Annotated in this window: 106 protein-coding genes (2 of these 106 only partly in view); 61 read left to right on the top strand and 45 right to left on the bottom strand. The window is 71.5% G+C overall.

What is annotated here, in order from left to right:
- The 4 genes from rpsF to rplI form a co-directional block, all read left to right on the top strand.
- Nucleotides 1-227, top strand: partial view of a 30S ribosomal protein S6 gene (gene rpsF / locus ABD295_RS20860; protein ID WP_344305820.1) — the 3' portion only. 64 nt of this gene lie to the left of the window's left edge; 227 of the gene's 291 nt are visible here — the last part of the coding sequence; its start codon lies beyond the left edge, outside the window; it ends in the stop codon at nt 225-227.
- A gap of 109 nt (nt 228-336) precedes the next feature.
- Nucleotides 337-933 carry a single-stranded DNA-binding protein gene (locus ABD295_RS20855; RefSeq protein ID WP_344305778.1) on the top strand — a complete coding sequence of 199 codons (597 nt, stop codon included), beginning with the start codon at nt 337-339 and terminating at the stop codon, nt 931-933.
- A gap of 104 nt (nt 934-1,037) precedes the next feature.
- Nucleotides 1,038-1,274, top strand: a complete 237-nt coding sequence (rpsR, locus tag ABD295_RS20850; RefSeq protein ID WP_344305777.1) for a 30S ribosomal protein S18 — start codon at nt 1,038-1,040, stop codon at nt 1,272-1,274.
- Nucleotides 1,275-1,297: 23 nt separating this feature from the next.
- Nucleotides 1,298-1,744 carry a 50S ribosomal protein L9 gene (gene rplI / locus ABD295_RS20845; protein WP_344305776.1) on the top strand — a complete coding sequence of 149 codons (447 nt, stop codon included), beginning with the start codon at nt 1,298-1,300 and terminating at the stop codon, nt 1,742-1,744.
- A gap of 139 nt (nt 1,745-1,883) precedes the next feature.
- Here rplI and ABD295_RS20840 read toward each other — a convergent pair whose 3' ends face one another.
- On the bottom strand, nt 1,884-3,257 hold the full coding sequence (locus tag ABD295_RS20840) for an MATE family efflux transporter (protein WP_344305775.1): 1,374 nt from the start codon (nt 3,255-3,257) through the stop codon (nt 1,884-1,886).
- 520 nt (nt 3,258-3,777) lie between these two features.
- On the opposite strand from ABD295_RS20840, the gene ABD295_RS20835 reads away from it, so the two are divergent.
- The 4 genes from ABD295_RS20835 (at nt 3,778) to ABD295_RS20820 (ending at nt 8,156) form a co-directional block, all read left to right on the top strand.
- Nucleotides 3,778-7,011 (top strand): replicative DNA helicase, encoded by a 3,234-nt coding sequence (locus ABD295_RS20835; RefSeq protein ID WP_344305774.1) that lies wholly within the window; start codon nt 3,778-3,780, stop codon nt 7,009-7,011.
- 93 nt (nt 7,012-7,104) lie between these two features.
- On the top strand, nt 7,105-7,350 hold the full coding sequence (locus ABD295_RS20830) for a toxin HicA (RefSeq protein WP_425574150.1): 246 nt from the start codon (nt 7,105-7,107) through the stop codon (nt 7,348-7,350).
- Nucleotides 7,350-7,703: a type II toxin-antitoxin system HicB family antitoxin gene (locus ABD295_RS20825; RefSeq protein ID WP_344305772.1), complete on the top strand. Its 354-nt coding sequence runs from the start codon at nt 7,350-7,352 to the stop codon at nt 7,701-7,703. The genes ABD295_RS20830 and ABD295_RS20825 overlap by 1 nt, the downstream gene beginning before the upstream one ends.
- Nucleotides 7,704-7,979: 276 nt before the next feature.
- Nucleotides 7,980-8,156 (top strand): hypothetical protein, encoded by a 177-nt coding sequence (locus ABD295_RS20820; protein WP_344305771.1) that lies wholly within the window; start codon nt 7,980-7,982, stop codon nt 8,154-8,156.
- A 217-nt stretch (nt 8,157-8,373) separates the two neighbouring features.
- On the opposite strand, the gene ABD295_RS20815 is transcribed toward ABD295_RS20820, so the two are convergent.
- A complete protein-coding gene (locus tag ABD295_RS20815; RefSeq protein WP_344305770.1) occupies nt 8,374-8,817 on the bottom strand; it encodes a PA2169 family four-helix-bundle protein in 444 nt (147 codons plus the stop codon).
- 98 nt (nt 8,818-8,915) lie between these two features.
- On the bottom strand, nt 8,916-9,188 hold the full coding sequence (locus tag ABD295_RS20810) for a hypothetical protein (protein ID WP_344305769.1): 273 nt from the start codon (nt 9,186-9,188) through the stop codon (nt 8,916-8,918).
- A 279-nt stretch (nt 9,189-9,467) separates the two neighbouring features.
- Here ABD295_RS20810 and ABD295_RS20805 point away from each other — a divergent pair, with 279 nt between their 5' ends.
- The gene (locus tag ABD295_RS20805) at nt 9,468-10,100 is read left to right on the top strand and encodes a hypothetical protein (protein ID WP_344305768.1); all 633 of its coding nucleotides are present in this window, start codon (nt 9,468-9,470) and stop codon (nt 10,098-10,100) included.
- A gap of 178 nt (nt 10,101-10,278) precedes the next feature.
- Nucleotides 10,279-10,746, top strand: coding sequence for a nuclear transport factor 2 family protein (locus ABD295_RS20800; RefSeq protein ID WP_344305767.1), 468 nt, complete (start codon nt 10,279-10,281; stop codon nt 10,744-10,746).
- Nucleotides 10,747-10,749: 3 nt separating this feature from the next.
- Here the strand turns inward: ABD295_RS20800 and ABD295_RS20795 are convergent, their stop codons facing one another.
- Nucleotides 10,750-13,797 (bottom strand): M14 family metallopeptidase, encoded by a 3,048-nt coding sequence (locus ABD295_RS20795; protein ID WP_344305766.1) that lies wholly within the window; start codon nt 13,795-13,797, stop codon nt 10,750-10,752.
- A 227-nt stretch (nt 13,798-14,024) separates the two neighbouring features.
- Between ABD295_RS20795 and ABD295_RS20790 the strand changes: the two genes are divergently transcribed.
- The gene (locus ABD295_RS20790; RefSeq protein WP_344305765.1) at nt 14,025-14,480 is read left to right on the top strand and encodes a GNAT family N-acetyltransferase; all 456 of its coding nucleotides are present in this window, start codon (nt 14,025-14,027) and stop codon (nt 14,478-14,480) included.
- A 36-nt stretch (nt 14,481-14,516) separates the two neighbouring features.
- On the opposite strand, the gene ABD295_RS20785 is transcribed toward ABD295_RS20790, so the two are convergent.
- A complete protein-coding gene (locus ABD295_RS20785) occupies nt 14,517-15,176 on the bottom strand; it encodes a class I SAM-dependent DNA methyltransferase (RefSeq protein ID WP_344305764.1) in 660 nt (219 codons plus the stop codon).
- 359 nt (nt 15,177-15,535) lie between these two features.
- Here ABD295_RS20785 and ABD295_RS20780 point away from each other — a divergent pair, with 359 nt between their 5' ends.
- Entirely contained in the window at nt 15,536-16,846 is a 1,311-nt protein-coding gene (locus ABD295_RS20780) for an FAD-binding oxidoreductase (RefSeq protein WP_344305763.1), read from the top strand.
- A gap of 4 nt (nt 16,847-16,850) precedes the next feature.
- On the opposite strand, the gene ABD295_RS20775 is transcribed toward ABD295_RS20780, so the two are convergent.
- Complete coding sequence (locus tag ABD295_RS20775; protein WP_344305762.1) at nt 16,851-17,900, bottom strand: threonine aldolase family protein; 1,050 nt, start codon at nt 17,898-17,900, stop codon at nt 16,851-16,853.
- A 124-nt stretch (nt 17,901-18,024) separates the two neighbouring features.
- Here ABD295_RS20775 and ABD295_RS20770 point away from each other — a divergent pair, with 124 nt between their 5' ends.
- On the top strand, nt 18,025-18,690 hold the full coding sequence (locus ABD295_RS20770; protein ID WP_344305761.1) for a GntR family transcriptional regulator: 666 nt from the start codon (nt 18,025-18,027) through the stop codon (nt 18,688-18,690).
- 3 nt (nt 18,691-18,693) lie between these two features.
- Here the strand turns inward: ABD295_RS20770 and ABD295_RS20765 are convergent, their stop codons facing one another.
- The gene (locus ABD295_RS20765) at nt 18,694-19,806 is read right to left on the bottom strand and encodes a mandelate racemase/muconate lactonizing enzyme family protein (protein WP_344305760.1); all 1,113 of its coding nucleotides are present in this window, start codon (nt 19,804-19,806) and stop codon (nt 18,694-18,696) included.
- Between the two features lie 90 nt (nt 19,807-19,896).
- Between ABD295_RS20765 and ABD295_RS20760 the strand changes: the two genes are divergently transcribed.
- A complete protein-coding gene (locus ABD295_RS20760; protein ID WP_344305759.1) occupies nt 19,897-21,336 on the top strand; it encodes an aldehyde dehydrogenase family protein in 1,440 nt (479 codons plus the stop codon).
- Nucleotides 21,337-21,454: 118 nt separating this feature from the next.
- On the opposite strand, the gene ABD295_RS20755 is transcribed toward ABD295_RS20760, so the two are convergent.
- Nucleotides 21,455-22,015 carry a hypothetical protein gene (locus ABD295_RS20755; protein ID WP_344305758.1) on the bottom strand — a complete coding sequence of 187 codons (561 nt, stop codon included), beginning with the start codon at nt 22,013-22,015 and terminating at the stop codon, nt 21,455-21,457.
- 148 nt (nt 22,016-22,163) lie between these two features.
- On the opposite strand from ABD295_RS20755, the gene ABD295_RS20750 reads away from it, so the two are divergent.
- The 5 genes from ABD295_RS20750 (at nt 22,164) to ABD295_RS20730 (ending at nt 27,734) form a co-directional block, all read left to right on the top strand.
- On the top strand, nt 22,164-23,660 hold the full coding sequence (locus tag ABD295_RS20750; RefSeq protein WP_344305757.1) for an alkaline phosphatase PhoX: 1,497 nt from the start codon (nt 22,164-22,166) through the stop codon (nt 23,658-23,660).
- 73 nt (nt 23,661-23,733) lie between these two features.
- On the top strand, nt 23,734-24,837 hold the full coding sequence (locus ABD295_RS20745) for an ABC transporter ATP-binding protein (RefSeq protein ID WP_344305756.1): 1,104 nt from the start codon (nt 23,734-23,736) through the stop codon (nt 24,835-24,837).
- Nucleotides 24,838-24,841: 4 nt separating this feature from the next.
- On the top strand, nt 24,842-25,939 hold the full coding sequence (locus ABD295_RS20740; protein WP_344305755.1) for an ABC transporter substrate-binding protein: 1,098 nt from the start codon (nt 24,842-24,844) through the stop codon (nt 25,937-25,939).
- Nucleotides 25,936-26,811 carry an ABC transporter permease gene (locus tag ABD295_RS20735; RefSeq protein ID WP_344305754.1) on the top strand — a complete coding sequence of 292 codons (876 nt, stop codon included), beginning with the start codon at nt 25,936-25,938 and terminating at the stop codon, nt 26,809-26,811. Before ABD295_RS20740 ends, ABD295_RS20735 begins: the two co-directional genes overlap by 4 nt.
- Nucleotides 26,812-26,843: 32 nt before the next feature.
- Complete coding sequence (locus ABD295_RS20730) at nt 26,844-27,734, top strand: ABC transporter permease (protein ID WP_344305753.1); 891 nt, start codon at nt 26,844-26,846, stop codon at nt 27,732-27,734.
- Nucleotides 27,735-27,822: 88 nt separating this feature from the next.
- On the opposite strand, the gene ABD295_RS20725 is transcribed toward ABD295_RS20730, so the two are convergent.
- Both ABD295_RS20725 and ABD295_RS20720 read right to left on the bottom strand, forming a co-directional pair.
- Nucleotides 27,823-29,205 carry an NAD-dependent succinate-semialdehyde dehydrogenase gene (locus ABD295_RS20725; RefSeq protein WP_344305752.1) on the bottom strand — a complete coding sequence of 461 codons (1,383 nt, stop codon included), beginning with the start codon at nt 29,203-29,205 and terminating at the stop codon, nt 27,823-27,825.
- A gap of 50 nt (nt 29,206-29,255) precedes the next feature.
- The gene (locus tag ABD295_RS20720) at nt 29,256-30,422 is read right to left on the bottom strand and encodes an NAD(P)/FAD-dependent oxidoreductase (protein ID WP_344305751.1); all 1,167 of its coding nucleotides are present in this window, start codon (nt 30,420-30,422) and stop codon (nt 29,256-29,258) included.
- An 84-nt stretch (nt 30,423-30,506) separates the two neighbouring features.
- Between ABD295_RS20720 and ABD295_RS20715 the strand changes: the two genes are divergently transcribed.
- The 3 genes from ABD295_RS20715 to ABD295_RS20705 are packed head-to-tail and all read left to right on the top strand — an operon-like array spanning nt 30,507 to nt 34,742.
- Nucleotides 30,507-32,180, top strand: coding sequence for a phytoene desaturase family protein (locus ABD295_RS20715; protein ID WP_344305750.1), 1,674 nt, complete (start codon nt 30,507-30,509; stop codon nt 32,178-32,180).
- Between the two features lie 4 nt (nt 32,181-32,184).
- Nucleotides 32,185-33,633: an aspartate aminotransferase family protein gene (locus ABD295_RS20710; protein ID WP_344305749.1), complete on the top strand. Its 1,449-nt coding sequence runs from the start codon at nt 32,185-32,187 to the stop codon at nt 33,631-33,633.
- A complete protein-coding gene (locus ABD295_RS20705; protein ID WP_344305748.1) occupies nt 33,630-34,742 on the top strand; it encodes a M20 family metallopeptidase in 1,113 nt (370 codons plus the stop codon). The genes ABD295_RS20710 and ABD295_RS20705 overlap by 4 nt, the downstream gene beginning before the upstream one ends.
- A 3-nt stretch (nt 34,743-34,745) precedes the next feature.
- Here the strand turns inward: ABD295_RS20705 and ABD295_RS20700 are convergent, their stop codons facing one another.
- Entirely contained in the window at nt 34,746-35,870 is a 1,125-nt protein-coding gene (locus ABD295_RS20700; protein ID WP_344305747.1) for an ABC transporter ATP-binding protein, read from the bottom strand.
- A 316-nt stretch (nt 35,871-36,186) separates the two neighbouring features.
- On the opposite strand from ABD295_RS20700, the gene ABD295_RS20695 reads away from it, so the two are divergent.
- The 5 genes from ABD295_RS20695 to ABD295_RS20675 all read left to right on the top strand — a co-directional run bounded on the left by ABD295_RS20695 (nt 36,187) and on the right by ABD295_RS20675 (nt 42,033).
- Entirely contained in the window at nt 36,187-36,939 is a 753-nt protein-coding gene (locus tag ABD295_RS20695) for an ABC transporter permease (RefSeq protein WP_344305746.1), read from the top strand.
- Nucleotides 36,930-37,841, top strand: coding sequence for an ABC transporter permease (locus tag ABD295_RS20690; RefSeq protein ID WP_344305745.1), 912 nt, complete (start codon nt 36,930-36,932; stop codon nt 37,839-37,841). Before ABD295_RS20695 ends, ABD295_RS20690 begins: the two co-directional genes overlap by 10 nt.
- A gap of 83 nt (nt 37,842-37,924) precedes the next feature.
- Nucleotides 37,925-39,013, top strand: coding sequence for an ABC transporter substrate-binding protein (locus ABD295_RS20685; RefSeq protein ID WP_344305744.1), 1,089 nt, complete (start codon nt 37,925-37,927; stop codon nt 39,011-39,013).
- A 27-nt stretch (nt 39,014-39,040) separates the two neighbouring features.
- The gene (locus ABD295_RS20680; protein ID WP_344305742.1) at nt 39,041-40,675 is read left to right on the top strand and encodes an amidohydrolase; all 1,635 of its coding nucleotides are present in this window, start codon (nt 39,041-39,043) and stop codon (nt 40,673-40,675) included.
- On the top strand, nt 40,672-42,033 hold the full coding sequence (locus ABD295_RS20675) for a class-III pyridoxal-phosphate-dependent aminotransferase (protein WP_344305741.1): 1,362 nt from the start codon (nt 40,672-40,674) through the stop codon (nt 42,031-42,033). The genes ABD295_RS20680 and ABD295_RS20675 overlap by 4 nt, the downstream gene beginning before the upstream one ends.
- A 123-nt stretch (nt 42,034-42,156) precedes the next feature.
- Here the strand turns inward: ABD295_RS20675 and ABD295_RS20670 are convergent, their stop codons facing one another.
- The 4 genes from ABD295_RS20670 to ABD295_RS20655 form a co-directional block, all read right to left on the bottom strand.
- Entirely contained in the window at nt 42,157-43,752 is a 1,596-nt protein-coding gene (locus ABD295_RS20670) for a phytoene desaturase family protein (RefSeq protein ID WP_344305740.1), read from the bottom strand.
- The gene (locus tag ABD295_RS20665) at nt 43,749-44,084 is read right to left on the bottom strand and encodes a cupin domain-containing protein (RefSeq protein ID WP_344305739.1); all 336 of its coding nucleotides are present in this window, start codon (nt 44,082-44,084) and stop codon (nt 43,749-43,751) included. The genes ABD295_RS20670 and ABD295_RS20665 overlap by 4 nt, the downstream gene beginning before the upstream one ends.
- Nucleotides 44,081-45,736 (bottom strand): dihydroxy-acid dehydratase, encoded by a 1,656-nt coding sequence (gene ilvD, locus ABD295_RS20660; RefSeq protein WP_344305738.1) that lies wholly within the window; start codon nt 45,734-45,736, stop codon nt 44,081-44,083. Before ilvD ends, ABD295_RS20665 begins: the two co-directional genes overlap by 4 nt.
- A 72-nt stretch (nt 45,737-45,808) precedes the next feature.
- A complete protein-coding gene (locus ABD295_RS20655; RefSeq protein WP_344305737.1) occupies nt 45,809-48,103 on the bottom strand; it encodes an aminotransferase class III-fold pyridoxal phosphate-dependent enzyme in 2,295 nt (764 codons plus the stop codon).
- Between the two features lie 50 nt (nt 48,104-48,153).
- On the opposite strand from ABD295_RS20655, the gene ABD295_RS20650 reads away from it, so the two are divergent.
- Nucleotides 48,154-49,044, top strand: coding sequence for a S66 peptidase family protein (locus tag ABD295_RS20650; RefSeq protein WP_344305736.1), 891 nt, complete (start codon nt 48,154-48,156; stop codon nt 49,042-49,044).
- Here ABD295_RS20650 and ABD295_RS20645 read toward each other — a convergent pair.
- On the bottom strand, nt 49,029-50,228 hold the full coding sequence (locus tag ABD295_RS20645; RefSeq protein WP_344305735.1) for a calcium-binding protein: 1,200 nt from the start codon (nt 50,226-50,228) through the stop codon (nt 49,029-49,031). The genes ABD295_RS20650 and ABD295_RS20645 overlap by 16 nt on opposite strands.
- A gap of 96 nt (nt 50,229-50,324) precedes the next feature.
- On the opposite strand from ABD295_RS20645, the gene ABD295_RS20640 reads away from it, so the two are divergent.
- The 3 genes from ABD295_RS20640 to ABD295_RS20630 all read left to right on the top strand — a co-directional run bounded on the left by ABD295_RS20640 (nt 50,325) and on the right by ABD295_RS20630 (nt 51,974).
- Nucleotides 50,325-50,921, top strand: a complete 597-nt coding sequence (locus tag ABD295_RS20640) for an HIT family protein (RefSeq protein WP_344305734.1) — start codon at nt 50,325-50,327, stop codon at nt 50,919-50,921.
- Nucleotides 50,918-51,457, top strand: a complete 540-nt coding sequence (locus tag ABD295_RS20635; protein WP_344305733.1) for an AAA family ATPase — start codon at nt 50,918-50,920, stop codon at nt 51,455-51,457. The genes ABD295_RS20640 and ABD295_RS20635 overlap by 4 nt, the downstream gene beginning before the upstream one ends.
- A 148-nt stretch (nt 51,458-51,605) precedes the next feature.
- On the top strand, nt 51,606-51,974 hold the full coding sequence (locus ABD295_RS20630; RefSeq protein ID WP_344305732.1) for an HIT domain-containing protein: 369 nt from the start codon (nt 51,606-51,608) through the stop codon (nt 51,972-51,974).
- 27 nt (nt 51,975-52,001) lie between these two features.
- Here the strand turns inward: ABD295_RS20630 and ABD295_RS20625 are convergent, their stop codons facing one another.
- Both ABD295_RS20625 and ABD295_RS20620 read right to left on the bottom strand, forming a co-directional pair.
- Nucleotides 52,002-53,039, bottom strand: coding sequence for a zinc-binding dehydrogenase (locus ABD295_RS20625; protein WP_344305731.1), 1,038 nt, complete (start codon nt 53,037-53,039; stop codon nt 52,002-52,004).
- Entirely contained in the window at nt 53,036-53,596 is a 561-nt protein-coding gene (locus tag ABD295_RS20620) for a GNAT family N-acetyltransferase (protein ID WP_344305730.1), read from the bottom strand. The genes ABD295_RS20625 and ABD295_RS20620 overlap by 4 nt, the downstream gene beginning before the upstream one ends.
- A 138-nt stretch (nt 53,597-53,734) precedes the next feature.
- Here ABD295_RS20620 and ABD295_RS20615 point away from each other — a divergent pair, with 138 nt between their 5' ends.
- Nucleotides 53,735-54,280: a dihydrofolate reductase family protein gene (locus ABD295_RS20615; RefSeq protein ID WP_344305729.1), complete on the top strand. Its 546-nt coding sequence runs from the start codon at nt 53,735-53,737 to the stop codon at nt 54,278-54,280.
- A gap of 114 nt (nt 54,281-54,394) precedes the next feature.
- Entirely contained in the window at nt 54,395-57,400 is a 3,006-nt protein-coding gene (locus tag ABD295_RS20610) for a S8 family serine peptidase (RefSeq protein ID WP_344305728.1), read from the top strand.
- A gap of 70 nt (nt 57,401-57,470) precedes the next feature.
- Here the strand turns inward: ABD295_RS20610 and ABD295_RS20605 are convergent, their stop codons facing one another.
- Nucleotides 57,471-59,495 (bottom strand): GTP-binding protein, encoded by a 2,025-nt coding sequence (locus tag ABD295_RS20605; RefSeq protein WP_344305727.1) that lies wholly within the window; start codon nt 59,493-59,495, stop codon nt 57,471-57,473.
- A 151-nt stretch (nt 59,496-59,646) separates the two neighbouring features.
- Between ABD295_RS20605 and ABD295_RS20600 the strand changes: the two genes are divergently transcribed.
- Entirely contained in the window at nt 59,647-60,021 is a 375-nt protein-coding gene (locus ABD295_RS20600; RefSeq protein WP_344305726.1) for a VOC family protein, read from the top strand.
- A 117-nt stretch (nt 60,022-60,138) separates the two neighbouring features.
- On the opposite strand, the gene ABD295_RS20595 is transcribed toward ABD295_RS20600, so the two are convergent.
- Nucleotides 60,139-60,897: an HAD-IIA family hydrolase gene (locus ABD295_RS20595; protein ID WP_344305819.1), complete on the bottom strand. Its 759-nt coding sequence runs from the start codon at nt 60,895-60,897 to the stop codon at nt 60,139-60,141.
- Nucleotides 60,898-61,003: 106 nt separating this feature from the next.
- On the opposite strand from ABD295_RS20595, the gene ABD295_RS20590 reads away from it, so the two are divergent.
- The 5 genes from ABD295_RS20590 (at nt 61,004) to wrbA (ending at nt 64,052) form a co-directional block, all read left to right on the top strand.
- The gene (locus ABD295_RS20590) at nt 61,004-61,849 is read left to right on the top strand and encodes a patatin-like phospholipase family protein (protein WP_344305725.1); all 846 of its coding nucleotides are present in this window, start codon (nt 61,004-61,006) and stop codon (nt 61,847-61,849) included.
- A 73-nt stretch (nt 61,850-61,922) separates the two neighbouring features.
- Nucleotides 61,923-62,354: a CHRD domain-containing protein gene (locus tag ABD295_RS20585; protein WP_344305724.1), complete on the top strand. Its 432-nt coding sequence runs from the start codon at nt 61,923-61,925 to the stop codon at nt 62,352-62,354.
- A gap of 339 nt (nt 62,355-62,693) precedes the next feature.
- Nucleotides 62,694-62,933, top strand: a complete 240-nt coding sequence (locus tag ABD295_RS20580; RefSeq protein WP_344305723.1) for a response regulator transcription factor — start codon at nt 62,694-62,696, stop codon at nt 62,931-62,933.
- Between the two features lie 79 nt (nt 62,934-63,012).
- On the top strand, nt 63,013-63,462 hold the full coding sequence (locus tag ABD295_RS20575; protein WP_344305722.1) for a GNAT family N-acetyltransferase: 450 nt from the start codon (nt 63,013-63,015) through the stop codon (nt 63,460-63,462).
- Nucleotides 63,459-64,052, top strand: coding sequence for an NAD(P)H:quinone oxidoreductase (gene wrbA, locus ABD295_RS20570; protein ID WP_344305721.1), 594 nt, complete (start codon nt 63,459-63,461; stop codon nt 64,050-64,052). The genes ABD295_RS20575 and wrbA overlap by 4 nt, the downstream gene beginning before the upstream one ends.
- Nucleotides 64,053-64,061: 9 nt before the next feature.
- Here the strand turns inward: wrbA and trxA are convergent, their stop codons facing one another.
- Together trxA and ABD295_RS20560 are read right to left on the bottom strand one after the other, a co-directional pair.
- Nucleotides 64,062-64,460 carry a thioredoxin gene (gene trxA, locus ABD295_RS20565; RefSeq protein ID WP_344305720.1) on the bottom strand — a complete coding sequence of 133 codons (399 nt, stop codon included), beginning with the start codon at nt 64,458-64,460 and terminating at the stop codon, nt 64,062-64,064.
- A gap of 28 nt (nt 64,461-64,488) precedes the next feature.
- Nucleotides 64,489-65,460: a YihY/virulence factor BrkB family protein gene (locus ABD295_RS20560; RefSeq protein ID WP_344305719.1), complete on the bottom strand. Its 972-nt coding sequence runs from the start codon at nt 65,458-65,460 to the stop codon at nt 64,489-64,491.
- A 36-nt stretch (nt 65,461-65,496) separates the two neighbouring features.
- On the opposite strand from ABD295_RS20560, the gene ABD295_RS20555 reads away from it, so the two are divergent.
- On the top strand, nt 65,497-66,366 hold the full coding sequence (locus ABD295_RS20555) for an aldo/keto reductase (protein ID WP_344305718.1): 870 nt from the start codon (nt 65,497-65,499) through the stop codon (nt 66,364-66,366).
- A gap of 20 nt (nt 66,367-66,386) precedes the next feature.
- On the opposite strand, the gene ABD295_RS20550 is transcribed toward ABD295_RS20555, so the two are convergent.
- On the bottom strand, nt 66,387-66,959 hold the full coding sequence (locus ABD295_RS20550) for a hypothetical protein (RefSeq protein ID WP_344305717.1): 573 nt from the start codon (nt 66,957-66,959) through the stop codon (nt 66,387-66,389).
- A 74-nt stretch (nt 66,960-67,033) separates the two neighbouring features.
- Between ABD295_RS20550 and ABD295_RS20545 the strand changes: the two genes are divergently transcribed.
- Nucleotides 67,034-67,447, top strand: coding sequence for a VOC family protein (locus tag ABD295_RS20545; protein ID WP_344305716.1), 414 nt, complete (start codon nt 67,034-67,036; stop codon nt 67,445-67,447).
- Between the two features lie 147 nt (nt 67,448-67,594).
- Here the strand turns inward: ABD295_RS20545 and ABD295_RS20540 are convergent, their stop codons facing one another.
- Together ABD295_RS20540 and ABD295_RS20535 are read right to left on the bottom strand one after the other, a co-directional pair.
- Entirely contained in the window at nt 67,595-68,086 is a 492-nt protein-coding gene (locus ABD295_RS20540; RefSeq protein WP_344305715.1) for a GNAT family N-acetyltransferase, read from the bottom strand.
- Nucleotides 68,083-69,609, bottom strand: coding sequence for a hypothetical protein (locus ABD295_RS20535; RefSeq protein WP_344305714.1), 1,527 nt, complete (start codon nt 69,607-69,609; stop codon nt 68,083-68,085). Before ABD295_RS20535 ends, ABD295_RS20540 begins: the two co-directional genes overlap by 4 nt.
- Before the next feature lie 74 nt (nt 69,610-69,683).
- Between ABD295_RS20535 and ABD295_RS20530 the strand changes: the two genes are divergently transcribed.
- Both ABD295_RS20530 and ABD295_RS20525 read left to right on the top strand, forming a co-directional pair.
- A complete protein-coding gene (locus tag ABD295_RS20530) occupies nt 69,684-70,202 on the top strand; it encodes a SigE family RNA polymerase sigma factor (RefSeq protein ID WP_344305713.1) in 519 nt (172 codons plus the stop codon).
- Between the two features lie 5 nt (nt 70,203-70,207).
- A complete protein-coding gene (locus ABD295_RS20525) occupies nt 70,208-71,422 on the top strand; it encodes a hypothetical protein (RefSeq protein WP_344305712.1) in 1,215 nt (404 codons plus the stop codon).
- 12 nt (nt 71,423-71,434) lie between these two features.
- Here ABD295_RS20525 and ABD295_RS20520 read toward each other — a convergent pair whose 3' ends face one another.
- The 4 genes from ABD295_RS20520 to ABD295_RS20505 are packed head-to-tail and all read right to left on the bottom strand — an operon-like array spanning nt 71,435 to nt 75,182.
- On the bottom strand, nt 71,435-73,744 hold the full coding sequence (locus ABD295_RS20520; RefSeq protein ID WP_344305711.1) for a heavy metal translocating P-type ATPase: 2,310 nt from the start codon (nt 73,742-73,744) through the stop codon (nt 71,435-71,437).
- Entirely contained in the window at nt 73,741-74,637 is an 897-nt protein-coding gene (locus ABD295_RS20515) for a hypothetical protein (protein ID WP_344305710.1), read from the bottom strand. Before ABD295_RS20515 ends, ABD295_RS20520 begins: the two co-directional genes overlap by 4 nt.
- Before the next feature lie 27 nt (nt 74,638-74,664).
- Nucleotides 74,665-74,871, bottom strand: coding sequence for a heavy-metal-associated domain-containing protein (locus ABD295_RS20510; RefSeq protein ID WP_344305708.1), 207 nt, complete (start codon nt 74,869-74,871; stop codon nt 74,665-74,667).
- Between the two features lie 11 nt (nt 74,872-74,882).
- A complete protein-coding gene (locus ABD295_RS20505) occupies nt 74,883-75,182 on the bottom strand; it encodes a metal-sensitive transcriptional regulator (protein WP_344305707.1) in 300 nt (99 codons plus the stop codon).
- A gap of 184 nt (nt 75,183-75,366) precedes the next feature.
- Between ABD295_RS20505 and ABD295_RS20500 the strand changes: the two genes are divergently transcribed.
- The gene (locus ABD295_RS20500) at nt 75,367-76,347 is read left to right on the top strand and encodes a magnesium transporter CorA family protein (protein WP_344305705.1); all 981 of its coding nucleotides are present in this window, start codon (nt 75,367-75,369) and stop codon (nt 76,345-76,347) included.
- Between the two features lie 24 nt (nt 76,348-76,371).
- Here the strand turns inward: ABD295_RS20500 and ABD295_RS20495 are convergent, their stop codons facing one another.
- From ABD295_RS20495 to tdh, 6 genes are all read right to left on the bottom strand, one after another.
- Nucleotides 76,372-77,073, bottom strand: coding sequence for an MBL fold metallo-hydrolase (locus ABD295_RS20495; RefSeq protein WP_344305704.1), 702 nt, complete (start codon nt 77,071-77,073; stop codon nt 76,372-76,374).
- A 40-nt stretch (nt 77,074-77,113) separates the two neighbouring features.
- A complete protein-coding gene (locus ABD295_RS20490; protein WP_344305703.1) occupies nt 77,114-78,055 on the bottom strand; it encodes a hypothetical protein in 942 nt (313 codons plus the stop codon).
- Between the two features lie 102 nt (nt 78,056-78,157).
- Nucleotides 78,158-78,340, bottom strand: coding sequence for a hypothetical protein (locus ABD295_RS20485; protein WP_344305702.1), 183 nt, complete (start codon nt 78,338-78,340; stop codon nt 78,158-78,160).
- Between the two features lie 46 nt (nt 78,341-78,386).
- Nucleotides 78,387-79,055 carry a helix-turn-helix transcriptional regulator gene (locus ABD295_RS20480; RefSeq protein ID WP_344305701.1) on the bottom strand — a complete coding sequence of 223 codons (669 nt, stop codon included), beginning with the start codon at nt 79,053-79,055 and terminating at the stop codon, nt 78,387-78,389.
- 99 nt (nt 79,056-79,154) lie between these two features.
- Complete coding sequence (locus tag ABD295_RS20475; RefSeq protein WP_344305818.1) at nt 79,155-80,342, bottom strand: glycine C-acetyltransferase; 1,188 nt, start codon at nt 80,340-80,342, stop codon at nt 79,155-79,157.
- A gap of 23 nt (nt 80,343-80,365) precedes the next feature.
- Nucleotides 80,366-81,418 carry an L-threonine 3-dehydrogenase gene (tdh, locus tag ABD295_RS20470; RefSeq protein ID WP_344305700.1) on the bottom strand — a complete coding sequence of 351 codons (1,053 nt, stop codon included), beginning with the start codon at nt 81,416-81,418 and terminating at the stop codon, nt 80,366-80,368.
- A 245-nt stretch (nt 81,419-81,663) separates the two neighbouring features.
- Here tdh and ABD295_RS20465 point away from each other — a divergent pair, with 245 nt between their 5' ends.
- The 4 genes from ABD295_RS20465 to ABD295_RS20450 are packed head-to-tail and all read left to right on the top strand — an operon-like array spanning nt 81,664 to nt 88,932.
- Nucleotides 81,664-82,491, top strand: coding sequence for an ABC transporter ATP-binding protein (locus tag ABD295_RS20465; RefSeq protein WP_344305699.1), 828 nt, complete (start codon nt 81,664-81,666; stop codon nt 82,489-82,491).
- The gene (locus tag ABD295_RS20460) at nt 82,488-83,387 is read left to right on the top strand and encodes an ATP-binding cassette domain-containing protein (protein ID WP_344305698.1); all 900 of its coding nucleotides are present in this window, start codon (nt 82,488-82,490) and stop codon (nt 83,385-83,387) included. Before ABD295_RS20465 ends, ABD295_RS20460 begins: the two co-directional genes overlap by 4 nt.
- 17 nt (nt 83,388-83,404) lie before the next feature.
- A complete protein-coding gene (locus tag ABD295_RS20455; protein ID WP_344305697.1) occupies nt 83,405-85,840 on the top strand; it encodes an FtsX-like permease family protein in 2,436 nt (811 codons plus the stop codon).
- Nucleotides 85,837-88,932, top strand: coding sequence for an FtsX-like permease family protein (locus ABD295_RS20450; protein ID WP_344305696.1), 3,096 nt, complete (start codon nt 85,837-85,839; stop codon nt 88,930-88,932). Before ABD295_RS20455 ends, ABD295_RS20450 begins: the two co-directional genes overlap by 4 nt.
- A 30-nt stretch (nt 88,933-88,962) precedes the next feature.
- Here ABD295_RS20450 and ABD295_RS20445 read toward each other — a convergent pair whose 3' ends face one another.
- On the bottom strand, nt 88,963-89,130 hold the full coding sequence (locus ABD295_RS20445) for a hypothetical protein (RefSeq protein ID WP_344305695.1): 168 nt from the start codon (nt 89,128-89,130) through the stop codon (nt 88,963-88,965).
- Nucleotides 89,131-89,147: 17 nt separating this feature from the next.
- A complete protein-coding gene (locus ABD295_RS20440) occupies nt 89,148-89,567 on the bottom strand; it encodes a VOC family protein (RefSeq protein WP_344305694.1) in 420 nt (139 codons plus the stop codon).
- A gap of 130 nt (nt 89,568-89,697) precedes the next feature.
- Between ABD295_RS20440 and ABD295_RS20435 the strand changes: the two genes are divergently transcribed.
- From ABD295_RS20435 to ABD295_RS20420, 4 genes are all read left to right on the top strand, one after another.
- Complete coding sequence (locus ABD295_RS20435) at nt 89,698-90,066, top strand: YciI family protein (protein ID WP_344305693.1); 369 nt, start codon at nt 89,698-89,700, stop codon at nt 90,064-90,066.
- Nucleotides 90,063-91,334 carry an RNA polymerase sigma factor gene (locus ABD295_RS20430; RefSeq protein ID WP_344305692.1) on the top strand — a complete coding sequence of 424 codons (1,272 nt, stop codon included), beginning with the start codon at nt 90,063-90,065 and terminating at the stop codon, nt 91,332-91,334. The genes ABD295_RS20435 and ABD295_RS20430 overlap by 4 nt, the downstream gene beginning before the upstream one ends.
- Before the next feature lie 208 nt (nt 91,335-91,542).
- Nucleotides 91,543-92,229, top strand: coding sequence for a PadR family transcriptional regulator (locus ABD295_RS20425; RefSeq protein ID WP_344305691.1), 687 nt, complete (start codon nt 91,543-91,545; stop codon nt 92,227-92,229).
- Nucleotides 92,226-92,693, top strand: coding sequence for a DUF1707 SHOCT-like domain-containing protein (locus tag ABD295_RS20420; RefSeq protein WP_344305690.1), 468 nt, complete (start codon nt 92,226-92,228; stop codon nt 92,691-92,693). Before ABD295_RS20425 ends, ABD295_RS20420 begins: the two co-directional genes overlap by 4 nt.
- 3 nt (nt 92,694-92,696) lie before the next feature.
- On the opposite strand, the gene menC is transcribed toward ABD295_RS20420, so the two are convergent.
- The 3 genes from menC to ABD295_RS20405 are packed head-to-tail and all read right to left on the bottom strand — an operon-like array spanning nt 92,697 to nt 95,434.
- On the bottom strand, nt 92,697-93,815 hold the full coding sequence (menC, locus tag ABD295_RS20415) for an o-succinylbenzoate synthase (protein ID WP_344305689.1): 1,119 nt from the start codon (nt 93,813-93,815) through the stop codon (nt 92,697-92,699).
- A 49-nt stretch (nt 93,816-93,864) separates the two neighbouring features.
- Nucleotides 93,865-94,575, bottom strand: a complete 711-nt coding sequence (locus ABD295_RS20410) for a hypothetical protein (RefSeq protein WP_344305688.1) — start codon at nt 94,573-94,575, stop codon at nt 93,865-93,867.
- A 16-nt stretch (nt 94,576-94,591) separates the two neighbouring features.
- A complete protein-coding gene (locus ABD295_RS20405; RefSeq protein WP_344305687.1) occupies nt 94,592-95,434 on the bottom strand; it encodes a family 16 glycosylhydrolase in 843 nt (280 codons plus the stop codon).
- A 76-nt stretch (nt 95,435-95,510) separates the two neighbouring features.
- Here ABD295_RS20405 and ABD295_RS20400 point away from each other — a divergent pair, with 76 nt between their 5' ends.
- From ABD295_RS20400 to ABD295_RS20390, 3 genes are all read left to right on the top strand, one after another.
- Nucleotides 95,511-97,232 (top strand): AMP-binding protein, encoded by a 1,722-nt coding sequence (locus ABD295_RS20400; protein ID WP_344305686.1) that lies wholly within the window; start codon nt 95,511-95,513, stop codon nt 97,230-97,232.
- Nucleotides 97,233-97,242: 10 nt separating this feature from the next.
- Complete coding sequence (locus tag ABD295_RS20395) at nt 97,243-100,962, top strand: adenylate/guanylate cyclase domain-containing protein (RefSeq protein ID WP_344305685.1); 3,720 nt, start codon at nt 97,243-97,245, stop codon at nt 100,960-100,962.
- Nucleotides 100,963-101,248: 286 nt separating this feature from the next.
- A complete protein-coding gene (locus ABD295_RS20390) occupies nt 101,249-101,863 on the top strand; it encodes a TetR/AcrR family transcriptional regulator (protein ID WP_344305684.1) in 615 nt (204 codons plus the stop codon).
- Between the two features lie 51 nt (nt 101,864-101,914).
- On the opposite strand, the gene ABD295_RS20385 is transcribed toward ABD295_RS20390, so the two are convergent.
- The 4 genes from ABD295_RS20385 to pepN form a co-directional block, all read right to left on the bottom strand.
- A complete protein-coding gene (locus ABD295_RS20385; RefSeq protein ID WP_344305683.1) occupies nt 101,915-102,952 on the bottom strand; it encodes a hypothetical protein in 1,038 nt (345 codons plus the stop codon).
- 8 nt (nt 102,953-102,960) lie between these two features.
- Nucleotides 102,961-103,890, bottom strand: coding sequence for a GNAT family N-acetyltransferase (locus ABD295_RS20380; protein ID WP_344305682.1), 930 nt, complete (start codon nt 103,888-103,890; stop codon nt 102,961-102,963).
- 73 nt (nt 103,891-103,963) lie between these two features.
- A complete protein-coding gene (locus tag ABD295_RS20375; RefSeq protein ID WP_344305681.1) occupies nt 103,964-104,569 on the bottom strand; it encodes a YceI family protein in 606 nt (201 codons plus the stop codon).
- A 114-nt stretch (nt 104,570-104,683) separates the two neighbouring features.
- On the bottom strand, nt 104,684-107,071 hold the full coding sequence (pepN, locus tag ABD295_RS20370) for an aminopeptidase N (RefSeq protein ID WP_344305680.1): 2,388 nt from the start codon (nt 107,069-107,071) through the stop codon (nt 104,684-104,686).
- A 211-nt stretch (nt 107,072-107,282) separates the two neighbouring features.
- On the opposite strand from pepN, the gene ABD295_RS20365 reads away from it, so the two are divergent.
- The 5 genes from ABD295_RS20365 to ABD295_RS20345 all read left to right on the top strand — a co-directional run bounded on the left by ABD295_RS20365 (nt 107,283) and on the right by ABD295_RS20345 (nt 111,329).
- Nucleotides 107,283-107,552: a hypothetical protein gene (locus tag ABD295_RS20365; RefSeq protein ID WP_344305679.1), complete on the top strand. Its 270-nt coding sequence runs from the start codon at nt 107,283-107,285 to the stop codon at nt 107,550-107,552.
- A gap of 1 nt (nt 107,553) precedes the next feature.
- Complete coding sequence (locus tag ABD295_RS20360; protein ID WP_344305678.1) at nt 107,554-108,930, top strand: DUF4331 domain-containing protein; 1,377 nt, start codon at nt 107,554-107,556, stop codon at nt 108,928-108,930.
- Nucleotides 108,927-109,319, top strand: a complete 393-nt coding sequence (locus ABD295_RS20355; protein ID WP_344305677.1) for a hypothetical protein — start codon at nt 108,927-108,929, stop codon at nt 109,317-109,319. Before ABD295_RS20360 ends, ABD295_RS20355 begins: the two co-directional genes overlap by 4 nt.
- Nucleotides 109,320-109,460: 141 nt before the next feature.
- Nucleotides 109,461-110,891 (top strand): argininosuccinate synthase, encoded by a 1,431-nt coding sequence (argG, locus tag ABD295_RS20350; RefSeq protein WP_344305676.1) that lies wholly within the window; start codon nt 109,461-109,463, stop codon nt 110,889-110,891.
- Nucleotides 110,892-110,927: 36 nt separating this feature from the next.
- A complete protein-coding gene (locus ABD295_RS20345; protein ID WP_344305675.1) occupies nt 110,928-111,329 on the top strand; it encodes a DUF5709 domain-containing protein in 402 nt (133 codons plus the stop codon).
- Here ABD295_RS20345 and ABD295_RS20340 read toward each other — a convergent pair.
- Nucleotides 111,316-111,453: a hypothetical protein gene (locus ABD295_RS20340; RefSeq protein WP_344305674.1), complete on the bottom strand. Its 138-nt coding sequence runs from the start codon at nt 111,451-111,453 to the stop codon at nt 111,316-111,318. The genes ABD295_RS20345 and ABD295_RS20340 overlap by 14 nt on opposite strands.
- A 130-nt stretch (nt 111,454-111,583) precedes the next feature.
- Between ABD295_RS20340 and ABD295_RS20335 the strand changes: the two genes are divergently transcribed.
- Nucleotides 111,584-113,283, top strand: partial view of a penicillin-binding transpeptidase domain-containing protein gene (locus ABD295_RS20335; protein ID WP_344305673.1) — the 5' portion only. 235 nt of this gene lie beyond the right edge of the window; the window shows 1,700 of its 1,935 coding nt (coding positions 1-1,700); its start codon is at nt 111,584-111,586; its stop codon lies off the right edge, out of view.

The following is a 113,283-nucleotide window of genomic DNA, read 5'->3' as shown; positions in this document are numbered from 1 at the left end:
CCCTCGACAAATACCTCAACGTCATCCGCAAGGACGGCGGCACGGTCGACAACGTCGACGTGTGGGGCCGCCGCCGGCTGGCCTACGAGATCAACAAGCAGGCCGAGGGCATCTACGCCGTCGTCACGCTGACCGCCGAGCCGGCCACGGTCAAGGAGTTCGACCGCCAGCTCGGTCTCAACGAGTCCATCCTGCGCACCAAGGTGCTGCGCCCGAGCGCTCACTGAGCTCTCGCCGGCGCCGGGGCCCCTGTGGAGGAGCCCTACCCAGCGTCGGAGGCGTCCGCAAGGATGCCGGTGATCCAGTCCAGCGACGTACTCATCCAGGAGACCTGACATGGCAGGCGAAACCGTCATCACCGTGGTCGGCAACCTCGTCGACGACCCGGAGCTCCGCTTCACCCCGTCCGGGGCCGCGGTGGCCAACTTCCGGATCGCCTCGACGCCGCGCACCTTCGACAAGAACACCAACGAGTGGAAGGACGGCGAAGGCCTGTTCCTGTCCTGCTCGGTGTGGCGCCAGGCGGCTGAGAACGTCGCCGAGTCGCTGGTCAAGGGCATGCGCGTGGTCGTCCAGGGTCGCCTCAAGCAGCGGCAGTACGAGACGCGTGAGGGCGAGAAGCGCACCGTCTACGAGCTCGACGTCGAAGAGGTCGGCCCCTCGCTGAAGTACGCGACCGCCAAGGTCACCCGCACCACGCGCCAGGGCGCGGGCGGCGGGTACTCCGGCGGCGGTGGCGGAGGCCAGCAGCAGGACGACCCGTGGGCGCAGCCCGCTCCCGCGCAGGGTGGCGGCCAGCAGGGTGGGTACGCCGCTCCGCAGGGCCAGCCGCAGCAGGGCGGCTACGCACCGCAGGGCGGCCAGTCGGCTCCGCCGAACGACCCGTGGGGCGCCCCCGGTGTCGGCGGCAGCCAGGAAGAGCCGCCGTTCTAGGTCTCGACTGAGCTCGACCCAGCACCGAACAACCCAATAGCCCAACCGCCACCATTCCGTCCCTGCTCCGCGCAGGGCCGGGCTCACTGAAAGGGAGCACCACAATGGCCAAGGCAGTTTTGCGCAAGCCCAAGAAGAAGGTTTGCCAGTTCTGTAAGGAGAAGGCGACGTCCGTCGACTACAAGGACGCCGCTCTGCTCCGCAAGTTCATCTCCGACCGGGGCAAGATCCGCGCCCGTCGGGTCACCGGCAACTGCGTGCAGCACCAGCGCGACGTCGCGATCGCGGTCAAGAACGCGCGCGAGCTCGCGCTGCTGCCCTACACCGCGACCGGCCGCTGAGCAGGGACTGGGAGGAGAACGACATGAAGCTCATCCTGACCCAAGAGGTCGAGGGGCTCGGCGCCCCCGGTGACGTGGTCGAGGTCAAGGACGGCTACGGCCGCAACTACCTCGTGCCCCGTGGCCTGGCGACCCGTTGGACCCGTGGCGGCCAGAAGCAGGTCGACGCGATCGTCGGCGCCCGCGCCGCGCGCGCGGTCCGCGACAGCGACCACGCCGACCAGCTGAAGGCCAAGCTCGAGGGCGGCACGGTGGACCTGAAGGTCCGCGCCGGCGCCGGCGGCCGGCTCTTCGGCGCCGTCACCACCGCCGACATCGCCTCCGCGCTGGAGACCGTGGCCGGCGAGGGTGTCGACAAGCGCACGATCATCGTCACCCAGCCGATCAAGTCGCTCGGCGCCCACCAGGTCTCGGTCAAGCTGACCGACGAGGTGGCCGCCAAGGTGGCGCTCAACGTCATCCCGGCTTGATCGACACCGCTTGATCGCTTGATCTGATCTGACGGCAGACCCCGTCCCGGACTCGTCCGGGGCGGGGTCTGCTGCGTTCTCTGTGGGCTCGGTGGTCGAGCAGCGAGCTTGCGAGCGGACAGTCGAGACCACCCGCGCCTCAGGCGACGCTCCGGATCCCGGTCACCAGCCACGCGTCGCCGCGCTCGCGGCGTACCAGCAGGATCGCCCGCGAGCCCATCAGCACGACGGTGAAGACGATCCACACCCAGACCAGCCCGCCGACCAGCGCCGCGACCGCGAGCACGACCGGGGCGTAGACGGCGAACATCACCAGCCCGGCCTTGGCGAGGTAGGTCCCGTCGCCGGCCCCGATCAGCACCCCGTCGAGCACGAACACCAGCCCGCTCAGCGGCTGCCCGATCGCCACCACGACGAGCACCGGCACCAGCAGGTCGCGCACGGACTGGTCGCCGGTGAAGAGCGCGCCGACGAAGGGCGCGGTCACCAGGGTCAGCACGCCGAGGACGACCCCGCCCCAGATGCCCCAGAGGATCATCCGCTTGGTCACGGCCCGGGTCGCGTCGACGTCGCCGGCGCCGAGCTGCCGCCCGGTCAGCGCCTGGGCGGCGATGGCGATCGCGTCGAGGGCGAAGGCCTGGAAGGTCCAGATCGTGAAGGCGAGCTGGTGGGTGGCCACCGAGACCGAGTCGTCGCCGCCGAGGCCATCAGGGCCGGACCGGGCGGCCAGCACGACGGCGTACGTCGTCACGAGCAGCGCGCCGCGCAGCGTTAGGGTGCGGATCACCAGGGCCACGGCGGCCCGGGCCGCGGCGGTGATCCCGGCGCGGTCGGGGGAGAGCGGGGAGCCCTCGCGTCGGGCGCCGCGCACGACCACGGTGGCCAGCGCGGCCGCCGAGGCGAGCTGGGCGAGCACCGACCCGAGGGCCGAGCCGGCGATCCCGAGCCCGTCGAAGGCCATGACATCGACGGGGACGCCGTACACGAGCAGCAGGTTGAGCAGCACGTTGAGCACGGTGCCGGCGACCGCCACGACGAGCGGCGTCCGGGTGTCCTGCAGTCCCCGGAGCACCCCGGTGGCGGCGAGCATGACGAGGAGCGGGGTGATGCCGAGCACGGCGATGCGCAGGTACGTCGCCGCGTGCTCGGTCACCTCGGCGCCGGCCCCGAACGCGCCGACCAGGGGGTCGGTGAGCAGCAACCCGAGGACGGTGGCGACCGCACCGATCAGCACCGCGAGCCACAGCCCGTCGACTCCCTGGGCGAGGGCACCGCGCAGGTCTCCCGCGCCGAGGTGGCGGGCGACGCTGCTGGTGGTGCCGTAGGCGAGGAAGACGCACAGCCCGACCACCGTCTGCAGCACCACCGCGGCGATGCCGAGGCCGGCGAGCTCGGGGGTGCCGAGGTGACCGACGATGGCGGCGTCGGAGAGCAGGAAGACCGGCTCCGCGACCAGGGCGAGGAAGGCCGGGAACGCCAGCCTCACGATCTCGCGGTCGAGAGGATGGGTCACGGCAGCAGACTAGACGGGTAAGGAGCAGAGGCGGGGAATGACCCCCACGCGACTAGCCCACCCACACCTGTGGAAAACATGTGGACAGACCTCTTGTCGACATAGCGTCTTTGCGACGACCAGATGGCGGGCAGGTGAACAACAGCTCGGACGAGTAGTTTTGCTCCACACCGTGTGGGAGAGCTGTTCGTGCAGGTCAGGAGCACTTTACGGGCCTCGAAACATTTCTTTGTCCCCAGGTCCCTCCACACCTGTGGGCCAGTCATCCACGGGGTGGAGAGAGTCATCCACCTCTGCCTCCGAACAATCCCCCGGTTGACATCTGCGGGGTTCTCTGGGCACCCCGCGGACCTTCTAGGTTCCGGTGTCGGACAACGTCCGATTCAGAGCCCCGTGAGCACCGTCAGTCGTATGGAAGGGTCTTGGCCCCCGTGCCTTCCAAGGTCGCAGATCTCCCCCCGGACCACCTGTTGTCGGTGGTCGTCCCTAACGTCCCCAACCGAACTGATGTTCGACTCACATGGGGAGCGCGACGGTGAGCATCACTGACCAGGGCCACGGGCCGGACGGCGCGTTCGTGGGCGACGGCTGGGGCGACGGCCCGGTCAGCTATGCCCCGGGCGAGGCGCCCTCGCGCCCCGGTGACCGCACCCCTCCGCAGGACATGGCCGCCGAGCAGTCCGTGCTCGGCGCGATGCTGATCAGCAAGGACTCGATCGCCGACGTCGCCGAGACGGTCCGCGGCGCCGACTTCTACCGGCCGAGCCACGAGCTGATCCACGACGCGATCATCGACCTCTACGGTCGCGGCGAGCCGGCCGACCCGATCACGGTGGTCGCCGAGCTCCAGCGTCGGGGCGAGCTGGCCCGGGTGGGCGGGGCGCCGTACCTCCACACCCTGTCGGCCAACGTCCCTATCGCCGCCAACGCGGGCTACTACGCCGAGATCGTCCGCGAGAAGGCCATCTTGCGGCGGCTGGTCGAGGCCGGCACCCGCATCGTGCAGATCGGGTACGCCGGCGAGGGCGCGGTCGACGACGTGGTGGACCAGGCGCAGGCGGAGGTCTACCAGGTCACCGACCGGCGCAAGGCGGAGGACTACGCGCCGCTGTCGGACATCATGGACGGCGTCCTCGACGAGATCGAGGCGATCAGCAACCGCGAGGCGGGGCTCTACGGCGTGCCGACCGGCTTCGCCGATCTCGACGACCTGACCAACGGTCTGCACGCCGGGCAGATGATCATCGTCGCCGCGCGTCCCGCGATGGGCAAGGCGCTGGCGCTCGACACCCCGCTGCCGACGCCGACGGGCTGGACGACGATGGGCGCGGTCGCCGTGGGCGACCTGTTGCTCGACGCGACCGGCCGGCCGACGCGGGTGGTGGCGGCGACCGAGGTGATGATCGGGCGGCCCTGCTTCGAGCTGACCTTCTCCGACGGCGCGTCGATCGTGGCCGACGAGCAGCACCAGTGGCGCACGTCCACCCTGCTCGAGGGCGGCCGGCACCGGCGCGACGGGGCCAACCCGTTCAGCGGCCGGCACCGCCGCTTCGTCTCCGAGGTGGCGCGACACCGCGCGGCCGTCGAGTCGGAGGAGACCGGCGCCCGCACGCGTACGACGGCCCAGCTCGCGGCGTCTCTCGAGCAGGTGCACACGATCGCGCTGCCCGACGGCGGCGCGGTCAAGATCGAGGACGTACGCCGCGTCCCCGGCGTACCAGTGCGCTGCGTGCAGGTCGACAACGACGAGCACCTCTACCTCGCCGGCCCGACGTCGATCCCGACCCACAACTCCACGCTGGCCCTCGACCTGTGCCGCGCGGCGTCGATCCACAACAACCTGACCAGCGTCTTCTTCAGCCTGGAGATGACGCGCTCCGAGATCACCATGCGGCTGCTGTCGGCCGAGGCGAAGGTGCCGCTCAACCACATCCGCAACGGCAACATGGACGACGGCGACTGGGAAAAGCTGGCCCGCAAGATGGGCGAGGTCTCCTCGGCGCCGATGTTCATCGACGACTCGCCCAACATGACGATGATGGAGATCCGCGCGAAGGCCCGCCGCCTCAAGCAGCGCCACGACCTCCGCGTGGTCGTCATCGACTACATGCAGCTGATGACGTCGGGCAAGAAGGTCGAGTCCCGCCAGCTCGAGGTCTCGGAGTTCTCCCGCCAGATCAAGCTGCTGGCCAAGGAGCTCGAGGTCCCGATCATCGCTCTTTCACAGCTCAACCGTGGTCCTGAACAGCGCGGCGACAAGCGCCCGATGATGAGTGACCTTCGCGAGTCAGGCTGTCTCACCGCCGACACCCGGTTGATGCGTGCTGACAACAACGCCGAGATCACTCTGGGCGAGCTGCTGTCGTCCGAGGCGCGTGACATCCCCGTCTGGTCGCTCGACGATCGACTCAAGCTGGTGCCGCGCACGCTGACGCACGCGTTCCCGTCGGGCACCAAGGAGGTCTTCGAGCTCACGCTGACGTCGGGTCGACGGATCAAGGCGACGGCCAACCACAAGTTCTTGACGTACGACGGCTGGAAGCCGCTGTCCGACCTGAAGCCCGGCTCTCGCATCGGCTCACTGCGCCACGTGCCGCCGCCGCTGGAGGTCGCGACGCGCGACGACGACGAGGTCCTGATCCTCGCTCACATGCTGGGGGACGGCTCGTTCGTGAAGCGGCAGCCGATCCGCTACGCCAGCATCGACGAGCGCAACCTCACCGCAGTGACCGAGGCGGCGGAGCGTCGCTTTGGCATCACCGCTGTGCGCGACGACTACCCCGCTGCCCGGGTGACGACGCTGAGGTTGCCGGCGCCTCACCGACTGGCCCGGGGCAAGCGGAACCCGATCGCTGCGTGGCTCGACGAGGACGGCCTCTTCGGGCTGCGTAGTCACGAGAAGTTCGTGCCGAGCTGGGTCTTTGGTCTGCCCAAGGCGCAGGTCGGTCTGTTCCTCCGTCACCTGTGGGCGACCGACGGGTCGATCGGTTACGACGCAAAGAACAACCTGGGTCGCGTCTACTACGCGTCGACGAGCCGCCAACTGGTCGACGACGTCGCGCGACTCCTGCTGCGATTCAACGTCTTCACCCGGATCAAGCGGGTGACGAAGGCGGGCTACCGCGACGGCTGGCACCTCTTCGTCTATGGCGCGGAAAACCAGCTCCGCTTCTGCGACGACATCGGCGTCCACGGTCTGCGTGGCGAGAAGGCCGCCGCCCTGGCCGAGCGACTCCGGGGCGTCCGCAGCAACACCAACCTCGACACGATCCCGCCCGACGTGTGGACGAAGGTGAAGTCGGTGCTGGCCGAGCAGGGCATGTCACACCGGGAGTTCGCGGCAGCCATGGGCTCCTCGTTCTGTGGGTCGACGATGTGGAAGCACTCACCGAGCCGTGAGCGGCTCGCCAAGGTGGCCGACATCCTCGACGATGCCGACCTCGAGGTCCTCGCCACCAACGACGTCTACTGGGACGCCGTCGCCACCATCGAGCCGCTCGGCGAGCAGCCGGTGTACGACGCCACCGTGATGGGCACCCACAACTTCGTCGTCGAGGGCATCGCGGCTCACAACAGCCTTGAGCAGGACGCTGACATGGTGATCCTCCTGCACCGCGACGACGTCTATGAGAAGGAGTCGACTCGCCCCGGCGAGGCCGACCTCATCGTCGCCAAGCACCGCAATGGCCCCACCCGCGACATCACCGTCGCCTTCCAGGGCCACTACTCGCGCTTCGTCGACATGGCCCACTGAGCCATCTCCGAGGCGGGTCCAACCGCCGCGAGAGCTCCGCGCGGCTCAAATCGGCCGCCTTGGCGTCCGGTACCACATGCGGTACCATCCAGAGTGGCCTCGGTGGAGTCGATCGTTGCAGCGATGCGAAACAGCCAGCAGAACGTTGCGTACAACGACCTCCACAAAGTCTGCGAACACTACTTCGGAAGCCCGCGCCAGACGGGGTCCTCACACGCGGTGTTCAAGACGCCATGGCCTGGGGACCCTCGGGTCAACATTCAGAACGACAAGGGCAAAGCCAAGGCTTACCAGGTGCGGCAAGTATTGAAGGCGATCGACAAGAAGGAGGGCAAGTGATGAACACGCTAGAGCGGCCGCAGGTTGATGTGTCTCATTACACGTACCGCGTCGCGTGGTCTGTCGAAGACGGCGAGTTCGTCGCCACCGTCGCTGAGTTCCCGTCGCTCTCCTGGATCGCCTCCTCCCAAATCGAGGCTCTCCAGGGTCTTGAAGCGCTCTTGTCCGACGTCGTGGTCGATATGCAGAGGCAAGGCGAAGACGTGCCGGAGCCGATTTCTGAGCGCAGCTATTCCGGGAAGTTCAACCTTCGACTCGGCGAGAAGCTCCACCGCGAAGTTGCGCTACGCGCCGCTGAGGAGAACCTCAGCATCAACCAATGGGTCGTTCGAAAGCTGATGGCTGACGCGTAAGCGCTGAAGCCAACCACGTCGTTCGTGAGACCGTCGCCATGGCTTGCGGCGGCCGACCGCCGAAGGGTTGACCGGACAAGCCCTGGCCACGTGGGCACCAGCGTCCTCCCTCCACGACCGGGCGCTGCAGTCGCTCGAATGGTGACCACCAAGAAGGGCCGCCCGGCCGGATGCCTCCCCGGATGTGACGCACAGGTATCGAACTCAGCCCAACGCCCAACGCGCTACCAGCAGGTGTAGACACGCTCGCTATCTCGACGAGCCAGAATGCACACCATGGTGGAACAGGAGAGCTTCGACGGGGACCGGTACGACGACATGCCCGAGACGGTCGACGAACTCCTGACCTCAGCAGCCGAAGACGAGGTGGAGGCGATCACGATGCACGAGTTGGGTCGGTACCACGAGCTCGAGGGTCCTTGCATCTACTGCGCCGGACAAGATCGCCACTGAAGGCTTGCAATGCCCTACACCGGTCGGACGGGCCGGTGAGTGCGTCACAGCCGCTAGTGACGCGGGCTGGGGAGCCGTACCAATCACTCACGGGCGGCGTAGAGGGGACCGAGGGTGACGGAATCGCCCGGTCCTCGGCGCGCGCAGCGTCCGACTCTTCGACCGTCAGTCGGACAACTGAGGCCACCCCAGAGCCATCGCCTGGCGTCGGGGTCCGTCAGTCGAGGGTCTGGAGGGCCTTGACCTCGTCGCGCGCGGCGACGACGGCGGCGTGCTGGCGGGTGACGACTGCTCGGAAGCCCTCACTGAGGTCCTGCTGGAGGGCGCTCTCGTACTCCGACACGGCATGGTCCTCGCCGGTCACGGCTGCGCCGAGGACGGCGCCGGCGTCGTCGCCGGTGACGGCATCCTTGAGCGCGATCCACCCGCGGTGCAGGGCGGCTGCGGCGGTGCCGCTCTCGTCGACGTCGTCGCCGTACTCGTGGCCCATGTCGACGATCTCTTGGCGGAATCCCGCACGCTGCTCGGAGAGTCGTCGGAGGGTGGCGGCCCAAGCGCTGCGGTCGCTCTCCTCCACCTTGTCCGCGGCTGAGGCGAACCCCCGCTCCCCGTCCTTCAACGTCTCGACGAGTTCCTTGGCGACCTTCTTGTCGTCAGTCATGGGTGGCTCCTGGATCGGTTGGGCGGACGGCGGAAGACGAACGGCCGTTCCGTACCCGTCGACCGACGCGACATACGCCCCCGACGTCGGGCGGGGCGTCAGCGCACCTCGACGAGCAGGAACTGCGAGACCTGACCGGGCTCGCGCTGACGACGCCCCCCTCGACCCCGCTCGGCCGCGGCCGCGGGTGGCTCGAGGGCGGTCACGGCCAGCACCTCGACGGGCTCGAGGTTGCCGCCGGCGACCTCGATGCCGAGCGTGGAGTAGCGCAGCGGCCCGGTGAGACCAGCCGGGAAACGGCGACACAGATCAGGCTCACGCAGGTCTATCTGAATGCCCAGGGGGTACGTAACCCCGCGGTGCCTGCTCACGGGCCCCCCAACTGAAGGGTCGGCGTGTTCCTCTCTCTCGTTCTCGTCCTCGGCATCGTGGTGGCGTTGGTGATCTGTTGCCGGCCGCTTCCCGCTGTGGGCGACGCGACGGTGGGAGAAGCGCCCGGCGCTCAACGGGGGCCTGAGCGCGCATGAACTTTTCCGGGCACCCGCGCATCTCACGAAAGGACACGCCTGGCTTCTCCAAGCGTGTCGAACGGTCGCGCATCTAGCGCGGCCACCCCCCACTCGTGGGGATCTATGGAGGGATAGACAGCAATGAATCTCGGGAACAGTCACTTCCGCACGCCACTCGGCCTCATCGCCGCCGCACTCGCGGCCTCGATGATGTTCGTCGTCGGTGGCAGCTCTGCAGCGATCGCGTCCGGCTCGGAGCAGAACGTCTCCGCGGCCACCAACGTCGCCAAGAACTCCGCCGGCAAGATGAAGTCCACCGTCAAGGGCAAGACCTCCGGCGGCGGCACCCTCGGCGGCACCTTCACGCCGCTGAAGTTCAAGAACAAGGACGGCGTCGCCCAGGTCAAGGGCGTGCTCGACGGCGTCATCACCAACGCCGACGGGTCCAAGTCGAAGTTCACCGCCATCCGCAGCCTCGAGCTGAAGAAGGTCAACGGCCAGAAGCTGTCGAGCCTGGCGACCGGCACAGCTGCGAACGCCGCCGCGTGCGACGTCCTCAACCTGGTGCTCGGTCCGCTGGACCTCAACGTGCTGGGTCTCGAGGTGCACCTCAAGCAGGTCGTGCTCGACATCATCGCCGTCCCGGGCGCCCTGCTCGGTGACCTGCTCTGCGCGGTGGCCGGCCTCCTGAGCGGTGGCGTCCTCGGCAACCTGCTCGGTCAGCTGGTCGGGATCCTGAACGACATCCTCGAGCAGCTCGGCCTGGGCGTCTGACCAGACAGCAACGCTGATCCGCACTACACGACCGCCCCGGGTGACACCGCCCGGGGCGGTTGTCGCGTCCGGGGCGGCCGGCTGGGCGCGGTCTCACCTTCGGGCGGATGACAACCGACGCGCGCACCGCGCCGATCCGCTTGGCTAGGCTGCCCGGAGCCCACCACGAGGAGCACAGATGTCCGAGGCGCGACCGCCCTTCCCGCCCTTCGACGCCGAGACGGCCGCCCAGAAGGTGCAGGCCGCCGAGGACGCCTGGAACAGCCGCGACCCCCAACGGGTGAGCCTCGCCTACACCGAGGACTCCGTCTGGCGGAACCGCGACACCTTCCTCACCGGCCGCGCGGAGATCGTCGAGTTCCTGACCGCCAAGTGGGAGCGCGAGCAGGACTACGTGCTGCGCAAGAGCCTCTGGGCCTTCACAGACGACCGCATCGGCGTGCGCTTCCAGTACGAGTGGCACGACGACCAGGGGCAGTGGTGGCGCAGCTATGGCAACGAGCTGTGGGAGTTCGGCTCCGACGGCCTGATGCGCCGTCGCGAGGCGTCGATCAACGACGTCGCCATCGACGAGTCAGCGCGTCGCCTCTTCGGTCCCCGGCCCGACGACGAGCGCGGGCCGGGGCACGAGATCCCGCTGCAGTAGGGATCAGGGCAGCAGGTAGTCCATCGCCCTCCCCAGCACCCCGTCGCGATCGGCCGCCTCGACGCCACGCAGGTCGAAGCCCATCAGCAGGGTCGTCGGGGTGGCGATGGTGTTGCCGACCGGGAAGGACGAGGAGTCGGTGCGGATGAAGTCGTTGGCGTTGGCGCCGCTGCCCTCAGGTGGTCCGCTGACGCTCCAGCCGCCGAGGTCGGTCTCGAACGACGTGAACGTGCCGTCGGGCAGCGTGATGTCGTCGAGGAAGACCCCGAGGCCCTGAGTGGACCAGTCGCTGGCGTACGCGATCGAGATCTCGACCGTCTGGCCGGCGTACGCGTCGAGATTGATGCTCCACTCCTGCCAGCCGTGCGAGCTGCCGCTGGCCGCGTTCCACGCCCCACCGTCGGCACCGACCGGCGCGCAGGTGAGCTGGTCGACCCGGGTCTGGTAGTTGAGCAGCTGCGGGTGCAGCGAGCTCCAGCCCTCGTCGGCGATGCAGCTCTCACCTGTGCTCTGCGTGGTGTGGCCGTTGGCGTCGGGAAGGGTCGTCCAGTCGTCGCCACCGGCCGTGCGGGCCTCGACGAAGAGGTAGTCCCAGTCCGGTTCGGTGTCGTACGACGTCCAGAACGACAGGTTCCCGCCGCCGTCCGGAACGGCGATCTCGCGGGTCAGTCTCTTGTAGGAGACGTCGGCGCTCTGCGAGTAGACGTACTGGTCACCCGTGTGCGGCTCGTAGGGCCCGCCCGGCTTGTCCCAGCGCGCGACCGGCCGGCTCTCGAACTGCGGGAAGTCGTCGACCGGGAGCGCGCCGCTCGTCGCCAGCCAGGAGTGCCCGCCGAACCCGTCCTCCATGCCCCAGTCGAACCCGGCGAACGGGGAGGCGATGCCGGTCGAGTCGAAGGTGGCGCCGTTGTCGTCGATGCCGTCACTCGGGATGGGCACGTAACCGCCGAAGTGGTACTGCAGGACGTCGTTGGTCCCGTCGCCACCGAAGACGGACCCCCACTGCGGCAGGCAGCGGCGTGGGTCGGTCCCTGCGGGCGCCGGCAAGCAGGGGATCTCTCCCTTCGGGTCGTACAGCTGGGAGGTGAAGCCGGAGGAGTACTGCAGGCCGGCGTTGGTGCCGGCCATCAGGACCCGGCCGCCCTCGTTGAGGTACGAGCGCAGCTCGAGGAGGTTGTCCATCGCCAGGCGGTCGCCGTTGCCCGGATCGCGGCCCGGTGCGCGGGTCACGATGTCGCTGCCGGTCTCGAAGACCACGGCGTCGTAGTGGCTGAGGACCCCCAGCGCGTCCGGCGCGACCCGTCCGTTGGCGTCGACGTCGTAGACGTCGGAGGGCAGACCGTTGGCGGTCAACGCGTCGACGTACGTCGAGACCGCGAACGGCCCGCCGGCCGGGTAGACGGGCGAGGCGCCGGTGTAGTCCTCTGCCGCCACGACCAGGACGGGATCGTTGCTCTCCGACACGGCTTGATAGGTGAACGAGTCGCTGCGCTGCTTGCCGCCCTCGAACCACACCTCGACCGAGTCGCCGGGGTTCGTCCCCGTCACCACGCCGCGCATCTGGCGGTAGTAGACACCGACCGGGTCGTACTTCGACCCGCCCTGCCACTCCTGGGTGGTCTTGGTGACGGTCCGGCCTCCGTTGATCTTGTACTTGAGGCTGACCGCGCCGAGGCTGCGCTTGGCGATGACCGCGACCGGCTGGGGGTCGCCGTAGGACTTCGTGAAGGTCAGCTGCACGCCCGGGTTGCCGCTCTTGTAGGCGTCGTCGCTCTCGAGGTAGAAGGGCTTGGTCTTGATCCCCGTGACCGTCTTGGGGTCGTCGGGGTCGAGAGCGGAGTCCGCCACCGAGCGCGCGAACGGCAGCACGCGTTGGAACTCCTCCTGCACGAGAGCCTCGTCGTCGGGGAAGACGAACCCGCAGCCCTCGCATCCCTCGGACAGCTCAGGCGTCCAGGCCAGGGCGCCGGTCACCGAGTGCGCATAGTCGTTGACCTCGCCGTTCGTCACGTAGAGGACGTCGGAGCTCAGGCCCGGGTGGAAGTCCGGGATCGCCGGGGCGTCCAAGTTGCCGGACATCGCGTAGTAGATCGGGTCGTCCATGGTGGGCGTGCCCGTCTGCCAGCCGTCGGGGTAGATGAGCCACCGACCGGCAGAGTGCCAGTTGACCTGGAAGGCGAAGCCGATCCGGTCGAGCAGCCCGCCGAGCGCCTGGGTCTCGGGCTCCGAGCCGGGGCCCGGTCCGCGGTAGGTCTGGTCACTGGGGAGCGATGAGGAACCCTCCTCGTCGTACCCCCAGTGGTTGGGGAAGTTGCGGTTGGGGTCGACTCCGTCGTTCAGCGTGATGATGCCGTCGTTGTCGTTGTCACGGAGGTTCTTGCGCCAGAGGCGCTCGACGTCGAAGGAGTACTGGTAACCGTCCGGGTTGGCCACCAGCACGAACCACAGCTCCGTGGACTGCAGGAGCTTGCGGACCGTCCGGTCGTTGGCCCGCCACCGCGAGATGTAGTAGTTCATCAGCCGGCGGTTGACCTCGGTGGAGATCCACTCACGCGCGTGCTGGGTGGAGCTGTAGAGCACGGCGGGCCGCTTGCCGTCGGGCTGGTCGTTGGCGCCCTGGGTGAGCTTCACCGCGATGATCTCGCGGCCGTTGCCGGTGTGGCCGATGACCTCGAGCTTGACCAGCTGGGGGTTCTGGGCCGCCGCAGCGTACAGCTGGTCGCGGATGCCGCCGGGCTCGTCGTACGAGCGCCACACGTTGTAGCCGTTGAGGGCCTGCGCGGCCGCGAACTGCCGGACCGTCTTGCCGCCCTTCACACGGGTGAGCTTCACGTCCACGCCGCGCGCCTCGAGCTGCGCGGCCTCCGACCCGCTCATCACGAGCTGCAGCTCGACGCCGCCCCTGACCTTGCGCTGGGCGGTGACGTCGAGGCCCTGGGCGACGACGTCGGGCAGCTGGGCCGCCGAAACCCTTGCCGTGTAGGCATTCAGGCGTTCTTGCGCTCTCGGTGCTGCGGGTGCCGGCCCGGCGTTCGCGGGTGTCAGGGCCACACACATGGCGGTGACGACTCCGGCAACGAGTGATCCGATGATGAATCGGCGCATTGCTCCACCCCCCAGTGGGAAACCCACAGCATTGCACCGGGCCTCAGGGCTGGCAACGGCTCCGAACCGCCGAAGTACAAGCCTCTCCTGACCGCACGGGGCAGCGGGTCTCGATGACACCTGCCAGCAATCCGGTCGACTGGAGCCCCGTGCCGCTGGGTAGGTTCGCGACCATGACGTCGCCCTTCGTGCCTGCCGACTTCGACCCGCCCACCTCGCTCGTCGGTGACGGGTTCTACCTCGAGCCGCTGGGCCCCCAGCACAACGACGCCGACCACGCCGCGTGGACCTCGAGCATCGACCACATCCGGTCGACGCCCGGCTATCCCGACGGCAACTGGCCGCCTGCCGACGGGATGACCCTCAAGCGCAACTACGCCGACCTGCTCCGCCACGAGGACGACTTCGAGCAGCGCAAGGGCTTCACCTTCACCGTCCGCGATCCCGCCGACGACGACGTGATCGGGTGCGTCTACCTCTACCCCACCAAGTCCGACGAGCACGACGTCACGATGCAGAGCTGGGTGCGCGCCTCCAAGGCCGAGCTCGACGGGCCGTTGGCCGACGCCGTGTTCGCCTGGCTGGCGGCCGACTGGCCCTGGGAGCGCGTCGACCGCTGCGGCCGTTGACAGGCTGATGCGCAACCTGAGTGGTGGTGGTCTCGACTATCCGCTCGCTGCTCGACCACCAACACGGGCGGTCAGGTAGTAGCAGCCGACGGGGTCGCCGCCGCCGTACCCCAGCGGCAGGTACGCCGCCGGGCCGCTCACGTCGAGCGGCTCCCAGACACCCTCGGCCTCCAGGCGGTCGATGACGGCCGGGCACTCGCGCGACGACCACAGGTCCTCGCGCTGCGTGACGACGACGAGACCGCCGGGTGCGGTCACCCTGGCCAGCTGGCGCCAGATCGCCTCGACGTCGGGAAGGTAGGTCATCACGCCGACGCAGACGACGGCGTCGACGCTGTCGTCGGCCAGCGGGAGCGGCTGCTGGAGGTCGGCCGGCTCGAGGACGTCGTACGCCCCGGACTGCCCGGCGACCGCCAGCGACGACTCCGAGAGGTCGAGCCCGGTGAGCCGGCCGGTGAAGCCGTGGGCTCGGAGCGCCTGGCCGACCAGCCCGGTCCCGCAGCCGACGTCGAGGATCGAGGTCGCCTGCGAGTGCCGGGTCATGATGGTCTCGGCCACCACCGTGGGCGCGGCGTAGGACCACGCGGCGAGGTCGGCGTCGTACGTCTGTGCCCACTCGTCGTAGCGGCCGGCGACCTGGGTCGGGTCGCTCGGGTCCGCGCTCAGCCAGTCACCGATGGAGTCGTCGTCCGCCACGACGTCAGCGTCTCACCGGCGCGCGGCCGCCTGCCACAGCGGCATGGCGACCGAGGCGAGCAGCTGGGTCTGCGCTCGACCCCGAGGTCGTCGCCACGCTGCTCGCCCCGCGGCGCGAGCACGCCGCCCTGGAGAGACTCACCCCCCGCGAGCGCGACGTGCTCGGGCTGACGGCCGAGGGCCGCACCAACGTGGGCATCGCGCGCCGCTTCTGGCTCGCGCGACCCGCTAGCCGACCGGTGGTCGAGGAACCCGGTCTCGGTCGGTCGCTGCGCGACCTCCTCGACGACCGGGGACGCGGGCGATCTCCCCCTGGAAGGAGCGATGAGTTTCGGGCTCCGCGTGCGTCAACATGGCCCATGAGCACGCAGACGCCCCGGCCCGCTGAGGCAGACGTCCTGAACCCTGGTGACGACGGGTACGACGGGGCCAGGCGGGTCTGGAACGCCATGGTCGACCGGCGCCCGCGGCGGATCGTGCGCTGCCGCAGCGCTGCCGACGTGGCCGCCGCCGTCGTGGCGGCGCGGGCCGAGGGCCTCGAGATCGGGATCCGCTGCGGCGGGCACTCGGTGGTCGGTCACGCCGTGCCGGACGACGGGGTGATGCTCGACCTGCGGCCGCTCGGGGCCGTACGCGTGGATCCGGACTCCCGTCGTGCGTGGCTCCAGGGCGGCGCGCTCCTGGGTGCCCTCGACGCCGCGACCCAGGCGCACGGCCTCGCCACGACCGCCGGCAACGTGTCCCACACCGGTGCGGGCGGGCTGATCCTCGGCGGCGGCATGGGCTGGCTGGCCCGCCAGCACGGCCTCTCCTGCGACAACGTCGTCTCCTTCGAGGTGGTGACCGCCGACGGGCAGGTGCTGCGCGCCTCGGCCGACGAGCACCCCGACCTCTACTGGGCGCTGCGCGGCGGAGGCGGCAACTTCGGTGTGGTGACGGAGTTCGAGCTGCGCCTGCACGACACCGGCACCAGGGCCGTCACCGCGGAGGTCGACCTCCCGGCCACCGATGCCCGCGACGCCATGCGCACGTGGCGCGACCTCGCGATGGACGCGCCGCGCGCGGCGACCCACCTGGCCGTCGTCGCGGGCGGGATCGCCACCCTCGGGCTGGTCTGGGTCGGCGACCCAGAGGCGGCTCGCCCGCACGTCGACGCCCTCACCGCTCTCGGCCCGGTGGTCGCCGAGCGCGTCGCGGAGACGACGTACGTCGCCCTCCAGACCCGCGAGGACGACATCGAGGCGCACGACATCCGCCGCTACTGGAAGGGCCACTACTTCGCGGCGCTCACCGACGACGCCGTCGACGCGTTCCTCTCCCACGACCCGGCGGCGGCCGCCAGCCTGCAGCGGTACGGCGGCGCGATCGCCGACGTGCCGGTCGACTCCACGGCCTTCAGCCGCAGGGACACGGCGTTCGAGTACGTCGGCGCCGCGAGGTGGACCGACCCCGACGAGGACTCGACGCGCATCGCGGTCGCCCGCGCCAACGCCTCGCTCGTCGAGCCCTTCGCCAGCGGGATCTACGTCAACACCCTGGGCGACGACGGGATCGCCGGTCTTCAGCGGGCCTACCCGCCCGAGACCCTCGCCCGGCTGCGCGCGGTCAAGGCGGCGTACGACCCCCAGAACGTCTTCCACCTCAACCAGAACATCCCGCCGGCGAGCTGAGCCCCTACAACAGCGCGAGGAAGGCGCTGACGTCGTCGTCGGTCGTCGCGAACGACGCCACAAGGCGGACCATCTCGTCGTCGCCGCGCTCCTGCTCGGTGTGGAAGCTGGCGCCGGCCGCGCGAAGCCGCGCTGCCGTCGCGCGCGACAGGACCGGGAAGACCTCGTTGGCTGTCGAGTCCCACTCGAGCGTCACGTCGAGCCGCCCCGCCAATCCCGCGACGAGTCGCGCCGCCATCGCGTTGGCGTGCGCTGCCGTCCGCAGCCAGGCGTCGTCGGTGAGGTAGCCCTCGAGCTGCGCCGCCACGAACCGCTGCTTGCTGAAGGTGTGGCCGGTGCGCTGCCGCAGATCGCCGATGGTGGGGTGGGCCCCCGGGTCGAACACGACCACCGCCTCGGCCGCCCAGCAGCCGTTCTTGGTGCCGCCGAAGCTCATCAGGTCGACCCCGGCCCGCCAGGTGAGGTCGGCGGGGAAGGCCCCGGTCGCGGCGACCGCGTTGGCGAACCTGGCCCCGTCCAGGTGCACGGCTGCACCGATCGCATGGGCACGTTCGGCGAGCCGGGCGACCTCGTCCGGCGCGTAGACGGTGCCGAGCTCGGTCGCGTTGGTCAGGCTCACGGCTGCGACGCGTGCGCTCCGGCCGGCGAGCGGGGACCGGGCCAGCGCATCGTCGAGACCTGCCGGCGACATCCGGCCGTCGGCTGTTGCGATCGGCACGAGCTTCATCCCGGTCAGGAGCTCGGCGCCGTTCAGCTCGTCGACGTGCAGGTGAGCCTGCTCGGTGCACACGACGTACCCACCTGGGCGGGCGAGCGCCTGCAGGCAGAGGAGGTTGGCGGCGGTGCCGGTCGGCACGAAGAGCACGGCGAGCTCGTGCTCGAAGACCTCGGCGAGCATGCCGGTCACGCGTGCGGTCAGCGCGTCGTCGCCGTACGCCGGCGCGAAGCCGTCGCCCGCTCGCGCCAGCGCGGCCGCCACCTCCGGCGTGACGCCCGACCAGTTGTCGCTGGCGAACTGCATCGGCGCTCTTGACGCGTCTTGCGCGACGGTCACGAGGCGGCGCCTGTGGACAAAAGAGACGGACGCGACAATTCGGCGTATAATCGTCTCATTGTCGACATTATACATGTCGGGCCTGTTCGTCATCCGACTGTGAGATCGTCCGAAGGAGATGCCCATGACTGACTCGGGTCAGCTGGCGCCACTGAGACTGGAGAGTACGCCGGTGCTCGTCGCCGACCGGCTGCGCGAGGGGATCCTGGACGGCACCTTCCCGCCGCGCACCCAGCTCTCCGAGGTCGCGCTCGCCCAGCAGCTGTCCGTCAGCCGCGGACCCATCCGCGAGGCGATGCAACGGCTGCTCCAGGAGGGGCTGCTGCGGGGAGAGCGCAACCGCGGCGTCTTCGTCGTCGACCTCGGCGCCAGCGACGTGCGCGACATCTACCTCGCCCGCGGCGCCGTCGAGCGCACCGCTGCTGCCATCGTTGCCGAGCACGGGACCGAGGCGGACTTCGCGGCGATCCAAGCCAAGGTCGACGACCTGGCCGCCGCGGTCGACGACAACTGGGTCGAGCTGACGCGGCTCGACTTGCAGTTCCACCTCGCCCTCGTGGCCGCCGCCGGCAGCGCGCGGCTCGACCGGATGTTTCGGACCCTGATGGCCGAGTCGCAGCTGTGCATCGCGCGGCTCGAGCCGTTCTACGCCGGTCGCGGCGAGGTCGTGCGCGAGCACCAGGCGATCCTCGACGCGCTGCGCATCAAGGACCTGGCTGCCGCCGACCGGCTGGTGGCCGAGCACATGGAGATCTCCGCGACACGGCTGGCGAGCGGCGGGACGGACTAGCCCTCAGATCGCGGTCTCGAAGCGACCGATGGTCGCCCGGTCGATCACGTCCCGGTCCAGCTCCAAGCCGAGCCCCGGCCCGTCGGGCGCCCGCACCTTCCCGTCGACGACCTCGAGCGCTGTGGTCGCACCGAACGCCCACGGCTCCACGGGAAAGGGCTGCTCGTAGTAGCCGCCCAGCCCGAGCCCGAGGATCAGCTGCAGGTCGGTGACCTGGGTGACCGTGGTGCCATAGCTGCACAGCTGGAGGTCGAGGCCGTACGCCGCCCCGAGCGCCGCGAACTCGCGCACGTGGTCGACGCCCCCCTCCATCGTCTGGGTGCGCAGCGCCGCCCACGGCCGTGCGGGCAGGATCAGCGCCAGCTCGGCCGGGTCGTCGACGAGGCCCCCCGCCGGGACCATCGGGGTAGCCAGGGTGCGGGCGAGCTCCGTGTAGCCGGCGACGTCCCGGTCGGGCAGCGGCGCCTCGAACCAGAGGCAACCGAGGTCGTCGAGGGCGCGGCCTACCCGCAGCGCGCCCGCCAGGTCGTAGACCGACTCCGCGTCCACGATCACCTCGACGTCGGGATGCGAGCGGCGCACCTCCGCGACGCTGGCCACGTCCGCCTCCGGGTCTCCGGAGACGTGCAGCTTCACGGCCCTATATCCGTCGGAGCACACCCGCCGCATCAGGTCGTCGAGGGTCGCCGGATCCCGCTCGAAGGGCAGTGACGCGTACGCCGGCACCTCGTCGCGCGCGCCGCCCACCAGCTGGTGCAGGGGTACGCCGGCGTGCCGGCCGACCAGGTCCCAGCAGGCGACCTCGAGCGCTGCGACCGGAACCGCTCGCGACGCCGACGGCTTGCGGCTGCGGGCCAGGGCGGCGATGGCGCCCGGCTGCAGCGGGTCCTCCCCGAGCACGGCGGGCGCCATGGTGCGCAGCGCCTCCAGCGGACCCAGGTCGAAGGCGCCGAACGAGTCGGACTCGACGGCCCCGATGCCGGCGCGGCCGGTGTCGTCGGTGACCACGGCGTAGGTCACCGTGGTGAAGACCTCGGGCAGCGCCTCGGTGAACTGCACCTCCGGCATCGGCGGCCCAGCCGCGATCACCTCCACGCCAGTGATCAGCGGAGCCATGCCCACCCCTCGCTGTGTTGTCAGATCTGCGGATTGTAGACATTCTTTCCTGGCAGTGTCTGCAGCTGATCTCGACGACAGGAGCGACGCGTGGGTGCACGACGTCGGGCGCGCGGCCGGACCACGCGCGACCGGATCTACATCGGTGGTGCCTGGGTGGCCTCCGCCGGTGCCGAGGTCATCGACGTGGTCGACCCCACCGTCGGCCTGGTGATGGGGTCGGTCCCGGCGGGCGCGCAGGCAGACGTGGACGCCGCGGTGGCTGCTGCTCGCGCGACCTTCTCCGAGTGGTCGCAGGTGCCGGCCGCCGAGCGGGCGGCGTACCTCTCCGCCATCGCCGACGGCCTCGAGCGTCGCACGGACGAGCTGGCCGAGCTGATCGCCCTCGAGGTGGGCATGCCGGAGCACCAGTGCGTCGACGAGCAGATCCCCGTCGAGGACTTCAGGGTGCACGCCGAGCTGGCCACGACGTACCCCTTCGAGGAGCAGACCGACGCAGGCGTCGTGCTCCGTGAGCCCGTGGGCGTCGTCGCGGCGATCACGCCGTGGAACTACCCGCTGAGCCAGATCGCCGCCAAGGTCGCGCCCGCACTGGCCACCGGGTGCACGGTCGTCGTGAAGCCCTCGGAGGTGGCGCCGCTGAACGCCTTCATCCTCGCCGAGGTCGTGCACGAGGCAGGCCTGCCGCCAGGCGTCTTCAACCTCGTCAGTGGCGACGGCGAGACGGTGGGTGAGCCGCTGGTCTCCCACGCCGACGTCGACATGGTGTCGTTCACGGGGTCGACGCGGGCCGGCCGCCGCATCGCCGAGATCGCCGCCGGACGGATCGCGCGCGTGACCCTCGAGCTCGGCGGCAAGTCCCCGTTGGTGATCCTCGACGACGCCGACCTGGACGAGGCGGTCGCGTACGGCGTCCGCGACTGCTTCACCAACTCCGGCCAGACCTGCAACGCGCTGACCCGGATGCTGGTGCCGCGGGAGCGGAGCGCCGAGGCGGCCCACCTCGCCGGGGCTGTCGCGGACCTTCTCGTGGTGGGGGACCCCTTGGCGCCCGGGACCGATCTCGGCCCGCTGGTGTCGGAGGTCCAGCGCGACCGTGTGCGTGACCACCTGGATCGCGCGCTGAAGAACGGCGCCCGGCTCGTCGCGGGCGGGCTCGACGTACCCAAGGGAACGCCCGACGGATTCTTCGTCCGGCCCACGGTGCTCGCCGACGTGACGAACGACCAGCCCATCGCGCGCGAGGAGGTCTTCGGGCCGGTGCTCGTGGTGATCGCGTACGACGACGAGGACGACGCGGTCCGCATCGCCAACGACAGCGACTACGGACTGTGGGCCGGCGTCTGGTCGGGCAGCGAGGAGCGGGCACGCCGCGTCGCGCGCCGGCTCCGGGTCGGCGGGGTCAGCGTCAACGGTGCCGAGGGGACGGCGCAGACACCGTTCGGCGGCTACAAGCAGTCCGGCATCGGGCGCGAGATGGGGCCGCTGGGGATGGACGAGTACGTCGAGGTGAAGGCGCTGATCGGCTGACCGCCGGGACTGTCGCTGACCCGGAGTCAGCCGATCGTGAGCGTCTCCTTGCCGAAGTCGGCGACGATGCGCATGGATCCGCGCCCGGGCTGGATCGCGTGAGGGGCGGCGGTCTGTCTCAGAGGGGCAGGTCGACCAGCATGGGTACCCGGGGCCGGAACGAGCGGCCGCGGCGCGCCTGCTTGCGGACCAGCTCGTTGGCGAAGACCCAGTCGCGCCGGTCGAGGGGCGCGAGTCCAGCGACCTCGACGAACGCCTGGGGGCCGAGCTCGTCGTCCTCGTCCTCCGGATCGTCATCGTCCCAGTCGTCCCAGTCGTCCCCGTCGTCCCCGTCGTCGCCGGCGATCGGGTCGGCTGAGCCAGTCGGCGCCGGCAGCTCGGGCGCGTGCTCGGCGAGCCAGGTGGCCGGGAGTCCGTCCGGCCAGGGTGCGCCCGCCTCGTAGGGCACCCGGCGCACGACGGCCGCGCTCCACGTCGCGGCGGGCACCTCGGCGTCGCCGGCGTCCGTGGCCATCACGAGCAGCACGGTGCCGGCGCCCGCGGAGTCCAGGTCACCAGGACCGCCGGCCGGGAGCAGCACGCGCGCCAGCGGCCCCGCAACAACAGCAGCCTCCAGGTGTCGCAACGGCACGGCCATCAACAGGGCCCGCTCGTCCAAGGCGCCGGATGGGTCGCTCACACCCAGATTCTCCCTCGCAGTGGATTTCTCACGGTAGGCGGGTTGACCGCCGGACTGTCCTATTCGTAGATTGTCAACAGTTAACACCTTGCTCGGGCCCACCCAGGTCAGCACCACCGGGGATCGCCGGTGGCGAAGGAGGAACCCCATGCCGCACAAAGACCAGGACCTCGAGGTCCGCGCGGACGGCGTCGGTCGTCGTGGCGAAGTCGGACGCCGAGCCTTCGTGCGGGCGGGGGTGATCGGGGCGGCGATGGGCAGCGCCGCCCTCATGTCGGCCGACCGCGCCGCCGGAGCGGCGACGATGGCCAGGCGCGTCGCCACTGCGAAGCCGCGCGGTGTCGGCATGGTCCAGGCCGGACCGGAGCTCGCGCTGCCGCCGGGCTTCAGCTATCACACGTTCGGCGCCTTCGGCTCGGCGATGACCGACGGCTTCATCACCCCGCCGATCCACGACGGCATGGCCTGCTTCGACATGGGCAACGGCCGCTGGCGGATCGTGCGCAACCACGAGCTCGGCGAGGGCAACGACATCCCAGCCGGCACGGTGATCGGCGACCCGAAGACGGCGTACGACCGCAAGGCCCCCGGCGGCACCGTCACTCTCGAGATCGACGCGAAGACCGGTCACCTGATCGCCGACTGGGTGAGCCTCAACGGCACCGACACCAACTGTGCCGGCATCAAGACCCCGTGGGGCACGTGGATGACCTGTGAGGAGACCGTGGTCGGTCCATCCTCCGGCTACAAGAAGCCCCACGGCTACGTCTTCGAGGTCGACCCGCGCAACAACGAGGCGGTGCTGACCCGACCCTACAAGAAGCTCGGCCGGATGCTGCACGAGGCCGGCGCGATCGACCCGCGCAACGGCGTGGTCTACATGACCGAGGACGAGGGCCCCGACGGCTTCTACCGGTTCGTGCCAGAGAAGCAGCGTCGCTACCGTGGTGAGGGCGTGCTGCAGATGCTGCGCGTGCGTGGGGAGAAGGGCTACAACACCATCACCGGCCAGACGGTGGGCAAGGTGCTGTCCTGCGACTGGGTCGACATCGACGACCCGAACCCCCGCGACGCGGAGGAGAACGCGTCGGCGGTGTTCCGCCAAGGCCGCGCCAAGGGCGGCGCCAAGTTCCTGGGTGGCGAAGGCTGCACCTGGCGCGGCGACGGCGTGGTCTTCGGCTCCAGCGAGGGTGGCGAGGCCGGCCTCGGCCAGATCTGGCAGTACACCCCGAAGACCAACATCGGGAAGCCCGGCGAGCACGGCGAGCTGGTGCTGCTCTTCGAGTCGCAGCACCGCGGCCAGATGGATGGGCCCGACAACATGTGCACCAGCCCCGGCGGGGCGATCGTGATCGCCGAGGACGGCAACGTCAAGAGCAACTTCGTGCGTGCGCTGCTGGCCAACGGGACGACCATCAACGTCGCGGAGAACCTCGTGGCCGTGCAGCAGCACTACATCGAGGCGTCGGGCAAGCTGTACGACCCGACGGTCCCCGACGACGGTGCGTCCGCAGGCGATGGCGTCGGCTTCTCCGAGTTCGCCGGGCCGTGCTTCAGCCCCGACGGCAAGTGGCTCTTCGTCAACATCCAGGTGCCCGGGATCACGTGCGCGATCACCGGTCCCTGGGCGAGCATCGGGCTCTGAGCCATTGGGAGCGCGCGCCACGACACTGGTCCCATCCCAGACACCGTCGCGATCGGCGAGTTCGAGGAGCAGCATGAGCACGGAGCGCGCCATCGAGATCGTCGGCGTCACCAAGGTGTTCGGCGAGGCAGCGGTGGTCGACGACCTCGACCTGACGATCGGCGAGGGCGAGTTCTTCTCGTTGCTGGGTCCTAGTGGTTGCGGCAAGACGACGACGCTGCGCATGGTCGCCGGCTTCGAGCGCCCCACCAAGGGGTCGATCCTGCTGGGCGGCACTGACATCACCCGCATGCCGCCGGCAAAGCGCCCGCTCAACATGGTGTTCCAGGACTATGCGCTCTTCCCGCACCTGACCGTCGCCGAGAACGTCGCGTTCGGCCTGAAGGTCAAGCGGCTTGGGCGCGACGAACGCGTGGAGCGGGTCACCTCGGCGCTCGGCCAGATGCGTCTCACCGGTCTCGCCGAGCGCCGGCCGACCCAGCTCTCCGGCGGCCAGCGCCAGCGCGTCGCTCTCGCGCGGGCGCTGGTCAACCGGCCGCACGCGCTGCTCCTCGACGAGCCCCTCGGAGCCCTGGACCTCAAGCTGCGCAAGGAGATGCAAGCCGAGCTCAAAGAGGTGCACCGCGCGACCGGCACGACCTTCCTCTACGTCACGCACGACCAGGAGGAGGCGCTCACGATGTCCGACCGCATCGCCGTGATGCGGGACGGCAAGGTCGAGCAGCTCGCCGACCCGCGCACCCTCTATGAGAAGCCGACGACTGCCTTCGTCGCCGGCTTCATCGGAACCTCCAACCTGATCGTGCTCGAGCAGCCCATGACCGTCGACTCCCTGCTGGTCCTCGACCTCGGCGGTGGGCAACGGATGACGGCGGATGCGACGGACGCCGCCCCTGCGGGCAACGTGCAGATCACAGTCCGGCCCGAGCGCATCGCGTTGCACACCGACCTCGAGGCCTCGGTCCCCGAGACGCACTCGAAGGTGATCGGACGAGTCGTCGACGTCGTGTACGTCGGCTCGACCACCCACGTCACCGCGGGGCTCCCCACCGGCGAGCAGCTGGTGATCCATCAGCTCAGCGACAACCCCGTCCTCCGCGAGATCGCGCGGGACTCCGACGTACTCCTCTCTTGGGCGCCGAGCGGCGCGCACGTGATCTCCACAGCGAAGGACTAGGACGATGAAGACCAGCACTTCTCGAAGGGGCCAGGCGATTGTCGCGTTCGTCGCGGCCGGGATGTTCCTCGCCGCGTGCGGCTCCGACGGCAACGGCGGGCCGAGCCCGGAGGGGACCGACGGCGTGGTGTCCGGCGAGCTTCGCACATTCACCTACTCCGACACCGTGCACGAGTCGAAGATGGTGAACTTCCACAAGAACTACCCCGACGTCGAGGTGCGCACGGCGACCTTCGAGAGCAACGACGAGGCCGCCGCCAAGATCAAGGCGGGCTTCCGGGCCGACGTGATCGAGGTCTGCCTCGACGAGCAGGGCCCTCTCGTCGACGCCGGCATGCTCGCCCCCATCGACACCTCACGGCTCGAGCACTGGGACGACCTCGACCCGACCTTCCGCGACGCCGCCGGCGTGGCCGCCATCGACGGTCAGGTCAGCATGGTGCCGACGCAGGCCGGCGCAGTGGGCCTCATCTACGACAAGGACGCCTTCCCCGACGGCGTCGACTCCTGGGCCGACCTGTTCGACCCGGCGAACGCCGGCCGCGTCGCCCTCGACGGCGGCTACTGGCTGCCGCCCTTCGCGATCAAGGCGCTCGCGGACGGCAGCACCGACCCGATGAACCTCGACGACGAGCAGGTCACTCAGATCAAGGACGAGCTGATCGAGCTGCGCGACGCCGGCCACTTCCGGGCCTTCGCCCGCTCCGACGCCGACATGGGCAACATGTTCAAGTCAGGGGAGATCGTGCTCTCCGACGGTGGCCGGGCCACCGCCGACGACATCATCAAGGGCGGCGGCAACGTCGCCTGGGCGGCCCCCAAGGAGGGTGCGCTCTCGTGGGTCTGCGGCCTCAGCATCAGCTCGCAGGCCGAGAACCTCGACGCGGCTTACGCGCTCATCAACGAGCACTCCTCGCCCGAGACGCAGGCGCTCTTCGGCAACAACGGCTTCGTGATGATCAACCCCGAGGCTGTGCCGCTGGTCGAGCCGGAGTTCGCCGAGAGCTCCGACCCGCGGATCATCGAGGGCGCCTACCCCGAGGTCGCGCCCGCCAACGCCGACCTGTGGCGCAAGTCCTGGCAGGAGGTCCGCGCCGGGTGAGCCCGACGACGGCAGCCCCCATCAAGGACCGTGCAGACCAGCGGATGCGGGTCGGTGACTGGCTCGCGCTCGGGCTGGTCACGGTCGTGATGGTCGTGCTGGTCGGGCCGATCGTGCTGTTGACGATCTTCTCGTTCAACGACTCGACCATCATCTCGTTGCCCTTCGAGGGGTTCACGACAGAGTGGTACACGACCGCGCTCGCCGATCCCGCGGTCCGTGACTCGCTGCGCAACTCGATCATCGTGGCCTCGATCGTCGCCCCTGCCTGCGTCGTGCTCGGCACCGCCGCGGCCTGGGGGATCACCCGCTTCCGCTTTGCCACGCGCGCGCTGTGGACCGGGTTGGTCGGGGCGCCACTGGTGGTGCCGTGGCTGGTCATCGGCGTGAGCGGGCTGGTGTTCTTCGTCTACCTCGAGATCGAGCTGTCGCTGATGACGGTCACGGCGATGCACATCGCCGTGACGTTCCCACTCGTCACCGCGCTCGTGTCGGCGCGTCTGGTGCGCTTCGAGCGGTCTCAGGAGGAGGCGGCGATCGACCTGGGAGCCTCGCAGCTCCAGCTGATGACCAAGGTCGTGCTGCCGCAACTCACGCCGGCGCTCGCGGCGTCGCTGATCTTCGCCTTCGCCTGGTCCTTCAACAACTTCGAGATCAGCTTCTTCAACGGCGGTTACGAGGAGACCTTCCCGGTCTGGGTGTACGCCGTGCTCCGCCGCTCCTACAACCTCCCGGTGGTCAACGCGATCGCGACTCTGGTGTCGTTCATCCAGGTGCTCGCGGTCTATGCGCTCTACCTCTTCATCAAGTGGCTGGGGAAGCGCCGCGGCAGCGGCGACAACCTGACCACGCTGGTCGGAGGCGTGCGATGAGCGTCGCCTCACCCCCGACGGTGTCGTCTCCCATGGCCGGCCCACCCGCGCCGGAGCGGGGCTCGGCCAAGAGCAGCGGCCGGCTCGCCCGGTGGCTCCCGGCGGCCTACCTCACCGTTCCGATGGCCCTGCTGGTCGTGCTCTTCCTCGTGCCGATGGTGATCCTCTTCCTGATCAGCGTCGGGCTCGGCATCGGCTTCACGCCGACGGACTGGACCCTCGACAAGTACGTCGGCATCTTCCAGGACCCGCTCTATCGCGACGTCGCCGTCACCACGATCTTCATCGCGAGCGCGGCGATGGTGGCGCAGCTCGTCGTCGGCGTACCCCTGGCGTACGTCATGGCGTTCAAGGCTGGACGGTTCGAGCTGCCGCTGGTGCTGGGGCTCGTCGTGCTCGACGGCCTCAACCCCGTCGTGCGCATCTATGCCTGGCGGATGCTGCTCGGCCGGGAAGGCATCATCAACGGCTCGCTGCAGTGGCTGGGCGTCATCGACCAGCCGATGGACGCGCTCCTCTTCAACGAAGCCGCGGTGATCGTCGTGCTGTCGACGAGCTGGATCACCTACACGGTGATCCCTGTGTATGCCTCGATGAAGGCGATCGACGCCAACCTCTTCCAGGCGGCCTCCGACCTCGGCGCGGGCTGGTGGACGACGGCTCGGCGGATCCTGCTGCCGCTGTCCGCGCCCGGGATCTTCGTGGCGATCCTGCTCGTCTACATCCCGCTCTTCACCGACTTCGCGACACCGACCATGGTCGGCGGCACCAGTGGCTACATGCTCGGCCAGGCCGTGAACGACCTCGTGCTGGCCCGGGGCGACCTCGCCTCGGGCGCGGCGATGAGCTTCATCCTGCTGGTGTGCTCGGGGCTCGTGGCGGCCCTCGCGTACCGGCTGAGCAGGATCAACAAGCTCGACTAGCGGCTCCGCCCACGTGCGGACCTTGCGAGGTTCCTGGCTGCCACCTGGTGACAGCCAGGAACCGCACTGTTCGCGGACGCCGACCGGCTCAGCGCTGCACGTAGAAGAGGCGCTTGTTGACGAACTCCTCGATGCCGAGCGGGCCGAGCTCGCGGCCGAAGCCGGAGCGCTTGGTGCCCCCGAACGGGAGGTCGGCGCCTTCGCCGGCGGGGGTGTTGACGTTGGCCATGCCGACGTCGAGACGCGAGGCGGCGCGGACTGCGCGCTCCTCGTCGGTGCTGAACACCGCACCCCCGAGCCCGTAGTCGACGACGTTGGCCAGCTCGACGGCCTCGTCGTCGCTGGAGACCTTGTAGACCACGGCAACCGGACCGAAGAGCTCTTCCTTGTAGGCGCGCATCTCGGGGGTGACCCCGGTCAGGACGGTCGGCGCGAAGAACGCCCCAGGTCCGTCCGCGAGGGTGCCTCCCGTGTGCAACGTCGCGCCCTTCTCGACGGCGTCCTGCACCTGCGCGAGCAGCCCCTCGGCCGCCTTGCGCGACACCATGGGCGCGTAGCCGTCGGCGTCGGCCGAACGCGGGGTCAGCTCGGCGGCCCGGCGGGTCAGGCCGGCCACGAAGTCGTCGTAGATGTCGTCCATCACGATCATCCGCTTGTTGGAGTTGCAGGCCTGGCCGACGTTCTCCATCCGTGTCTCCCACGCGGTCTCGGCGGCGGCGTCGACGTCGTCGCTGTCGAGGATGATGTAGGGGTCGGAGCCGCCCAGCTCGAGCACGACCTTCTTCAGGTGCTTGCCGGCCTCCGCCGCGACCGCGGCGCCGGCACGCTCGGAGCCGGTGAGCGAGACGCCGTGGATCCGCGGGTCTGCGATCATCCCGGCCACCTGCTCGAAGGTCGCGAAGACGTTGGTGTAGACCCCGTCCGGCACGCCCGCGTCGCGCATGATGTCGGCGATCGCGAGCGCCGCCTTCGGGCAGTTCTCCGCGTGCTTGAGGATCATCGTGTTGCCGACGATCAGGTTGGGCGCCGCGAAGCGGGCCACCTGGTAGTAGGGGTAGTTCCAGGGCATGACGCCGACGATCGTGCCGACAGGGCGATACTCCACGTGCGCGTTCTCGTAGCCGGGGACCGGCTTGGTGGCGATCAGCTCGGGACCGTTGTCGGCGTAGTAGCCGAAGATGTCGGTGCAGAACTCCGCCTCGCCCTTCGCCTGCCCGTGCGACTTGCCCATCTCCTTGGTAGCGATGGCCGCGAGGTCGTCGGCCCGCTCGGTGAACAGCTCGCCGACGCGCCGGGCGATGGCCGCCCGCTCCTCGACCGGCCGCGCACCCCAGTCGGCGAAGGCCGCCGCGGCGCCGGACGTCGCCGCCTCGACCTCCGCGTCGGTCGCGAACGGGAAGGTCTCGCTCACCTCGCCGGTGGCGGGGTCGGTCACCTTGTACTCCGGCTGGGTGCTGGTCTGCGTGGTCACGGGTTTCTGCTCTCCCTCTTCGTGTGGTGCGTGTGTAGTGATTGTGGCGCTCAGGTGGGTACCCCGCCCAGAGCGGTCGGCTCCCAGGCTTCATCGGCGTCCCGATCGTCGAACCGACGCGAGGACATGGCGGCGACGTCAGGCGCGATCGGCTGGCCCTCCGCGAGGTCGGCGAGGAGCTCGCCCATGCCGGCGGCGTACTTGAAGCCCTTGCCGCTGTCGCCGCAGGCGACGACCACCCTGCCGAGGTCGGCTCCGACGCGGTCGACGACGAAGGCGCCGTCCGGCGAGTCGGTCCAGCAGCAGACCAGCTCGTCCACGACGTCGCGCCCCAGGGCGGGGAGCAGGGCGACCGACCGGCCGACGATGGCCGCGGTGCGCGCCGGGTCGGGCGTGCGGTCGTCGTCGCCCGGGAGCCAGGTGCGCAGCGGGTCGTCGAGGCCCAGCTTGTAGCCGATGCCCGGCGTGGGCATCGTGTAGATCCCGCCGCCGTGCTCGCCGGGCCCGTCGAAGAGGCACGGGAGCGCGTCGCGCGCGTCCGGATCGAGGTCGCGCCCGAGGTGCACCACCTGCTCGAGGTAGGTGCGCAGCGGCACGGTCAGCCCGAGGCCAGGCAGCAGGTTCGGCGTACCCGGGCCGGCGCAGACGACGACGGCGTCGGCCCGCAGCACGGTGCCGTCGGCCAGCTCGACCTCGGCGCCGACGCCCGTCGTCCGCACTGCGGTGACGACCCCGGCGACCTCGGTGCCGCCGTCCGCCGCGAACAGCCGCCGGCAGCCGGCGAGCAGCTCCGCGGAGAGCAGCGAGCCGGCGTCGGGGAACCACAGCGCGTCCCGAGCGTCGGGCACCAGGCCCGGGAGGGCCTCACCCACGGCGGCGGCGGGGACGGCTCGGTGGCGGACGCCTTCTGCCGACACGGCCGCCGCGATGACGGCGAGCGCGGCGGGCGAGTCGCGCCACAGCAGCCCCTGCTCGAGGAGCAGTCGGCGGCCGACCCGCTCCTCGAGGCGCCGCGTGGCGGCGAGCGACCGGTGGCCGAGCCGGATCGCCGCGGGGTCCGGGTCGGCCAAGCGCCACAGCCGGGTGGGACCGCTCGAGGAGGACAGCGGGTTGCCGGCGCCGTACCGGTCCACGAGCGTCACCTGGTGCCCACGCCGGGCAAGCTCGACGGCCGTGGGCAGTCCCCATGCACCTGCCCCGACGACCACCACGCGCATGGACGCGACGGTAGACCCCGGACCCTCACATTGTCGACAGCAGATTGTTGACAATCCTTCAATCGCTCCCCTAGCGTCCGTCTCGTGACCGTCTCCGCGCTCGGCCGCCTCTCCGATGCACGTCCGCGGCAGTACGACGCGGTGGTGGTCGGCGGCGGTCACAACGGCCTGGTCGCCGCGTTCTACCTGGCCAAGGCCGGCAAGCGGGTGCTGGTCGTCGAGCGCCGCGAGATCGTCGGTGGCTGCGCGGTGACCGAGGAGTTCGCGCCGGGTTACCGCGCCTCCACGGGCGCGTACATCCTGAGCATGCTGCGCCCCGCCATCTGGAAGGACCTGCGGCTGCGCGAGCGGGGCGTGGTCACCGACGACGCCGGCCCCTCCCTCAACCTGTTCCCGGACGGCGCCGACCTGCTGCTCGACGACGATCCCGCCGAGGCCGCTCGCGCCGTACGCCGCTTCTCGCCGGCCGACGCCGCGGCGCTCCCCGAGGTCGAGGACCAGCTCCTGCGCCTGGCCGGGTTGCTGGTCCCCACCTTCGACCTGACCGCCTTCAACGTCGGCACGCTGCGGGCGCGTGACGGGCGCACGCTCCGGGCGATGCTCGGCAGCGCAGTCCGCAGCCGCAAGGACCTCGACGAGGCGCTGTTCCTGCTGACGACGTCGGCGACGCACTACCTGGCCGAGCGGTTCGAGTCGCCCTACGTGCGCGCCGCGCTCGGCTGGCACTCGATCAACGACAGCCTCAACGGGCCGAGCACACTGGGGACGGCCTACGTGCTGCTGCACGACCACGTCTCGCACGAGCCGGGCGGAGGGCTGCGGCGCTGGGGGTTCGTGCGCGGCGGGATGGGCCGCGTCACCGAGCTGATGGCCGAGGCTGCCCGAGAGGCGGGAGCGGAGATCAGGACGGGCGTCGGCGTCGAGCGGATCCTGACCACGGGGACCGGTGACGACGTACGCGCGACCGGAGTGGCGCTGGCCGACGGCTCCGTCGTCGAGGCCGGCCTCGTCCTGTCCAACGCCGATCCGGTGCACACCTTCGACAAGCTCTGCGACCCGGGCGACCTGCCCGCCGACTTCCTGCGCGCGGTCCGCAACATCCGCATCGACGGGACGAGCATCAAGATCAACCTGGCGCTCGACCGGCTGCCTGCCGCCCGCGGCCAGGCCGGCTCGGGGCCTCAGCCCTATCACCGCGGCATCTTCGAGCTCGGGCCGACGCTCGACGTGCTCGACCTCCAGCAGGCCGAGGCGCGCGCCGGCATCCCGGCCGTCGGCGCGCACATCGAGATGTGCTTCCCGACCGTCCACGACCCGTCCCTCGCTCCCGAGGGCAAGCACGTCGCGACCGTCGACATTAACTCCCAGCCCTACTCATTGGCCGACGGCGACTGGGACTCGGTCAAGGACAAGATCGCCGATCGCGTCCTCACGGAGCTCGACGACTACTTCCCCGGGATCTCGACATCGGTCCTGCACCGGCAGGTGCTCTCGCCGCTGGATCTCGAGCGCGTGCTCGGCATCACCGGAGGCCATGCACTGCACGGCGAGATGGCGCCGGACCAGCTCTTCATGAACCGACCGGTGCGCGGCTGGGCCGACTACCGGACGCCCATCTCGGGCCTCTATCTCTGCGGTGCCGGCACCCATCCGGGTGGCGGGGTCAGCGGCGCCAACGGCCGCAACTGCGCCGCCGAGGTCCTTCGCGACCAGCGAAAGGCCTCGGGCCTGCTTCGTCGACGCAGCAAAGGAAGCTGACGCCATGAACAGCCCCACCAGCCCGTCCGGCCCGCCGACGCCGGACCTCTGGCCGCACGTCTCCACCCCGCTCCCGGGTCCCAAGAGCGCCGAGCTCTTCGCCCGCATGGACAAGGTCGCCGCCGCGCCGATGCAGGACCACGACGAGGTGCCGTTCGTCGAGGTGCGCAAGGAGGACTGCCTGATCGTCGACGTCGACGGCAACGTCTTCGCCGACCTGGTCGCAGGCTGGGGCGCGACGCCGTACGGCGCCACCCCGGCGACCGTGACCGAGGCCGTCGTCGCGGCGCAGCGCAACTACGGCATGGAGATCACCGACTACGTCCAGAACGACATCGCCATCGAGCTTGCCGAGAAGCTCGTGGCCATCGCACCCCCGGGGATCACCCGGGTGATGGTCTCGCTGAGCGGCACGCTCGCCGTCGAGGCCGGCGTCAAGCTCGCTCGCGAGGCGACGGGAAGGCCCATGATCCTGGTCTTCCACGGGCAGTACCACGGCGAGGTGACCTACCTGACCGCGAGCGTCTCGACCGACCTGGCCGAGGTCAACAGCGCCAGCTCGGCGTACGTCGGCGGGCTGGTGTTCGCGCCGTACCCCCAGCAGTTCCGCGCGCCCTTCCACCGCGGCCCCGGCCCCTACGACGACACCCTCTACATGGACTTCATCGAGGAGTGGCTGCTCGTCCACCAGGTCGAGCCCACGCAGATCGCCGGCGTGCTCATCGAGCCGGTGCTGGGCGAGGGTGGCATCCACGTCCCGTCAGCCGCCTTCTGGGAGCGGCTGACCGCCGCCTGCGACCGCTGGGGCTGGAAGCTCATCCTCGACGAGGTGCAGACCGGCATGGGCCGCTGCGGCACGGTCTTCGCCGGGGAGCACTGGGACCTGCGTCCCGACATCCTTCTGCTGGGCAAGGGCGTCGCTGCCGGTGGTCAGCCGATCGCGGCGGTGATGGCCACCGAGGAGGTGATGGGGACAACCGATGTCCACGGCGGCGGCACGTTCGCCTGGACGCCCGCGGCCTGCGCAGGCGCCTCGGCCGGCATCGACGTGCTGACCAACGGCGAGACCCTCGCCAACGTGGCCCGCATCGAGGAGACCGCGCGCCGCATCCTGTCGCCGCTTGTCGACGAGGTCGAGCAGGTCGGCGACGTGCGGATGCTGGGCGCGTTCATCGGCATCGAGTTCGTCACCGACAAGGCGTCCATCAAGCCTGCACCGGAGTTCCATCGGGTGGTGCACCAGGAGTGCGTCAACCGCGGGGTCCTCGGCGTCACCCAGCTGGGCAAGTGGGTCTACCGCCTGCAGCCGCCGCTCACGATGCCCATCGAGCTGTTCGAGTGGGCCTGCGAGACGATCGCCGACGTGATCCGCGACGTCGCCGCGAACCCGCCGCCGGAGGCGCCGAGCCTGCTCGAGCGGATCGCGCCGGACGGCGGCACGCGGCGGCGGTGAGCGCTGACAGCAGAGCCGATTGGACGACCGACTGGGCCCGGGACCAGCTGGTCGCCCTCGTCGAGATCCCGTCGCTCAGCGGCGACGAGCATGCCGTCGCTGACCACGTGGTGACGCTGGCGGAGGGACTCGGCCTCCCCGTGCGCCGCCAGGAGGTGCCCGGCTACGGGCCCAACGTGCTGATCGGCGCCGAGGAGCCGCGCCTGATGCTGACGGCGCACCTCGACACGGTGGCCGCCACAGGGGACTGGGACGGCCGCGCCACCGTCGAGGGCGACCTGGTGCACGGGCTCGGCGCCGTCGACGACAAGGCTTCGGTGGTCGCGTGCCTGCTGGCCCTGCTCCTGGTGCGCGAGGCCGGCGTCGACCTGGCAGGCCTCCCGGTGGCCGTGGGACTCACGGTCGACGAGGAGGAGGATGGCCACGGGTCGATGGCTCTCGCGGCTCTGGGGCCACCGCCGCACGTGATCGCCCTCGAGGGGACCGAGCTGGAGATCTGCGTGGCGGAGGCCGGCATCCTCGACTGCTTCGTCGAGACGTCCGGGCGCTCGCACCACGGCTCCCGGCCCGAGCTCGGGGACAACGCCCTGCACCACGGGTTCGAGCTGGCCCGCGAGCTGTTGGCCTTGCCAGTCCTGAACCGCGCGCATCCCGACACCCTCGACAACGTCGCGTTCGTGCAGGAGTTCAAGGGCGGTTCCGACCTCTACGTCGTGCCCGACACTGCTCGGATGCGCGTCGTCGTACGGCTCGGTGCCGTCGGCGAGGCAGCGGAGGCGACGCAGGCGATCGCGGACCTCTGCGAGTCGCGCGGGGCGCGCTTCGAGCTGATCGAGGCGGTCGACCCGATCCTTGCCCCGCCGGGTGCGCCTCTCGTCGGCCTCCTCGACGACGCCGTACGCCGGGTCCGCGGCGTCGAGCCCGTGCACACGACCATGCCGTCGTGGACCGACGCGCACAGCTTTGCCGAGCTGGGGTCGACGACGGTCGGGTTCGGGCCGGGTTCGTTGCGGTTCGCCCACCGCCCGGACGAACAGGTCGCCGTCAGCGAGATCGTGGAGGGTGCCCGCGTCCTGGCGGCGGTGGTGCTGCGCAGCGGCGAGCTCTGACCCTCAGCCGAGGGCGTGGGAGTCGCCGGCGTCCCAGTGCAGGAGCACGTCGTCTCCGACCGCGGGCGTCAAGTCGTGGTCGGAGTGGTTCTGGCGATGCACCACGATCGTCGCGCCGATGAGGGTGTGCACCTGGAACGAGGTGTAGGTGCCGAGGAAGGCGATCTCGGCGACGCGTCCGCGGAGGTGGCAGCGTGTGGTGCTGAGCGCGGTGACGTCGGCCGAGTGCCCGGTCAGCGTGACCCGCTCGGGACGCACGGTGAGGTGGGCTTCCCGCCCGGCCTCGACGAGCCCCTCACGGACGAGCACCAGCACGCGGTCACCGGCGCCGACGTCGACGGTGGCGATGCCGTCTGCGACGCCACTCACCGTGCCGCGCAGCAGGTTGGACGACCCGATGAAGCCAGCCACGAACCGGTTGCTCGGCCGCTGATAGATCTCCTCGGGCGTCCCCAGCTGTTGGACGCGGCCGGCGTCCATGACGGCGATCCGGTCGCTCATCACGAGCGCCTCGCCCTGGTCGTGCGTCACGTAGACGAAGGTGATGCCGACCTCGCGCTGGATGCGTTTGAGCTCGGTCTGCATGGCCTGGCGCAGCTTGAGGTCGAGCGCTCCGAGGGGCTCGTCGAGGAGCAGCGCGCGCGGCCGGTTGACCAGCGCGCGGGCCAGGGCCACCCGCTGCTGCTGACCGCCGGAGAGGGCTCGCGGACGGCGCTTCGCGGTCGGGCCGAGCTCCATGAGCTCGACGATCTCCGCCACCCGGCTCTGGATCTCGGCGCGCGGCACCCGCTTGCGCTTCAGCCCGTAGGCGATGTTGTCGAAGACGCTGAGGTGCGGGAAGAGTGCGTAGTTCTGGAAGACCATGTTGATGTCGCGCCGGTTGGGCGGCAGGTCGACGACGCTCGTCCCGCCAAGCCGGATGTCACCCGAGTCCGGATGCTCGAAGCCGGCGATCATCCGCAGCGTCGTGGACTTCCCGCAGCCGGAGGGACCGAGCAGGGAGAAGAACTCACCAGGCGCGATGGCCAGGTCGATCGCGTCCACCGCAGGAGGTGTGTCGGGGTCGGCGGCGTACCACTTGGAGACCCCGCGGAGCTCGATCGCCGGCGGGGTCGTCACGTCGGTCACCAGGGCCCCCAGTTCAGCAGGGCGGAGGGTCGCGGACAGCGGAGGCTCCTTCCGACACGCATGGACGTCGCTCCACTTTCACCGACGACAGCAGGATTGTCAACATTCTACATTCATGCCATAGTTCCCTCGCATGCACCGGGACGTTGTCGCGACGAACGCTCGACGGCGGGCACGCACCCCGCTCGTCTGACGGCATCCGACCCACGAGGAGCCCGAGATCCGATCCCCAGAGCAGCGACCGGCCCCACGCTTCATCGCGCGGTCGCACGAACCCCGGCTCGGTGTCGCCGGCTGGGTCTTCATGCTGCTCTGCATGGCGCTGCTCTTCGCGCCGCTGGTCTCCCTGGTGATGTTCGCCTTCAACTCCAGCGACACCCTGGGGCTGCCCTTCGAGGGCTTCACCACGAGTTGGTTCACCGCGCTCTTCGACGACCGCGAGGCGATGGAGGCGCTGCGCACGACGCTGATCGTCGCGGCCATCGTCACGGCAGTATCGGTCGTGCTCGGCCTGGTGAGCGGCTACGCGATCGCGCGAGCCCCGGCACGACTCGGCGGGGTCGTCCTGGCTCTGCACGCGGTTCCCCTCGTGGTGCCGTGGCTCGTGATCGGCGTCTCCGGGCTGCTGTTCTTCCAGTGGGTGGGGGTGCAGGGGTCGGTGCTGACCATCGTGCTGATGCAGACGGTCGTGACGTTCCCGCTCGTGACCCTCGTCCTCTACTCCGGCCTGGTCGGCCTCGAGCCCGCCGTCGAGGAGGCCGGTCTCGACCTCGGGTCCTCGCAGGTCGGGGTGCTCCTCCGCCTGGTCCTGCCCCAGCTCGTCACTCCCCTGATCACGTCGGCGGTCTTCGCCTTCATCTCCTCGATCGGCAACTTCGTCGTCACGTTCTTCGTGAGCGGCTACAGCGCGACCCTGCCGATCTGGGGCTACAGCGAGCTCCGGCACGCCGAGAACCTTCCGGTGGTCAACGCGGCGTCGACGTTGATGCTTGCCCTCAACCTCGTCTTCTTCTTCGTCGTGGTGTACCTCTCACGGCGCGACAAGGACGCGGTGAGCGCATGGCTGTGACGCTGACGACGAAGCCAGTCGAGGACGTGTCGCCCTCGGGTCGGCGGGGTCCCGCGCGCGCCTCGCGGAGCCGTGTCCAGCGCGCAGCGGTCTGGGCGCTACCGCTGAGCCTGCTCGTCCTGATCCCCTTCTTCTACGCCCCGCTGGCGGGGCTGCTCGTCCGCCCGCTGCAGCCGGACGACGGCGGGTCGGCGTTCTCGGCGTACGAGCGGGTGCTCACCACCGGACACCTGCTCAAGACCGTGGGCCAGTCCTTCGAGATCGCAGGGCTGAGCTTCGGGCTGATGCTGCTGCTCGGCTACCCGCTGGCGTACCTCATCCGTTTCCGGGTGCCGCCCCAGTGGCGCCTGCCGGTGCTCATGCTCCTGGTGCTGGCGGGGAGCATCAGCGACATCGTCCGCATCTACTCGTGGTACGCGCTCCTCGGCACCAACGGGATCATCAACAAGCTGTTCATGGGCGTGGGCATCACAGATGCGCCGATCGACGGGCTGCTGTTCTCGCGGTTCTCGGTGGTGCTGGTGCTGACGGCCGGCTGGTTGCCGTACGTCGTCATCCCGATCTATTCGTCGATGCGCTCGATCGACCAGTCGGTGATCGAGGCGTCCCGTGACCTCTATGCCGGCAGGTTCGCGCTCTTCAGGTCGGTGCTGCTGCCGATGTCGGCACCCGGGATCCTCGGCGCGTTCATCATCGTGTTCGTCCCGGTGCTCAGCGACTTCGCGACACCGGCGCTGGTGGGCGGCCCGTCGTCGCTGATGGTCGGCAACTTCGTCAGCGACCAGCTGTTGCAGGTCGGCGACTGGCCGACCGCTGCCGCGGCCGCGTCGCTGCTGCTCGTCGTGTCGCTGCTCCTCGTGGCCGCCGCCCAGTGGGCGACGCGCCGCCTCTACGGGCGGTGAGCGATGCCTCCGGCCAACCTCGGTTCCTGTCTCGGTTCGTCTCGGATCGTCCAGCAGCAGAGTGAAAGAGAGTGAGAACCAGCATGCACACACGAGTTTCCAGGTGGGCCGCGGTCGGCACGGCGCTCGCCGTCGTGCTCACCCTGGCGAGCTGCGGCGGTGACGACTCGGGCGGCGGTGATGGCGGTGGGGACGCAGGCGACGGCTCCGGCGAAGTCAGCGGGACGCTGCGGATCTTCGCGTACGTCGACGCGTTCGACCCCGACGTCTTCGACCCGTTCCTCAACCAGTACCCCGACCTCGACGTGCAGAAGGCCGAGATCGCCGGCGACACCGAGGCAGTGGCCAAGCTCAAGGGTGGCTTCGAGACCGATATCGTGAACACCTGCGCGGGACCGGTCGACCAGGAGATCGAGGACGGCTCACTCCAGCCCATCGACACCTCGCGGATCGACGACTGGGACGAGATCTACCCGTTCTTCAAGCAGGTCAAGGGCGTCGACGTCGACGGCGAGACCTTCATGCTGCCGTTGGTCGGCGGCGCCTACGGTCTGATCTACCGGCCCTCGGCGTTCGACACCCCGCCCACGTCGTGGATGGACCTCTACACCGCAGACGTGCGCGTGGCCACGCCCGACGACCCGCTGACCAACATCATCGCCGCGGGCCTGGCGCTCGGGTACCTCCCGCCGCAGGACATGACGCCCGAGCAGCTCGCCGAGGTGAAGGACCTGCTGGTCGAGCAGAAGTCGCGGGTCGCGAGCTACTACACGGGTGCGGCTGTCAGCACGCTGTGGAAGAACGGCGAGGTGGACCTGGTGCCACAGGACGTGACGCTCATCGGCGAGGTCGACGGCGAGGACATCGCCTTCGCGCCCATGGAGACGCCGCTGGCGTGGACGTGCGGCTACGCGCTCGCCTCGTCGGCGGAGAACCTCGACGCTGCGTATGCGTTCCTCAACTACGCGCTCTCGCCGACCGTGCAGACCGTGCAGGCCGAGAAGTTCAGCTATCTCGTCTCCAACCAGGCATCGGCGGCGGAGCTGTCGCCGGAGGTGCGCGAGGTGAGCGGCCAGGACAACGTCGAGGGCTACCGCGACTCCGCGACCTTCGACAGCCCGGCGGACATCGACGCGTGGACCAGCCTCTGGCAGGAGGTCAAGGCCTCGTGACGTCGGCTGCGGCGTCGGGGGTGCTTGGTGCCCGCTGAGCCGGACCTGGTCATCCGCGGGGCCGCGGTGTGGAAGCACCCGCAGGCGACGGCCCTGGCCATCAAGGCAGGCAGGGTCGTCGCCCTCGGGAGCGACGAGGACGTGCTGGCCAGGGCGGCGGGCTCTCGCACGGTGGTCGTCGACGCCGGTGGAGCGACCCTCCTGCCCGGCTTCCAGGACGCCCACGCGCACCCGCCGATGGGTGGCATCGACCTGATGCGCTGCGACGTCTCGTCCGGGCGGACCGTCGACGACGTACGCCGGATCGTGCGCGAGCACGTCGCCTCGCTCCCGGAGGGCGAGTGGCTGCTGGGGTCGGGCTGGGAGTTCCACATCATGGGCCCGGACCTCGACCGGGCGTTCCTGGACGAGATCGCCCCGGGCCGGCCTGCGTACCTCGTCAGTGGTGGGCGCCACGACGCGCTGGTGAGCTCAGCTGCGCTCTCGTGGGCTGCGCTGCATGACGGGTCGCCCGATCCCGCTCACGGACGGCTGGGTCGGCGTGCCGACGGGACCCTGTCGGGGGTACTGCACGAAGGCGCGCAGATCTGGTTCGAGTCTGAGCTCCCGCCCCCGGGCCAGGAGGACTACGAGCGTGCTGTCCTCACGGCGCAGCAGCACTTCCACTCGCTCGGTATCACCGCATGGCAGGACGCGTGGACGACGCCCGCGACTCTCGATGCCTACATCGCGCTGGCCCGCTCCGACCGGCTGACGGCGCGGGTGCGCGCGGCGCTCTGGTGGGAGCGCGACGAGGGCCGCGACCAGATCGACCGCTTCGTCGAGCAGCGGCGGGCTGCGGACGTCGGTCGCCTCGCCGCGCCGGCGGTCAAGATCATGGTCGACGGAACCACGGGCAACCAGAGCGCCGCGGTGCTCGAGCCCTACCTGGATCCGGGCACGGGTCTGGAGTGCGGTTGCGGCAACCTCTTCCTGCCGCCGCACGACCTCGAGGCCGCGGTCGTCGAGCTCGACGCGCTCGGCTTCGGCGTGCACCTCCACGCCATCGGGGAGCGGGCCGTCCGCGAGGCACTCGACGCGGTCGAGAGCGCGCGGGCGGTCAACGGGCCGACACCTGGCCGGCATCACGTCGCGCACGTCTGCCTGGTGCATCCCGACGACATACCGCGTTTCGCCGCCCTCGACGTGGCGGCCAACCTCCAGCCACTGTGGGCAGAGCTCAACGAGGAGCTGCTAGAGGAGAACCGCTGGCTGGGTGACGAGCGACCAGGCTGGTGGTACCCGTTCGAGAGCCTGCGTGCCGCCGGGGCACCCCTGTGCGCCGGAAGCGACTGGCCGGTCAGCAGCGCGGACCCCTTGCTCGGCGCGTACGTCGCGGTGCGCCGGCTCGCGCCCGGGACGACCGACCCGGACCGCGAGGTGTTGATGCCGCACGAGCGGATGACCGTGACGGACATCGTCGACGCCTACACCGCCGGTTCCGCGCGCGTGAACGGGCTGGACGGGATGACGGGGGCGATCGGGGTCGGCATGCTTGCAGATCTGGCCCTGCTGGATCGTGACCTGCTCACGGCCGAGCACGACCCAGAGACGCTCGGACGCGTGCGATTGACCCTGGTGGACGGTGAGGCCGTGCACGACCCGGAAGGACTGGCGACGTGACGGACGACTTCCCGGTGAGCCCGGACCAGGCGCCACGGGTGAGCGGGTCGCTGCCCGGGCCGCTCTCCCGAGCCGAGCTCGACGCCCAGGGCGAGGTCTTCTACGCCGGGCTGACCCACGGCACCTACCCGTTCGTGGCCAGGCGCAAGTCGGGCTGGCTGGTCGAGGACCTCGACGGCAACGTCTTCGTCGACCTCGTGAGCTCGTCGGCGTCGGTGCCCTTCGGCGCCGGTCGCGCCGACCTGGTCGCGGTGGCGGCCGAGCAGCTGGCGGCGTTCGGCAACGAGGACAGCCACGCTGTCACCAACCCGCTCATGTCCCGGTTGGCCCGGCGGCTCTTGGGGGTGACGCCGGCCAGCCTGACCCGCGTCGACCTGTCGCTCAACGGCACCGAGGCCGTCGAGACCGCTGTGCGGTTCATGCGTCGTGCGACAGGTCGGCAGCTGATCCTCGGGTTCTACGGCGGCTACCACGGCGAGTCCACGACCACGGCCGCCCTCGGTGCCGAGCACCACGAGATCGGCCAGGGCACCCGGGGCCTCGGGGGCGGCTTCGTGCACGCGCCGTACCCGCGTCCGTTCCGGTCACCATTCGCGCCGCCACGTCCGGGTGGCTCGGGCGACAGCACTGTCGACTTCATCCGCGACCACCTGCTCTTCCACGCCGTGGACCCGCGCGAGGTCGCGGGCGTGGTGATCGAGCCCGTCCTCGGGTCGGGCGGCGTCGTCGTACCTCCTGCCTCGTTCTGGACGGCGCTGCGCGCGCTGTGTGACGAGCACGGCTGGCTGCTCTGCCTCGACGAGGTGAAGACCGGCTTCGGCCGGACGGGGCAGCTCTTCGCTGCCGAGCTCTGGGACCTGCAGCCGGACCTGATGTGCCTGGGCAAGGCGATGGGCGGCGGGGTGATGCCGATCGGCGCCGTGCTCGGCACCGAGGCCGTGCTCGGCACCTTCGACGACGTGTCGACCGGGAGCACCTGGGCTTGGCTCCCAGCCGCGTGTGCGGTCGCGCTCGCGTCGCTCGACGTCTTCGAGGCAGAGGGCGTGCTCGCGAACGTGCGCGCGCTGCACGAGGTCTCGGCGGAGGTGCTGGCGCCCCTGGTCGACCACTACGAGCAGGTCGGCGACGTACGCGTCCAGGGCTGCTTCGTCGGCGTCGAGCTGGTCACCGACAAGGTCTCGCAGGCGCGGGCTGCCGACCTCCAGGAGGCGCTCGCCGCCGCCATCCTGGCCCGCGGCGTGCTCGTCGACTCGAGCACCACGACGATCAACATCCAGCCGTCCCTCGTGATGCCGCCCGACCTGCTGCGCTCGGCCCTGGCCCTCGTCGTCGACGCCGTCGACGAGGTGCTGGGCTAGGAGGAGATTCCCCGCCTAGGCGGGGATCCCTGGACGCCGCTTTGGACGGCTGGCGACTCTCAGGCTCGGCTGGAACCAGGTCGTCGACCGCCCGTGCGTCACCGCCGGCAAGGTCGCGCGGCCCTAGCGTCGCTTCTTGGCGTCCTTGAGCACCTCGCGGGCGGCGTTGCGGCCGTTGGCGCCGGTGACGCCGCCGCCGGGGTGGGTGCCGGCGCCGCAGAGGTAGAGCCCTCGCAACGGTGTGCGGTACTTCGCCCAGCCGCGGGCCGGGCGCATGAAGAGCAGCTGGTGCGGGGCCATGTCCCCGTGGAGGGCGTGCCCGCCGGTCAGGCCCATCACCCGCTCCATGTCCAGGGGGCTCAGCACCTGGCGGTGCTCGACCAGGCCCGACAGTCCCGGGAAGTGCTGCTCCAGCTGCGCGATCACCTCGTCCGCGCGGGTCTCCTTGATCTCGTCCCAAGTGCCCTCGCGCAGGTGGAACGGCTGCGAGTTCACGTCGATGGTAGCGATGTGCTTGCCCTCGGGGGCGAGCGACGGGTCGTGCACGGTCGGGAAGCAGAGCTCGACGTGCGAGTCGCGGGCCGCGACGCCGTACGCCGCCTGGGCCTGCTGCAGGTCCATCTCGGCGATGAACGGGTTCACCTCGACGATGCCGGAGTGATAGGGCTGCAGTCCCTTCGGCTGGCCTTTCGCCTCGGGCAGTGCCGACAGGCCGAGGTTGATCTTGATGCTCGTCCCCATGCAGCGATACGCCTCGATCGCCCGCACGAAGTCGTCCGGCAGCGCGGCGTCGCGGCAGAGGCCGAGGAAGGTCCGCTTGGGGTCGGCGTTGGACAGCACGCGCGTCGCCAGGATCTCCTCGCCGTCGACGAGTCGTACGCCGACGGCCCGGTCGCCCTTGGTCAGCACCGACTCGACCTCGGCGTCGACGCGCACCGTCGCGCCCGCCTCGCGCGCGGCGTCGGCCATCTTCTGGGTGAGGACGCCCATGCCGCCCCGCACGAAGCCCCACTGCCGCACGCCAGCGTCGCCGGTGTCGCTGGCGTGGTCGTGCAGCAGCACGAACGCCGAGCCCGGCGTCGACGGACCGGCGGTGCTGTCGTTGATCGCGTGCCAGCCGAGGGCGGCGCGCACGTGCTCGCTCTCGAACCGCTCCGCCAACACCTGGCCGGCGCTCGACGTGAACAGCTCGAGCAGCTCGTTGGCGTGCTTGCGGTGCCGCGCCGCCAAGCGGCCGATGGTCAACAGCGTGCGCAGGTCGTCCAGCCCGCGCACCCGGGGATCGGGCGCGGTCATGTCGAAGATCGGCAGCACCGCCTTCACGACCTCGCCGAGCTCGTCCTCGAAGGCGGGCAGCGCGCGGGAGTCGGCGACAGAGAAGTGCTTCGTGGCCTCGACGTTCTCGGCCATGTCGTCGCCGAGAAGATAGCTCGCGCCGTCGGGATAGAGGTTGAGGGTCGGTCCGGCCGGGTCGACCACGATGCCGCGCTCGACGAGCTTGAAGTCCTGCCAGATCGCAGGGCGCAGCATCGACAGCACGTAGGCGCCGGTCGACGCGCGATACCCCGGCGCGAACTCTTCGGTGTTGCAGGCCCCGCCGACGAACGGTCGCCGTTCCAGCACCAGCGTCTTCAGTCCGCCCCTTGCCAGGTAGAAAGCGGCAACAAGCCCGTTGTGCCCTCCGCCGACGATCACCGCATCCCAGGTGCGAGCCGTCATACGACGTACACCTTGCGGATCGTGGACCTGACCTCCCAGACGGTCTCCTCGCCGGCGTGCAGACGCACCAGCGACCCGGGTGACAGCTCGACGACCTCGCCGCTGGCGAAGGTGATCGTGCCCTCGCCGGTGAGCACGACGAAGGCCTCGTCCTTCTCGACGTCCTTCACCGTGCCAGGCGTGATCTCCCAGATGCCGACCTCGACCCCTCCGAGGGCGGTGACGGTCAGCTCGGCCGTCTTCGGCGTCCCTCCGAGCACGTCGTCGGCCTCGAGGTCGTAGGCCTCCAGCGCGACCGTGCCGACGTCCACCTGCCTCATCGAGTCGGTCATCGCGGCATCACGGCGCCCTGGCATGCCGGCGCGACGTGCTCGGCGTAGAACGACAGGTAGCCGCGGGTCACCTTGGGCGGACGCGCCACGTGCTGTGCGCGACGCTCGGCCATGACCTCGTCGGGTACGTCGAGGTCGAGCCGCCGCTCGTGCAGGTCGATGACCACGCGGTCGCCGTCCTGGACGAGCGCGATCGGCCCACCGTCCTTGGCCTCGGGGCCGACGTACCCGATCGCCGGCCCGTGCGTCGCCCCTGAGAACCGGCCGTCGGTGATCAGCGCGACGGACTCCGACAGGCCCATGCCGACCACCGCCGACGTGGCGCCGAGCATCTCTCGCATGCCGGGCCCGCCGCGCGGTCCTTCGTTGCGGATGATGATCGCGGTGCCGGCCTCGATCGACCCGGCCAGCGTCGCCTCGATCGCGGCCTCCTCGTCCTCGAAGACGCGGGCGGTGCCGGTGAACGACCACATCGACGGAGCGACGCCCGACGCCTTCACGACGGCGCCGTCGGGGGCGAGCGAGCCGCGCAGGATGAAGATCGCGCCCTCGGGGGCCAGCGGGTCCGTGCGACTGTGCAGCAGCTCGGGGTTGAGGTTCTCGGCCTCGGCGGCGATGTCGCCGGTCGTCTTTCCCGACACGGTGATCGTCGAGCCGTCGATGAGGTCGCCGAGCTCGCGCAGCACGGCGGGTACGCCGCCCGCGTCACCGAGCTCGGTCACCCCCCAGGGGCCACTGGGCGCGAGCTTCGCCAGGGTCGGGGTGTCGCGCCCGACGCGGTCGATGAAGTCGAAGTCGAGGTCGATGCCGGCTTCCTTGGCCATCGCGATGAAGTGCAGCACGAGGTTGGTCGAGCCGGACACCGCAAGCGAGACGCGCAGCGCGTTCTCGAACGCGGCCTGCGTGAGGATGTGGCTCGGCCGCACGTCCTGGCGGATCAGCTCGACCGCGCGCATGCCGGTGTACTTGGCCGCGCGCAGCTGGAAGTTGGTGCCCGCCGCCAGGGTCCCCGAGCCGGGCAGGGACATCCCGAGGGCCTCGGTGTAGATGCCGGCCGTGTTGCCCGACGTGAGGGTCGCGCCGGCACCGGGACCAGGGAAGAGCTGGTCCTCCCAGTGCTTGAGCGTCGCCTCGTCGATCTCACCGCGCACCACCTCGCCGACGCCGTCGTACACGGTCTCGAGGAAGAGCCTCTTGCCGCGGTACATGCCGTGCACCGTCGGGCCGGCGTACAGCAGGATGCTCGGCAGGTCGAGCCGCGCAGCGGCCATCACCATCCCGGGGGTCGGCTTGTCCCCGCCGGTGAGCAGGACCAGCCCGTCCACGCCGTGGCCCTCGGCCATCAGCTCGATCGAGTCGGCGACGACGTCGCGGCTGGGAAGCACGTACTTCATGCTGCGCGCGGCGAACGCCTCGCTGTCGGTGACGTGGAAGGTGTTGAACTCCAGCGGCGTCCCGCCGCCCATCCGCACCCCGGCCTTGACCGCGTCGACGACCTGGCGCAGGTGGGAGTTCTCAGGCGAGAAGTCCTGATAGGTGTTCGCGATCAGGACCAGCGGTTGGGCCAGCTCCTCGTCGGTGAATCCTGCGCCCTTGATCCAGGCACGCTGCAGGGAGCGGTCGACGCCCGCGAACTGGTCGGTGCTTCTCATCTGCCGCCTTCGATCGTGTCGGGCCCTGCTGGGCGGTTTCCTCTGGCACGATCTCGTAGACCTCCCTGATTGTCAACAATCTGCAATCTGATCGAGGGCGGAGGCGACGGTGTCGATCACCGTCTCGATCTGGCCCGCGCTGATGACCAGCGGCGGGCGGATCTTGAGCACGTCGTACCTCGCCCCGGTGGTGCCCACCAGGACGCCGAGCTCGCGCACCCGGTCCTGCACCCGCGACACCACCGCCGGGTCGGTTCCCGCGAGGTCGACCCCGACCAGGAGCCCGCGCCCGCGCACCTCGCGGACCGCCGCGCAGCCCGCGGTCGCCTCACGCAGCCGGCTCACCAACCGTGCCCCCATGACGGCTGCGTGCTCGACGAGCCCTTCGTCCTCGATCACGTCCAGCACCGCCAGGCCCGCGGCAGCGGCAACCGGGCTGCCGGCGAAGGTGCTGAAGAACTCCGCCTCCCTGCCGAGCGCCTCGACGTACGCCGAGCGGGTGATCACTGCGGCGATCGGGTGCCCGTTGCCCATGGGTTTGCCGAGCGTGATCACATCCGGGTCCAGCCCGGAGGCGGTGAACGACCACAGGTGGTCCCCGGCGCGACCGAAGCCCGCCTGTACCTCGTCAGCCACGACCAACGCACCAGCGGCACGGGCAGCGTCGCCGAGCGCGGTGTGGTACGCCGCCCCGGGTGTGTGAATGCCGTCGCTGGTGTAGAGGGGATCGACCACGACCATCGCGGGGTCCTGGCCGGCGGCGGCCAGTCGGTCCAGCGCCGCCCGGAACGACGCGATGTCGGGATCGGGCCCGACCGGGGCGTCGAAGCGCTCGGCGTACCCCGGCTTGCTGCCGTCGAGCCACTCCTCCGGCGAGAGCGCGGCCGCGGCGGCGGTCACGCCGTGGTAGGCGAAGTCGGTGACGAGCGCCCCGCGGCGACCGGTGTCGGCCATGGCGAGGCGGTAGGCCAGGTCGACGGCCTCGCTCCCGGAGTTGAGGAAGAGCACGGTGTCCAGGCCGGCCGGCACGGTCGCGACCAGCCGCTCGGCCAGCTCGATCGCTCGGGGGTGGAGGTAGCGGAGGTTGGTGGCGAGGACCCGCACCTGGTCGGCGATCGCCTCGCTCACGCGCGGGTGCGCATGGCCGACGACGGGGACGTTGTTGTAGGCGTCGACGTACGTCCTTCCGTCGGTGTCCGTCATCGTCGCGCCGCGACCGCTGGCGACGTGCAGCGGCGTGGAGTAGGTCAACGGCGCCAGGGCGGTGCCGAGCACGGCCGCCCGCCTCCGGGTCAGCGCACCGGTCTCCGGAGGCGCGACCGGTCCACAGAGCCGGCGGGTCGTCTCGTCGGGACCGAGCTCCGCGAACTGCCGCAGCAGGCTGAGCGAGATCTCGTCCCACGCCCGGATGTAGTCGGCGTTCTCCGGGTGGTCGGCGGCCCGCCAGTTGGAGATGCAGAGGGTGATCGCCGCGCGCACCGCGACGGTGTCACCGAGGACCGCGAGCTCGCCGGGCTCGAGCGGCAGGACCGAGCGGTAGCCGTCGAGGAACCCACGCAGCGTGCGGAAGAGCCGGTCGCCCTGGAGCGTCGAGGCGAGCGAACCGAAGACCGCGGCGATGTCGAAGACCAGGGTCGAGTGCGCGAGGTCGCCCAGATCGAGCACGCCCGTCACCTCGCCGGAATCACCGACGAGCAGGTTGTCGAGCGTCAGGTCGCCGTGCACCACCTGGCCGCGCAGCGACCCCCACAGCGGCGCCACCCGTTGCTCGAAGACGTCGAAGGCGTCCTCGACCAGCCGGCGTTCGTCAGGATCGGCGATGCACCCGGTCAGCTCGCGCGTGCGGCCGCGCTCCTCGACGTGCCAGAGGAGCCGTCGACCGGCCGCTGGGTGGAAGAAGCCGCGCAACGCCCGACCGGTGCGCGCGGTGACGGCGCCGTACTCGCGCACGGTCGCCGCGCTGAGCTGCTCCCCCAGCAGTCCCGCGCGACCGGGGAGCCGGTCGTAGGCGCGGAGGAAGTGGGTGACCCCGGTGGCGGGCTCCTCGACGACGCGGTGTCGCACGTTGCTGCCCAGGACCTGGAGCGGGGTGCTCAGCGGGAGGTCCGGATCGGCAGCGGCGGCCCAGGCCGCGGCGGCCTCCTCCAGGTCGATGTTGGTCTGGGTCTCGGACTCGTTGGAGAGCTTGACCACCAGCTGGCGGCGTTCGTCGCCGAAGAGCACGACCTGGTCGCGCTCGCTGTTGAGGCGCCGCAGCACACCGGTGTCGGGGCCGCCGAGGCCGTAGGACTCGGCAGCAAGCCGTGCGATCTCGGCGTCGTCGAAGCGAGGGGCGGCACTGGTGAGGACGGCGTCCTGCGGGATCATGGGCCGATGCTAGCGAGGATTGTCGACAATCTGCGCGGAGAGGTCCGGGGATGACCATCGTCCAGCCCGGCGACACGGTGGCGCTCGTGGCGCCCGCGAGCTGGGCGGAGCCACCCGCCATCGACGAGACCGTGGCGACGCTGGAGACCTGGGGTCTGCGCGTCCGCGTCTGCGGCCACGTCGACGACCGGCACGGCTTCATGGCCGGAACCGACGCGGACCGGCTGGCCGACCTGAACGCGGCGATCCGGGACCGGGACGTCCGCGCGATCGTGGCGCTGCGCGGCGGCTGCGGCAGCCTGCGGCTGGTGCGCGAGCTGGACGTCGCGGCCCTCCGCGCGGACCCGAAGCCGCTCGTCGGCTTCAGCGACATCACCGCGCTGCACCAGGTGTGGACCGGTGTGGGAGTGCCGTCCGTCCACGGTGCTCCCGTGGGCGATCGTGCCGACGACGTGCGCAAGCTGCTGATGGGTGAACCCACCGCTGCCGTGAGGTCGGAGCCCAAGAGGTACGGCGCCGCGCTCACCACGACGGGACGCGCGAGCGGTCCGCTGTCAGGCGGCAACCTCGAGATGCTGGCGCGCTCGGTCGGGGTGGCGGGGCCGAACCTCGCCGGGCACGTGCTCCTGGTCGAGATCAACCGGGCCGCCGGTCTCGGGATGGTCGACCGGGCACTGACCCAGCTGCTCTTGTCGGGGACGCTCGACGACGTCGTCGGTGTGACGGTCGGCGAGCTGCTCGGCTTCGACGGCTACGTGGACCGGGACTGGACTGTGCTCGACGTGCTGCGCGACCGTCTCGGCGTGCTCGGGGTGCCGATCCTCGCCGGTCTCCCGATCGGGCACCTCGACGACCCCGTCCCGGTGCCTCTCGGCGTCCGGTGCGAGCTCGACGCGGACGCCGGCACCCTGACCTGCTCGGGGCTTCAGCGCTCGCAGTGATCCTCGCGCTCGCCGCGGCAGCGGTCCGTGCCCTCGCGGCCGTCGACCCGGTCCCGCCCGGGCCCGCCGACCAGCACGTCGTCCCTCCGCGACCCGGTGAGCCGGTCGTCGCCTCCCTTGCCGTGGGCGACGACCCGAGCGGAGCCGACGCGCAGCACGTCGTTCCCGGCGGACCCGTCGAAGCGCCAGCGACCGTAGCCGGGCAGCCCCACGGACTCGACGTCGGTCACGGACGCGGCCCAGGACGGTGCGTCCCGGAGGCGGACGACCAGCGTGCCCGAGGCGAGGTCTAGGGCGCCGCCGACCGGCCGCCGGTCGCCGCCGACGTACGCGACGTTGAACGCGAAGTCGTCGCGCCCCGGCCCGCCGGTGATCGCGCTGGTCTGCGCGGTGAGGTAGCCCCACAGGAAGTCGCGGCCCGGCCCGCCGTCCATCAGCGCGACCCCGCCCCGATCGTCGATCGTGTCGCGGCCGGGACCGCCCAGCACCGTGTCCAGCCCGTCGGCAGCCTGCAGCGAGTCGTCGCCCAGCCCGCCGTCGAAGTGGTCGGCCGACCGGTCGCTGCCCTCGTCCCAGGTCTCCAGCAGGAAGTCGTCGCCACCCAGCCCGGACAGCACGTCGTCGCCGGCACCCGCGACCAGCAGGTCGGGCCGGGGCGAGCCGACCATGGTGTCGGCGTACGCCGACCCGACGACCTCGAGCGCGTAGCCGTCCGCGGGGTCCGGGAGCGGGGTGACGATCCGGTCCTCGCCCTCCCCCGAGACGGTGCCCGCGGTGAGGTCGACCCGCACGCCGGTGGTCGCGCCGGACAGGTCGAGCGAGTCGTAGGGGTAGTAGTCGTCAGTGGGCCACGCGCTCGGCCCCAGGTCCACGACGTCGTCGCCGGGGCCCGGCACGAGGGTGTCGCCCTCGCGCTCCGGCTCGTTCTCGAAGACCGGGACCCGGCCGACCGGTCCCGCGAGCAGGTGGTCGTTGCCGTCGCCACCGACGAGCCGGTCCGACCCGGGACCTCCGCAGATGACGTCGTCGCCACCCAGCCCGTCGATCACGTCGTTGCCGCCGAGAGCACTGATCACGTCGGGTCCGGTGGTGCCGTCGAGCTCGTCGTCTCCCGACGTGCCGACGACCGTCGGAGCCAGCCCGGCACACGTCGCTCCAGCCGCACCCGCTGCGGTCGGAGCCACCGAACCAGCCAACACCGAAGCGACCACCAGGGTCACCGCGCCCCACGTCGCATGCATGTCACACCTCCCGAGGTCCCCGAGACTACGTTGACGCCCATGGCGCTCTCACCCGACGACTTCTTCGCCCATGCCCTCGCGGCCACCGACGACGAAGACCGCCTGCCCCTGTCGCGGATGACGATGTGGGAGGTCGCGCCCTTCGACCGGGACGGCCTGAAGGTGGCGCCGCTGCGCCCACCGGTGGTGCCCGAGCCGCCGCGGCACGGCGAGGACCCCGCCGACTGCCAGTCCTGCGCGCGCCGTGACGAGGGCCTCTGGCTCGACGAGCACTGGCGCCTGACGCGGATGAGCGGTGTGGGGGTGCCGCTGGTGCTGATGCTGCACCCGCGCGACCACCACGACCTGGCCGACCTGCCCGACGACCTCGCGGCCGAGCTCGGCGTCCTCAGCGCCCATCTCTGCCGCCACGTCGAAGCCCTGCCGAACATCTCGCGCTGCCACGTCTACCGCGTCGGCGACGGCGGGGCGCACCTTCACATCTGGTTCTTCGCCCGGCCGCTCGGGCAGGGCCAGTTCTACGGATCGTGGCTGCCGGTCTGGGACGACCTGCTGCCGGAGTACCCCGACGACGTCGCCCGGGCCGACGCAGACGAGGTCGTCCGCGCGCTCGAGGCGAGCTATCTGCCCGCATGACTCGGCTGATCCATCTCAACGGCCCGCCCGGCATCGGCAAGTCGACGCTGGCAAGGATGTACGCCGACGACCATCCCGGCGTCCTCTGCTGCGACATCGACGTGCTGCGCACGCTGGTCGGCGGCTGGGAGACGCGCTTCGCCGAGACCGGCGGGCTGATCCGCCCGGCAGCGCTGGCGATGATCACGGCGTACCTCACTGGCGGCCACGACGTCGTGCTCCCTCAGCTGATCGCGCGGCCGGAGGAGCTGGCGAGGTTCGCAGCAGCCGCGGCGGCCGCGGACGCCGAGCTCGTCGAGGTCGTCGTGTGGGACGACGAAGAGTCGTCCGTCGCGAGGTTCAATCGTCGAGGCGCCGCCGGAGACAGCGACACCCACGACCGGGTTCGCGCACTGGCGGCCGACGACGACACCTTGCGCGGCTACCACGCTGTCCTGGACGAGCTGCGCCAGCGACCAGGCGTGCTCGTCGTCGACAGCCTGGACGGCGACGTGGACGCGACGTACACCGGCCTCCTCGAGGCGCTCGACGCGTGAGGCAGGCTGGCTCGATGGAGGCGGGCAGGGCCGTTCAGCCGTCGCGGGGGAGCCAGCAACCGGTGACAGGTGAACGACCGCGCGTCACGAGAGGTCGGTGCTCGACCCACCGGTGCTACCTGGATCCGCGCGTCCCAGCGCTAGCCGGATGAGGCAGGCTGGCTCGGTGATGGTGGGCGAGGGCTACGACGGCGACGACTTCTACTGCGACGTCGCGATCCCACGGGCGGCCGAGCTGGCTGTGGTCCACGACGACGAACAGGTGCTCGCCTATCACCACACGCGACCCTTCTGGGCGACCCACGTCGTGGTCGTGCCCAAGCGACACATCGGGTCGTTGACCTCGGTGAGGAACGACGACGAGGAAGACGTCAGAGCGCTGCTGTGGGTCGTCCAGGCGGTCGCGGCCGACGTCGAGGCTGCGCATGGAGAAGCGGCGGTGCTCACCAACCTCGGCCGCTACCAGGACTCCAAGCACCTTCACGTCCACGTGCATGCGAGAGGGCATCTGCGGTGAGACGCGGCGTCACCGCCTTTGCTGAGGTCAGAGCTCGACCAGCGTGATGCCGGCCCCACCGGCCGGGTGGTCCATGGCGGCGATGGCGGCGCCGGCCTGGTCGAGGCCGATGCGCCGGGCGACGAGTCGTTCGGGGTCCAGGGCACCCGAGGCGACGAGCTCCAGCATCGCGGGGTAGTCCACCGCGGGCATGCCGTGCGACCCAAGCACCGACAGCTCGCGCGCCACGACGAGGTCCATCGGCAGCGGCGTGGGTGCGTCGCCGCCGACGAGCAGCCCCACCTGGACGTGCCGGCCGCGGGGTCGGAGGCAGGAGATCGAGGCGGCGGCCACGGCCGGGTCGCCGATGGCGTCGAGGGAGACGTGCGCGCCGCCGTCGGTGCGCACGTGCACAGCCGCGACCACGTCCACGACGTGTGACGAGTCGACGACCGACACCGCACCGAGCGACAGCGCGGCCTCGAGCGCAGGCCCCGACACGTCGACGGCGACGACCTTCGCGCCGAGCGCCGTCGCGATCATCACCGCGGAGAGCCCGACGCCACCGCAGCCGTGCACGGCGACCCACGTTCCCTCACCGACCTGGCCGTGTGCGACCACGGCCCGGTACGCCGTCGCGAACCGGCACCCCAACGAGGCAGCCGCCGCGAACGACACCGCGTCCGACAGCCCGACCACGTTGTGGTCTGCCCGTGGCACCGCGACCCGTTCGGCGAACGATCCCGGCAAGGTGAACCCGGGCTGCAGCTGGTCGGGGCAGACCTGCGCGGCGCCGGCGCGACAGTGGGCGCAGACGCCGCAGCCGAGCACGAACGGGACGGTCACCCGGTCGCCCACCGAGCAGCGGGTCACCGCGGAACCGACCTCGGCGATCGTGCCGGCGTACTCGTGGCCCGGCACGTGCGGAAGCGTCACCGGGTCGTGCCCACGCCAGGCGTGCCAGTCGGAGCGGCACACTCCCGTCGCCACCACGTCGACCACGACACCGTCGGGCGGACAGGCCGGGTCGGCCACCTCGGTGAGGGCCGGGAGCTCACCGAGAGCCGCGTAGACGACGGCCTTCACCTGCGCCACTCCCCGCGCAACAGCGCCCAGACCTCCAGGTCGTCGTAGTGGTCACGCACCTTGAAGACCTGGCGCAGGGTCCCCTCGTGGGTGAACCCGAGGCGCTGCGGGACCGCGCGGCTGGACTCGTTGCCCGGCGCGCACCGCCACTCGAGCCGGCGCAGCCCGCGCTCCTCGAACGCCCACGCGATCATCGCCTCGACGGCGCGGGTGACGATACCCTGCCCCCTTGCCGGCTCAGCGAGGAACACGCCGAGCTCGCCGATGCCGGACCGGGTGTTGAGGCTCGGGAACAGCACGCCGCCGACGAGCTCGTCACCGGTCCAGATCCCGAAGAGCCGGCGGGTGTCGGCGGCCCGGCCGTCGGTGAACGACGTGAGGAACGAGCGCGCCGCGTCGGTCTCCTCCATGTGCTCCCACGGCAGCCACTCGTAGAGTCCGGCACCGTGGCGCTGGAAGAACGTCGCGAGCTGGTCGGCGTGCCAGGGCTCCAGGTCGCGGATCCGGGCGGGAGCGATGTCGAGACTCAGCACGCCGCCACCGTATGCGGGATCCACGCGACGGGGATGCTCGGGTGGGAGCGTTCATGTCGCTGAGGAATCCCGAGCTCGTCGTCGCGAAGGTGTCGTATCCGTGAGCCGGCGTTCGTGGAGTGATCACCAGATCAAGCAGACATCTCCGGAAGGACCACCACCATGGCCACCATCGCAGTGCACGAGTTCATCTCCCTCGACGGCGTCTTCGAGTCGCCGAGCTGGACCTTCGACCACGGCTTCGACCCGAGGATGGGCGAGACGCTCTCCGCCATCACCGACGGCGCGGCCCAGACGATCCTGCTCGGCCGCAAGACCCACGAGATGTTCGCGCCGGCCTGGCGCGACCGCACCGTCGAGGACGACCCCGGCGCGGACTTCTTCAACCACACCGAGAAGCTCGTGGTCGGCACGCAGACCCCCAGCGAGGAGTGGGCCAACACCACGCTCATCGGTGCGTACGACGCCGACACGATCCGCCGCATCAAGGAGGAGCGCGAGGGCGTCATCTACATCTCGGGGAGCGGCCAGCTCGTCCGTCAGCTGCTCAAGGACGGGCTCGTCGACGACCTGCACCTCTTCGTCTACCCCGTCGCGCTCGGCGAGGGCGAGCGGTTCTTCAAGGACGGCGAGGAGCACCGGCTGGCGCTCAAGGAGACCGACGTCTACGACAACGGCGTCGTGCACCTGAGCTACGGCCCTGCCTGAGTCGTCGGCCGGCAGCCCTTCCCAAACACCCTCCGCGCGACTTAGGTTCACCTCAACCGTTGCGCCCCACCCAGGCGGACGGACTCGGATCTCGGATCTCTCGGAGGACAGTCAATGAAGCTGTTTGCTTCGCTGACGCGTCGGCGGGCCGCCACCCTGGCCGCCTTCACCGCGTCTGCGGCACTACCGGTCGCCCTGCTGGCGCCGCTCGCCGGAGGCGCCGCCAACGCGTCGCCCGCGCCGGTGGCACCCCAGGACGCGCGCTACATCGTGATGACGCAGGGCGACCCCCTGGCGTCATACACGGGCGGCGTGAAGTCGTTCACCCGCACCAAGCCCAAGGCCGGCGACAAGCTCGCCACCCGCACGGCCAACGCGCGCGGCTACGCCAAGCACCTCGAGGCCAGGCACGACGCGGTCCTCAGGGCAGCCGGCATCTCCACGGACGTGGTGCGCGACGAGTTCACGACCGCGTTCAACGGGTTCGTGGCCGAGCTCTCGCCGGGCGAGGCGGCCGTGCTGCAGAAGCAGAACGGCGTCGCGCAGGTGTGGGAGGACGAGGTCCGCACCGCTGACACGATCACGACGCCCGACTTCCTCGGCCTGACCGGTGACAACGGCGTGTGGCGGAAGAGGTTCGGCGGCGTCTCCAAGGCCGGCGAGGGCATGATCATCGGCGTCCTCGACTCCGGCATCTGGCCCGAGAACCCCATGTTCGCCGCCCTGCCGACCCCGCGCCCCGACCAGGCGGTCATCGACGAGAAGTGGAACGGCACCTGTGTCGCGGGCGAGGACCCCAACCCCGCCGACCGGGTCACCTGCAACAACAAGCTGATCGGCGCGCGCTACTACCCCGCGGGCAACACGATCCGCCCCGAGGAGTACCTCTCGCCCCGTGACTTCAACGGCCACGGCTCGCACACCTCCAGCACCGCGGGCGGCAACAACAACGTCACCGCCGTCATCAACGGCGTCGAGGTCGGCAAGACCTCCGGCATGGCGCCCGCGGCCAGGCTCGCGATGTACAAGGTGCTCTGGCAGAACGCGACCGGCGGCTCGTCCGGCAACACCTCGGGCATCGTCGCGGCGATCAACGACGCGGTCGCCGACGGCGTCGACGTGATCAGCTATTCGATCTCCGGCTCACGCACGTCGATCGTCAGCCCCGACGAGATCGCCTTCCTCAACGCCACCCTCGCCGGTGTGTTCGTCTCGACCTCGGCCGGCAACGACGGCGTGGTCGTCGGACGCAGCAGCGTCGCGCACAACTCCCCGTGGGAGATGACGACCGCGGCGAGCAGCCACGACCGCGGCAACTCCGCCAAGGTCAACCTCGGGAACGGCACGTCCTACACCGGTGTCGGTGTCAACGACACCGGGGTGCCGGCGCAGACGCCGCTGATCAGCTCGACCGCGGCCAAGGTGGCTGCGGCCACCGAAGCCGCCGCCAACCTGTGCTTCTCGAGCACGTGGCCGGGCGGTCCGGGCCTCGACCCGGCCCTGGTCGCCGGCAAGATCGTGGTCTGCACGCGGGGCACCAACGACCGCGTCGACAAGAGCCGCGCGGTCAAGGAGGCCGGCGGCGTCGGCATGGTCCTCGCCAACGCCTCGCCCGCCGAGTCGCTCAACGGTGACTTCCACGTCATCCCGACCGTCCACGTCAACAGCGTCGACGGTGCCGCGATCAAGGCGTACGCCGCCACGGCCGGCGCCACCGCGTCGATCTCGCCGCGCGACCCCACCCCGGTGCGCGCGCCCGAGATGGCCGGCTTCTCCTCGTGGGGACCGGCCCTGGCGGGCGGCGGCGACCTGCTCAAGCCCGACGTCACCGCTCCTGGTGTCGACGTGATCGCCGCAGTCTCGAAGGGCAACGGCGGCAACGACTTCAACGCGCTCTCGGGCACGTCGATGTCGACGCCGCACGTCTCCGGCATCGCGGCGCTGATCATGCAGGCGCACCCGAGCTGGTCGCCCACCTGGGTGAAGTCGGCGCTGATGACCACCGCGACGAACCTCGACAAGACCGGGCAGCCGATCCAGCGGGCCGGCAAGGACGCCACCCCGATCGACTTCGGCAACGGCCACATCGTGCCGGGCGAGGCGTTCGACCCGGGCCTGGTGTACGACGCCGGGCTCTCGGACTGGATCCGCTACGGCTGCTCGATCAACCAGTTCCAGGCGATCACCGCGCCGGGCACCTGCGAGTCGGCCGGGGCGATGGACCCCAGCGACCTCAACTACCCGAGCATCTCGGTGGCCGACCTGGCCGGGTCGCAGACGATCACCCGCTCGGTGACGAACACCTCGACGGACCAGGCTTCGCAGTACAAGCCGACCGTCGTGGCGCCGCCGGGCTTCACCGCCACGGTGTCCCCGTCGAAGATGACGGTGCCGCCGCAGCAGTCGCGGTCGTTCAAGGTCACGCTGACCCGCGTGTCCGCGCCGTTCGACCAGTGGGCCTACGGGTCGCTGACCTGGACCGACAAGCGTGGCCACGCGGCGCGCAGCTCGATCGCCGTGGAGTCGGCGTCCATCGCGGCGCCGTCCGAGGTCACCGAGTCCGGCACGAGCGGCTCGGAGACCCTGTCGCTCACGGCGGGCTTCTCCGGCACGCTGACCACCTCGGTGGGCGGGCTCGTCGCGGCGCAGGTCGACACCCGGCCGACGACGCTCCCGGTCAACACCGAGGTGATCGTGACGGTGCCGGGCGGCACGCAGCACGCCCGGTTCGCGACGTACGACGCGGACTACCCCGCCAACACCGACGTCGACCTGGCCGTCTTCCGGGGCACCACCCAGGTCGGCAACAGCGGGGGTGCGACGGCGGAGGAGGCGGTCAACCTCGTCAACCCGCCCGCCGGCGACTACCGCGTCGTGATCGACTACTTCGCGGGCACGCCGAGCACGCTCGACGTGAAGCTCAACAGCTTCGTGCTGGGCACGACGGCGGCGGGCAACCTCACGGCGACGCCGGTCAGCCAGCCGGTGACCGTGGGCGAGCAGGCCGACGTCACGCTCGCGTGGTCGGGACTCACGGCGGGCACCCGCTACCTCGGGGCGGTCACCTACGGTGACGGCACGTCGACGGTGGGCCGCACCTTGGTGTCGGTCCTGCCCTAGCTCGACAGCTGACCACGAAGAGCACCGCTCGGGGCCTCCCGGGTGGTGCTCTTCGTGGTCACCTATCCCCTCAGCGCGGCACGTCTCTGAACCACGCCTCGCGGTCGGCGGGGTCGGGTCCCGTACGCCGCCGCGCCGGCGGCCGCGCGTCGGCGACCGGCGCGTGGTGGTCGAGCCGGGTGGTGAGCACGCCCTCGCCGCTGGTCAGGTCGGGCAGCCGGCCGGCCAGGTCCGGCACCGCCGCGGCGGGCACGTGGCCCACCAGCCGCGTGTAGCCGCCGGCCGAGCTCGTCTCCAAGGTCGTCGCGCCCAGCCGCCCGAGAAGGGCGGCGACCGGCCCGAACGCCTCGTCGGGCAGCTCGAGGTCGAAGCGGTCGACCGGACGGCACACCCGGGTCCCCGCCTGCGCCAGCGCGGCGAAGAAGACCACGGGCGTCAGGCAGCGGAAGTCAGCCGCCACCGACGACATCGACTTGTCGAACTTCTGGTGCGGCCTGCTCTGCCGTGGGTAGTACGCCGAGGCCGTCATCGTCACCAGGCAGTCGGTGACGATCCACCCGTGCGGTCCTTGCCGGACCGCCGCGCGCAGCCCCTCCTCGGTCGCATCGACGAAGGCTCGCGGCAGGTTGCCCCGCTCGACGCCCGGCGAGAACTCGACGCCGTGGCCGACCGGCCGCGGCTCGACGCGCAGGCCGACGGTCGCGAGGTACGGGTTGCCCTTCTCGCCGATCCGGTCGATCGCCGACCCGGTGCCGGCGACCCGCTCGAGGCACACGACCGAGGTGTCCGAGAACACCGCGCGGACGCCGTACCGCTCCTCCAGCAGCGCGCCGATCACCTCCTTCTGCACCTCGCCGTGCAGGCTCACCGCGGCCTCGCCGTCGGTCGCGTCGAGGCGCAGCGCGATCAGGGGGTCCTCGTCGGCGAGCTCGGTGAGTCCGGCGAAGAGGGCCGTCCGCTGGCTCGGGTCGACCGGTTCGACGAGCGCCTCCAGGGTGGCGGGCGCGAACCGGTGCGTACGCCGCTCCGGCGGCTGCGCCCCGGGGTGGCCCAGCGCGTCGCCGATCCTGGCGGCCGGGCCGCGTACGACGGCGATCTGGCCCGCCGCCGCGACCCGCCCGACGAGGACGCCCGACGGGGTGCTGGTGCCGACCTCGGTGACCCGCACCGGAGCCGACCCCGCGACGGTCACCTTGTCGCGCACGCGGAGCTCCCCGCTCCAGAGGCGCACCCAGGCGCGGCGGCCGCGGTCGTCGCGGTCGACCGCGAAGACCGTGCCGGCTGCGGGACCGGTGTCGGCGGGACTCGGCCGCGGCAACACCCTGACCAGCACCTCACCCAGCCCGGCCGTGCCGGCGCCCGAGATCGCGGAGCCGCAGAGCACGGGCGTCAACCCACCTGAGGTCACCTCGCGACGCAGCACCCGCAGCAGATCGCGGGGGCGCACCCGCTCGCCGTCCACCCACGCGGCGAGCAACCGGTCGTCCCGCTCCGCGACGGCCGCGACGACGGCGTCGTCGGTGAGGGGGACCGGCTCGACGGTCGCGTCGCGGCGGCCCTGACCGGCCGGGTGCGCGAGCACCACGACCCGAGGGGTGAGCCGTCGACGTACCTGCTCGACGACGCGGTCGACATCCGCACCGGAGCGGTCGACCTTGTTGACGAACAGGACGGTCGGCACACCGATCCTCTGCAGCGCGCGCCAGATGACGACGCTCTGCGGCTGGACGCCCTCGACCGCGCTGAGCACGAGGACCGCGGCGTCCAGCACGCCGAGCGAGCGTTCGACCTCGGCGATGAAGTCGGGGTGGCCGGGGGTGTCGATGAGGTTGACGGCGAGGTCGCCGGCCGGGGTCGACAACGGGAACGACGTGACCGCGGCGCGGATGGTGATGCCGCGGCGGCGCTCGAGGTCCATCGAGTCGGTGCGGGTGGTGCCCGCGTCCACGCTGCCGATGGCGTCGGTGACGCCCGCCTCGAAGAGGAGGCGCTCGGTCAGGCTGGTCTTGCCGGCGTCAACGTGCGCGACGATCCCGAGGTTGAGCGGCGCGTGGGTGCGCGCCCGGGTCGGGTGGGGTGGGTCGGACAGGGTCAAGGGTCAGCTCCACGGTGGGACGGATGAGGGTCCGGGGCGTGGAAGCTGCTCGCATGTCACTCTCCAGGTGAGACGGTCGGGACGCCTCGACTGTCGCACCGCCGAGGTCGGGGGGTCGACCGGTTTTCCCTGCGGCACCTACGGTCGAGGCATGTCCCTCGACCTCTTCGCCGAGCTGCACGTGACGTCGTACGCCAAGGCGCTGCCGTGGTACGAACGCTTCTTCGGCGGTCCGCCCACCTTCGTCGCGCACGAGACCGAGGCGGTCTGGGAGCTGGCCGAGCACCGCTACCTGGTGCTCGAGGAGCTGCCCGCGCACGCCGGCCACGGCGAGGTGACGATCTTCCTCGACCCGCCCGACCAGCTCGACGCCACCGTCGACGCCCTCGCGGAGCGCGGCATCGAGCCGGCGCACCGGGAGACCTACGACAACGGCGTCCGCAAGGTGATCTTCAGGGACCCCGAGGGCAACGAGATCGGGTACGGCGGCGGCCCGCTCGAGGACGGTGGTGGCGCCGTCACTTGAGGGCACTTTTCGCGCAATTGCGCGGTTATGGTCGGCGATCGGGCCTCGGAGCGACCACAACTCAGCAATTGAACGGTTAAGGCCCCGTGAGCAGCGGCCCGCGCGCGGCGAGGACGGCTAGAAGGGCTGCTCGCCCCGGGCGATCGGCACCAGGTCGGCGACGGACCCGAAGACGCGGGTGGGCCGGTAGGGGAAGGTCTCGATCTGCTCGGGCTGCGTCGACCCGGTCGTGACCAGCGCGGTCCGGAGGCCGGCCTCGAGGCCGCTGATGATGTCGGTGTCCATCCGGTCGCCGACCATCACCGTCGACTTCGCGTGGCCGGAGATGCGGTTGAGGGCGCTGCGCATCATCAGGGGGTTGGGCTTGCCGATGTAGTACGGCGACCGGCCCGTCGCCGCCGAGATCAGCGCGGCCACGGAGCCGGTGGCGGGCAGCTTGCCGTGCAGGCTCGGTCCGCTGACGTCGGGGTTGGTCGCCAGGAACCGGGCGCCGTCGTCGATGAGCCGGATCGCGCGGGTGATGGCCTCGAAGGAGTACGTGCGGGTCTCGCCCAGCACGACGTAGTCGGGGTCGCGGTCGGTGATGACGTAGCCGATGTCGTGCAGCGCCGTGGTGAGGCCGGCCTCGCCGACGACGTACGCCCGCCCTTCCGGGCGCTGGTCGGCCAGGAACTGGGCGGTGGCCAGGGCCGAGGTCCAGATCGCCCCCTCGGGCACGTCGAGGCCGCTGCCGATCAGCCTGGCGCGCAGGTCGCGGGGCGTGAAGATCGAGTTGTTGGTGAGCACCAGGAACTGCCGTCCCGATGCCTTCAGCGCGTCGAGGAACTCGACTGCGCCGGGGATCGGGACCTCCTCGTGGACGAGCACGCCGTCCATGTCGGTCAGCCAGGTCTCCACGGGGCGCGCCTCGACTGGTGTGGTCACCTCGCCATTGTCGCTGGCCCGCGACCGGCGACGCACATCCTCGTGGCAGGCTCGGCGCATGACGAGAACCGGACTCGTGCTGGGGGGCGGCGGCGTGACCGGCATCGCGTGGGAGGTCGGCGTGCTCAAGGGCCTGCGCGACGAAGGTGTCGACGTCACCGCGGCCGACCTCGTCGTCGGGACCTCGGCCGGTTCGGTCGTCGGCGCACTGGTGACGACGGAGGACCTCGACGAGCTGTACGCCGAGCAGACCTCGCCGCCCGACGAGGAGATCCCGGCGGTGTTCTCGCTGCGCACGGCCCTCACCATCGGCGCGCTGATGGCGTTGCCGGGCGACGGCCGCGCTCGCCGGGCGCGGGTCGGGCGGGCGGCCCGCAAGGCCAACCCGGGTCCCGGCACCGAGCGGGTCGCGGTCTTCGAGTCCCGGCTGCGCAGGACCGACGGCTCGCTGGCCACCTGGCCGGACCGCGACCTTCGGATCACGGCGGTGGACGCCGAGACCGGCGCCTTTCACGTCTTCGACAAGGACGGTGACGTCGACCTCCTGCACGCGGTCGCCGCGAGCTGCGCCGTCCCGCTCGTCTGGCCGGCCGTCGAGATCAACGGGCGGGCCTACATCGACGGCGGCATGCGCTCTCCGGCCAACGCCGACCTCGCGACGGGATGTGACGTCGTGCTCGGGATCGTGCCGCTGCCGCGTTCGATCACCAAACGGCACTCGATGCCCGAGCAGCTGCGCCGTACCGGCGCCCGATGGAGCGCCTGGATCAGTCCCGACCAGGAGTCGCTAGCCGCGATCGGGCGCAACGTGCTGGACCCCGCGATGCGGATGGGCGCGGCCCGCGCCGGCGCCGCGCAGGGACGGCGGATGGCCGCCGAGGTCGGTGCGCGCTGGCCGTCGTGAACCGGCCGTCGTGAACCGGCCGTCGTGAACCTTTTCGGGTCCGGCGCCGTATGCCGCCTAGGAGGTACACACCATGACCCGTAGGACGCACACCACCCTCGTCGCCACCGCCCTGCTCCTGGGAGCCACCGCACTGAGCGGCCCAGCCGGCGCCAGCACCGCAGACGCCGCCGCACCGGTCACCCGGATGGCCGACCTGAAGGCCAGCGGCGACGCCGACGGCTCCGGCCACGCGATGTTCACGCTCAACAAGGCGAAGAAGAGGGTCTGCGCCGACGTCACCTGGGCCGGCATCGCCAAGCCGAACGCCGCCCACATCCACAAGGTCTCCGACGGCTCGATCTTCATCGACCTGTCGGGGTCGGTGACCGGCGGCAAGAAGTGCACGACCGGGGTGTCGAAGAACAAGATCCAGAAGCTGATCGACCGGCCCGGGCGCTACTACTTCAACGTGCACAACGGTCCCTACCCGGCCGGCGCCATCCAGGGCACGCTGCGCAAGTAGCAGGTCCCGCGAGGGGGGCCCGGGGAGGAACACCGGACATGAATATCCGTCGCCCCCCGAGAGGGGCGACGGTCCTTCTCGGGTACCCCGCTGCCGATGGGGCCAAACCCGTGACACCGGAAAAATCGTCGGATCAACCTGATTCGATGCCAGCCTCCGCCCCTCTCGTCACCCTCGTCTCGGCAGCCTCGTGCGTCACGCTGCACGCCCTTCGCCCGCAAGCAGGCCAAGGCGATGGCCGCGAAGGAGGAGATGTACCACCAGGACCTCGGGCCGGCACGACGCGCGGAACAGACGGGGCTGACGGGACGCCTGGGATCCACCCCGCACACTGGAGTGGTGACGGACCGGGGCCGCCCACATGATCGGCGGCGTGACCAGCCCGCCTCGCCGCTGACCGAGCGCGAGGCGCAGGTGCTGGCGTCCGCGCGCGCCGACCGCCCGATCCGCGAGGTCGCGCAGGAGCTCTACCTGTCGCCCGGGACGGTGCGCAACTACCTGGTCACCGTCACCCACAAGCTGCGCGCCGGCACCCGCGCCGAGGCCTACCGGCGAGCGCAGGAGCGGGGCTGGATCTAGGCGCCCGTGGAGGGGCCGACCGAGCACCGCGCCGGGAATCATCGGTGAGCACGCGACCGTCGCGGTCTATCCTCCGAGCGTGCCGGCTCCCGAGGGCTACGAGATCGATGACGACCCGGCGCGCGTCGACAGAGACGCGGTCTGGGAGTGGTTGTCGACGCAGGCGTACTGGCACCGCGGCCGGTCCCGCGCCGACGTCGAGCGCCAGCTCGACGGCGCCTGGCGCGTGGTCGCGGCGTACGACGGCGCGACCGGCGCCCTGGTGGGGTTCGCCCGTGCCTTGTCCGACGGCGTGGCGCTGGCGTACCTCGCCGACGTCTTCGTCGAGGACGCCCACCGGGGCCGCGGTCTCGGGCACGCACTGGTCACCGCGATGGTCGACGAGGGACCGGGCTCGGGCTTCCGCTGGATGCTGCACACCGCCGACGCGCACGGGCTGTACGCCGCCCACGGGTTCGGGCCTCCCGACCAGAGCTACCTCGAGCGGCCGCGGGTCGCCCCGACAGGGGCCGGGTACCGAGGGACATGACCAACGTCGCGATCATCTACTACTCCTCCACCGGCACCGTCGACGCCATGGCCCGCCGAGCCGCCCAGACCGCCGAGAAGGCCGGCGCCGAGGTCCGCCTCCGCCACGTCGCCGAGCTCGCGCCCAGCGAAGCGGTCAACGAGAACGACGACTGGTCGGCGCACCGCGAGGACGTCTCCGACGAGCCGCAGGCCGAGCTCGACGACCTCACCTGGGCCGACGTCGTCCTCTTCGGCTCACCGACGCGCTACGGCAGCATCGCCAGCCAGCTGCAGGCGTTCCTCGACACCACGGCGTCGCTGTGGCAGGAGGGGGCGCTCGCCGACAAGGTGTACGCCGGCTTCACCGCCGGTCAGACCGAGCACGGCGGCCAGGAGACCACCCTGGTCTCGCTCTACACGACGATCTACCACTGGGGCGGCATCGTGGTGGCGCCCGGCTACACCGACGACGTGAAGTTCGCCGACGGGAACCCCTACGGCGCGTCGAAGGTGACTGGCGAGACCACGGACCTCGAGCAGGCCGACCTCGACGCCATCGACCACCTGGTCGAGCGGGTCGTGCGCATCAGCGGCAAGCTGACGTCCTGACCTGAGACCTCAGGCCTCGCGGGTTTCGCCGGGCTGCTCGGCGTCGTCGGCGTCCTCGGCCTCGCGGTCCTCGTCGACCTCGGTGAGGTCGAGCTCGATGACCGCGTCGATCAGCTGCGCGAAGACGGCGGGCGGCAGCGCCCCTGCCTCGCGGTAGACCATCCGGCCGCCCTTGAAGGCCATCAGCGTCGGGATCGCCGAGATCTGCGCCGCGCCGGCGAGCTGCTGCTCGGCCTCGGTGTCGACCTTGGCGAACACGATGTCCGGGTGCTCGTCGGAGGCGCGCTCGAAGACGGGCGCGAACTGCCGACAGGGCCCGCACCAGCTCGCCCAGAAGTCGACGAGCACGATCTCGTTGTCCAGGATGGTTCGCTCGAAGTTGGCGGAACCCAGCTCGACGGTGGTCACCCGTTCGAGACTACGGGACGCGCCTGGATCAGACCGTGACTCCGTGCGGCCGGCCAGGGTCGTCCTCCGCGGGCTGCGCGTCCCCCGCACGACAGGCCTCGAGCTGGGCACAGAGGGCCGCGCCGAAGAAGAGTGCGATCGACGAGAGCAGCGCCCAGATGAGCAGTGCGACGACGCCGGCCAGCGGTCCGTAGACGTCGCCGAACGACGGGCTGAGGCGCACGTACGCCGCCAGCAGGCCCGTGCTGGCCAGGCTGACGACCACGGCGACCGCCGCACCGGCGGCCAGCCAGGTGAGCCCGGGCTGACGACGCCTCGGCGCGTGGTTGAGGGCGACGGCGATCGTGAAGACGAGGAGGGCGACGCCGAGGGGCCACCGGCCGATGTTCCAGGCGTCGACGAGCCCCTGAGACCACCCGTACCCGGTCGCCATGGCGTCGGCGAAGGCGTGACCGGCGACCAGGAGCAGGAAGCCGACACCGACCGGCAGGGCGAGCACGGCCGCCAGCACGGCGGCGCGGCCGTACTTGTGCAGGGCCGGCCGGTCGCGGCGAATCCCGTAGATCCGGTTGAGGCCGCGCTCCACCTGAGCCATCGCGGCCGTCATCGACGCCAACGCGAGGACCAGGCCGAACCACAGCGCCACCTCGCCCGCCTGCTCCGACGACGACGAGCCGCGCAGTGCGGACGCGATCGCGTCGGAGTCGCCCGAACCCGGTGAGATGGCGGCGACCGTCGCCGCCAGGACCCGCGCCGGCCGTTCCTCGTCGAGATCGGCGACCAGCCCGGTCAGGCCGAGGATGAAGGGCACCACCGCCAGCGACGCCTGGAGGGCGAGCGCGCGCGACGACGAGAAGCCGTCGCCGTAGCGGAAGCGGGTGAAGCCGTCGACGAGGAGGCGGCGTACGCCGATCTTCCTCAGCTCGTGCCAGGCGTCCTCGGCGTCGAGCTCGTCACCGTCCATCTCGATCGTGACGGGGACGGTCCGCGCCGTCGTCATCCTGCGAGTCTAGGTGCGCTGGCTAGCGTGGGGAGCATGACGAAGACGCAGCTGCCGCAACGACGGATCGGGCCGCGAGAGGTCAGCGCGATCGGACTGGGCGCGATGCCGATGTCGGTGCGCGAGGTCAACGACGAGGATCGAGGGGTCGCCACCATCGTGCGCGCGCTCGAGCTGGGCGTGACCCTGATCGACACCGCCGACGCCTACTCCGTCGACGAGGACGACTTCGGGGCCAACGAGCGGCTCATCGCCCGGGCCCTGCGCGAGTACGGCGCAGGCGACGGCGAGGTCCTGGTGGCCACCAAGGGCGGGCACACCCGCGTCGGCGGCGACTGGGAGCTGGACGGCACGGCGGCGTACCTCCGACGCGCCTGCCTCGCCTCGATCGAGCGGCTCGGCGTCGAGCGGATCGACCTCTACCAGCACCACCGGCCCGACCCGGAGACGGCGTACGAGGAGTCCCTCGGCGGTCTCAAGGCGCTCCTCGACGAGGGCCTGATCGCCCAGGCCGGCATCTCCAACGCCGACCCCGCACAGATCCGGCTCGCCCACGAGGTGCTCGGCGACGGGCTGGGCGCGGTGCAGAACCAGTTCTCGCCGGCGTTCCGCTCGTCCGAGCCCGAGATCGCGCTCTGCCAGGAGCTCGGCATCGCCTTCCTGGCCTGGAGCCCCCTGGGTGGCATGTCCGACGCGGGTGACCTGGGCGCGCGGTGGCAGCGGTACGCCGACGTCGCGGCCAAGCACGACGTGAGCCCGCAGCAGATCTGTCTCGCGTGGGAGCTGTCCCTCTCGCCCGCCGTCATCCCGATCCCGGGCGCGAGCCGGCCTGAGTCGATCACCGACTCGGTCGGCGCGATCACCCTCGAGCTCGACGACGAGGACCTGGCCGCTCTCTCGGGCTGACTGCTCTCGGGCTGACTGCCTCAGCCGTCGTGGTCCCCGGCCTCGAGCGAGGCCTTCAGCACGAGAAGGCGCTCGCGCCACCAGGCCTTGCGGGTCTCGTACGCCGCCGCGTCGGACAGCTTGGCGTGGGACACCCCGACCAGGCAGCGGATGCCGCCGTCCTTGGCGTCGAGCGTGATCGAGACGCGCGAGCGGTCCTCGGTCCACTCGTAGCGGGCCGACCGGGGCCGGCTGACCGACCGGACGACCAGCGGCGCGCCGGCGAGCCACTCGTCCAGGAGCTCGAAGACCCGCTCGGGCGAGGCCCCCACGGTGCGGGAGGCCGTCGCGGTGAAGCCGTGCTCGTGCCGGCCCGCGAGCCTGCCGCGCCGGGCGACCTCGTAACCGCGCGTGACGGCTTGCGCGTTCCAGGCCAACGGGTCGACGTCGAGGTAGTCGGCCACCCAGCGGGCGATCTCGCGGCGCGTGGCGGCCGGCGAGACCGAGCCGTCGAGGAGGTCGAACCACTGCTCCCAGCCCAGGCCCGTGCGCTCGCGGATGCGCTCGTCGGACGTCGCGAGCGGGGGCTCGGTGCCCGGCTCGTGCTGCGCCATCGTGCCTCCTCTCGCCGTCGGGTGGGTGCAAGGAGCCGGTGTACCTCGTCGGTGGCCGGGTCTAGCGTCGAGACATGACGACGATCCTCAATCCCTACCTCAACTTCGACCGCACCACCCGCGAGGCGATGACGTTCTACCAGTCCGTCTTCGGCGGCGAGCTCAACGTCATGACCTTCGGCGACATGGGTGACGACGGCCCCACCAAGGACGGCGTGATGCACTCCCAGCTCATCACGCCCGACGGCTTCACTCTGATGGCCTCGGACCCGCCTCCCGGAGAGGACGCCACGCCCGGCAAGAACGGCGGCGTCAGCCTCAGCGGTGACGACGAGCCCAAGCTCACCGGCTGGTGGGACGCGCTCAGCGACGGCGGCACGGTCGCGGTGCCGCTGGAGAAGCAGATGTGGGGCGACGCGTTCGGCATGTGCATCGACCGCTTCGGCACCACCTGGCTGGTCAACATCTCGGGCCCGCCGCAGACCTGATCCTCGGATGGTCAGACGGGTTGCGCGCTCAGGACGACCGCCACTCGTCCGCGAGGAGGGCATAGGTGTAACCGTCGAGCCAGCCCTTGTCGCGGTGGAGTGACTCCTGCACGTTGTGCGCCTCGCGCCGCATCCGCAGCTTCTCCATCAGACGCCACGAGGGCTCGTTGTCCGCGAAGCACAGCGCCACGACCCGGCGCAGGCCGAGCCCTCGGGGTGGGGCGTCGAAGCAGATCCGCAGAGCTCACGCGCGGCCTCGACGGCGTACCCGTGGCCCTGCTGGGCCGGGTCGAGCGCCCAGCCGATCTCGGCCTGGCTGTGGGCAGCCTGCTCCTTGACCTCGATCTGCGCCCAGGGGTCGCCGACGCCGAGGTAGAGGTCGCCGACGAGGACTCCGTCGCGCTCGACGACCAGCATCTTGCTGCGCCACTCGGGGTCCTCGAGCTTCGCGGCGTACGCCTCCAGCTCCGCGTGCAGGCTGCTCATCCACTCGGCGACCTCGGCGACCTGGCGATATCTCCACACGGGTTCGGCGTCGCCGACCTCCGCCGGACGGATGCTCAGCCGCTCGGTCGTCACCGGCCACGGCAGGCCGTCGATCAGCGCGCGGTGGCTGAACTCGTCGGTCGGCTCGCTCACTGATCCACCATCCTCGGCATCACCGGCTTGAAGGTCACGGGCGCGCCGGGAGTGCCACCGCTGCGGCCGCGGTACTCCGGCACGCCCACGCAGGTGAAGAGCAGCACCACCAGGTCGTCGTCCTCCCCGAGCAGCGCGGGCACCTCGGAGTCGAGGAAGGTCATCCCGCTGGCGCTGATGCCGAGCGCGTACGCCGCCAGGTGCAGGCGGCCCTCGACCAGGCCGGACGCGAGCTGGGCATCGCGATAGCTGCGGTCGTCGAGGAGTCCCGGGTCCATGGCGGAGATGGCGACGTACGCCGCCTCGGCACCCAGCGACTGCCCGAGGCAGATCCGCTCGAGCTCGTCGCGCAGGTCGCCGCGCGCGAGGGGGGTCGCGACGTCCGGCCAGCGGTAGATGCCGGGCTCGAGCCCGTCGACCGAGTGGGCCACGATCCAGTGCGACACGTCGATGCCGCGCATCGCGACGGTCATCGGCCAGTCGAGCAGCTCGCGAGGGACCGAGGCCCCGCGGACCATCCGCCGTTGCGAGCCGCGGCGCCTCACGACGTCATCGAGCGTCGGCGCGTCGAGGGCGGGCCTGTCGTGGGTGGGCCTGTCGTGGGTGGGCCCGTCGTGGATGGGCCTGCCGTGGATGGGGGAGCCGGGTGGTGCGGCGACGGTCTCGCCGACGGGCCAGGCGTCGCCGAGCACGTCGGCCTCGCCGGCCGCCTGGGCGGAGGTGTAGAGCGGGAACTCGACCTCGGGCAGCTCGCCACGAGTCGCCGGACCACCGGGCCGGACGGCAGGGTCGCCGGACCCGAAGGTCAACAGGGCGAGCGGCAGCTCGTGGACGCCGTCCGCACCGACCAGCTCACGGACGGAGGCGTCGGGGAAGAGCGTGCGCAGTCGAGGGTCCCAGCCCACGCTGGCGGCGGCCGCCTCGAGCTGGGAGAGCAGCGTGCCGGCGTCCCAGTAGAGGTGCCGGAAGCCGCGCTCGGCGTACCGCCACGCCGTGCGCCACGGCACACCGGTCACGACGAGGGTGGTGGCGTCGCCGGCCGGAGCGGGGCCGACCTGGACGAGGGCGTGCCGGACGCCGTCGTACCAGTGCACGCCGTCGGGCACGCCCTCCACACCCACGGTGCACGCGTAGACCTCGAGCGGGAACCGCGCGCCCGCGGATCCCGAGGCCCGGAAGACGATCCGGCGCTCGCCGCGGTCGAGGTAGCGGACCACCCCGGCGCCCAGGAAGAGCACCCGCCCGAGCTGCGCCGCGTCCAGCGGCTGGCTGGCGGCCGGGACGCCCGCCAGCACCGACGCCGCCGACACCCCTGGGTCGGGCAGGTCGCGCGGCAGCTCGACCACGGGCAGGTCGCCCGACTCGACGGGGTACTCCTTGAGCCACGGCGGCACGGTCGCCACGTCGTTGGGCTCGAGGTCGTGGCGCAGTCGCGGGTCGTCGGCCGGGACGTCCCACTCGCGGTCCGGGGTGTACGACGTCAGCCGGTGGAGCAGCCCGGCGCCCGCGTCAGGATCAAGCACCCGGCCATCCTCGCTCGCTCTGTCCAACTCGTGCCAACCTGTTTGGCCGCCCGGTGCGTTGAGAGAGTGTGTCCGTGGTTGGGGTCGACGTCGGGGACGAGCAGGCGTACACCGCCTGGGCGGCGGGCTGTCAGCAGCGGCTGCTCCGGTCCGCGCTGCTCCTCACCGGCGACCTCGCGCGCGCCGAGGACCTCGTGCAGGAGGCGCTGGTGAAGGTGGCGGTGCGGTGGACCCGGCTGCGCGACGGCAACCCGACGGCGTACGCCCGCACCGTGATCCACCACGATCACGTCTCCTGGTGGCGCCGGCACCGGCGAGAGTCCCCGGCGCCGACGCGGGACCGTCACGACGAACGTCCCGCCCACGACACCGAGACCGAGCGGCGGATGGTGGTGCTGACGGCCCTGGCACGGTTGACCAGGGCGCAACGCGCGGTCCTCGTGCTGCGCCACTTCGACGACCTGAGCGAGCGCGAGACCGCGGAGATCCTCGGCGTCAGCGTCGGCACCGTCAAGAGCCAGAACGCCGCAGCGCTCGCCCGCTTGCGCACCGGTGCGCCCGAGCTGCTCGACCTGATCGGGAGGATCTCATGAGCTCGATGAACGAGACGGGGCTCTCCGAGCTCCTGCACGACGCGACCGAGGACCTGCCCGCCCGAGACCTGGTGGCGAGCGCCTGGGCGCAGGGCAGAGTGGTGCGGCGCCGCCGCCGGGCGGGTGTGGTGGCGGGAGTAGTGGCGCTGGTCGCCACGGCCGTCGCCGTGCCGATGGTCGTGGCAGGTGGTGGCTCCTCCGGTCGGCCGGAGCCCGCACCGCCCGCCGCCACGTCCCCCTCGACGGAGGACGAGGTCGGCGTCGCGACGCTGCCGGTGTGGGACCCGTTCACGTTGGCGGACGCTCCGCGAGGCGAGAGCGTGCTCCCCGAGGTGGTCGCGCCGCCGGAGCGGCTGCCCCCCGACGTGCTCGACAACCCGCTGCCGGCCGCCGTGCTCGCGTGGCCGGAGGAGGGGCGCGACCTGATGCTGCTCGGGACCGATGGCGAGTGGCGCTGCGTGCCCGGCACCGCGGACGCGGTGACCGGGACGCTCGACGACGTCCTGCGGCCGTCCCTGTCGTCGGACGGTCACCGGGTCGCGATGGCGACGAACGACGGCGTCCTCGTCGTGGACGTCACCGAGGGGACCCAGCAGCTCCTGCCGTGGCCTGACGAGATCGCCGCGCCCTCGGACACGATCCCAGACGTCGCCTGGATGCCCGGCGAGCAGACCGTGCTCGTCCACCACTGGAAGGGCGGCTGGCTCCTGGGGCTCGACGGATCGGCAGCGCCGGCGCCGTACGACGCCGCCTATCCGCCGCCGTTCGTCGACCCGGACGGCCCGGTGCGCCAGCACCTCTTCGACGACCGGCTGCTGGTCGAGTGGGACGGCGACCGGCGGGTCGACGAGGTGCCGACCGACTGGTGGGGCGAGCGCTACGCGACGCGGTTCGGACTGGTCGGCTTCACCGGGGCGGTCGGGGGCCGGCGTGCTGGGCCGGTGGTGGTGAGCGCCGACGACGCCCGCGTGGTGGCGTACGCACCGACTCGTGACCGGGCGAGCGTCTACAGCGACAACGGCTACCTCTCGGTGATCGGCTTCCTCGACCCGTCCACCGCCCTGATCAAGGTGGCCCCGATGAGCTTCCGCACCATGGATCTGGGAGAGGAGACCTGGCACCTCGTGGCCTGGGACTTCGAGAGCGGCGAGTTCAGCACCCTGACGCAGGGCGCGACCGGGATGCGGCGGATCAGCGTCGCCGTCGACGCCGTGCGCTGATCAGGACGGGAGTCACGCCAGCGGCTGGAAAGCGCGCAGGCGCTGGCTGTTGGTGACCACCAGCACCGACGAGGCCGCCATCGCGAAGCCGGCGAGCATCGGGTTGAGCAGGCCGGCGGCCGCGAGCGGGAGCGCGGCGACGTTGTAGCCGAACGCCCAGAAGAGGTTGCTGCGGATGATCGTGAGCGTGCGTCGCGCGAGGCGTACGCCGTCCGCTGCGACCCGCAGGTCGCCGCTCACCAGTGTGAGGTCGCTGGCCTGGATGGCGGCGTCGGTGCCGGTGCCCATCGCGAGCCCGAGGTCGGCCTGGGCGAGCGCGGCGGCGTCGTTGACGCCGTCACCGACCATCGCGACGACGCGGCCCTCGGCCTGCAGCCGCTTGACGACGTCGACCTTGTCGGCGGGCAGCACCTCGGCGACGACGTCGTCCTCGGCGATGCCCACCTGCTCGGCGACCGAGAGCGCGGTGGCGCGGTTGTCGCCGGTGAGCAGCACCGGGCGCAGGCCCAGCTCGCGGAACCGGGCGATGGCCTCGGCCGACGTCTCCTTGACCGTGTCGGCGACGACGAGCACGCCGCGATCGGCGCCGTCCCAGCCGACCGCGACGGCCGTGCCGCCGTCCGCCTGCGCCTCGTCGAACGCCTTCTGCAAGGCGGGCGACAGGTGCTGCGACCAGTCGGCCAGCAGTCGGGGCCGGCCCACGAGGACCGCGTGACCGTCGACGACGCCCTGGACGCCGAGGCCCTCGACGTTGGCGAAGTCCTCGACGGAAGGGAGCCCGCCCGGGTCGGCGCTGCGGGCCGCGTCGGCGACGGCGCGGGCGATCGGGTGCTCGGAGAAGTCCTCGAGCGCCCCGGCCAGGCGCAACAGCTCGCGCTCGTCGACGCCCTCGGCCACGACCACGTCGCGCAGCGACATCCGCCCGGTGGTGACCGTGCCGGTCTTGTCGAGGACGACGGTGTCGACGCGACGGGTCGACTCGAGGACCTCGGGGCCCTTGATGAGGATGCCGAGCTGGGCGCCGCGGCCGGTGCCGACCATGAGGGCGGTCGGTGTCGCCAGTCCGAGCGCGCAGGGGCAGGCGATGATCAGCACGGCCACGGCCGCCGTCATCGCGCCGCTGGCGCCGATCCCGGAGCCGAGCCAGAAGCCCAGCGTCGCCACGGCCAGGGCGATCACGGTCGGCACGAAGAACGCGGACACCCGGTCCGCCAGCCGCTGCACCTCCGCCTTGCCGTGCTGGGCCTCCTCGACCAGCTTGGCCATCTGCGCGAGCTGGGTCTCCCCGCCGACGCGCGTGGCCCGGACGACGAGCCGGCCACCCGCGTTGACCGTCGCACCAGCCACAGCATGGCCGGGCCCGACCTCGACCGGCACCGACTCGCCCGTGAGCATCGACGCGTCGACCGCGGAGGTGCCGGACTCGACCACGCCGTCGGTGGCGATCTTCTCGCCGGGCCGGACGACGAAGAGGTCACCGACGGCGAGCTGACCGATCGGCACCCGGCTCTCGGTGCCGCCGGGGCCGTCGCGCAGCACCGCGACGTCCTTGGCGCCCAGGTCCATCAGCGCCCGGAGCGCAGCCCCCGCGACCCGCTTCGAGCGGCTCTCGAGCCAGCGCCCGGCGAGCAGGAACGTGGTGACGCCGGCGGCCGCCTCCAGGTAGATGTTGCCCGCGCCGTCGGTCCGCTCGATGGTGAGCTCGAAGGGGTGGGTCATGCCCGGCACTCCCGCCGTGCCCCAGAACAGCGCGTAGACCGACCAGCCGAACGCGGCGATGGTGCCGAGCGAGACGAGGGTGTCCATCGTCGTCGCGCCGTGCCGCAGGTTGGTCCAGGCGGCCTTGTGGAAGGGCCAGCCGCCCCAGACCACGACGGGGGCGGCCAGGGTGAGGGAGAGCCACTGCCAGTACTCCACCTGGAACCTCGGCACCATCGCCATCGCGATGACCGGCACGGTGAGCACGGCCGAGACCAGCAGGCGCTGGAGGGCCGGGTCGAGGCCGTCGTCGTCCGCGGTCGCCACCGGTGTGTCGGGTGCAAGGGGCAGGGCCGCCGAGTAGCCCGCGGACTCCACCGTGCGCAGCAGGTCGTCCGTCGTCACGGTGTCGGGGTAGGTCACCCGCGCCTTCTCGGTCGCGTAGTTGACCGACGCCACGACGCCGTCGAGCTTGTTGAGCTTGCGCTCGATCCGGTTGGCGCAGGACGCGCAGGTCATGCCGGTGATGGCTAGCTCGACGCTCGTCGGGGCAGTGGTCTCGACTGACGGCGTCTTGTTGGTCGAGCCCAGTCGAGACTCGCTGCTCGACGACCGGGCACTCATCGCGATGCCTCGAGGGTGAAGGTCGCCGTGCGGACCACGTCGCCGTGCAGGAAGTCGAGGTAGAGGAAGTAGCGGCCTGCGCTCGGGACCTCGGCCACGAAGCCGATCTCGGGTCCGGCGGTGCCGTCGTCCTCGGGGTGCACGTGGAGGTAGGCCAGGTCGCCGTCGCGCAGGGCCACGAGGTGACCGTTGGCGCCGAGGTAGGGCTGCAGGTCGGTCACGGGTTGCCCGTCCTTCTCGACGGTCAGCGTGAGGTCGGCGTCCTCGCCGGCGACGAGGTCGCCCTCGATCGTCACGGTGTAGTCGCCCACCTGGCTCGTGCGGCTCTGGTCCGGCGGCTGGACGGGCTCGAAGTCTCCGGCCACCGCGAGGTCGGCGCCGAGGGTGATGCCTTCGTCGGCCCCGGCAGGCACGAAGTCCGCCAGCACCCGCCACGGCCCGGCGCTCAGGGCGACGTCGGTCGACCACTCGCCGGACGTCGCGTCGAGCTCGGGGTGCACGTGCTGGAAGCCGGTGCCGTCGCGGCGTACGACGATGAGGTGCAGCTGCTTCTCGTGCTCCACGTCGTACGACGTCAGCGGCGCGCCGTCGTCGTCGGAGACCGTGAACGCGAGCGGCACCGAGCTCCCCGGCTGCAGCCGGGTGACGGCGAGCTCGAGGGTGTAGCCGTCCTGGCTGACCATGAGCCCTCCGGGCAGGTGGTCCCCGCCGTGCTCACTCGCGCCCGCCATGCTCTCGGCGCCCTCGCCGGCGTGCTCGGCCATCGCCTCGTCGCCGGTGGGCGGCGGGTCGACGACGGGACCGACGGCGTTCCCGACTCCGAGCGCGGTCGCGAAGAGCGCGACCAGGCCGGTGGCGAAGATGCCGACGCGTGCGGGGGTGGTGAGTTCCATGGCTCCTGCTCAGAGGGGGTGGACCGGTCAGACGAGCTGGTAGCCCGCCTCGTCCACGGCGGCGCTCACGGCCTCGCGGTCGAGCGGCTGGTCGGACGTGACGGTGACGGACCCGGTCTCGAGGGTGACGTCGACCGCGGTGACGCCGGGGAGCTCCTGGAGCTCCTCAGTGACCGACGCGACGCAGTGGCCGCAGGTCATGCCCGAGACGGTGCCGGTGAAGGTGTGGGACATGGTGTCTCCTCTCAGGACCGGACGAGCCGGCCGATGGCGTCGGACGCTTCCTTGAGCTTGATCTCCGCGTCGGGACCGCCGGCCTTCGCGGCGTCCACCACGCAGTGGCCGAGGTGGTCGTCGAGCAGGCCGAGCGCGACCGATTGCAGCGCCTTCGTCATCGCGGAGACCTGGGTGAGGATGTCGATGCAGTACTGCTCCTCCTCGACCATCCGCTGCAGGCCGCGTGCCTGCCCCTCGATGCGGCGCAGCCGCTTGAGGTACTCGTCCTTCTTGTGGGCCGCGAGGTAGCCGTGCTCGTGCTCGTCCATGACGAGTACTATACCCCCCCACGGTATTTGCGCAAGTCCCGTGTCTCGACTGACCGCTCGCTTCGCTCGCTGCTCGACCACCGGGACGGGTTGGTGGTCGAGCAGGTCGCGCAGGACCGTCACGAGACCCGGCGAGACCACCGGGACGCTGGACCCTCGCCACGCGTGGGAGGACGCTGGTGCCGTGGAGATCCGCTTCGTCAGCACGGCCGGGGCCAGGCCGATTCGCCTGGACGAGCTCGAGGCGCTGCTCGCCGGCCCCGACGGGTTCTGCTGGGTCGACGTCCCGTCGTGGACGGACGACGCCGAGGCGCTGCTGCTGCGGCTCGGCTGCCACGCCCGGTTGATCGAGGCCTGCCGGCGGCGCAACTACGTGCCGGTCGTGCACACCTACCCCGGCCAGGTCTTCGTCACCGTGCACGCGCCCCTCCTCGGCGGCAAGGGCCACGTCCACCTCCTGGAGCTGGACCTGGTGGTCGGGGAGCGGGTGCTGGTGACCGTGCACGGCCCGATCAACCCGGACCTCGACCTCTCTGTCTGCCTCACCGAGACCGACGCCGTCCGGGCCCGCCTCGACGCCGGCCGGATGTCACCGGACGGACCGGCCGACCTGGCGTACGCCGTCACCTCGGCCGTCGCCCGCAGCCAGAGCGCGCTGATCCACCAGATCGCCGAACGCCTGCCCGGCCTGGAGAAGGAGGTCATGACCTCGCGGCTGCGCTCGCCCGAGGAGCTGCTGGAGCGGATGTTCCTCATCCGGCACGAGCTGATGACGGGCCGCACGATGGCCGCCCAGTGCCACGAGGTGTGGGCCCGCATCGCGGGGCTCGGGCGCTTCGCGCGTGAGGGCCGGCTCGACCAGGCGGCGGACCTCGCCGACCAGTTCGCGCGCGTGCGGTCGCTGGCTGACGGGGAGACGATGTTCCTCGTCGCGGTGATCGAGCTCTACCAGACCAAGGTGCACACGAAGATGACCGTCGCGATGGAACGGCTGGCGGTGATCGCCGCCGTCACCCTTCCGGTCACCGCGCTCGCGTCGATCTACGGGATGAACGTCATCGTCAACGACGAGACCCATTGGCGTTCGCTCCTCGTGATCGTGCTGGTGATGATCACGATGAGCGGGCTGCTGCTGCGGTGGGCCCGGCGCCAGGGCTGGTGGTAGGGCTGGTGGTAGGGCTGGTGGCAGTCAGCCCTTCCGCAGGAAGGTTCGGATCGCCTCACGAGCGCCGTCGCGCAGCTCGGGTCCGTGGGTGAACGCGGCGACGTCGTACTCCAGCTCGCCGAGCCGGTGCGCGGTCTGCTTCGTCATCTTGAAGTCGGTGCAGAACGCCTTGACCGGCCAGCGGATCCGGCGCACGTTGAAGATCGCGTCGCCGGTGACCAGGACGCCACTGGACTCGTGGAGGTACGACGCGTGGCCGGGCGAGTGCCCGGGCGTGTGCACGACCCGCAGCCCGCCCGCGACGTCGATGACCTGCCCGTCGTGGAGCTCCTCGTCGACCGGGACCGGCGCGAAGGACCCGCTGCCCGACAGCTTCGCCATCAACCGGCCGAGGGACGTCGCGGCCGGGGCCACCTTGCCCGCGGCGACGAAGCCGGCGTCGGCCTCGTGGACGCCGACTCCGAGCCCGGTCTCGCCGGCGACGTACCCCGTCCCGCCGGCGTGGTCGGCGTGCGCGTGGGTGAGCAGCAGCCGCGTGACGTCGCCAGGCCCGGAGCCGATGGCGCCGAGCGCGGCCATGACCTTCTTGCCCGACTGCTTGAGGCCCATGTCGAGCACGGTGACCTGGCCGTCGTCGTCACGGAACAGGAAGCCGTTGACGAGGTCGCCGAAGAGCGGCACCCGCCAGACTCCGGGGGCGAGCAGGATGACGGGTTCCTTGGCCATGCCCGCGAACCTAGGGCATGCCTTCGGGTCTTGGCTCGGGTCAGTAGCCGCAGGAGTCGCGGGCGAACTGGATGGCGTGCGCCGCCCCCTCGGGTGCCATCCGCAGGATCAGCTCACCGGACACCGGCTGGCCGCTGGGCGGCTGGACGGTCATCTTCACGCGGAAGGCGGTGCCGCCGGCCGCCTCCATGAAGACGTGCTCGTCGCAGCGGGCGGGGTGCACGGGCAGGTCGACGGAGACGGGGTCGCCGTCTCCGCTCACCTCGAGGTCGGGCGTCCAGACCGGGGTCTGGTACGACGACAGCAGCGGCGTGCCCGACACCTGGGTGATGGTGAGGGAGCCTCCGCGCCCGGAGGGTTCCGCCTGGAGGATCAAGGTGCCGATCCCGCCCTCGCCGGGCTTGTCGACGGGCACGTCGTCGGACCACGACAACGTTGCGACCTCGGCGACCGTCAGGGCGAAGCAGGTCGAGTCCTGGAACCGCTGGACGACGTCGGCCTCGTCACCGACCGGGACCCGCTCCGCCTTGCCGTCGTGCTCGACGAGCACGGTGCCCGACCCCGACTCGGCCCTCGCCGCGCAGTCGGGGCGCTTCGGCAGGGTGAGGGTGTAGCCCCGGAAGCTGCGCGCCGGGATGACCCGCAGCCGGTCACCGGGCAGCGGGGCGAGGAAACGGTCGTCGAAGTAGGTCACCCGGGTCGGGAGCAGCGGCTTCTCGCGGTCGTTGGTGACCCACACCTGGATCCGTCCGAGCGCCGCGTCGCGCGACGACTGCTTGACCTCGGCGAAGAGGTCGCCGGTGGCAGGCGGCTTGGTGACCCGCAGGGGCTCCAGCGTCCTGACCGAGGTGGACGGCGACGGCGCGCCCTCGCTGCGCGGGTCGGCCCCGCCCTCGTCGGAGCAGCCACCGGCCACCAGCACGATCGACGCGAGCACGGCGGCGTACGTCGCCCGCAGACGGGTCCGGCCCCTCCCGATCACCTGTGCAGGCTAATCGGGAGGGGCCGGATGGTCCTGGATGTTTCAGGAACCAGGTTGGTCTAGATCCCCCGTGGAGTACTCAGGTGACTAGTGACGTGCTCGCTAGAAGACCCGGCGGCGGGTGCCGCCGATCGGGACGAGGTTCAGAATCACCCCCACGACGGCAAGGATGATGCCGATCGTGACGAGGATCGAGATGTCCGCAACTAGTCCGATGATGAGCAGAATCACACCAAGGACAACCATGGATGTTCCTTTCGACCGGGTTTCCTCCCGTGCTGCCACCCGGCCTTCGTGAGGTTGAGATTGGACGGGGAGGTCTGTGGGCCGCTCACCGGGCGGCGCCCCGGGAGCTCTCGACGGAGGGGGGTCCCTCGATGCGCGCGCGGTCGGGGTGGAAGCCGTGCTCGACACCCCAGAGGACCGCGTTGGTCCGGCTGGTGACGCCGATCTTGCGATAGGCGCTGCGGATGTAGGACTTGACCGAGTTGATCGACAGGGACGAGTGCAGGGCGATGTCGCTGTTGCTCAGGCCCTGCGTGATCAGCGCGATCACCTCGGCCTCGCGCGCGGTGAGCCCCTCCTCGCGGCCGGGCCAGTCACCGCCGACGGCGCTGCGCTTGCTCGAGCTGCCCAGCACGACCTTGCCGCCGGCGTGCACGGCGTGCAGCGCCTCCACGAGCTCGTGTGCCGGCAGGGTCTTCGAGACGTAACCCGACACCCCGTGGTCCATGGCCCGTCGCGCCATCGCCGGCGTCACGTTCCAGGCGTAGACGACCACGTGGCGCACGATCGGGTTCGCGAGGAGGTCGTGCACGTCCTCCCCGTCGCCGGAGCTCTGTGCGAACACATCGAAAAGGGCGATGTCGACGGGCTCGCTGACCTCGGTGTTGGCGTTCAGCTCGACGACCTCGAAGTCGTCCGCGTAGTTGCGCAGCATCGAGCTCAGCCCGCGGACGACGACCTCGTAGTCGTTGACCAGTGCGAGTCGGATAGCCACATGCTCCACGCTGGTTCAACGGGGGTGGCGACACCACACCCCCTGGGGTGCAGGGACCCGCCTGGCGCCGGCGATGACGGGGCGGAGAAACCGGTCCGGCTACCGGCCGGTCGCCTTCGCGAACGCCTCGACGCAGTGGCGTACGTCGTCCTCGGAGTGCGCCGCGGACAGCTGGACCCGGATCCGGGCCTGGCCGCGCGGGACGACCGGGAAGGAGAACGCGATGACGTAGACGCCCAGGGCCAGCATCTCGTCGGCGACCCGGGAGGCCTCGCGGGCGCCGTCGTCGCCGCGGAACATCACCGGGGTGATCGGGTGGTCGCCAGGCAGGATCTCGAAGCCGGCCTCGGTCATCAGCGTGCGGAACAGCGTGGTGTTGCGGCGCAGCGTCTCGCGGGCCTCGCCGGAGTCACCCGCGATGCGCAGCGCGACCTGCGACCCCGCCGCCACCGACGGCGCGACCGCGTTGGAGAAGAGGTAGGGCCGGGCCCGCTGGCGAAGCAGCTCGACGATCTCGGCACGCCCGGCGACGTACCCGCCCGAGGCGCCACCGAGGGCCTTGCCGAGGGTGCCGGTGAGGATGTCGACGCGGTCGCTCACCCCGAAGTGCTCCGGCGTGCCGCGGCCCGTGGGTCCGACGAAGCCGACGGCGTGCGAGTCGTCGACCAGCACCAGCGCGTCGTGCTTCTCGGCGAGGTCGCAGATGGCGTCGAGGGGCGCGAGGTAGCCGTCCATCGAGAAGACACCGTCGGTGACGATGCAACGGGTGCGGGCATCCGCCGCGGCGACGAGCTGCGCCTCGAGGTCGGCCATGTCGGCGTTCTTGTAGCGGTAGCGCGCGGCCTTGGACAGGCGGATGCCGTCGATCAGCGACGCGTGGTTGAGCTCGTCGGAGATGATCGCGTCCTCGGCGCCGAAGAGCGTCTCGAAGACGCCGCCGTTGGCGTCGAAGCACGACGAGAACAGGATCGTGTCGTCGGTGCCCAGGAACGCCGACAGGTCGGCCTCGAGGGAGGCGTGCAGCTCCTGGGTGCCGCAGATGAAGCGCACGCTCGCCATCCCGAAGCCCCAGCGCTCGAGCGCTTCTGTCGCCGCCGCCACCACCCGCGGGTCGTCGGCGAGGCCGAGGTAGTTGTTGGCGCAGAAGTTGAGCGCCTCGACCTTCTGGTGGTCGAGCCCGGTCGAGACCCCGATGTGCGAGGACTGCGGCGTGGTCAGGTGCCGCTCCCGCTTGGTCAGCCCAGCGACGTCGATCTCGTCGAGCGTCTCGCGGAGCCGCTCCTGCATCTTGCCGTACGCCGTGGTGGACATCAGCTCTCCCAATCCAGGATGACCTTGCCGCACTCGCCGGCACGAACGGTCTCGAAGGCCTCCGCGAAGCGGACGGCCGGGAAGCGGTGCGTGATCACGGACCGCACCGCGTCGCGCAGGGCTGCCGCCGAGGACGACGGGGTCTGCAGCATCGCCGACATGGCGTACCAGGTGTCGTACATCTCCCGGCCGTAGATGCCCTTGATCGTCAGCATGTGGGTGATGACCTTGGACCAGTCGACGGGGTAGGGGCCGCTGGGGAGACCGAGCATCGCGATCCGGCCGCCGTGGTTCATCGTCGAGATCATCTGCTCGACCGCCGCGGGGGCGCCCGACATCTCCAGACCGATGTCGAAGCCCTCCTTCATGCCGAGGGCGTCCATCGCGCCGCGCAGGTCGGTGCGCGTGGGGTCGAGCACCAGGTCGGCGCCGGCCTTGCGCGCGAGCTCGAGGCGGAAGGGGCTCAGGTCCGAGACGACGACGTAGCGCGCGCCGACGTGCCGCGCGATCGCCGTGGCCATGACGCCGATCGGGCCGGCACCGGTGACCAGCACGTCCTCCCCGGCGAGCGGGAAGGACAGGGCGGTGTGGGTGGCGTTGCCGAGGGGGTCGAAGACGGCGCCCAGGTCGGGATCGAGGTCGTCGGGCTGCACCCAGACGTTGCCGGCCGGGATGACGACGTAGTCGGCGAAGGCGCCGTCGCGGTTGACCCCGATGCCGACGGTGTGGATGCAGAGGTGCCGTCGCCCGGCCCGGCAGTTGCGGCACGTCCCGCACACGATGTGACCCTCGCCGGAGACGAGCTGGCCCTCGTGCACCGAGGTGACGTCACGGCCGACCTCGGCGACGACGCCGCAGAACTCGTGGCCGAGGGTCATCGGTGGCTTCACCACCGACGCGGCCCACGCGTCCCAGTCGTGGAGGTGGAGGTCGGTCCCGCAGAGTCCCGCCCGGAGCACCCGGATCTTCACCTCGCCTGGTCCCGGAGTGGGTTCTGGGACGTCGACGAGATCCAGCCCGGGGCCCGGCGAGGTCTTCGCCAGTGCCCGCATGCACCGACACTATCCGTGGACGGGCCCTCCGGCGCCAGCGGACAGGGGCCGGTGGCGGAGCACGTCGGCGCGCGGACGTAGGTTGCGGCTTGGTGACGATCCGGTCGCAAAGGTTGCGGACCGGACCGCCTGCAACGGAGTCTCACGCGGGCGGGCGCGACGGCAGGAGAGGCGACGGGTTGAGAGACGAACGTGAGGACCTCACGAGTGGGACCAGGGGTGGGATCGGCGTCCGCTGCGAAGGCGTGGTCCACCTCTACCGCACGTTCGAGGGCCACGACGTCGTCGCGCTGCGCGGCGTCGACCTGACGATCCTCCCCGGTGAGCGCATCGCGTTCCTCGGGCCGTCCGGCTCCGGGAAGTCGACGCTGCTCACCCTCCTCGGCGGCATCCAGAAGCCCAGCGCCGGCCGGATCTTCCTCGGTGAGGAGGAGATCAGCCGGATGGGCGAGCGCTACCTCTCCCGCGTGCGCGCCCGGCGCGTCAGCACGATGCTCCAGGGCGCCACCCGCAACCTGCTGCCCTACGCCACCGCGCGACAGAACATCGGCTTCTCCCGCCTCGGCATGGAGCCCTCGTTGCGCCGTGAGGCCATGGCCGACCGCGACCTGCTGAGCCGCGTCGGCCTCGAAGCCCAAGCCGACCAGATCGTCTCGACGATGTCGGGCGGTCAGCGGCAGCGGCTCGCCCTGGCGTGCGCCGTGGCCACCGGTCCGCAGCTGCTCCTGGCCGACGAGCCCACCAGCCAGCTCAGCCACGAGGACCGCGACCACGTCCTCGAGCTCATCCACGGGCTCGGCGACGAGCTCGGCACGACGGTCGTCGTGGTGACCCACCAGCCCGAGGTGGCCGAGACCTTCCCGCGCACGGTGACGATGAAGGGCGGCCGGGTCGGCGCCGAGGGTCGCGACGGCTCGGAGTACGTCGTCATCGGCGCCGAGGGCGTGCTCCACCTGCCCAGCCACTACGTCGCGGAGTGGCCGCAGGGCACGCTGGTCCGCATCGAGCCCGAGGGTTTCGAGCGGCTCGTGCTCTCCCGGCCGGGTGGGACCGAGGGGGCGGGCGACCGATGAGCGACCTCGAGGTCAGGGGCGTGACCTACGTCGTCGGCCGGACCCTCCTCGACGACGTGACGCTCACCTTCCGCGGCGGCGAGGTCTGCGCCGTGTCCGGCCCGAGCGGCTCCGGCAAGACCACGCTGCTCTCGATCGCGGGCGGGCTCGTCGAGCCGACGTCGGGCAGCACGGCGTACCCCGCGGGGCCGGACGCCCGGTCCAAGGGGACGTCCATGTGGCAGGGCACCGGCGACCCGCGTCCCGAGGTCGCGTTCGTGCTGCAGGTCTACGGCCTGGTGCCGATCCTGTCGGCGCGGGAGAACGTCTCCATCGCCCTGCGGGCACGCGGGGTGGCGCCGGCCGAGGCCGACGAGCTGGCCGAGGCGGCCCTCGCCAGGTTCCACATCGCCGACCTGGGCGACCGCCAGGTCGAGGAGCTGTCCGGCGGTCAGATGCAGCGGGTGGCGTGCGCGCGAGGCTTCGTCGTCGGGGCCGACATCCTGCTCGCCGACGAGCCGACGTCCGAGCTCGACGAGGGCAACCGGTCGCTGGTGCTCGAGGAGCTGCGCGCCGAAGCCGAGCGCGGCGCGGTCGTCGTCGTCGCGACCCACGACCCCGCGGTCGTCGACGCGTGCGACCGGCACTACGCCCTCGACGAGGGGGTCCTCGTCGAGCACGTGCCCCCGCGCACCCGCCGGGCGCAGGGAAGCGCGGCGCGTGAGCCGGCCCCGGTTGCCCAGGCTCCGGCGGCTGCGGCGGTCTCGGCTCCGGCGGTCGGGGCTCCGGCGGTCGGGGCTCCTGCGGTCGGGGAGCCCCCGCGACATCGCCAGGAGGAGCCGTTCGAGACGCCTCGTCCCTCGGCACCCCAGGAACCACCGGCCAGGTCGCCGTTCGCGAGGCCGGTCGACCAGTGAGCCCCCGGTGAGTCCCCATGAGTAGGGCGACCCGGGGCGCGCGCGTGCGCCGCGGCACGCTCCTGACGCTGCTCGCGATGACGGCCGTGGTCACCGCCGGCCTGGTGACGGTGCTCGGCTTCGGCGAGGTGCTGCTGTCCTCCGCCGCCGACGGGGAGACACCGGTCTCGATCTCGCGCTGGCTGTCGCTGCCGTTGCTGGTCATCGGGGCGGTCGCCGTCCCGGCCGTGGGCCACGAGCTGGCGCTCGCGCGGCGCGAGGAGGTCGGCCTGGCCAGGCTGCGCGGCATGCACGGCCGTCGGCTGGTGACCTTCCTGCTCGCGGAGCCCTTCGTCGCGATCGTGCTGGGCGGGATCGTCGGTCTGGTGCTCGGCCTCGCCGGCACCTGGCTGACCACGCGGTTCTGGCTGGAGGAGGCCGGTGTCGCGATCTCGGCCTGGACGTCAGGGGCCGCGGTCGTCGTCGTCCTCGTCGCGACCGCGGGCGTGGCCCTCGGGATGGCGGCCGCGAGTCGCGAGCCGTTGTCCGACCAGGTCAGCATCGCCACCCGAGCGAAGCCTGCGACGGCTGCCGCGCTCTTCGGCAGCGTGGTGGTGCTCGCCGCGGCCGGCATCGCCGTCTATCGCGCCGGCCGCGAGACCGACCCCGACCTGGTCGTGCTCGCCGGTCCCGCGCTGGTGGGGCTCGCCGCGGGACAGCTGACCGTCTGGCTGCTGCGCGGCGTCGCCCGCGTCGCCACGGCCAGGACCACGGGGAGCGCGCTGCCCGCCTTCCTGGCCACGCGCCGGGTCGGCCGCGGCGCTGACCGTGGCACGGCGCTGCGTCTCCTGGTCGCCGCCGGCGCCGTGGGCACGCTCGCCGCCACGGGTGCTGCAGGCATCAGCGGGTGGACCGACGACAACGCCCGGCTCACGGCGGGCGCGCCCACCCGGGTCGACCTCGACGAGCTCAACGCCCGCGAAGCGGTGACGCTCACCGAGGAGCTCGACCCCAACGGCCGCTGGCTCACCGCGGCTGTCTACGTCGACGACGACAACCCCTTGCGCCGTCGGGCGTTCGTGGACACCGAGCGCTACGTCGGCATCATCGGCGACTTCTACTCCGGCACCCCCGCCGACGACGTGGTGGCGGGCGCCGAGGGCCTGGCCATCGACTCCCCGGACCCGCTGGTCGGCGACACCGTCGAGGTCGTGGCCGACGGCATCCCCTATCGGCTCGACAACGCCAGCGCCGTGTTCGGCGGCGACGCGCCGCCGCTCGACGGCGCCGTCGAGGTCACCATCGACTACGTCGCCACCGACGGCACCCCCGGCACCTCCATCCTCGTGCTGCGTGCGCGCGCGGACGGCGGGACCGTCTCGGCCGGCGAGCCCCTGGAGAACTGCGCCGACGGTTGCGTGGTGCGGCAGGCCTCCGTGGAGACGGGCATCGTCTTCCAGGGAGACTTCTTCGTGGTCGGCGACACCCGCTTCAACGAAGCCAGCGGGAGCCGGTCGACGCAGCTGAGGACGCTGCGGTTCGGCGACACGGACCTGACGCAGGTGCCGTGGCGCGTGGTCGAGATCGACAGCTTGCGCAAGGACGAGCGGGGCTCCGTGCAGCCCGACGAGGGAGGGGGTCTCCTCGTCAGGACGGCGATCGACGGCACCGTCCGTGCCGACCTCGGCGGCGTCGACCGCACCCTGCCCCTGCTGGTGACCGCCGGGCTCGACTTCGGCGAGACCGGGCCGGTCGTGCTCGGCCCGGGTGGCGACGACAACGCCGCCGAGGTCGTCTCGACGTTGCCGGGCCTGCCGTTCGTGGAGGGCAGCGGCATGCTCGCCGACCTGCCCAGCGTCCTCTACGGCAGCGGTCCGACCATCCCCGGCGCCGACGTCATGGTCCTGGCCGCCGATGACACCCCGGCCAGCGTCATCGCCCGGCTGCGCGAGGCCGGCGGGACGGTCCGCACCCTCGAGGAGATCGAGACCGCCGACCGGCTCGCCACCGGTGCGGTGACCGCGCGGGTGTACGCCGTGCTGGCCGGCTGCTGCCTGTCGGTGGCGCTGCTGGCCTTCATCGCGAGTGCGGCGCGGCAGCGGGCGGCGTACCGCACCGACGTCGCCGCGCTGCGCGTGGTCGGCGTCCCGCCCGGACAGATCCGGTCGGCCGGCGTCGGCGAGCTGGCGCTCCTCGCCGGGATCGCCGTGGTCGCCGGCACCGGCGCCGGCCTGATCGCCTCGCGGCTCCTCCTCGACGCCCTCCCGCTCGCCACGGTGCCGGAGTTCGGGGTCCCGCTCCAGGCAGCCTCGTCGGTGCTTCCTGCGATCGGCACCGGGCTGCTGCTGGCCCTCGTCGTCGTGGTGGTCGCCGGCCGCGGTCGGCGCCTCGACCTCGACCGCACCCGGCCCGCGATCCTCCGTGACGAGCAGCCACCCGTCGTGGGGCACCGAGGGCGGGTGGCCGCCCGATGACCGGCACCCTGGCCGGTGCGGTGCTGCGCGGCATCCGCTCCCGAGCGCTCCTCTCGGCCGGCTCGATCCTGCTGATCGTGCTCGCGATCGGTTCGGCCGTCCTCGGTCCGGTCTTCCAGGTCGCGGTCACGAAGTCCTACGTCGTCACCCGGCTCAACGACGCGCCGCCGCGCGCCACCGGTGTCAGCCGCGAGCTGGTCCCGGAGCCCGACTTCCAAGGTGGCCCGCAGGCCGGCGTCGACGTGGCGGTCGAGGAGGCTCTCGCCCGCGTCCAGGGTCCGTTCGGCCCCCCGACCACGCAGCTGGAGACGGCGCGCGTGCGGGGCACGGTCAACAACCCCGACGGGACCCCCGGCCAGGTCCGCCTGCTCGCCCGGCCGGGTGCTTGCGACCACCTCGAGATCACCGGCGCCTGCCCGACCGCCCCCGGCGAGGCGATGTTGCTGGCCGGCGACGCCGAGTACTCCGGCCTCGAGATCGGCGACCGGGTCACCATGGACGGGCTCCCGGGAGTGACCGTCGTCGGCATCTACCGCGTCCTCGCCGCCGAGCAGGAGTTCTGGTACGACGTCTCCCGCTTCGAGAGCGTGCCGCGACGGATCCTTGAGGACCCCGGAGGCCCGGCGGAGGCGTCCGCGTACATGCCAGGCCCTCTCGTCGTGGACCCCGCGGCGTTCGACGCCGTCCCCGTCGAGCTCTGGCGGGTTCGCGCCGACCGGCGGCTGGAGCTGCCCCCCGACTGGACCGAGGCGGACCTGAAGGCGGCCGCCCGGTCCGCGAACGCGGCGGCGGGAGACCCGGTCGAGATCGACCGCGCGACGTTGATCGGCAGCCCGCTGGGCGACCTGCCGGCGCTGCTCGCCGAGGTGCGGTCCCAGGAGGACACCGCGCGGGCGTCGATCGCGCCGGCGGTGCTCTCGCTGGTCCTGGTGGCGCTGGCGCTGCTGCTGCGGTTGCTGACCGCGGCCAGCGAGCTGCGCCTGCCCGAGCTGGCGCTCGCCTCGCTGCGCGGGGTGGACGAGCGACGACTCTGGGGCCTGGGGCTGGTCGAGCCGCTGGCCCTGCTGCTCATCGCGCTGCCGCTCGGGCTCGCTGCCGGGATCGGGCTCTCCCTGGGCCTGATCCGCTGGTGGCTGGTGCCCGGGCTCCCGCTGCCCCTCCCGCTCTCGGCCTGGGTGGCCTCGGGGACCGTCGCCCTGGCGACGTTGGTGGTCGCCGTGGTCGCCGTCGGGCTGGTGCTGCGCGACTCGCTCGCCTCGCAGCTGACGGGTCTCAAGCGGCCCGCCGCGCGGCGGCGCACCGCCCTGATCGCCGAGCTCGCCCTGATGGCGACGGCCGCCGGCATGCTCGCCGCCCAGCTGTCGGCCGGCAGGACCGACCAGCCCGACGTCACCGACATGGTGCTGCCGGTCGTGCTGGCCGTGGTCGCCGGCCTGATCGCGACCCGCTTGATCGCCGCCGTGGCCCGCTGGGCCAGCCGGCGCTCGGGACGCTCCCTGCCGGGGTTCGTGACCGCGCGAGCACTGGGCCGCCGGCGGGAGGGGACGCTGGTGATCCTGCCGGTCACCGCGGCCATCGCCGTCGGTGTCTTCGCCGTGGGCGTCTACGACTCGGCCGCCGACTGGCGGGCCAGCGTGGCGGCGACCTCCTCACCGGCCGCCGAGGTGTGGGCCACCAGCCTGACCCTGCGCCAGGCCGTCAGCCTCACCGAGGAGCTCGACCCCGAGGGGGAGCACCTCATGGCGGGGGCGGAGTTCCTCTCGCCCGGGGCGCGGCTGTCCGTCGTCGACGGCCCGCGGATGGCGTCGGTGCTGAGCTGGCCGAGCGACTGGACCCCCGGCACCAGCGAGCAGGAGGTGCAGGACCTCATCCAGTCCCGCGGGACCACGCCCCGGTTCGCCGGGCGAGAGGTGGGGCTCACCGTCGACCAGCAGCTCACCGCCGACGACGACGTCACGGTCGAGCTCAGGATGAGCACCGCTGCCGGCGCGAGCAAGGACATCTACCTCGGCCCCTTCGAGCCGGGCGAGTCGACCCTGACCGAGCGGACGCCGTTCTGCCGGTCGGGCTGCACCGTCGAACGGATGACCCTCGGCGGCCCCGCTGCGCTCAAGATCGCGATGGCCGGCACCTTCACGGTCCGGGACCTGCTCGTCGACGGTGAGCCCTTGGCGGGTGCCGTCACCTCGGCGGGCTGGGCCCCCTCGTCCGGGGTCGGCAGCGGGCTCGACGAAGGGGTCAGCGCCGACGTCGCCGTGCAGGGCGATGACCTCGCGATCGACGTCGACACCAGTGGCGGCTCGGCCTTCGTGCGGATGTCTCCCGGCGAGCTGACGCCCGAGCGGCCCGTCGTCGTCGGTCGCGGTGCGGACTACATGCTCGGCGACGACCCCGACGCCCCGGCGGTGCCGATCTCCGGGGTCGACATGCCGGTGCGCAAGGTGCTCGCGGCGGAGAGCCTGCCGCTGCTCGGCCCGTCCGGCATCCTCATCGACTACCGCATGCTCTTCACCGACCGGCTGATCTACACCAACACCGTCGATGTCTACGTCGCCGTCGACGGCGACACCCCGACCGCCATGAAGCAGTCCCTGGCCGACCGCGGTCTCAGCCTCGACAAGACGCTCGCGCAGGAGAAGTCGATCCTCGACCAGGGCGCCTACGCCCTGGCCCTCCGCCTCTACGGCGTGGCGGCGGTCCTGGTCCTGCTGATGGCGCTGGCCGGCCTGTTCGTCTCGACCGCGGTGCAGCTGCCCGCACGCCGCCGCGACGCGGCCGCGCTGCGCGTCGTCGGCGTACGCCGCCGGGTCGTCGTCTCGGCGGTCGCGCGCGAGTTCGCCGTCGTGCTCGGCGGGGCCGCCGTCGCCGGGATCGGGGCCGGCGCGTTGGCGCAGTACGTCGTCCTCAGGACCATCCAGCTCGGCTACGTCGAGGCCCTGGTGACCCCGCGCCTGGTGGCCTCCGTCGACCTGCCCCAGCTCGGCATCATCGCCGCGTGCGCCGCTGCGGCGTTCGGGCTCTTCGCGTTCGTCAGCGCCACGCTGACCGTGCGCGGCGCGCGGGGCGCGACCCTGCGCGAGACGGCCCGTTGAAAGCCGCCGGCAACGGGGTGGGGCCGCGACTCAGCGGTTCAAGAACCTCGCGAACACCGACGGCTGCCCCGCTGGGCCGTCGCCACCGCAGTCGCAGAGGTCCGCGGGGGCGAACCCGGCCAGCGCCTCGTCGACGTGCAGGCCGCAGCCGGCCCAGGTGACCTTGCTGCAGCTGCGGCAGCGCACCGGGTGACACATGTCGTCCAGCCTACGTGTCAGCGCGGAACCGCCACAGACGGCGGGTCGTCGTCGTCACCTTGCCGGTCGGCGAAGAGGCAGAACGGGTGGCCGGCGGGATCGAGCATGACGCGCACGTCGTCCTGCGGCTGGTACGCCGCCTGGCTGGCGCCCAGCGACTCGGCGTACGCGACACCCGCGTCCAGGTCGTTCGCGCCGATGTCGAGGTGGAGCTGCATCTGCTGGTCGCCGGGCGTCCCCGGCCAGGAGGGCGGCACGTGGCCGTCCTCGAGCTGGAAGGCCAGCCCCGTGGTGCGGCCGGGGGCACGCACCTTGGCCCAGTCGGGCTCGGACTCGACGACGTCCCAACCGAGGAGGGCGGCGTAGAAGCGGGCCAGGCCGGGCGGGTCGGGGGTGCCGATGACGGTGGACGACAACCGGGTGCGCAGCTCGCTCATGTCCCCACGATAGGAATGTCCTGACAGGTTCGTCGGCCCGAGTCGGCCCGGGTTGTCGTGTCAGCAGGCGTCCGTTCGTGGCAGAGGTGACAGGGTCCCGCGAGGGGACCCCGACCGAGGAGGAATCCCGATGACGCAGTACATGATCTCCGTGATGGCCATCGAGGGCGAGGAGGACTACCCCACCGACCCGGCCGAGCTGCAGAAGCTCTACGACGACGTCGAGGTCTTCAACCAGAAGGTGCGCGACGCCGGCGCCTGGGTGTTCGGCGGGGGCCTGACCCCGCGCGACAGCGCGACCTGCGTGGACAACACCCAGGGCCAGAACATCGTCACCGACGGCCCGTTCGCGGAGTCGAAGGAGTACCTCGGGGGCTTCTGGATCATCGAGGCCCCCGACCTCGACGCGGCCCTGAAGTGGGCGGCCGAAGGCTCCCGGGCCTGCGTCGGCAAGGTCGAGGTCCGGCCCTTCCAGTCGGAGCCGCCCGAGGCCGGATGACCGATCGCGAACCGCTCGACCTGACCGCAGCCGACCTGGCGGGTCGGATCGAGCACGTCTTCCGCGCGGAGCACGCGCGAGTGGTCGCGTCGCTGGCCCGCCGCTTCGGCGATCTCGACATCGCCGAGGAGGCGACCGGCGAGGCGCTCCTGCTCGCCCTGGAGAAGTGGCCCGTCGACGGGCTGCCGCCCAACCCGGGCGGCTGGCTCACCACCACCGCCGGCAACAAGGCCATCGACCGGATCCGCCGCGAAGGGCGTCGCGACGACAAGCATCGACAAGCCGTCATGGAATCCGAGCGCCGCGGGGACCACGAACCCGCCACCGCTGAGCACACCGGCGCGATCGTCGACGACCGCCTCCGGCTGGTGTTCACCTGCTGCCACCCCGCCCTGGCCCCCGAGGCCCGGGTCGGGCTGACCCTGCGCCTGGTCGCGGGGCTGACCGTGCCCGAGATCGCCGGCGCCTTCCTCGTCCCCGAGACGACGCTGGCCCAACGCCTGACCCGCGCAAAGAAGAAGATCAAGGACGCGCACATCCCTTATCGCGTGCCCGAGGCCGAGGACCTGCCCGACCGGCGCACGGCGGTGCTCGCCGTGGTCTACCTCGTCTTCAACGAGGGCTACCTCGCGACCTCGGCCAGCGGTGAGGAGAGCGCCCCGATCCGCGGGGAGCTGTGCGCGGAGGCAGTCCGGCTGGGCCGGCTGCTGCGCGAGCTGATGCCCGACGACCCCGAGGTGATGGGGCTGCTCGCCCTGATGCTGCTCATCGAGGCGCGCCGCCCGGCGAGGTACGTCGGCGGCGAGCTGGTGTCCCTCGACGAGCAGGATCGCTCCCTGTGGGACAGGAGCCTCGTCGCCGAGGGCCACGCGTTGGTGCGCGAGTGCCTCGGGATCGGCCGACCCGGCCACTACCAGCTGCTGGCCGCCATCAACGCCGTGCACACCGACGCCGCCACTGCGGCCGACACCGACTGGGCGCAGATCGCGACGCTCTACGACCAGCTCCACGCCGTCACCCCGTCGCCGGTCGTCGCCCTCAACCGAGCCGTCGCCATCGCCGAGCTCGACGGGCCCGCCGTGGGACTGGCGGCCGTCGAGCCGCTCGCGCTGACGTCGTACACCCCGTGGCACGCGACGCGCGCCGACCTGCTGCGCCGGGCCGGCCGCCTCGACGAGGCCCGCGCGGCGTACGACGCGGCGATCGCCACCAGCGACAACGAGCCCGAGCGGGCCTGGCTGCGAGCAAGGCGAGCCAAAACCAGTTGAGTTGGCCCTCAGGGCCCCTCGACTTGGCCCTCCGCGCCCCTTATGGCCGCTCGATGGCCCCTCAGGTTCCTGCCTCCGGGGCCCGGAGGGCCAAGTCGAGGGGCCTTTAGAGCCAACTCAACGAGCTTCTTGCTTGCGTACGCTGCGACCGCCTGCGTACTATCACGATATATCGCGAGTGTTCGGGCGATGCATCGGAGGAGAGATCATGGGACAGCAGGACTTCGGGCGGCAGTTCGCCCGGTTCGTGGACCAGCAGTGGGGGCAGCACCGCCGCGGCTGGGAGGGGCACGACGCCACCAGCCAGCACGGCTGGGGCGGCGAGTGGAGCGGCCGCGGGTCGCGCAGCGGCCCACCCCCCTGGATCGCCGGGCTCTTCGGGCTCGCCCAGGGCGACCAGAGCCGTGGCCCGCGGGTACGCCGCGGTGACGTCCGGTCCGCGATCCTCGACGTGCTGCGCGGTGAGCCGATGAACGGCTACCAGCTGATCAACCAGATCTCCGAGCGCAGCGCGGGTGCCTGGAAGCCCAGCCCCGGCTCGGTCTACCCGACCCTCCAGCAGCTCGAGGACGAGGGCCTGATCCAGGCCGACGAGCAGGGCGGGCGGCGTTCGTTCCGGCTGACGGGGGACGGCGAGCGCTACGTCGACGAGAACGCCGGCGAGCTCGCCGAGGTGTGGGCGCCGTTCGAGGCCCCTCGGTCCGACGCTCGCGAGGACGGCGGCGGACGCACCGACTTCGGCTCGCTCAAGCCCGAGATCGGGCAGGTCATGAGCGCGGTCTGGCAGATCATCTCGACCGGCACCGACCAGCAGCGCCGCGACGCCGTCGGGGTGCTCGTCGAGACCCGGCGCAAGCTCTACGGGATCCTCGCGGAGGGAGACACCGAGTCATGAACGACGAGCTCCGGTTGTCCGACGCCGAGCGTGACGCGGCCAGCCAGGCGCTGGGCGAGCACTTCGCCCTTGGCCGGCTCGACGCCGACGAGCACGCCGAGCGGCACGAGCGCATCTGGAGGGCCAAGACCCGTGGCGACATCCCGCCGGTCTTCGCCGACCTCCCCGGCGGCTCGCCGCTGCACCCGGCACGTCACGAGCCGCGCCGTCCGGCCCCGGCCGGACAGCCGTGGGTCGCGCCCCCGCCTTACCCCCGGCCGCGGCGCATGGGCGTCCCGCTTCCGATCAAGGTGGTCTTCGGCCTGGTCCTCGCGGTCCTCGTGGTGACCCACTGGCCGCTGATCTTGATCGCGCTCGGCGTGGTCTGGCTCTTCAGCCACAAGGGCTCGCGCCGCCGCTCGGGCTACGGCTACGGCCCCGGCCCGCACGGCGGCTGCGGCCAGCGAGGGCCTGTCAGGGCGTGATGTTCACGGCTCGAGCACGGTCGTCGCCGTCGTGCGCGCCGCGAGCCGCCCGCGGTCGACGGTGACGCCGAAGCCCGGCCCGGAGGGCACGGCCACCGAGCCGTCGGTCATCACGATCTCCTCGGTGATGTCCTCGTCGTAGAACCGCTTCGACCCTGAGACGTCTCCGGGCAGCGTGAAGCCGGGCAGCGACGCGAGGGCGATGTTGGCGGCCCGGCCGACGCCCGTCTCGAGCATGCCGCCGCACCACACGGGGATGCCGTGCGCGCGGGCGAGGTCGTGGATGCGCCGCGCCTCGAGGTACCCGCCGACGCGTCCTGGCTTGATGTTGATCACCGCGGCCGCCCCGAGGGCGATCGCGTCCGCGGCCGCCTCCGCCGAGGTGATCGACTCGTCGAGGCAGACCGGCGTCTCCAGCTGCTGGGCGAGCAGGGCGTGCTGGCGCAGGTCCGACTCGCCGAGCGGCTGCTCGATGAGCAGCAGGCGGTGCTCGTCGAGGCGGCGGAGGTGCTGCGCGTCCGAGAGCGTGTACGCCGCGTTGGCGTCGACCTGCAAGAGCACGTCGTCGCCGAACTCGCGGCGCACGGCGGCGACCGGCTCGAGGTCGACCCCGGGCGCGATCTTGAGCTTGATCCGGGCGTACCCCTCGTCGAGGTAGCCCGCCACCGACCGCAACAGCGCCGGCACGTCGTCGTGGATGCCGACCGAGACCCCGGACGGCACCCGGTCGACCACGCCGCCGAGGTACGACGCCAGCGACCGCTCGTCGGTGCGCAGCTGGGCGTCCAGCAGCGCCATCTCGACGGCGGCCTTGGCCATCGGGTGCCCGACCACCCCGCGCAGGTGGTGGCCGACGGTCTCGGGCGTGAGGTCGTCGACGGCGAAGAGCAGCGGCGCCAGCCACCGCCGGGTCAGCTCGACCGACGCGCTCAGGAACTCCGACGAGTAGACCGGCGCCGCCATCGCCACGCACTCGCCCCAGCCGACCGAAGGTCCTCGGGCGGTGTCGACCTCGGCCTCGACGAGGTAGGCCTCCCGCACCGTCTCAGTGCCGAACGACGTCGTGAAGGGCGCCACGATCGGCAGCGACACGTGGTGCAGGGTGAGCCGGCGCAATCTCATGGGGACAGTCTCATCTGCCTCATCGGCGCAGCCTCACGGGGCAGGCTCATCAGACGGTCTCCTTGGCGAACACGTAACGCGATTCCATGTCGAAGCCCACGACCCGCCAGCCGTCCGCGAGCAGCCCGGTCATGGCCGCGCGCGTCGCGTGCCTCCAGGTCGAGGCCGCGGCGGGGTCGTCGCGACGCAGCCGCTCGATGTCGGAGGGCACCTCGACGTACGCCAGGTCGCCGGCCGGGAGCGGCCACGGACCCGGCGACCTCTCGAGGTCCCACGAGACGAGCAGCCGGTCGCTGGGGTCCTCGCCGTTGCGGGGGTCGCGCAGGGCGCCGTAGTGGTTGGGGTGGTACGCGACCGGCAGGGCGCCGAGCTTCGATGCGTTGAACCAGGCGTTGCGCGCGATCAGCGGGTCGTAGGTCCAGGTCATCCGGGTCACCCCGCGGTCCAGGCACCACTGCCGCTGGTGCAGCTTGACGGCGTACCCGACACCACGCCCCGCACGCGCCGCGTCCACCCCGACGACGTGCGAGTGCAGCGGGGCGCCGGGCGGGCCGAACCAGCCGACCGCCCCTGACACGAGGACGCCGTCCTGGTAGACGCTCGTCACCAGGTTGCCGCTGCTGGCCAGGGCCATCATGGTCGAGCCGTCGATGACCGAGGGGCCGTCGCCGACGTCCCACACCCGGTCGAAGAGGTGGACCAGGGCCGCGCAGTCGTCGATGGTGCGGGCGTCGACGAACTCCAGGTCCGGGCCGGTCATGGGAGCCCCGCTCTGCCTAGCAGGCGTGCTTGTAGGCGATGACCTTCGGCGGCAGCGGCGCCTTGGTGGAGCGCTCGTTGGGAGCCTGGAGCGACCAGTAGCGCAGCCAGTCCATCTGCATGCGCGCCTTGTTCATCCGCTCGCCCTTCACCGCCTCCATGGTGAAGCGCACCTGGAAGTTGCGGCCCGAGAAGGCCTCCTCGCGCCGCTCCGAGCTGATGATCTTGGCGTCGACGAACCACGAGATGCGCTTCGGGGTGAGCTCGATGGCGAAGGTGTGCCACTGGTCCTGGCCGAAGGTGCGCGGGTAGGTCACCAGCGACTGCCGGTCCGGGCGGGTGCGGATGTAGTGGTCGACCGAGTCGCCGCCCATGCGGAACCTGTTGAGGGCGATGTTCTGCTCGCCGCAGCCCTCGGCCGCGTCCTTGACGGGCACCAGCTCGGTGAGCACGCGGTACGGCGTGTGGCCGCTGCCGTACTGGCGCTGCCGGAGGCGGATCTCCCAGCGGCCGTAGGGCTGACCGGGCCGCTCGAGCGTCGCGGAGACCGTGCCGCGCCGGCCGGTGTTGAGGGTGAGCATTCCGTGCTGGTTCTGCACGTTGCCGCGGCCCTCGACCTTCCAGCGCGGGGCCAGCGGGCCGACGAACGTCTCGTCGTAGATCAGGCCGCCGTGGCCGTACCAGCCCCAGGTGTTGCCGGCGTGGATCGGTCCGGGAGCGACGCGCTCAGCGACGGCTGCTGAGGCGGTGCCCGCGGGCGCCCCCAGCGAGAGAGCGAGGAGAACGGCAGTGACGGCTGCGACGAGAGGGGCGAGGTGGCGGGCCACACGTCGCGGCCGGAGGGAGGTCGGCTCGAACATGGGCATCGAACCTAGCGAAGTCCGTCCTGCGGGTCACTTCCTGGCGTCCTGCCGAGGCGTGGAGCAGGATCGGGACATGACCGCCACCGAGGCCTTCCGGGCCGCCCGGGACCAGCTGCTCGAGCTCAAGGGTGACCACGAGCGCGCCGTCGCGGAGTTCGCGTTCCCCGACGTGGGCGATCGGTGGAACTGGGCGATCGACTGGTTCGACGCCGTCGCGCGCGGCAACGACCGGCCCGGGCTCGTGGTCGTCGAGGAGGACGGCTCCGACGCGTCGCTCACCTTCGACGACCTCGCGCGCCGCTCCGACCAGGTGGCGGTGTGGCTGCGCGACCGCGGCGTGCGCAAGGGCGACTCGGTGGTCGTGATGCTCGGCAACCAGCTCGAGCTGTGGGAGACGATGCTCGCGGTGATGAAGCTCGGCGCGGTCATCATGCCGACCACGACCGCCGTCGGCCCCGCCGACCTGCGCGACCGGATCGACCGCGGTGCCGCCCGCTTCGTGATCTGCAACCCCGTCGACGCCCCGAAGCTCGACGACGTGCCCGGCGACTACACGCGCATCGCTGTGGGCCCCGTCGCGGGGGCCGAGTGGCACGACCTGCGGGCGGCGCACGACGGGCTCGAGGGCACCGGCACCGTCGAGCACCCCGGCACGACGCCGGACGACCGGCTGCTCCTCTACTTCACCAGCGGCACGACCTCGCGGCCCAAGCTGGTCGAGCACACCCAGGTCTCCTACCCCGTCGGCCACCTCACGACGATGTACTGGCTCGGCATCGAGCCCGGCGACGTGCACCTCAACATCTCCAGCCCCGGTTGGGCCAAGCACGCCTGGTCGTGCTTCTTCGCGCCGTGGAACGCCGAGGCGACCGTGCTGGTCTACAACTACGCCCGGTTCGACGCCGCGGCGCTGCTCGACCAGCTGCGGGAGCGACAGGTGACCAGCTTCTGCGCGCCGCCGACGGTGTGGCGGATGCTCATCAACGCCGACCTGTCCGCCGGTCCGGGCACGCTGCGCGAGGTGATCGGCGCGGGGGAGCCGCTCAACCCCGAGGTGATCGAGCAGGTACGCCGGCACTGGGGGCTCAGCCTGCGCGACGGCTACGGCCAGACCGAGACCACGGCGCAGATCGGCAACACCCCTGGCTCGCTGGTGAAGCCGGGGTCGATGGGCCGGCCGCTGCCCGGCATGCCTGTCGCGCTGGTCGACCCGGCGACGGGCGATCGGGTCGACGGCGTCGGTGAGGGCGAGATCTGCCTGGAGCTGGACGGGCCGGGTGGCCGGCCGCTCCCGCTGATGACGGCCTACCAGGGCGACGCGGGTCGCAACGACCAGGCGATGGCCGGCGGTTTCTACCACACCGGCGACATCGCCGAGCGCGACGAGGACGGCTACATCACCTACGTCGGTCGCACCGACGACGTCTTCAAGGCCAGCGACTACAAGATCAGCCCGTTCGAGCTCGAGTCGGTCCTGATCGAGCACCCGGCGGTCGCCGAGGCCGCCGTCGTGCCCGCCCCCGACGAGGTGCGGCTCGCCGTGCCCAAGGCGTACGTCGTGCTCGCGCCCGGCCACGAGCCGACCCGCGACACGGCGTACTCGATCCTCAAGCACGCGCGGGAGAACCTGGCGCCCTACCTCCGCGTGCGGCGGATCGAGTTCGCCGAGCTGCCGAAGACCATCTCCGGCAAGATCCGCCGGGTCGAGCTGCGCGCCCGCGAGGTCGAGCTGTCGCGAGGTGGGGGCACCACCGACGAGTGGCGCGACGAGATGTTCCCCGAGCTCAAGGGCTGACCGGCAACCGATGGTCGAGGAGGTCGTGCAACGACCGTCACGAGACCCCGGTGGGGCGTCCGGTGACGTCGCTGCTGGCGCGACGGACAGCAGTGACGCGGTCGACGACCTCGCGACGCTCGACCGCGCCATCGCCTCGCTCGAGGCCCAACGCGGCCTGCTCGGCGACGACGTCGTCGACGTCGCGCTCTCGTCGATGCGCGAGCGCCGCGAGGCGCTGACCTCCCGGCAGGTCGAGCAGCGACGGGTCGTCACGGTGCTCTTCGCCGACCTGGTGGGCTTCACCTTCCTCGCCGACGACCTCGACCCCGAGGACACCCGCGCCGTCGTCGACACCTACTTCGCTCGCTGGCGCCGGATCATCGAGGAGCACGGCGGCGAGGTCGAGAAGTTCATCGGCGACGCGGTGATGGCCGTCTTCGGGCTGCGTCGCTCCTACGAGGACGACGCCGAGCGTGCCGTGCGCGCCTCGCTGGCGATGCTGGAGGACCTCCAGTCGCTCAACGCCGAGCTCGCGGCGACCTACGGCCTCACCCTGCGGATGCGCGTCGGCATCGACACCGGCGACGTGGTCGTCAGCACCCTGGGGCGCGGCGACGGGGCGTTCGTCGCCGTCGGCTCGACGGTCAACCGGGCCGCGCGGATCCAGGCCGCGGCCCCCGTCGACGGCGTGCTCGTGTCGGACAGCACGCAGCGGCAGGTCCGCCGCACCTTCAACCTCGAGCGCCGCGACGCCCAGACCTTCAAGGGCTTCGACGAGCCGGTGGACACCTTCGCCGTCGTCTCCGAGCGGCCCCGCACGTTCCGTCCCGACCGGGCCGCCGCGCTCGAAGGCGTCGAGACCGAGACGGTCGGGCGGGGCAGCGAGCTCGGGGCCCTGGAGGAGCACCTCTACGTCGTGGCCGAGGCGCGGCGCTGGCGGTTCCTGACCGTCGTGGGCGACGCGGGGGTGGGCAAGTCGCGGCTGCTCGAGGAGCTCGACGCCCGCCTCTCCGAGCACCCGATGGTGGTGTGGTGGTTCGGCGGACGGGCCAGTCCGTCCGGGCGCAACCGGCCGCTCGGACTGCTGCGCGACGTGCTGTCCAACAGGTTCGCCATCACCGAGAGCGACGACTCCGATGCCGTCCTCGCCAAGCTGGTGGCCGGCCTGCGGGCGTCGTACGACGGCGGCGGCGAGGGCGATGGCGGGGGCGGCGGCGAGGGCGATGGCGAGCAGGCCGTCGCCGACCACACCCCCGACGAGCAGGCCGCCCACGACGCGCACCTAATCGGGGCGTTCCTCGGCTTCGAGGTCGGCGACCCGGGACCGGGTGTGCCGACCGACTCGCAGGCCCTGCGAGTGGCCGGCACCGTCGCGCTGGCCGAGTACTTCGGTCGCCTCGCCGACCGCAACACCGTCCTGGTCCAGCTCGAGGACCTGCACTGGGCCGACGACGGGTCGCTGCGCTGGCTCGAGGCGGCGAGCGCGACCCTGCAGGACAAGCCTGTGCTCTTCGTGGCCACGGCTCGCCCGCAGCTGCTCGAGGAGCGTCGCGACTGGGGTGCAGCCGAGCACCACGTCCGGATGTGGTTGCAGCCGCTGGCCCGCGACGACGCGCGGCGGCTCGTGCTCGACCTGCTCCGGCTGGTGGACGACGTCCCGCCCGCCCTCGTCGACCGGGTGCTCGATGCCGCGGGAGGAAACCCGTTCTACGTCGAGGAGCTGGTCACCTACCTCATGGACGCGGGCGTCATCGTCCGCGACGAGCCGCGCTGGCGGGTCGAGGGCGACCTGGCCAGCAGCGTCCAGGTGCCGTCCAGCCTGCGCGGCGTCCTGCAGGCCCGGCTCGACGCGCTCGACCCCCTGCAGCGCTCGGTGATCCAGCGCGCCTCGGTGCTCGGCCGGGTCTACTGGGACGCCGCGGTCGCGCACCTGGCCGACCCGTCCGTGCGGGGCGGGACCGTCGACGTCGGCCGGGTCCACGACGAGCTCCGGCGGCGCGAGCTGGTCTTCGAGCGGTCCGACTCGACCTTCTCGTCGGCCCGCGAGTTCGTCTTCCGGCACGGCCTGCTGCGCGACGTCGCGTACGACGGTGTGCTGCGCGCGCACCGCGAGCGGTACCACCGGCTCGCCGGTGAGTGGGTGGCCGAGACCGCAGCCAGGGTCGGCCGCGAGGACGAGTTCGCCGCGGTCGTGGCCGAGCACCTCGACAAGGCGGGCGACCCGCGCGCCGGCGCGTGGTACCTGCGGGCCGGGCGGCAGGGCGCCTCGGTGCACGCGCTCGAGGAGGCGTCCCGGCTGCTGGGTCGCTGCCTCGAGCTGGCCGACCGGACGGGCGACGACCTCCAGCGCTTCGAGGCGCTCGTCGCCCGGGAACGGGTGTCGGACTACCTCGGCGACCGGGCCGCGCAGCAGGCCGACCTCGCGACCCTCGAGGGCCTGCTGGCCCGGCTGCCCGACGACGACGACCAGCCCCGGCGGCGTACCGCCGTCCTCATCGCCAAGGCCCGCGTCGACTTCGCCCTCGGCAACTACGCCTCCGCCGAGGCCGACGCGGGGGCGGCGGCGGGCATCGCGGCAGGCGCGGGGCTCGGTGTGGTGGAGGCCGAGGCGGTGCTCGTGCACGGCAAGTCGCTCACCTGGCGCGGGGCAGGAGGGGGCGCGCTGGAGAGCCTCACCTACGCCTTGGAGCTGGCCCGCCACCACCGCGCCAACGCGCTGGTCGCCGAGTCGCTGCGCTACCTCTCCATGCTCGCCAACAACGAGGGGCGCCTGGAGGAGGCGCTGGCGCTGGCGGAGGAGTCGGCTGCCCAGTTCCGCGCAGACGGCGACCTCGAGGGAGAGGCGATGGCGCTCGCGCAGGGCGGAGCGACGGCGTACAACCTCGGTCGGCTCCGTGAGGCGCGGGCCGCCCTCGAGCACGCCCTGCCGATCTTCCGCCGGTCGGGGCACCGCTACCGCGAGGCCGTCGTGCGCGGCAACCTCGCGGCCATCGTGAGCGCGCAGGGGGAGTACGGCGTCGCCCGGGACTGGTTGCACGAGGCGATCGACACGAAGAGGCGACTGCAGGACATGGAGTCGCTGTGCATGGACCTGCTGGTGCTCGGGCTCGTCGAGGGCGCGACGGGCGGCTTCGACGCGGCCATCGCGGCGCTCGAGGAGGCGCGTCACATCGGCGCGAGCCTCGAGGGCCGCAGCCAGGAGATCGACGCGCACAGCCGACTGGCCCTGGTCCACCTCAACCGCGGCGACATCAAGGCCGCCAAGTCCGCCGCGCGCGCTGCGGTCAAGCGCGCCGGCTCGGCGGCCTCCCCGCTCGATCTCGGCACCGCGCACCTCGCGGCGGGGTACGTCGCCATGGCCGACGCCAACCCGCGCGACGCGTTCTCGTCGTTCTCGGAGGCGCGGCGGCACTACACGATCGCCGGCAGCGACGTGCTGGCGCGCGAGGCCAGGGCCGGCACCGCCGCGGCCCAGTCCGCGCTCGGTCACCACCCGCCCGCCGTGGCCGCGGTCGAGGCGCTCCTCCCGACCCTCCAGACGGCCGGCGTCGAGGGATGCATGCGCCCCACCGGCATGCTGCTGCACGTCTGGCAGGTGCTGCGCGACGCAGGCGACCCGCGGGCCGCCGCCGCGCTGCGGCGTTCCCGGCGCTACCTCGCGCGCACCGCCGAGCGGATCGGTGACGACGAGATGGCGGCGGGGTTCCTCGCCCTGCCGACGAACCAGGCGTTGCTGTCGGCGAGCTGAGTCGACCACCGAACAACGCCAGGGGTCAGAAATGACGAGGGAGCCGGCCCTGTCTCTCGACAGTCCCAGCCGACCTCACCACCCCCTGCGCGGCTTCGGGATCTCGGGTCCCCGGCCGCGTCTGGTGGGCCGACCGAGCGGAAGCAAGCTCCCGTCCGGCTCTCTCATCCGACGTGTCGAGCCAGCCCGCTTCCCCCCGGTTGCGGACCCGCTCACCTCACCCGGCTTCGGCCGAGGCTCACATCGTTGTGATCTAAGGAAACAGCGTTATTGATAGCCTTGTCAAGTGAGTAGGGAGAAAATCTACAGCGAAACCCTCGGTAAACAACTGATCTCGTTGGCTGCGGAGAAAATCGCTGAGGGTGGCAGGGATGCGGTGTCCCTGCGCCGGCTGGCGCGCGACGCCGGCACGTCGACGACGGCGATCTACACGCTCTTCGGGAGCAAGGACGAGCTGGTCGCGGCCGTGCTGGCCGCCGCCGGCGCCAGCCTGACTGCTGCGCAGGACGCCGTGCCCACCACCGACGACCCGCTCGCCGACTTCGCCGAGCTGGGCCGCTGCTACCGGCGCTGGGCGCTGGACCAGCCAGAGCTCTATGCCGTCATGTTCGGGCGCGCGGGGCTGCGGGAGGTGATCGCCGGGGCGGCCCTCGACGTCGCCATGCGGCCGCTGCTCGAAGCGGTGCGACGCTGCATGGACGCCGGGGTGTTGCGCGCTGCCGACCCGCGTGAGGCGGCGCTGTCCATCTGGGCGTCGGTGCACGGCCTGGTCAGCCTCGAGATCGCCGGGTACGTCGACGACGAGGGCGACGTGCTCGAGCAGCACCTCGTCGCGTCCGCCCTCTACTGGCTGGCCCCGAGTGTCGCCGAGCCGCTCGCGAGGGTCGCGAGCCGCTACTAGCGTCCCTCGACGGGGAGGACCGCCGGTGAAGGAGTTCGTCGACGGCGTGGCTCACGCCGGAGACGCCGGCACGCTGAGCGTGCGCTCCTGCCAGGTCGCCAGCCACGCTGCCGGTGCATCGACACCGGTGTGCTCGACGAGCAGGACCCCGCCCTCGACCGCGACGGTGACGACTCCCGGCCGGCCCTCGTCGTCGTACGACGCCAGCCACGTGTCGGCGTCGGCCTGCGTGCAGGTCTCCGGTACGGCGGCGCCGACGACGACCCGGTCGTCGACGCACGACCCGCGAGGCGGCGGCGCCGCGAGCAGCTCGTCCATCCACGCGAAGCACTCGCGCGCGGCCTCGTCGAGGGGCCGCGCACCCGGCAGCAGCGACTGGACCCGCGCTCGCTGGTTGTCGGGCAGGTCGGTGTGCAGGTAGCGCAGGCCGTAGTCGAAGCGCCACGGACAGGCCACGTTGCGCAGCAAGGTGACCAGCGCCATCACCCCGAGGCGGAGGTGGAGCGCGACCGCCTCCGCCGGCTGGTCTCGCGCGATCGCGCGGGCGACGAGCCAGCCGGCGGCGTCGCGGCGCTGGGCGATCTGGTCGAGGTCGAGGACGCGCCGGCGGACGAGCTCCCGCTCGTCGTCGTCGGGCTGCTCGACGATCCCGTCCGGGTCGTGGAGGACGAGCAGCCGGCCGTGCCGGCGGGCGTCGACCCGGCGAGCCTCGGGGGTGTCGTCGTGCACGTGGAGGTCGACGATCCGGGTCGGCTCGACGAGGGCGCCGGGGTCGTGGTGGAGGGTCAGGAACGACTGGCGGCCGTCGGGCCAGGTGCCGGGCGGCAGCCGCCAGGTCGAGACGACGGAGAAGTCGACGGACGCGAGCATCGCCTCGTGGACGCGCACCGACTCACCCGCCGTGCACAGCACCTCTACGTCGACGTCCGACCAGTCGTCGTACCCGCCCGTGGCCACCGACCCGCCGAGCCACACCGCGCGGATGTCGGGGTCGGCGGCCGCGCAGGCGCGCAGCCAGGCCAGGACGTCGTCGTAGCGGGACAGGTCGGCCCCTGGACTCGCTGGGTTTGGACTCGCTGGGTTCGTCACAGCAACGATCAGACCAGATCGATCGCCCGGCTGAGCCAGACGGAGGTGACCTCCATGCCGACCTTCTTGTAGAGGTCGAGCGCGCCGGTGCGGGAGTCGGTGCTCAGCCCGGAGACCAGCGCCCCGTGCTCCCGGGCCACGGCGAACGAGTCGACCATCAGCGCCTGGGCCAGGCCGCGGTTGCGCTGGTCGCGCCGGACGGCGAGCCGGGAGATGTAGGCCTCGGCGTCGCGCCCGTCGTCGGTCTCGGCGATGACGACGTAGGAGACGCCGACGACGACGCCCTCCGGGTCGAGGACGACGCGGAGGTTCCACGGCTCGAAGCCCGGCCGTCCCTGGATGGAGGCCACGAAGTCGTCGTAGGACTCGCGCTCGCGCACCGACCACTCGAGGAACGCGTCCTCGACGACGTCGTGCGCCGCCGGCCACTCCTCGGGGCGGGCCTCGCGCACGGCGTACCCCTCGGGCAGGTCGCGCCGGACGATCTCGGCACCCGCGGGGAGCTTGAGCACCCAGCTGGTGTGCCGGACGTGGTAGCCGAGCGCCTCGAGCAGCCGGTCGCCGGCGGAGCCCTCGGGCACGGGCATGCCGACCAGGCGGGCACCGCGGGCCCGGGCGGTCTCCTGCATCCAGTGGGCCAGGCGGGTGCCGATGCCGCGGCCGCGGTACGCCGGGTGCACGGCCGCGTCGCCGCGGTCGGCGTAGGTCACCTCGGCGTAGCCCACCATCCGGTCGCTGTCGAAGACGCCGAGGGTCTGCGCCTCCACGTCGAAGCTGGGCCGGCCCCAGTCGCCGACGATGTCGGCCTCCTCGATCTCGATCATCCCGATCTGGTCGAGCTGGTCGGCGGCCATCACCTCGTAGACGGCGCGGGCGTCGGCCATCGTGAGCGGCCGCTCGACGAGGCCGGCTGGCAGGGCGGGGACAGTCGTGGTCACCGCGGTATTACACAGTCAGCCCCGCCCGGACCGCACCAGGATTACCGGGCGGTCCAGACGGGGCCCGACCTCCTCAGGCCTGAGCGTCCTCCACCTTGATGGCGGAGACGTCGAACTCGAGCTTCACCTTGTCGGAGACCAGCACGCCGCCGGTCTCGAGCGCGGCGTTCCAGGTCAGGCCCCAGTCCTTGCGGCTGATGGCGGTCCCGCCCTCGAAGCCGATGCGGGTGTTGCCGAAGGGGTCCTTGGCCGAGCCGGTCTGCTCGAACTCGATCGTGACGGGCTTCGTCACGTCCTTGATCGTGAGGTCGCCGGTGACCGTCCAGTCGGCACCGTCGCGCTCGACGGAGGTGGAGACGAAGGTGATCGTCGGGTAGTTCTCGACGTCGAAGAAGTCGGCGGAGCGCAGGTGGCCGTCGCGGTCGGCGACACCGGTGGAGATGCTGGCGGTCTCGATGCGGAGGTCGACCTTGGACGCGGCGGGGTTCGCGGCGTCGATGTGGGCGGTGCCCTCGAAGGTGTTGAAGCCACCGCGGACGGTGGTCACCATCGCGTGGCGGGCGCTGAAGCCCAGGCGCGTGTGGGTCACGTCAAGGGCGTAGTCGCCGGTGATGTCGTCGATGACGGTGGTGGCGGCGTCGAAGACCTCGGTCTCGCGCTGACGGCTGAAGATGCTCATGCGGGGTTTCCTCCTCGTTGTGGTTCAACTTTCAACGATTCAAAACCGTACTCCGGTCCGTTTTGTTCCGGCTCGACTGTGAACTGGCCCACACCCCGGAGGGTGCGGGCCAGGTCAGGACATCGCCCTGCTGGCGACGGCTCGCACCAAGTCGTCCCGCTCCTCGAGGACGACGCGGCGCTGGCCGGGATCAGCGTCGTCGGCCGTCAAGACCCCGGTCCGGTCGACCACCCACTGGGCGACCAGCGTGGAGGGGTAGGCGGCGCCGGTCAGCACGCCCGCCAGCTCCGGGCTCCGGCGCCGCCAGATCTGGGGTACGTCGGCGACGTAGCGGTCGACGTACGGAGCCAGCAGCTCGTCCTGACCGGGCTGCCAGAAGCCGGCTCCGAGCGAACGGGCCCGCTGCGTCGACAGCGGGTCGGTGCCGGTGATCTCCGCCCACGCCTGCTCCTTGTGCGCGGGGTCCGGGATCGACGCGGTGGCGCGGGCGAGGTGGAGCTGTGCGGTGCTGGTCGGCGCCGCGGCGTACGCCGCCTGGAGCTCGTCGGCACCCGCCTGGCCGAGCGACGCCAGCCGGCGGAGCCGGAGCCAGGTGAGCTCCTCGTCCTCGGTGAGCCCGTCAGGGAGGTCGAGGCGGCCGGGCGCCGTCGCGAGGGCCGCACGGAAGTAGGCGAGCTGCAGGTCGCTGCCGGGCTCGGTGGCGGTCGTCGTCTCGAGGCGGTGGAGCCGCGCCTCGAGGTCGGCCGACCCGGCCCAGACGCGAGCGGCGACGTGCGCCTGGGAGAGCAGCGTGCGTACGAGGTCGGGGTCCTGCTCGCCGGTCACGTTGCCCAGCACGATCTCGACGAACTCGTGCGGGGCGAGCTCGGCGTCGCGGGCGGCGTCCCACAGCGACCCCCAGACCAGCGCACGGGCGAGCGGGTCGTCGAGGGTGTGCAGCTCCGTGCGCAGCGTCACCAGCGACTGCTCGTCGAGGCGCACCTTGGCGAAGGTGAGGTCGCCGTCGTTGGGCAGCACCAGGTCGCCGGGCGCGGTCGCCGCGATCGGTGTCGCCGACCCCGGCAGCTCCACGTCGACGCGCTCGACCCGGTGCAGGGGCCGGCCGGAGTAGCGACCCACGCCGACGCGGTGCGGGCGGTCGTCGCCGCTGACCAGCACGCCGTCACGGACCCGCAGCGTGGACGTGCCGGCGGTCCGCAGCCACGACTGGGCCCACGCCTCGAGGTCGCGGCCGGACTCGGTCTCCACGGCGCCGAGCAGGTCGACGAGAGACGTGTTGCCCCAGGCGTGCCGGTCGAGGTAGCGCCGCACGCCGGCGAAGAAGACGTCCTCGCCGACCAGCGCCCACAGCTGGCGCAGCGCCGAGGCCCCCTTCGCGTAGGAGATGCCGTCGAAGTTCATCAGCGCCGCGCGCGTGTCGGGCACCGTCCCGGCGATCGGGTGGGTGGTCGGCAACGAGTCGGCGCGGTAGCCCCACGCCTTGCGGGCCAAGGCGAAGTCGGCCCACGCGCCGTCGTACTCCGTGGCCTCCTCGACCGTGTGCACGCCCATCAGCTCGGCGAACGCCTCGTTGAGCCACAGGTCGTCCCACCAGCGCATCGTGACGAGGTTGCCGAACCACATGTGGGCCAGCTCGTGCGCGACCACCTGGGCGCGCAGCCGGCGTTCGGAGCGGGTGGTGCGGCTGCGGCTGACGAAGATCTCGTCGGCGAAGGTGACCATGCCGGCGTTCTCCATCGCACCCGCGTTGAAGTCGGGCACGAACACCTGGTCGTAGGTGCGCCCGAACGGCATCGGCCGGCCGAGCAGCGGCTGCTGGAAGTCGAGGCTCTGGCGCGTCACCGTGAGGATGTCGGCGGCCTCGAAGTACGGGGCGAGCGAGGCCCGGCACCAGACGCCGAGATCCAGGCTCCCCTGGTCGGAGGTGTGGTGCGCGGTCTCCCCGTGCCAAGGACCGCCGGCGAGCGAGAACAGGTACGTCGGCATCCGCTCGGTGGGCTCGAAGACGTGATGGCCAGCTTGCGACGTGGTGGCGGTGGTGTTGGCGCGGACGACCCAGGACTCGGGGGCGTCGACGGTGAGCGTGAAGGTGGCCTTCAGGTCGGGCTGGTCGAAGCAGGCGAAGATCCGCTGCGCATCGTCGAGGAACGACTGGCCGTAGACGTAGACCGCGCCGTCGGCCGGATCGACGCTGCGCACCAGCCCGAGGCCGTCGGAGGTGGTCCGGCAGCGCGCGACGACACGGGCGACGTGCGCTCCCTCCTCGAGGTCGAGCGGGATCCGGAAGTCCTGCTGGGTCAGCGGGGTGCCGTCGAGGTCGCCCTCGAGGAGCTCTCCGTCGAGCTCGAGGAACGTGCGGCCGCGACCGGACGCGAAGCGCACCGTCGTACGGCTCTCGAAGATCTCGCCCTCGTCGATGACCAGGTGCACGTCGTACGACGCGACCTCGAGGAGGGCGGCCCGCTCACGGGCCTCGGCGGCGGTCAGGGTGCGCTGGCTCATCGTGCCGCAGCGTATGTCGGCGGGTCGGCTCGCTGTGTCAGCGATCCGACACAAGACGGGCAAGGTGCCCGACGACCCATCCCGACGACCCATCCCGACGACTCAACCGACCGACCCATCCGCCGGACCCATCCGTCGGGCCGCCCGCTCCGAACGCTCCATGGAGGCGCGCCACCTCGACGTGCCCGCATCCCGAAGGGGAAACGCAGAGATGACAGACACAAGCAGAAGGAAGCTCATCGCCGTCGCCGGCGCGGGCGCGGCGGCCGGCGCCGTCGCGTTGACGCCCGGCATGGCGTTCGCGCGGGAGACCCGAGCCCGCGAGGGCAGCGCCACGGAGTCCGTGGTCGCCTACGTGGAGGACCACCGGTCCGACACCGTCACGTTCCTGATCGGCGAGCGCGAGGTGGTCGTCCGCGACCGCGACCTCGTCGCCCGCATCCTCAACGCGGCGGGCTCCTCGTCGATGAAGGAGAGCTGACATGTCGTCACACCGCGAAGCACCGGAGATCAGCAAGGACCCGGTCGCCGACAGCACCGACGTCTACGCGTTCGTCAGCCCGTCCAAGCCCGACCACGTCGTGCTGATCGCCAACTACGTGCCGCTGCAGGCACCCGACGGAGGCCCGAACTTCTACGAGTTCGGCGACGACGTCACCTACGAGATCCACATCTCCAACTCCGGCAAGAGCACCGCCGACATCTCGTACCAGTTCCGCTTCACCACGGAGATCCGCAACCCGAAGACGTTCCTCTACAACATCGGGCCGATCTCGAGCATCGGTGACAAGAACTGGAACCGCCCGCAGTTCTACTCGGTCACCCGAGTGGAGGGGAACAAGCGCCGGCAGCTCGCCGGCAAGCTGGCCTGCCCGCCCGTCAACGTGGGGCCGCGCAGCACGCCGGACTACGCCAAGCTCTCGGCGCAGGCCGTGCACAAGGTGGGCGGCATCCGGGTGTTCGCCGGCCAGCGCGCCGACGCGTTCCACGTCGACCTGGGCAGCATCTTCGACCTCGGGGCCCTGCGCCCGCTCAACGAGGCTCACCTGATCCCGCTGGCGAAGATGGACGGCATCAACTCGGTGCAGGCCTTCAACGTCCACTCGATCGCGATCGAGGTCCCGATCAAGGACCTGACGCGCAACGGCCGCAGGCCGAAGAGCGTCAACTCCAAGAACGCCACCATCGGCGTGTGGACCACGGCCAAGCGCCAGAAGAACCGGATGTACGACGACAAGCAGAACCGCTACCGCGGCACCGGTCCCTGGGAGCAGGTCTCCCGCCTGGGCAACCCGCTCGTCAACGAGGTCCTCATCCCGATGGCCGAGAAGGACCGGTGGAACCACACTGCTCCCAAGAACGACAGCAAGTACGCCAAGTACGTCGACAAGCCCGAGCTGGCGGCCCTGCTGCCGGTGCTCTACCCGGGCGCGTTCCCGAACCTGGCGAAGTACGGCAAGCCTCGTGCCGACCTCAACGCGATCCTGCTCACCGGGATCCCGAAGGGCGTCGTCCCCGGCTTCCAGAACTACACCGGACCGGTGGCGTCGGACATGCTGCGGCTCAACATGGCGGTCCCGCCGTCGGCGAACCCGAACGACCTCGGTCTGGTGGGCGGCGATGCTGCCGGCTACCCGAACGGTCGCCGGATCAACGACGACGTCGTCACCATCGAGCTGCGGGCCATCGCCGGCCTGACGCTTCCGCTGGTCGACCCGTCGTTCAAGCCCGACGGGGCGGCGAGCGCCGCTGCGGACGGCACGTCCAACACCAACGCTGCAGCGACGAGCTCGTTCCCGCACCTGGGGCTGCCTGGCGGCGGCTACCAGACCACCCCGGGCACGACCAAGGCGTCGTGACGGCCGTGATGGTCTCGGGCCCGGAAGGGTCGGCCCCCGAAGAGTCGGTGCCGGCTCCCGCGGAGGCGCACAACGCCTTCGCGGGGCAGGGCGCGGTCCTGCTCGACATCGGCGGTGACGTCGGGGCCCTGGTGGTCGCGATGCCTCCGGAGATGACGGGCCTCGAGGTCGAGATCAGGCCAGCCGGGTGGGTCGCCCAGGAGGGCGTGCACGTGCACCACCCGCACGTCGCCGTGGTGGTCCGGCCCACGCCGGAGGGCCCGGTGCCCTCGCTGGTGTACCCCGCGGTGACCGGCGGTGAGTACGAGCTCGTCGTCATCGGCGACGAGTCCGAGCGGCGCCCGGTCGTCGTCGAGGGAGGCGTGGTCGCCACCACCGCCTGGATCTGACGGCGCGTCCGATCGATCCCGTGCCAGGGGCGGTCGAGCGCAGTCGGGACGACACCGCCGATCGGTGGGGACACGGGGCCCCACCGGTCGGCGGTCTGCGTTGGTTTGCATAGGCATGCATGACATTGCATACTCATGCTCGTGTCCAAGGTCCTCACCTCCCTGCCGGTCGGCCAGCGCGTCGGCATCGCGTTCTCCGGGGGGCTCGACACCTCCGTGGCGGTCGCCTGGATGCGCGAGAACGGCGCGGTGCCCTGCACCTACACCGCTGACATCGGGCAGTACGACGAGCCCGACCTCGAGGGCGTGCCCTGCCGGGCCCTGGCGTACGGCGCCGAGATCTCGCGCGCGATCGACTGCAGGTCCGCCCTCGTGGAGGAGGGCCTAGCGGCGCTGGCCTGCGGTGCGTTCCACATCCGCTCGGGCGGCCGCACCTACTTCAACACCACGCCGCTCGGGCGCGTCGTCACCGGCACGATGCTCGTGCGCGCGATGCACGAGGACGGCGTCGACATCTGGGGCGACGGGTCGACGTTCAAGGGCAACGACATCGAGCGGTTCTACCGCTACGGCCTGCTCGCCAACCCCGACCTGCGCATCTACAAGCCGTGGCTGGACGCCGACTTCGTCCACGAGCTCGGCGGCCGCAAGGAGATGAGCCAGTGGCTCGTCGAGCGCGACCTGCCCTACCGCGACAGCCAGGAGAAGGCCTACTCCACCGACGCCAACCTCTGGGGCGCCACCCACGAGGCCAAGACGCTCGAGCACCTCGACGTCTCCCTCGAGACCGTCGAGCCGATCATGGGCGTGCGCTTCTGGGACCCGTCCGTGGCGATCGAGACCGAGGACGTGACCATCCGCTTCGAGCGCGGCCGGCCGGTCGCGATCAACGGCGCGACGTACGACGACCCGGTCGCGCTGGTCATGGCGGCCAACGCCGTCGGCGGGCGCCACGGACTCGGCATGTCCGACCAGATCGAGAACCGCATCATCGAGGCGAAGTCCCGCGGCGTCTACGAAGCGCCCGGCATGGCGCTGCTGTGGACGGCGTACGAACGGCTCCTCAACGCGGTGCACAACGAGGACACGATCGAGAGCTACCACAGCCAGGGGAGGCGCTTGGGACGGCTGCTCTACGAAGGCCGCTGGCTGGACCCGCAGGCGCTGATGATGCGCGAGGCGATCGTGCGCTGGGTGGCCTCGTTGGTGACCGGCGAGGTGACCCTGCGGCTGCGCCGCGGCGAGGACTACACCGTGCTGCGCACGGAGGGTCCGGCGTTTTCTTATCACCCTGACAAGCTCTCGATGGAGCGCGTCGAGAACGCGGCGTTCGGCCCCACCGACCGGATCGGCCAGCTGACGATGCGCAACCTCGACATCGCGGACTCCAGGGCCAAGCTCGAGCTCTACGCCACCCAGCCCCTCGACGAGGGCCAGGTGCTCGTCGAGCACGGCGTCCTCCTCGGCGCCCTGCCCGCCGGCGGGGCCGACCGGATCGCCTCCAACCCGACCGCCGACACCGACGTCGACGCCGCCCTCGACGCCGCGGCGATGGAGTTCGGCACCGACTGAGCGTGACGAGCTCGGCAGCCCGTGCATGATGGTCACATGACCGAGCAGAGCGGCGAGGAATACGGCGACTACAGCGTCGACGACGAGGACCAGCTGCAGGCCGAGGACACGCTGGACGACCGCGGCGTCGACGACGTCCTCGACGAGGGGATCAACACGCGCGAGGACTGGTCGGTGGGGCAGGGGTTCGGCAACACCCCGGCCGAGGAGCACGCGGGCGAGACGCTCGACCAGCGGGTCAAGCAGGAGGAGCCGGACTACGACCCGGCCACCGACACCTGGGACGAGGAGGACCTCGACGACGGCCAGGTGGGTGACGAGCGGTCCGGGCGCCTGATCGCGAGCGACGAGGGCGACGACCGGTTCGTCGAGGACGCCGGGATCGACGGCTCGGCGGCCTCCGCCGAGGAGGCCGCCATGCACGTCATCGACGAGTGAGCCGGCGGGCGAGGCCTCGGCGTCGCTTCGACGTGCGCTTGCCGGGCGCGCCGTAGGGCTGCTGCACGCTCTCGCTGAACACGCGGATGATGGCGGGTCCGACGTGGTGTCCGATGGACTGCATGGTCTCCTCCTCTCTCTGCTGGTGACGCTAGGCACCTGAGCCGGGCAGCCGCATGGGCGTTCTGCCGTAGATCCGGGACCCGCGTACTACCTCAGAGGCAGAGGGGGTCCCCTCAGATACGTTCGAGCGCGTGAGGATCTCGGTCGCCACGGTGGCGCTGCTGACAGCCCTGGTGAGCGGCGTGACGGCCTGCACCGGCTCGGACGAGCCGGACCTCCCCGAGCCCGACGCCGTCGTGGAGGCGCTGGCCACCGGCCTCGAGTCCGGAGACCTGAGCGGCGTGCCCTTCGTCGCCGACACCGCCGAGGACGCGGCCGACCTCCCGGAGATCGTCGAGCTGATGGGCTCGACGCCGCGGACCGTGACCGGCGCCGTCGGCGACGTACGCCCCGATGCGGACGCGGGCGGGGACGGGAGCGCGGGCGACACCGCGACGGCCACGGCCACGCTGACCTGGGTCTGGGACGTCACCGGTGATCCGGAGCAGGAGTGGACCTACGACGCCCCGGTCGCGCTGGCCCTCGTCGACGGCGAGTGGCAGGTCGAGTGGGACCGCAAGCTGGTCGAGCCGTCGCTGGGCGCCGGCACCGTGCTCGACCTGACCCACGTCCGCGCGGCGCGCGGCGCCATCCTCGGGCCCGGCCAGAGCGGCCTGATCTCGGCCCGGCCGGTCACCAGGTTCGGCATCGACAAGTCACGCGTGCCGCTCGACCGGGCCGTCCAGTCGGCGCGCGAGCTCGCGGCGCTGCTCGACATCGCCCCCGGCCCCTACGCCGAGGACGTCGAGGCAGCGGGGGAGAAGGCGTTCGTCGAGGCCATCGTGCTCCGCCGGGAGGACGTGCCGTCGCGGGTCGCCCAGGCCTACCTCGACATCCCCGGCGCCGCGGCGCTCGCCGAGGACCTGCACCTCGGGCCGACCCGCGACTTCGCGCTCCCACTGCTGGGCCGGGTCGGCCCGGTCACCGCCGAGATGATCGAGGACGACCCCGACCGCTACGAGGTCGGCGACGTCGTCGGCACGTCCGGCCTCGAGGCGCGGTACGACGAGCAGCTCACCGGCACCGACGGCGTCCTCGTCGAGGCGGTCGCCTCCGACGGCAAGGAGCGTGAGCTGTTCCGCATCGACGCCGTCGACGGTGATCCGCTGACCACCACCATGGACGTCGAGCTCCAGCTGACCGCCGAGCGTCTCCTCGCCGACACGGGGCCGGCCGCGGCTCTCGTGGCGATCCGGCCCTCGACCGGCGCCGTGCTGGTGGCGGCCAACGGCCCGGGCACCAAGGGCGCCAACATCGCGACCTTCGGGCAGGCCGCGCCCGGCTCGACCTTCAAGACGGTCAGCTCGCTCGCCCTGCTGCGGTCCGGGGTGCGCCCCGACGACCTCGTCGACTGCCCGGCCAGCGTGGTCGTCGACGGCCGCGCCTTCGAGAACTACGACGACTACCCGCCCGGCGGGCTGGGCCGGATCCCGTTCCGTTCCGCACTGGCCAACTCGTGCAACACAGCCTTCATCGGTGAGCACGACAAGATCGGCGGCGTCGGCAACACGGTCCTGGCCGATGCCGCGGCCAGCCTCGGGCTCGGCATCGACCACGACCTCGGCTTCCCGGCGTACTTCGGCCAAGTCCCGCCACCCGAGACCGAGACCGAGGCCGCCGCCGACCTGATCGGCCAAGGCACCGTGCTCGCGTCACCGATGGTGATGGCCACCGTGATGGCCTCGATCCAGTCCGGCACCACGGTCGTGCCCCGCCTCCTCGACCAGGTCGAGGTCTCCGTCCCCGAGCAGGCCCCGCCGCTGACCGGCGGCGAGGCCGAGGCGCTGCGCTC

Source organism: Nocardioides bigeumensis (genome assembly GCF_039531755.1).
In the GTDB taxonomy this organism is placed as follows: Bacteria; Actinomycetota; Actinomycetes; order Propionibacteriales; family Nocardioidaceae; genus Nocardioides; species Nocardioides bigeumensis.
This window is presented reverse-complemented; position numbering and strand designations above follow the sequence as displayed.

Bases quoted from the DNA above. Each gene is read 5' to 3' on its own strand.
- pepN (WP_344305680.1), bottom strand. From the start codon at position 107,071: ATGAGCCAGCGCACCCTGACCGCCGCCGAGGCCCGTGAGCGGGCCGCC.
- ABD295_RS20585 (WP_344305724.1), top strand. From the start codon at position 61,923: ATGACCCGTAGGACGCACACCACCCTCGTCGCCACCGCCCTGCTCCTG.
- wrbA (WP_344305721.1), top strand. From the start codon at position 63,459: ATGACCAACGTCGCGATCATCTACTACTCCTCCACCGGCACCGTCGAC.
- ABD295_RS20405 (WP_344305687.1), bottom strand. From the start codon at position 95,434: ATGTTCGAGCCGACCTCCCTCCGGCCGCGACGTGTGGCCCGCCACCTC.
- ABD295_RS20495 (WP_344305704.1), bottom strand. From the start codon at position 77,073: ATGGCCAAGGAACCCGTCATCCTGCTCGCCCCCGGAGTCTGGCGGGTG.
- ABD295_RS20410 (WP_344305688.1), bottom strand. From the start codon at position 94,575: ATGACCGGCCCGGACCTGGAGTTCGTCGACGCCCGCACCATCGACGAC.
- rpsR (WP_344305777.1), top strand. From the start codon at position 1,038: ATGGCCAAGGCAGTTTTGCGCAAGCCCAAGAAGAAGGTTTGCCAGTTC.
- ABD295_RS20600 (WP_344305726.1), top strand. From the start codon at position 59,647: ATGTCCCTCGACCTCTTCGCCGAGCTGCACGTGACGTCGTACGCCAAG.
- ABD295_RS20455 (WP_344305697.1), top strand. From the start codon at position 83,405: ATGAGTAGGGCGACCCGGGGCGCGCGCGTGCGCCGCGGCACGCTCCTG.
- ABD295_RS20425 (WP_344305691.1), top strand. From the start codon at position 91,543: ATGGGACAGCAGGACTTCGGGCGGCAGTTCGCCCGGTTCGTGGACCAG.
- ABD295_RS20395 (WP_344305685.1), top strand. From the start codon at position 97,243: ATGGTCGAGGAGGTCGTGCAACGACCGTCACGAGACCCCGGTGGGGCG.
- ABD295_RS20630 (WP_344305732.1), top strand. From the start codon at position 51,606: ATGAGGCAGGCTGGCTCGGTGATGGTGGGCGAGGGCTACGACGGCGAC.
- ABD295_RS20510 (WP_344305708.1), bottom strand. From the start codon at position 74,871: ATGTCCCACACCTTCACCGGCACCGTCTCGGGCATGACCTGCGGCCAC.
- ABD295_RS20710 (WP_344305749.1), top strand. From the start codon at position 32,185: ATGAACAGCCCCACCAGCCCGTCCGGCCCGCCGACGCCGGACCTCTGG.
- ABD295_RS20835 (WP_344305774.1), top strand. From the start codon at position 3,778: ATGGGGAGCGCGACGGTGAGCATCACTGACCAGGGCCACGGGCCGGAC.
- ABD295_RS20550 (WP_344305717.1), bottom strand. From the start codon at position 66,959: ATGGCGCAGCACGAGCCGGGCACCGAGCCCCCGCTCGCGACGTCCGAC.
- ABD295_RS20855 (WP_344305778.1), top strand. From the start codon at position 337: ATGGCAGGCGAAACCGTCATCACCGTGGTCGGCAACCTCGTCGACGAC.
- ABD295_RS20340 (WP_344305674.1), bottom strand. From the start codon at position 111,453: ATGCAGTCCATCGGACACCACGTCGGACCCGCCATCATCCGCGTGTTC.
- ABD295_RS20400 (WP_344305686.1), top strand. From the start codon at position 95,511: ATGACCGCCACCGAGGCCTTCCGGGCCGCCCGGGACCAGCTGCTCGAG.
- ABD295_RS20635 (WP_344305733.1), top strand. From the start codon at position 50,918: ATGACTCGGCTGATCCATCTCAACGGCCCGCCCGGCATCGGCAAGTCG.
- ilvD (WP_344305738.1), bottom strand. From the start codon at position 45,736: ATGAGAAGCACCGACCAGTTCGCGGGCGTCGACCGCTCCCTGCAGCGT.
- ABD295_RS20740 (WP_344305755.1), top strand. From the start codon at position 24,842: ATGAAGACCAGCACTTCTCGAAGGGGCCAGGCGATTGTCGCGTTCGTC.
- ABD295_RS20525 (WP_344305712.1), top strand. From the start codon at position 70,208: ATGAACGAGACGGGGCTCTCCGAGCTCCTGCACGACGCGACCGAGGAC.
- ABD295_RS20610 (WP_344305728.1), top strand. From the start codon at position 54,395: ATGAAGCTGTTTGCTTCGCTGACGCGTCGGCGGGCCGCCACCCTGGCC.
- ABD295_RS20445 (WP_344305695.1), bottom strand. From the start codon at position 89,130: ATGTGTCACCCGGTGCGCTGCCGCAGCTGCAGCAAGGTCACCTGGGCC.
- ABD295_RS20545 (WP_344305716.1), top strand. From the start codon at position 67,034: ATGACGACGATCCTCAATCCCTACCTCAACTTCGACCGCACCACCCGC.
- ABD295_RS20555 (WP_344305718.1), top strand. From the start codon at position 65,497: ATGACGAAGACGCAGCTGCCGCAACGACGGATCGGGCCGCGAGAGGTC.
- ABD295_RS20640 (WP_344305734.1), top strand. From the start codon at position 50,325: ATGGCGCTCTCACCCGACGACTTCTTCGCCCATGCCCTCGCGGCCACC.
- ABD295_RS20440 (WP_344305694.1), bottom strand. From the start codon at position 89,567: ATGAGCGAGCTGCGCACCCGGTTGTCGTCCACCGTCATCGGCACCCCC.
- ABD295_RS20670 (WP_344305740.1), bottom strand. From the start codon at position 43,752: ATGACGGCTCGCACCTGGGATGCGGTGATCGTCGGCGGAGGGCACAAC.
- ABD295_RS20420 (WP_344305690.1), top strand. From the start codon at position 92,226: ATGAACGACGAGCTCCGGTTGTCCGACGCCGAGCGTGACGCGGCCAGC.
- ABD295_RS20690 (WP_344305745.1), top strand. From the start codon at position 36,930: ATGGCTGTGACGCTGACGACGAAGCCAGTCGAGGACGTGTCGCCCTCG.
- ABD295_RS20650 (WP_344305736.1), top strand. From the start codon at position 48,154: ATGACCATCGTCCAGCCCGGCGACACGGTGGCGCTCGTGGCGCCCGCG.
- ABD295_RS20450 (WP_344305696.1), top strand. From the start codon at position 85,837: ATGACCGGCACCCTGGCCGGTGCGGTGCTGCGCGGCATCCGCTCCCGA.
- ABD295_RS20790 (WP_344305765.1), top strand. From the start codon at position 14,025: ATGACGTCGCCCTTCGTGCCTGCCGACTTCGACCCGCCCACCTCGCTC.
- ABD295_RS20820 (WP_344305771.1), top strand. From the start codon at position 7,980: ATGGTGGAACAGGAGAGCTTCGACGGGGACCGGTACGACGACATGCCC.
- ABD295_RS20505 (WP_344305707.1), bottom strand. From the start codon at position 75,182: ATGGACGAGCACGAGCACGGCTACCTCGCGGCCCACAAGAAGGACGAG.
- ABD295_RS20825 (WP_344305772.1), top strand. From the start codon at position 7,350: ATGAACACGCTAGAGCGGCCGCAGGTTGATGTGTCTCATTACACGTAC.
- ABD295_RS20770 (WP_344305761.1), top strand. From the start codon at position 18,025: ATGACTGACTCGGGTCAGCTGGCGCCACTGAGACTGGAGAGTACGCCG.
- ABD295_RS20590 (WP_344305725.1), top strand. From the start codon at position 61,004: ATGACGAGAACCGGACTCGTGCTGGGGGGCGGCGGCGTGACCGGCATC.
- ABD295_RS20765 (WP_344305760.1), bottom strand. From the start codon at position 19,806: ATGGCTCCGCTGATCACTGGCGTGGAGGTGATCGCGGCTGGGCCGCCG.
- ABD295_RS20665 (WP_344305739.1), bottom strand. From the start codon at position 44,084: ATGACCGACTCGATGAGGCAGGTGGACGTCGGCACGGTCGCGCTGGAG.
- ABD295_RS20730 (WP_344305753.1), top strand. From the start codon at position 26,844: ATGGCCGGCCCACCCGCGCCGGAGCGGGGCTCGGCCAAGAGCAGCGGC.
- ABD295_RS20475 (WP_344305818.1), bottom strand. From the start codon at position 80,342: ATGCAGGAGCGGCTCCGCGAGACGCTCGACGAGATCGACGTCGCTGGG.
- ABD295_RS20560 (WP_344305719.1), bottom strand. From the start codon at position 65,460: ATGACGACGGCGCGGACCGTCCCCGTCACGATCGAGATGGACGGTGAC.
- ABD295_RS20520 (WP_344305711.1), bottom strand. From the start codon at position 73,744: ATGAGTGCCCGGTCGTCGAGCAGCGAGTCTCGACTGGGCTCGACCAAC.
- ABD295_RS20460 (WP_344305698.1), top strand. From the start codon at position 82,488: ATGAGCGACCTCGAGGTCAGGGGCGTGACCTACGTCGTCGGCCGGACC.
- ABD295_RS20695 (WP_344305746.1), top strand. From the start codon at position 36,187: ATGGCGCTGCTCTTCGCGCCGCTGGTCTCCCTGGTGATGTTCGCCTTC.
- ABD295_RS20375 (WP_344305681.1), bottom strand. From the start codon at position 104,569: ATGAGCATCTTCAGCCGTCAGCGCGAGACCGAGGTCTTCGACGCCGCC.
- ABD295_RS20655 (WP_344305737.1), bottom strand. From the start codon at position 48,103: ATGATCCCGCAGGACGCCGTCCTCACCAGTGCCGCCCCTCGCTTCGAC.
- ABD295_RS20685 (WP_344305744.1), top strand. From the start codon at position 37,925: ATGCACACACGAGTTTCCAGGTGGGCCGCGGTCGGCACGGCGCTCGCC.
- ABD295_RS20345 (WP_344305675.1), top strand. From the start codon at position 110,928: ATGACCGAGCAGAGCGGCGAGGAATACGGCGACTACAGCGTCGACGAC.
- ABD295_RS20515 (WP_344305710.1), bottom strand. From the start codon at position 74,637: ATGGAACTCACCACCCCCGCACGCGTCGGCATCTTCGCCACCGGCCTG.
- ABD295_RS20595 (WP_344305819.1), bottom strand. From the start codon at position 60,897: ATGGACGGCGTGCTCGTCCACGAGGAGGTCCCGATCCCCGGCGCAGTC.
- ABD295_RS20800 (WP_344305767.1), top strand. From the start codon at position 10,279: ATGTCCGAGGCGCGACCGCCCTTCCCGCCCTTCGACGCCGAGACGGCC.
- ABD295_RS20815 (WP_344305770.1), bottom strand. From the start codon at position 8,817: ATGACTGACGACAAGAAGGTCGCCAAGGAACTCGTCGAGACGTTGAAG.
- ABD295_RS20365 (WP_344305679.1), top strand. From the start codon at position 107,283: ATGACAGACACAAGCAGAAGGAAGCTCATCGCCGTCGCCGGCGCGGGC.
- menC (WP_344305689.1), bottom strand. From the start codon at position 93,815: ATGAGATTGCGCCGGCTCACCCTGCACCACGTGTCGCTGCCGATCGTG.
- ABD295_RS20750 (WP_344305757.1), top strand. From the start codon at position 22,164: ATGCCGCACAAAGACCAGGACCTCGAGGTCCGCGCGGACGGCGTCGGT.
- ABD295_RS20435 (WP_344305693.1), top strand. From the start codon at position 89,698: ATGACGCAGTACATGATCTCCGTGATGGCCATCGAGGGCGAGGAGGAC.
- ABD295_RS20430 (WP_344305692.1), top strand. From the start codon at position 90,063: ATGACCGATCGCGAACCGCTCGACCTGACCGCAGCCGACCTGGCGGGT.
- ABD295_RS20615 (WP_344305729.1), top strand. From the start codon at position 53,735: ATGGCCACCATCGCAGTGCACGAGTTCATCTCCCTCGACGGCGTCTTC.
- ABD295_RS20720 (WP_344305751.1), bottom strand. From the start codon at position 30,422: ATGCGCGTGGTGGTCGTCGGGGCAGGTGCATGGGGACTGCCCACGGCC.
- ABD295_RS20780 (WP_344305763.1), top strand. From the start codon at position 15,536: ATGAGCACGCAGACGCCCCGGCCCGCTGAGGCAGACGTCCTGAACCCT.
- ABD295_RS20360 (WP_344305678.1), top strand. From the start codon at position 107,554: ATGTCGTCACACCGCGAAGCACCGGAGATCAGCAAGGACCCGGTCGCC.
- ABD295_RS20745 (WP_344305756.1), top strand. From the start codon at position 23,734: ATGAGCACGGAGCGCGCCATCGAGATCGTCGGCGTCACCAAGGTGTTC.
- rplI (WP_344305776.1), top strand. From the start codon at position 1,298: ATGAAGCTCATCCTGACCCAAGAGGTCGAGGGGCTCGGCGCCCCCGGT.
- ABD295_RS20805 (WP_344305768.1), top strand. From the start codon at position 9,468: ATGAATCTCGGGAACAGTCACTTCCGCACGCCACTCGGCCTCATCGCC.
- tdh (WP_344305700.1), bottom strand. From the start codon at position 81,418: ATGCGGGCACTGGCGAAGACCTCGCCGGGCCCCGGGCTGGATCTCGTC.